Annotated in this window: 99 protein-coding genes and 2 pseudogenes (1 of these 101 only partly in view); 45 read left to right on the top strand and 56 right to left on the bottom strand. The window is 66.7% G+C overall.

Annotation, left to right across the window (positions count from 1 at the left end; translation table 11 throughout):
* The 3 genes from ACW7G3_RS07035 to ACW7G3_RS07025 form a co-directional block, all read right to left on the bottom strand.
* Positions 1-1,680, bottom strand: the 5' portion of a protein-coding gene (locus tag ACW7G3_RS07035) for a prolyl oligopeptidase family serine peptidase (RefSeq protein ID WP_456981961.1). Its footprint begins 453 nt before the window's first position; the window shows 1,680 of its 2,133 coding nt (coding positions 1-1,680); it begins with the start codon at positions 1,678-1,680; its stop codon lies beyond the left edge, outside the window.
* A gap of 79 nt (positions 1,681-1,759) precedes the next feature.
* Positions 1,760-1,999 (bottom strand): hypothetical protein, encoded by a 240-nt coding sequence (locus tag ACW7G3_RS07030; RefSeq protein ID WP_456981960.1) that lies wholly within the window; start codon positions 1,997-1,999, stop codon positions 1,760-1,762.
* 167 nt (positions 2,000-2,166) lie between these two features.
* Positions 2,167-3,135, bottom strand: coding sequence for a helix-turn-helix transcriptional regulator (locus ACW7G3_RS07025; protein ID WP_456981959.1), 969 nt, complete (start codon positions 3,133-3,135; stop codon positions 2,167-2,169).
* Positions 3,136-3,237: 102 nt separating this feature from the next.
* Here ACW7G3_RS07025 and ACW7G3_RS07020 point away from each other — a divergent pair, with 102 nt between their 5' ends.
* Complete coding sequence (locus ACW7G3_RS07020) at positions 3,238-3,798, top strand: LolA family protein (RefSeq protein ID WP_456981957.1); 561 nt, start codon at positions 3,238-3,240, stop codon at positions 3,796-3,798.
* Positions 3,799-3,807: 9 nt separating this feature from the next.
* Here the strand turns inward: ACW7G3_RS07020 and ACW7G3_RS07015 are convergent, their stop codons facing one another.
* Positions 3,808-5,223: an FAD/NAD(P)-binding protein gene (locus ACW7G3_RS07015; protein WP_456981956.1), complete on the bottom strand. Its 1,416-nt coding sequence runs from the start codon at positions 5,221-5,223 to the stop codon at positions 3,808-3,810.
* 181 nt (positions 5,224-5,404) lie between these two features.
* Between ACW7G3_RS07015 and ACW7G3_RS07010 the strand changes: the two genes are divergently transcribed.
* The 3 genes from ACW7G3_RS07010 (at position 5,405) to ACW7G3_RS07000 (ending at position 8,354) form a co-directional block, all read left to right on the top strand.
* Positions 5,405-7,231 (top strand): SLC13 family permease, encoded by a 1,827-nt coding sequence (locus ACW7G3_RS07010; protein WP_456981955.1) that lies wholly within the window; start codon positions 5,405-5,407, stop codon positions 7,229-7,231.
* A 22-nt stretch (positions 7,232-7,253) separates the two neighbouring features.
* The gene (locus tag ACW7G3_RS07005; protein ID WP_456974081.1) at positions 7,254-7,481 is read left to right on the top strand and encodes a hypothetical protein; all 228 of its coding nucleotides are present in this window, start codon (positions 7,254-7,256) and stop codon (positions 7,479-7,481) included.
* 93 nt (positions 7,482-7,574) lie between these two features.
* Positions 7,575-8,354, top strand: a complete 780-nt coding sequence (locus ACW7G3_RS07000; RefSeq protein ID WP_456981954.1) for a DUF481 domain-containing protein — start codon at positions 7,575-7,577, stop codon at positions 8,352-8,354.
* On the opposite strand, the gene hemC is transcribed toward ACW7G3_RS07000, so the two are convergent.
* The 3 genes from hemC to ACW7G3_RS06985 form a co-directional block, all read right to left on the bottom strand.
* A complete protein-coding gene (hemC, locus tag ACW7G3_RS06995; RefSeq protein WP_456981952.1) occupies positions 8,347-9,276 on the bottom strand; it encodes a hydroxymethylbilane synthase in 930 nt (309 codons plus the stop codon). The two genes, ACW7G3_RS07000 and hemC, sit on opposite strands and share 8 nt — an antisense overlap.
* Before the next feature lie 173 nt (positions 9,277-9,449).
* Positions 9,450-10,181 carry a LytR/AlgR family response regulator transcription factor gene (locus ACW7G3_RS06990; protein ID WP_456981951.1) on the bottom strand — a complete coding sequence of 244 codons (732 nt, stop codon included), beginning with the start codon at positions 10,179-10,181 and terminating at the stop codon, positions 9,450-9,452.
* 29 nt (positions 10,182-10,210) lie between these two features.
* A complete protein-coding gene (locus ACW7G3_RS06985) occupies positions 10,211-10,876 on the bottom strand; it encodes an alpha/beta hydrolase (RefSeq protein WP_456982381.1) in 666 nt (221 codons plus the stop codon).
* A gap of 257 nt (positions 10,877-11,133) precedes the next feature.
* Here ACW7G3_RS06985 and ACW7G3_RS06980 point away from each other — a divergent pair, with 257 nt between their 5' ends.
* From ACW7G3_RS06980 to ACW7G3_RS06970, 3 genes are all read left to right on the top strand, one after another.
* On the top strand, positions 11,134-12,315 hold the full coding sequence (locus ACW7G3_RS06980; protein WP_456981949.1) for an alkaline phosphatase: 1,182 nt from the start codon (positions 11,134-11,136) through the stop codon (positions 12,313-12,315).
* Between the two features lie 195 nt (positions 12,316-12,510).
* Positions 12,511-15,504, top strand: a complete 2,994-nt coding sequence (locus ACW7G3_RS06975) for a TonB-dependent receptor (protein ID WP_456981947.1) — start codon at positions 12,511-12,513, stop codon at positions 15,502-15,504.
* A gap of 125 nt (positions 15,505-15,629) precedes the next feature.
* Positions 15,630-17,024, top strand: a complete 1,395-nt coding sequence (locus ACW7G3_RS06970; protein ID WP_456981946.1) for a metallophosphoesterase — start codon at positions 15,630-15,632, stop codon at positions 17,022-17,024.
* A 95-nt stretch (positions 17,025-17,119) separates the two neighbouring features.
* Here the strand turns inward: ACW7G3_RS06970 and ACW7G3_RS06965 are convergent, their stop codons facing one another.
* The gene (locus ACW7G3_RS06965; protein WP_456981944.1) at positions 17,120-18,523 is read right to left on the bottom strand and encodes a PQQ-dependent sugar dehydrogenase; all 1,404 of its coding nucleotides are present in this window, start codon (positions 18,521-18,523) and stop codon (positions 17,120-17,122) included.
* A 321-nt stretch (positions 18,524-18,844) separates the two neighbouring features.
* Here ACW7G3_RS06965 and ACW7G3_RS06960 point away from each other — a divergent pair, with 321 nt between their 5' ends.
* Positions 18,845-19,417 carry an NADPH-dependent FMN reductase gene (locus tag ACW7G3_RS06960; RefSeq protein WP_456981942.1) on the top strand — a complete coding sequence of 191 codons (573 nt, stop codon included), beginning with the start codon at positions 18,845-18,847 and terminating at the stop codon, positions 19,415-19,417.
* 140 nt (positions 19,418-19,557) lie between these two features.
* Here ACW7G3_RS06960 and ACW7G3_RS06955 read toward each other — a convergent pair whose 3' ends face one another.
* From ACW7G3_RS06955 to ACW7G3_RS06940, 4 genes are all read right to left on the bottom strand, one after another.
* Positions 19,558-19,884, bottom strand: a complete 327-nt coding sequence (locus ACW7G3_RS06955) for a tetratricopeptide repeat protein (protein WP_456981940.1) — start codon at positions 19,882-19,884, stop codon at positions 19,558-19,560.
* Positions 19,885-20,087: 203 nt separating this feature from the next.
* Positions 20,088-21,236, bottom strand: coding sequence for an MFS transporter (locus tag ACW7G3_RS06950; protein ID WP_456974099.1), 1,149 nt, complete (start codon positions 21,234-21,236; stop codon positions 20,088-20,090).
* Positions 21,237-21,348: 112 nt separating this feature from the next.
* A complete protein-coding gene (locus ACW7G3_RS06945; RefSeq protein WP_456974101.1) occupies positions 21,349-21,825 on the bottom strand; it encodes a hypothetical protein in 477 nt (158 codons plus the stop codon).
* Between the two features lie 98 nt (positions 21,826-21,923).
* The gene (locus tag ACW7G3_RS06940) at positions 21,924-22,454 is read right to left on the bottom strand and encodes an outer membrane beta-barrel protein (RefSeq protein WP_456974103.1); all 531 of its coding nucleotides are present in this window, start codon (positions 22,452-22,454) and stop codon (positions 21,924-21,926) included.
* A gap of 289 nt (positions 22,455-22,743) precedes the next feature.
* Here ACW7G3_RS06940 and ACW7G3_RS06935 point away from each other — a divergent pair, with 289 nt between their 5' ends.
* Positions 22,744-23,799 (top strand): lipid A deacylase LpxR family protein, encoded by a 1,056-nt coding sequence (locus ACW7G3_RS06935; RefSeq protein ID WP_456974105.1) that lies wholly within the window; start codon positions 22,744-22,746, stop codon positions 23,797-23,799.
* Between the two features lie 3 nt (positions 23,800-23,802).
* On the opposite strand, the gene ACW7G3_RS06930 is transcribed toward ACW7G3_RS06935, so the two are convergent.
* Both ACW7G3_RS06930 and wrbA read right to left on the bottom strand, forming a co-directional pair.
* Positions 23,803-25,605 carry an esterase/lipase family protein gene (locus ACW7G3_RS06930; protein WP_456981938.1) on the bottom strand — a complete coding sequence of 601 codons (1,803 nt, stop codon included), beginning with the start codon at positions 25,603-25,605 and terminating at the stop codon, positions 23,803-23,805.
* A gap of 59 nt (positions 25,606-25,664) precedes the next feature.
* On the bottom strand, positions 25,665-26,267 hold the full coding sequence (wrbA, locus tag ACW7G3_RS06925; protein WP_456974109.1) for an NAD(P)H:quinone oxidoreductase: 603 nt from the start codon (positions 26,265-26,267) through the stop codon (positions 25,665-25,667).
* A 171-nt stretch (positions 26,268-26,438) separates the two neighbouring features.
* Between wrbA and ACW7G3_RS06920 the strand changes: the two genes are divergently transcribed.
* The 4 genes from ACW7G3_RS06920 to ACW7G3_RS06905 all read left to right on the top strand — a co-directional run bounded on the left by ACW7G3_RS06920 (position 26,439) and on the right by ACW7G3_RS06905 (position 30,804).
* Complete coding sequence (locus ACW7G3_RS06920) at positions 26,439-27,338, top strand: LysR family transcriptional regulator (protein ID WP_456981937.1); 900 nt, start codon at positions 26,439-26,441, stop codon at positions 27,336-27,338.
* A 132-nt stretch (positions 27,339-27,470) separates the two neighbouring features.
* A complete protein-coding gene (locus tag ACW7G3_RS06915; RefSeq protein WP_456974113.1) occupies positions 27,471-27,812 on the top strand; it encodes a carboxymuconolactone decarboxylase family protein in 342 nt (113 codons plus the stop codon).
* A 208-nt stretch (positions 27,813-28,020) separates the two neighbouring features.
* Positions 28,021-28,797 carry an isochorismatase family protein gene (locus tag ACW7G3_RS06910; protein ID WP_456981936.1) on the top strand — a complete coding sequence of 259 codons (777 nt, stop codon included), beginning with the start codon at positions 28,021-28,023 and terminating at the stop codon, positions 28,795-28,797.
* Positions 28,798-28,968: 171 nt separating this feature from the next.
* Positions 28,969-30,804: an amidohydrolase gene (locus tag ACW7G3_RS06905; RefSeq protein WP_456981934.1), complete on the top strand. Its 1,836-nt coding sequence runs from the start codon at positions 28,969-28,971 to the stop codon at positions 30,802-30,804.
* A 71-nt stretch (positions 30,805-30,875) separates the two neighbouring features.
* Here ACW7G3_RS06905 and purF read toward each other — a convergent pair whose 3' ends face one another.
* From purF to ACW7G3_RS06880, 5 genes are all read right to left on the bottom strand, one after another.
* Positions 30,876-32,360 (bottom strand): amidophosphoribosyltransferase, encoded by a 1,485-nt coding sequence (purF, locus tag ACW7G3_RS06900; RefSeq protein ID WP_456981933.1) that lies wholly within the window; start codon positions 32,358-32,360, stop codon positions 30,876-30,878.
* A complete protein-coding gene (locus ACW7G3_RS06895) occupies positions 32,317-33,441 on the bottom strand; it encodes an oxidoreductase (protein WP_456974121.1) in 1,125 nt (374 codons plus the stop codon). The genes purF and ACW7G3_RS06895 overlap by 44 nt, the downstream gene beginning before the upstream one ends.
* 16 nt (positions 33,442-33,457) lie before the next feature.
* On the bottom strand, positions 33,458-34,129 hold the full coding sequence (locus tag ACW7G3_RS06890) for a DsbA family oxidoreductase (RefSeq protein WP_456974123.1): 672 nt from the start codon (positions 34,127-34,129) through the stop codon (positions 33,458-33,460).
* Between the two features lie 13 nt (positions 34,130-34,142).
* Positions 34,143-35,315 (bottom strand): MFS transporter, encoded by a 1,173-nt coding sequence (locus ACW7G3_RS06885; protein ID WP_456981931.1) that lies wholly within the window; start codon positions 35,313-35,315, stop codon positions 34,143-34,145.
* A gap of 327 nt (positions 35,316-35,642) precedes the next feature.
* Positions 35,643-36,761, bottom strand: coding sequence for an alkene reductase (locus ACW7G3_RS06880; protein WP_456974127.1), 1,119 nt, complete (start codon positions 36,759-36,761; stop codon positions 35,643-35,645).
* A 119-nt stretch (positions 36,762-36,880) separates the two neighbouring features.
* Here ACW7G3_RS06880 and ACW7G3_RS06875 point away from each other — a divergent pair, with 119 nt between their 5' ends.
* From ACW7G3_RS06875 to ACW7G3_RS06865, 3 genes are all read left to right on the top strand, one after another.
* Positions 36,881-37,498, top strand: coding sequence for a TetR/AcrR family transcriptional regulator (locus tag ACW7G3_RS06875; RefSeq protein WP_456981930.1), 618 nt, complete (start codon positions 36,881-36,883; stop codon positions 37,496-37,498).
* Positions 37,499-37,655: 157 nt separating this feature from the next.
* Positions 37,656-38,360 carry a pirin family protein gene (locus tag ACW7G3_RS06870; RefSeq protein ID WP_456974131.1) on the top strand — a complete coding sequence of 235 codons (705 nt, stop codon included), beginning with the start codon at positions 37,656-37,658 and terminating at the stop codon, positions 38,358-38,360.
* Between the two features lie 105 nt (positions 38,361-38,465).
* Complete coding sequence (locus ACW7G3_RS06865; RefSeq protein WP_456981929.1) at positions 38,466-39,965, top strand: catalase; 1,500 nt, start codon at positions 38,466-38,468, stop codon at positions 39,963-39,965.
* A 41-nt stretch (positions 39,966-40,006) separates the two neighbouring features.
* Here ACW7G3_RS06865 and ACW7G3_RS06860 read toward each other — a convergent pair whose 3' ends face one another.
* The gene (locus ACW7G3_RS06860) at positions 40,007-40,324 is read right to left on the bottom strand and encodes a hypothetical protein (RefSeq protein ID WP_456976438.1); all 318 of its coding nucleotides are present in this window, start codon (positions 40,322-40,324) and stop codon (positions 40,007-40,009) included.
* 191 nt (positions 40,325-40,515) lie between these two features.
* On the opposite strand from ACW7G3_RS06860, the gene ACW7G3_RS06855 reads away from it, so the two are divergent.
* The 4 genes from ACW7G3_RS06855 to ACW7G3_RS06840 all read left to right on the top strand — a co-directional run bounded on the left by ACW7G3_RS06855 (position 40,516) and on the right by ACW7G3_RS06840 (position 43,831).
* Positions 40,516-41,220: a pirin family protein gene (locus ACW7G3_RS06855; protein WP_456976436.1), complete on the top strand. Its 705-nt coding sequence runs from the start codon at positions 40,516-40,518 to the stop codon at positions 41,218-41,220.
* 97 nt (positions 41,221-41,317) lie between these two features.
* A complete protein-coding gene (locus ACW7G3_RS06850; protein WP_456976434.1) occupies positions 41,318-41,890 on the top strand; it encodes an NADPH-dependent FMN reductase in 573 nt (190 codons plus the stop codon).
* Positions 41,891-41,929: 39 nt separating this feature from the next.
* Positions 41,930-42,868, top strand: coding sequence for a rhodanese-like domain-containing protein (locus ACW7G3_RS06845; protein WP_456976432.1), 939 nt, complete (start codon positions 41,930-41,932; stop codon positions 42,866-42,868).
* Between the two features lie 69 nt (positions 42,869-42,937).
* Positions 42,938-43,831 carry a pirin family protein gene (locus ACW7G3_RS06840; protein WP_456981927.1) on the top strand — a complete coding sequence of 298 codons (894 nt, stop codon included), beginning with the start codon at positions 42,938-42,940 and terminating at the stop codon, positions 43,829-43,831.
* 39 nt (positions 43,832-43,870) lie between these two features.
* On the opposite strand, the gene ACW7G3_RS06835 is transcribed toward ACW7G3_RS06840, so the two are convergent.
* Both ACW7G3_RS06835 and ACW7G3_RS06830 read right to left on the bottom strand, forming a co-directional pair.
* Positions 43,871-44,437 carry a YceI family protein gene (locus ACW7G3_RS06835; RefSeq protein WP_456981926.1) on the bottom strand — a complete coding sequence of 189 codons (567 nt, stop codon included), beginning with the start codon at positions 44,435-44,437 and terminating at the stop codon, positions 43,871-43,873.
* Between the two features lies 1 nt (position 44,438).
* Positions 44,439-45,023, bottom strand: coding sequence for a cytochrome b (locus tag ACW7G3_RS06830; protein WP_456981924.1), 585 nt, complete (start codon positions 45,021-45,023; stop codon positions 44,439-44,441).
* 291 nt (positions 45,024-45,314) lie between these two features.
* On the opposite strand from ACW7G3_RS06830, the gene ACW7G3_RS06825 reads away from it, so the two are divergent.
* A complete protein-coding gene (locus ACW7G3_RS06825) occupies positions 45,315-45,908 on the top strand; it encodes a YceI family protein (RefSeq protein WP_456981922.1) in 594 nt (197 codons plus the stop codon).
* 57 nt (positions 45,909-45,965) lie between these two features.
* On the opposite strand, the pseudogene ACW7G3_RS06820 reads toward ACW7G3_RS06825, so the two are convergent.
* The 5 genes and pseudogenes from ACW7G3_RS06820 to dtd form a co-directional block, all read right to left on the bottom strand.
* A pseudogene (locus ACW7G3_RS06820) lies at positions 45,966-46,310 on the bottom strand (tyrosine-type recombinase/integrase); the annotation flags it as partial.
* Positions 46,283-46,498, bottom strand: a complete 216-nt coding sequence (locus ACW7G3_RS06815; RefSeq protein WP_456981920.1) for an Arm DNA-binding domain-containing protein — start codon at positions 46,496-46,498, stop codon at positions 46,283-46,285. The pseudogene ACW7G3_RS06820 and the gene ACW7G3_RS06815, both read right to left, overlap by 28 nt.
* 1,007 nt (positions 46,499-47,505) lie before the next feature.
* Complete coding sequence (locus ACW7G3_RS06810) at positions 47,506-48,411, bottom strand: NAD(P)/FAD-dependent oxidoreductase (protein ID WP_456981919.1); 906 nt, start codon at positions 48,409-48,411, stop codon at positions 47,506-47,508.
* Positions 48,412-48,752: 341 nt separating this feature from the next.
* Positions 48,753-50,645 (bottom strand): RNA polymerase sigma factor RpoD, encoded by a 1,893-nt coding sequence (gene rpoD, locus ACW7G3_RS06805; RefSeq protein ID WP_456976418.1) that lies wholly within the window; start codon positions 50,643-50,645, stop codon positions 48,753-48,755.
* Between the two features lie 111 nt (positions 50,646-50,756).
* The gene (gene dtd / locus ACW7G3_RS06800) at positions 50,757-51,197 is read right to left on the bottom strand and encodes a D-aminoacyl-tRNA deacylase (protein ID WP_456982379.1); all 441 of its coding nucleotides are present in this window, start codon (positions 51,195-51,197) and stop codon (positions 50,757-50,759) included.
* 54 nt (positions 51,198-51,251) lie between these two features.
* On the opposite strand from dtd, the gene ACW7G3_RS06795 reads away from it, so the two are divergent.
* From ACW7G3_RS06795 to ACW7G3_RS06780, 4 genes are read left to right on the top strand one after another with little or no spacing between them, the layout of a single operon-like run.
* Positions 51,252-52,169: a lauroyl acyltransferase gene (locus tag ACW7G3_RS06795; RefSeq protein WP_456981918.1), complete on the top strand. Its 918-nt coding sequence runs from the start codon at positions 51,252-51,254 to the stop codon at positions 52,167-52,169.
* A complete protein-coding gene (locus ACW7G3_RS06790) occupies positions 52,166-52,696 on the top strand; it encodes a PH domain-containing protein (RefSeq protein ID WP_456981916.1) in 531 nt (176 codons plus the stop codon). The genes ACW7G3_RS06795 and ACW7G3_RS06790 overlap by 4 nt, the downstream gene beginning before the upstream one ends.
* Positions 52,680-54,203 (top strand): PH domain-containing protein, encoded by a 1,524-nt coding sequence (locus ACW7G3_RS06785; RefSeq protein ID WP_456981914.1) that lies wholly within the window; start codon positions 52,680-52,682, stop codon positions 54,201-54,203. The genes ACW7G3_RS06790 and ACW7G3_RS06785 overlap by 17 nt, the downstream gene beginning before the upstream one ends.
* Complete coding sequence (locus ACW7G3_RS06780; RefSeq protein WP_456981912.1) at positions 54,197-55,225, top strand: glycosyltransferase family 9 protein; 1,029 nt, start codon at positions 54,197-54,199, stop codon at positions 55,223-55,225. Before ACW7G3_RS06785 ends, ACW7G3_RS06780 begins: the two co-directional genes overlap by 7 nt.
* 6 nt (positions 55,226-55,231) lie before the next feature.
* Here the strand turns inward: ACW7G3_RS06780 and ACW7G3_RS06775 are convergent, their stop codons facing one another.
* From ACW7G3_RS06775 to def, 4 genes are all read right to left on the bottom strand, one after another.
* Positions 55,232-56,290: a glycosyltransferase gene (locus tag ACW7G3_RS06775; RefSeq protein ID WP_456981911.1), complete on the bottom strand. Its 1,059-nt coding sequence runs from the start codon at positions 56,288-56,290 to the stop codon at positions 55,232-55,234.
* Between the two features lie 110 nt (positions 56,291-56,400).
* Positions 56,401-57,699, bottom strand: a complete 1,299-nt coding sequence (gene rsmB / locus ACW7G3_RS06770) for a 16S rRNA (cytosine(967)-C(5))-methyltransferase RsmB (protein ID WP_456981909.1) — start codon at positions 57,697-57,699, stop codon at positions 56,401-56,403.
* Between the two features lie 39 nt (positions 57,700-57,738).
* The gene (fmt, locus tag ACW7G3_RS06765; RefSeq protein WP_456982377.1) at positions 57,739-58,659 is read right to left on the bottom strand and encodes a methionyl-tRNA formyltransferase; all 921 of its coding nucleotides are present in this window, start codon (positions 58,657-58,659) and stop codon (positions 57,739-57,741) included.
* Positions 58,655-59,170 (bottom strand): peptide deformylase, encoded by a 516-nt coding sequence (gene def, locus ACW7G3_RS06760; RefSeq protein ID WP_456981907.1) that lies wholly within the window; start codon positions 59,168-59,170, stop codon positions 58,655-58,657. The genes fmt and def overlap by 5 nt, the downstream gene beginning before the upstream one ends.
* Positions 59,171-59,308: 138 nt before the next feature.
* Here def and ACW7G3_RS06755 point away from each other — a divergent pair, with 138 nt between their 5' ends.
* The 9 genes from ACW7G3_RS06755 (at position 59,309) to ACW7G3_RS06715 (ending at position 68,148) form a co-directional block, all read left to right on the top strand.
* Complete coding sequence (locus tag ACW7G3_RS06755; protein WP_456976400.1) at positions 59,309-60,487, top strand: LysM peptidoglycan-binding domain-containing protein; 1,179 nt, start codon at positions 59,309-59,311, stop codon at positions 60,485-60,487.
* Positions 60,488-60,601: 114 nt separating this feature from the next.
* The gene (gene dprA / locus ACW7G3_RS06750) at positions 60,602-61,753 is read left to right on the top strand and encodes a DNA-processing protein DprA (RefSeq protein WP_456981905.1); all 1,152 of its coding nucleotides are present in this window, start codon (positions 60,602-60,604) and stop codon (positions 61,751-61,753) included.
* A gap of 30 nt (positions 61,754-61,783) precedes the next feature.
* Positions 61,784-62,257 (top strand): DUF494 family protein, encoded by a 474-nt coding sequence (locus ACW7G3_RS06745; protein ID WP_456976396.1) that lies wholly within the window; start codon positions 61,784-61,786, stop codon positions 62,255-62,257.
* A 211-nt stretch (positions 62,258-62,468) separates the two neighbouring features.
* Positions 62,469-64,997: a DNA topoisomerase I gene (locus tag ACW7G3_RS06740; RefSeq protein ID WP_456981903.1), complete on the top strand. Its 2,529-nt coding sequence runs from the start codon at positions 62,469-62,471 to the stop codon at positions 64,995-64,997.
* A 39-nt stretch (positions 64,998-65,036) separates the two neighbouring features.
* Positions 65,037-65,603 carry a Sua5/YciO/YrdC/YwlC family protein gene (locus tag ACW7G3_RS06735; protein ID WP_456976392.1) on the top strand — a complete coding sequence of 189 codons (567 nt, stop codon included), beginning with the start codon at positions 65,037-65,039 and terminating at the stop codon, positions 65,601-65,603.
* A gap of 120 nt (positions 65,604-65,723) precedes the next feature.
* On the top strand, positions 65,724-66,485 hold the full coding sequence (locus ACW7G3_RS06730; protein ID WP_456981902.1) for a hypothetical protein: 762 nt from the start codon (positions 65,724-65,726) through the stop codon (positions 66,483-66,485).
* On the top strand, positions 66,482-67,090 hold the full coding sequence (locus tag ACW7G3_RS06725) for a DUF4124 domain-containing protein (protein ID WP_456981900.1): 609 nt from the start codon (positions 66,482-66,484) through the stop codon (positions 67,088-67,090). Before ACW7G3_RS06730 ends, ACW7G3_RS06725 begins: the two co-directional genes overlap by 4 nt.
* Positions 67,091-67,181: 91 nt before the next feature.
* Positions 67,182-67,628 carry a universal stress protein gene (locus ACW7G3_RS06720; protein ID WP_456981899.1) on the top strand — a complete coding sequence of 149 codons (447 nt, stop codon included), beginning with the start codon at positions 67,182-67,184 and terminating at the stop codon, positions 67,626-67,628.
* A gap of 73 nt (positions 67,629-67,701) precedes the next feature.
* On the top strand, positions 67,702-68,148 hold the full coding sequence (locus ACW7G3_RS06715) for a universal stress protein (protein ID WP_456981897.1): 447 nt from the start codon (positions 67,702-67,704) through the stop codon (positions 68,146-68,148).
* Positions 68,149-68,184: 36 nt separating this feature from the next.
* Here ACW7G3_RS06715 and ACW7G3_RS06710 read toward each other — a convergent pair whose 3' ends face one another.
* Positions 68,185-68,961, bottom strand: coding sequence for an SDR family oxidoreductase (locus ACW7G3_RS06710; RefSeq protein ID WP_456976382.1), 777 nt, complete (start codon positions 68,959-68,961; stop codon positions 68,185-68,187).
* A gap of 63 nt (positions 68,962-69,024) precedes the next feature.
* Between ACW7G3_RS06710 and ACW7G3_RS06705 the strand changes: the two genes are divergently transcribed.
* Positions 69,025-69,249 (top strand): hypothetical protein, encoded by a 225-nt coding sequence (locus ACW7G3_RS06705; RefSeq protein WP_456981895.1) that lies wholly within the window; start codon positions 69,025-69,027, stop codon positions 69,247-69,249.
* A gap of 60 nt (positions 69,250-69,309) precedes the next feature.
* Here the strand turns inward: ACW7G3_RS06705 and sppA are convergent, their stop codons facing one another.
* Genes sppA through ACW7G3_RS06685 form a run of 4 tightly spaced genes read right to left on the bottom strand, consistent with a single transcriptional unit; the run spans position 69,310 to position 74,252 of the window.
* A complete protein-coding gene (gene sppA, locus ACW7G3_RS06700) occupies positions 69,310-71,202 on the bottom strand; it encodes a signal peptide peptidase SppA (protein WP_456981893.1) in 1,893 nt (630 codons plus the stop codon).
* Positions 71,203-71,240: 38 nt separating this feature from the next.
* Positions 71,241-72,644, bottom strand: coding sequence for an MATE family efflux transporter (locus ACW7G3_RS06695; protein ID WP_456981891.1), 1,404 nt, complete (start codon positions 72,642-72,644; stop codon positions 71,241-71,243).
* 8 nt (positions 72,645-72,652) lie between these two features.
* Complete coding sequence (locus tag ACW7G3_RS06690) at positions 72,653-73,273, bottom strand: DUF3106 domain-containing protein (RefSeq protein ID WP_456981889.1); 621 nt, start codon at positions 73,271-73,273, stop codon at positions 72,653-72,655.
* A 7-nt stretch (positions 73,274-73,280) separates the two neighbouring features.
* Positions 73,281-74,252: a hypothetical protein gene (locus tag ACW7G3_RS06685; RefSeq protein WP_456981887.1), complete on the bottom strand. Its 972-nt coding sequence runs from the start codon at positions 74,250-74,252 to the stop codon at positions 73,281-73,283.
* A 1,284-nt stretch (positions 74,253-75,536) separates the two neighbouring features.
* Here ACW7G3_RS06685 and ACW7G3_RS06680 point away from each other — a divergent pair.
* Positions 75,537-77,768 carry a primosomal protein N' gene (locus ACW7G3_RS06680; RefSeq protein WP_456981885.1) on the top strand — a complete coding sequence of 744 codons (2,232 nt, stop codon included), beginning with the start codon at positions 75,537-75,539 and terminating at the stop codon, positions 77,766-77,768.
* Positions 77,769-78,028: 260 nt separating this feature from the next.
* On the opposite strand, the gene ACW7G3_RS06675 is transcribed toward ACW7G3_RS06680, so the two are convergent.
* Entirely contained in the window at positions 78,029-78,793 is a 765-nt protein-coding gene (locus ACW7G3_RS06675; protein WP_456976368.1) for an NYN domain-containing protein, read from the bottom strand.
* Between the two features lie 151 nt (positions 78,794-78,944).
* Here ACW7G3_RS06675 and tal point away from each other — a divergent pair, with 151 nt between their 5' ends.
* Together tal and zupT are read left to right on the top strand one after the other, a co-directional pair.
* Complete coding sequence (tal, locus tag ACW7G3_RS06670; protein ID WP_456981883.1) at positions 78,945-79,892, top strand: transaldolase; 948 nt, start codon at positions 78,945-78,947, stop codon at positions 79,890-79,892.
* A gap of 111 nt (positions 79,893-80,003) precedes the next feature.
* Positions 80,004-80,813: a zinc transporter ZupT gene (zupT, locus tag ACW7G3_RS06665; protein ID WP_456976364.1), complete on the top strand. Its 810-nt coding sequence runs from the start codon at positions 80,004-80,006 to the stop codon at positions 80,811-80,813.
* Positions 80,814-81,028: 215 nt separating this feature from the next.
* On the opposite strand, the gene rpoH is transcribed toward zupT, so the two are convergent.
* The 6 genes and pseudogenes from rpoH to rhlB form a co-directional block, all read right to left on the bottom strand.
* On the bottom strand, positions 81,029-81,907 hold the full coding sequence (gene rpoH, locus ACW7G3_RS06660) for an RNA polymerase sigma factor RpoH (RefSeq protein WP_456976362.1): 879 nt from the start codon (positions 81,905-81,907) through the stop codon (positions 81,029-81,031).
* 99 nt (positions 81,908-82,006) lie between these two features.
* Positions 82,007-82,729, bottom strand: coding sequence for a uracil-DNA glycosylase (ung, locus tag ACW7G3_RS06655; protein ID WP_456981881.1), 723 nt, complete (start codon positions 82,727-82,729; stop codon positions 82,007-82,009).
* A gap of 9 nt (positions 82,730-82,738) precedes the next feature.
* A complete protein-coding gene (locus ACW7G3_RS06650) occupies positions 82,739-83,656 on the bottom strand; it encodes a response regulator (RefSeq protein WP_456981879.1) in 918 nt (305 codons plus the stop codon).
* Between the two features lie 2 nt (positions 83,657-83,658).
* Entirely contained in the window at positions 83,659-84,618 is a 960-nt protein-coding gene (ftsX, locus tag ACW7G3_RS06645; protein WP_456981877.1) for a permease-like cell division protein FtsX, read from the bottom strand.
* Positions 84,611-85,300: a cell division ATP-binding protein FtsE gene (gene ftsE / locus ACW7G3_RS06640; protein WP_456981875.1), complete on the bottom strand. Its 690-nt coding sequence runs from the start codon at positions 85,298-85,300 to the stop codon at positions 84,611-84,613. The genes ftsX and ftsE overlap by 8 nt, the downstream gene beginning before the upstream one ends.
* A gap of 406 nt (positions 85,301-85,706) precedes the next feature.
* Positions 85,707-87,417 (bottom strand): annotated as a pseudogene (rhlB, locus tag ACW7G3_RS06635) (ATP-dependent RNA helicase RhlB); the annotation flags it as partial.
* 196 nt (positions 87,418-87,613) lie between these two features.
* Here rhlB and trxA point away from each other — a divergent pair.
* Both trxA and rho read left to right on the top strand, forming a co-directional pair.
* Positions 87,614-87,940, top strand: coding sequence for a thioredoxin TrxA (trxA, locus tag ACW7G3_RS06630; RefSeq protein WP_456981873.1), 327 nt, complete (start codon positions 87,614-87,616; stop codon positions 87,938-87,940).
* Between the two features lie 216 nt (positions 87,941-88,156).
* On the top strand, positions 88,157-89,977 hold the full coding sequence (rho, locus tag ACW7G3_RS06625; RefSeq protein ID WP_456981871.1) for a transcription termination factor Rho: 1,821 nt from the start codon (positions 88,157-88,159) through the stop codon (positions 89,975-89,977).
* 103 nt (positions 89,978-90,080) lie between these two features.
* Here the strand turns inward: rho and ACW7G3_RS06620 are convergent, their stop codons facing one another.
* From ACW7G3_RS06620 to ACW7G3_RS06605, 4 genes are all read right to left on the bottom strand, one after another.
* Positions 90,081-90,920: an energy transducer TonB gene (locus ACW7G3_RS06620; RefSeq protein WP_456981869.1), complete on the bottom strand. Its 840-nt coding sequence runs from the start codon at positions 90,918-90,920 to the stop codon at positions 90,081-90,083.
* A 90-nt stretch (positions 90,921-91,010) separates the two neighbouring features.
* Complete coding sequence (locus ACW7G3_RS06615) at positions 91,011-91,784, bottom strand: energy transducer TonB (protein WP_456981867.1); 774 nt, start codon at positions 91,782-91,784, stop codon at positions 91,011-91,013.
* Positions 91,785-91,890: 106 nt separating this feature from the next.
* Complete coding sequence (locus tag ACW7G3_RS06610; protein ID WP_456981865.1) at positions 91,891-95,190, bottom strand: ankyrin repeat domain-containing protein; 3,300 nt, start codon at positions 95,188-95,190, stop codon at positions 91,891-91,893.
* Positions 95,183-95,455, bottom strand: coding sequence for a YcgL domain-containing protein (locus tag ACW7G3_RS06605; protein ID WP_456981864.1), 273 nt, complete (start codon positions 95,453-95,455; stop codon positions 95,183-95,185). Before ACW7G3_RS06605 ends, ACW7G3_RS06610 begins: the two co-directional genes overlap by 8 nt.
* A gap of 387 nt (positions 95,456-95,842) precedes the next feature.
* On the opposite strand from ACW7G3_RS06605, the gene ACW7G3_RS06600 reads away from it, so the two are divergent.
* Positions 95,843-98,209: a prolyl oligopeptidase family serine peptidase gene (locus ACW7G3_RS06600; protein WP_456981862.1), complete on the top strand. Its 2,367-nt coding sequence runs from the start codon at positions 95,843-95,845 to the stop codon at positions 98,207-98,209.
* Between the two features lie 210 nt (positions 98,210-98,419).
* Here ACW7G3_RS06600 and ACW7G3_RS06595 read toward each other — a convergent pair whose 3' ends face one another.
* Positions 98,420-99,007, bottom strand: a complete 588-nt coding sequence (locus ACW7G3_RS06595; RefSeq protein WP_456981860.1) for a hypothetical protein — start codon at positions 99,005-99,007, stop codon at positions 98,420-98,422.
* A 122-nt stretch (positions 99,008-99,129) separates the two neighbouring features.
* Here ACW7G3_RS06595 and hemF point away from each other — a divergent pair, with 122 nt between their 5' ends.
* Positions 99,130-100,056 (top strand): oxygen-dependent coproporphyrinogen oxidase, encoded by a 927-nt coding sequence (gene hemF / locus ACW7G3_RS06590; RefSeq protein ID WP_456981858.1) that lies wholly within the window; start codon positions 99,130-99,132, stop codon positions 100,054-100,056.
* Between the two features lie 244 nt (positions 100,057-100,300).
* Here hemF and ACW7G3_RS06585 read toward each other — a convergent pair whose 3' ends face one another.
* The 4 genes from ACW7G3_RS06585 to ACW7G3_RS06570 form a co-directional block, all read right to left on the bottom strand.
* Positions 100,301-101,125 (bottom strand): MraY family glycosyltransferase, encoded by an 825-nt coding sequence (locus ACW7G3_RS06585; protein WP_456981856.1) that lies wholly within the window; start codon positions 101,123-101,125, stop codon positions 100,301-100,303.
* Between the two features lie 423 nt (positions 101,126-101,548).
* Positions 101,549-102,262: a nucleotidyl transferase AbiEii/AbiGii toxin family protein gene (locus ACW7G3_RS06580; protein ID WP_456981854.1), complete on the bottom strand. Its 714-nt coding sequence runs from the start codon at positions 102,260-102,262 to the stop codon at positions 101,549-101,551.
* Positions 102,255-102,728, bottom strand: a complete 474-nt coding sequence (locus ACW7G3_RS06575; protein WP_456981852.1) for a helix-turn-helix transcriptional regulator — start codon at positions 102,726-102,728, stop codon at positions 102,255-102,257. The genes ACW7G3_RS06580 and ACW7G3_RS06575 overlap by 8 nt, the downstream gene beginning before the upstream one ends.
* 55 nt (positions 102,729-102,783) lie before the next feature.
* Complete coding sequence (locus tag ACW7G3_RS06570) at positions 102,784-103,806, bottom strand: NAD-dependent epimerase/dehydratase family protein (protein WP_456981850.1); 1,023 nt, start codon at positions 103,804-103,806, stop codon at positions 102,784-102,786.
* A gap of 84 nt (positions 103,807-103,890) precedes the next feature.
* Between ACW7G3_RS06570 and ACW7G3_RS06565 the strand changes: the two genes are divergently transcribed.
* Positions 103,891-104,445, top strand: a complete 555-nt coding sequence (locus ACW7G3_RS06565; protein ID WP_456981848.1) for a DUF2058 domain-containing protein — start codon at positions 103,891-103,893, stop codon at positions 104,443-104,445.
* Positions 104,446-104,524: 79 nt separating this feature from the next.
* Here ACW7G3_RS06565 and ACW7G3_RS06560 read toward each other — a convergent pair whose 3' ends face one another.
* Positions 104,525-104,983 (bottom strand): VanZ family protein, encoded by a 459-nt coding sequence (locus ACW7G3_RS06560; protein ID WP_456981846.1) that lies wholly within the window; start codon positions 104,981-104,983, stop codon positions 104,525-104,527.
* 171 nt (positions 104,984-105,154) lie between these two features.
* Positions 105,155-106,438, bottom strand: a complete 1,284-nt coding sequence (tviB, locus tag ACW7G3_RS06555) for a Vi polysaccharide biosynthesis UDP-N-acetylglucosamine C-6 dehydrogenase TviB (protein ID WP_456981844.1) — start codon at positions 106,436-106,438, stop codon at positions 105,155-105,157.
* Between the two features lie 305 nt (positions 106,439-106,743).
* On the opposite strand from tviB, the gene ACW7G3_RS06550 reads away from it, so the two are divergent.
* Positions 106,744-106,989, top strand: coding sequence for a hypothetical protein (locus ACW7G3_RS06550; RefSeq protein WP_456981843.1), 246 nt, complete (start codon positions 106,744-106,746; stop codon positions 106,987-106,989).
* A 193-nt stretch (positions 106,990-107,182) separates the two neighbouring features.
* On the opposite strand, the gene uvrD is transcribed toward ACW7G3_RS06550, so the two are convergent.
* Together uvrD and ACW7G3_RS06540 are read right to left on the bottom strand one after the other, a co-directional pair.
* Positions 107,183-109,384 carry a DNA helicase II gene (gene uvrD, locus ACW7G3_RS06545; protein WP_456981841.1) on the bottom strand — a complete coding sequence of 734 codons (2,202 nt, stop codon included), beginning with the start codon at positions 109,382-109,384 and terminating at the stop codon, positions 107,183-107,185.
* A gap of 189 nt (positions 109,385-109,573) precedes the next feature.
* Positions 109,574-112,564, bottom strand: a complete 2,991-nt coding sequence (locus ACW7G3_RS06540; protein WP_456981839.1) for a bifunctional diguanylate cyclase/phosphodiesterase — start codon at positions 112,562-112,564, stop codon at positions 109,574-109,576.
* Positions 112,565-113,027: 463 nt separating this feature from the next.
* Here ACW7G3_RS06540 and ACW7G3_RS06535 point away from each other — a divergent pair, with 463 nt between their 5' ends.
* Entirely contained in the window at positions 113,028-113,717 is a 690-nt protein-coding gene (locus tag ACW7G3_RS06535) for a glutathione binding-like protein (RefSeq protein ID WP_456981838.1), read from the top strand.
* The last annotated feature ends 100 nt before the right edge of the window (positions 113,718-113,817 follow it).

The raw sequence follows: 113,817 nt of genomic DNA, 5'->3' as shown, positions 1-113,817 counted from the left end.
GTGCTCGGGCGAGGTGATGCCGCGCTCGATCATGTCCTTCGCCACTGCGGCGAAGTCCTCGTAGGCCTTGTGGCGATTCTGCTTCAGCGCGGCCTGGTGCCAGCGCGGGCCGTACTCGCCGCCGCCGCGGATATTGGCCACCGCGTACACGCCGCCACGCTCAAGCCAGGCCTTGCCCACGCCTGCGGCGTAGCCCGGGGTCAGCGAGATTTCAAAGCCGCCGTAGCCATAGAGCAGGGTCGGGTTGGTGCCATCGGCCTGCATGTCCTTCGGGCGCACCAGGAAGTACGGCACGCGGGTGCCATCTTCCGAGGTGGCGAAGTGCTGCTCGGCCACGTGGGTGGAGCCGTCGAAAAACTCCGGCATCGACTTCAGCTCTTCCGGCGCGCCGCCGGTGGCCAGGTCGGCCAGCATCAGGGTGCTGGGGGTGAGGTAATCGGTGACGGTCAGCCACACCGCGTCGGATTCATCGCTGTCCACCGCGCTTACGCCCACGGTGCCCAGCTCCGGGGCGCCTTCAAACGGTGCGCGCGTCCAGCCGTCCTCGCCCGGGGTCAGCACGGTCAGGCGGTTCTTGACGTCGTCCAGCACGTTGATGACCACGTGGTTCTTCGTGATGGTCAGCCCGGCCAGCGAGGTGGTTTCGCTGGGCTCGAACAGCACGTCGAACTCACGCTCGCCGGCCATGTAGCCGTCGAAGTCCGAGACCAGCAGCGAACCGGCCTCGAAGGTCTTGCCGCCCACTTCCCACGGCTCGCGCAGCTCGAAGCCGATCCAGTTGCGCACCGCAAACTTGTTGGCCGAGTTCGGGGCGTCGATCTTGGTGAGCGAACCGTCTTCGCCGCGCAGGTACAGCTCGTCGTTGTAGAAGGCCAGGGTGCGGCTGACGAACTCGCGCTCGAAGCCCGGGGTCAGGTCGCGCCTGGCGCTGATGTACATGTCATCGGCCTGGCCTTCATAGACCACTTCGGCCGACTCCATCGGCGTGCCGCGCTTCCACTCCTTGACGATGCGCGGGTAGCCGGACTCGGTCATCGAGCCCTCGCCGAAATCGGTGTAGACGAACACCGTGTCGCGATCGATCCAGGCCAGGCCGCCCTTGGCCTCTTCACGGAAGTAGCCGTCTTCCACCCAGGTTTTGTTGGCCAGGTCGAATTCGCGGGTCACGTCGGCGTCGGCGCCGCCGCGCGAGAGCGCGATCAGGCAGCGGTCGTAATCCGGGCGCAGGCAGTTGGCGCCGTGCCAGACCCAGTTTTCGTCCTCTTCGGCGTTGAGCGCGTCCAGATCCAGCAGCAGCTCCCACTGCGGGGCGTCCTTGCGGTACTCGGCCAGCGTGGTCCGGCGCCAGATGCCGCGCTCGTTGTTCTGGTCGCGCCAGAAGTTGTAGTAGTACTCGCCCATCTTCGACACGCCCGGAATGCGCTCGTCGGAGTCGTAGATGGCCAGCAGCTCGGCCTCAAGCCGGCGGAATTCATCGGTATCGGCCAGTTCGGCCTCGGCGACAGCGTTCTGCTCGCGCACCCAGGCCAGGGCGTCATCCCCGGTCACATCTTCCAGCCACTGGTGGGGATCTGCTGCCACGTTGGTTTCTCCCTGGTTGGCCTCGCCTGCTCCGGCGGAACAGCTGGCCAGCCCAACGGCAATCGCCGCGGCGAGGCAGAATCGTGAAATCGGGGACATGCGGCCAACTCCGTTCAGGTGTCAAACCCGAAACGCTAGCACAGGCCGGCCCGGCAGGGATCTGTCTTAAGTTTTCGGCTCAGGCTGCCGCGGGGGATTCCGGTGTCCGGGCAGCAATATCGGCCAGGGCCAACGCCCCCAGCGCAGACAAAGGCATCCCAAGCAGCCACAGCGGCACCCACCCGATCGGCCCGGCCCCGCGCGCCGCGGGCAGCGACGCCATGGCTACCAGGCCGAGGAAAGCCGCCCCCAGCAGGGCTTGCCGCAGGAAGCGGCTGGAGATGATGTCAGCAGGGCACTGGGACGTGGCGTTGCGCATGGCCGGCTCCGGGAAGGGGAAAGTGGTCGATGACCACAGCCTCGCCCTCCCCGGTCGCACGGGCTGCGATCCACCGGAACGCGCCACGCAGGTCGGGGCTACGCACCCGACGCCCCGCGCACCCAAATGACCGACTGGCCGCGCGGCACGCAGAGCTCGCTCAGGCCCTACTGCTCGTAGTTGGACAGGGCCAGGGCCAGCAGCGCCCGGGCCTGCTCGCGCAGCGACTGCGGCTCGAGGATGGTGGCGTCGGCGCCGTAGTGCAGTACGTCCATCAGCAGTTCCCGCGGCGAGCTGTAAGGCACCTTCAGCTCATAGCTGCCATCGGCCAGCATCCGGCCTTGCTGCTGCGAGTGCCAGTGCTCGTCGGCCACCCAGCGCGCGGCGCGCTGGTTGAACAGGATCGTGGCCCAGCCGCGCGGTTCGCCGGAGAAAATCCCGTAGCTGCCGGTGAGGTGGCGATCAAGATCCTCCTCCTCGATGTCGCGGGCAGGCTGATCCAGCATCCGGGCTTTGCTGATGCGATCCACCGAAAAACTGCGCAGTCCCTCGCGCTCCTGGTCCCAGGCGTCCAGATACCAGTTGCCGCGGTAATGGGTGACGCGCTGCGGCGATACCGTGCGCCGGGTTTTCTGGTCGGTGGAACGGGCCTCGTACTCGAACGCCAGCTGCCGGCGCTCGAGCACCGCCGAGCACACGAAGCGGAACGCCTGTTCGTCCATCCGCCGGCTGTGATGCGGGATCACCCGCACACGCTCCACCGGCCACTCCTTGCCGGTGGAATGGGTATTGAGCAGGGTCTCGATGCGCTGCTGCAAAGGCGCCAGCGCGCTGGAAAGCACCCCGCCTGCGCTGCGCGACAGCAACTGCTGGGCCGCCAGCAGGGCGTGCAGTTCGTCCGAGCTCAGCCACAGACCCGGCAGCTCAAAACGCCCGCCTTCCTCAGGCTCGTAGCGGAAGCCCGCCTCGCCATCGCCGGTAATCGGCGCCATCAGCGCGTCCCGCAGGAAGGCCAGGTCACGGTAGACCGTGGCCCGCGAGCAGCCCAGATCGTCCTGCAGCCACGCCACAGTGACCGGATAGCGGGCGTTCTTGAGCGTGCGGTGCAGCGAAAGGATGCGTTCGTATCTGTCCATGGGCTGATTATGGGCAAATTTCCGCGCTGGCAGGGCGGGATGTCCCCAAGCCGGGCCCAACCGCGTAAACAAGGGCAACCCTTACAGACGGAGCCTCCCTCCATGCGTCAGCTCTTCACCCTCGCCGGCGTGGCCGCACTGCTGTTTGCCGCCGCGGCCATGGCATCGCCCCGCGACGACGTGACCCGCGCCGTCGGCAAGCTGGCCGACGCCACCAGCTACGTCATCCATATTGACGCCCCGCAGACGGGCGCGGCCGGCCAGATCGAAATGCAGTACGTCGCCCCCGACCGCTACCGGATGATGATCCCGGGCGCGCCGGCGCAGACCATCATCGGCAACCAGGTCTATATGGAGATGGGCGGGCGCGTCATGCGCGTGCCGCTGCCGGCCGGCACCCTGAACCAGATGCGCGACCAGGCGCATATCCGCGAAACCCAGGAAAACGCGCAGATCGAGTCCGCCGGCAGCGATGTTCTCGACGGCACCCCTGCCAGCAAGTACCGGATCATCCACCCCGACCAGCCGGGCACCGAAGTCATGCTGTGGGTCGACAGCAACGGCTGGCCGCGGCAGATGCAGGTGGATGGTGGCGACGGCTCCGCGACGATGCGCTATTCGCGCTTCAACGATCCGTCGCTGACGATCCAGGCTCCAGACTGAGCGACCGGCTCAGCGGCCGTGCAGATGCTTCTGCACGGCCTTCGCCACGGCCTGCGCCTGCCCGCGCAGGTCGGGCATGGCGATGGTTTCCCACAGGTCGCCGATGCGCAGCACGCCCAGCGTCCACAGCCCGGGGACCGGCTCGCCGTTGGCGCCCAGCACCGCACCATCGCCGTTGGTAGCGGCGCCCATGCGATGCGGGCCCGGCCGCATCAGCCCGCGGGCCTGCAGGTTCGCCAGCAGTCCGGTACCGCCTTCGATCCGCTTGTCCATGCCCAGCGCGTTGACCAGCACATCGGCCTTGAAACGCTGCACCTGGTCCTCGCCGCGCGGACGCCAGGAAATCTCCAATGGCGACCCCGCTTCCACCGCCACCAGGCGGCCGGCGACACGCTGCAGCCGCCCGGCCCCGGTCGCGGCCTGCAGCCGGCCTGCCGCTTCCGGCGCGATCCGATGGCGGTGTATATCCCAGTGACGCACCAGGTGACGCAGGAAGCGGCGCTGTCCGGCTTCATCCAGGCTGGTCCACAGGGCCTGCACGTGCGGACGCAGCGCATCCATCACCCCATGCCAGGGTCGGCCCTGCGCCACTTCCGTTGCGGCCAGCGCGCGCAGGGTGCGGGTGCGGGCGCGCAGGTCCATCGCCAGCAGGCGGTCGATGTCGATCTTCGCCGGGGGCGCCGGTGCGGCATGCGCCAGCGGCATCAGCCCGCTGCGGGACATTGAAACGATACGTCCACGGTGGCCGTTGGCTTCCAGGCTCAGCACCACATCCACCATGCTCAGGCCGGCACCGAGGATGCACACGTCGGCATCGGCGGGAATGGCGGCCACCGCGGGGTAGTCCCAGGCCTGGATGGTGGCCACATCGTCGCCGCCGGAACCTGCCCTCAGCGGCAGCCGCGCGGGTCGGTTGCCGACTGCCAGCACCACGGCCGCGGCGCACAGCTGTCTGCCAGAGGCCAGCTCAACTTCGAACCCTGCGTCCACCGGCGCCACGTCCACAGCGGCATCGGTGATGCGGCTCAGCCGCTCCTGGTTCGGGCGGCCGCTGAGCACCGCTTTCAAATAGCGTGCATAGGCCATGCGCGGCATGAAGCGGGCAGCCAGGGCCGCCTGACCTTCATCGGCCTGACCCTCATCGGCTTGGCCCTCGGCAGTGTGTTCCGGCAGACCGCGCAGGAAATCCACGAAATCCGCGGGCGCATCGTCAAATGCGCTCATTCCGCTGGCGCGCACGTTCAGCAGATGCTCGCCGCGGCGGGTCGAGTAGGCCACGCCTTCGGCCACCGCCGGACGGGCTTCCACCAGCGCCACGCGGCAGCCGGCCGGGCTGGCGTCCAGCAACCGGGCCGCCACCAGGGCGCCACTGGCACCGCCGCCAATGATGACGACATCGAAACGCGAACACTCCGGACTGGCCAAGCAACCCCCTTTTGCAGGGCAGGAAAGCGGGGAGTATCCCACCGGCCCGCGGCGCGGATCCACAGTCGCGGCAGGGCGACCGCAACGCATCCGCGTTACACCCGGCACGCCTGCGGATATCCTTGCCCCTGTTTGCCGGGGGCCCACAAGGGCGGAAAGGCATGTTTCCGGATGTGGATGAATGGATCTGCCGCTTAGCCTGTTGATCACGATCGCCGTCATGCTGGTGGCGATATACCTGTTCATCACCGAAAAGCTGCGCGTGGATGTCGTGGCGCTGCTGGTGATGACCGCGCTGCTGGTACTGGGCGTGCTCAGCGTGCCCGAAGCGCTGTCGGGCTTCAGCAACCAGGCCACGGTGATGGTGGCCTGCATGTTCGTGCTCAGCGGCGCGCTCAAGGCCAACGGCGCGCTGGTGGCGATCGGCGATCTGCTCTCGCGCATCCGCTGGCGCTGGCTGTTCCTGCTGGTGATGCTGGGGCTGGTGGTCAGCGTGGCGGCCTTCATCAACAACACCGCCACGGTAGCCGTGTTCCTGCCGCTGGTGCTGGTGGCCACGACGGCCAACGGCTGGGCCCCGTCCAAATTCCTGATCCCGCTGTCCTACATTTCCCAGACCGCGGGCGTGTGCACGCTGATCGGCACCTCCACCAACCTGCTGGTCGATTCGATGGCCCGCGATGCGATCGGGGTCGGCTTCACGATTTTCGAATTTGCGCCGCTGGGCATCATTTTCGTCGGCATCTGTTCGGTGTACCTGCTCACCGTGGGCTGGTGGATCCTGCCCAACCGCGGCACGGCCAAACCCGGCGAAACCGAGCACGTGGGACGCTTCATTGCCGAGCTGGTGGTGCCCACGGAAACGCCCGTCATCGGCACGTCGCCGCGCAACGCACTGCCCGACAGCGCCGATGACGTGGAGCTGCTGGAAGTGCTGCGCAACGGCGTGGCGCAGCGCGACCCGGACGTCACCATCCAGGCCGGCGACCGGCTGCTGCTGCGTGGGCACTGGCCGCGGATCGAGTCCGCGCGCAAGGCGATGAAGTGCAAGTTCGACCGCGTGCCCAAGGCGCCTGACCGGGCACCGCTGCCCACCCCGGACCCGGCGGAAGGCGAGAAAGCGAAAGAAGCCGAGGGCGCGCGTCACGAGCGGCTGCACGTGGAGGCCATGGTTGCACCCGGCTCGCACCTGATCGGCCGCACCCTGTACGGCATGCGTTTTGCCCATACCTACCGCGCCCGCGTGCAGGGCATCCACCGCCGCCAGCTGGCCATCCGCGTGCCGCTGGACCGGGTACCGCTGTCGGTGGGCGACGTGCTGATGCTCGATGCCCCGGCCGACGCGATCGACGCGCTGCGCTCCGACCCCGGCATGATCGTGCTGGGCGAACGTGCGCAGCAGCGCGTGGCGCCGCGACGGGCAATCATTTCGGCGCTGATCATGTTCGCCGCGATCGGGGTGGCGGCGCTGGGCTGGCTGCCGATCGTCGCGTCCGTCCTGGTCGGCTGTCTGGCGCTGGTGGCCCTGCAGCTGATGACGCCGGATGAAGCCTACGAATCGATCGACTGGCAGGTGATCCTGCTGCTGGCGGGCATCATCCCGCTGGGGATTGCTCTGCAGAAAACCGGTGGCGCCACCATGGTGGCCGACCTGCTGCTGAACGTGCTGGGCCCCTATGGCCCGCTGGCCACGCTGGCGGCGATCTACCTGATGACATCGATCCTCACCGAGCTGATGAGCAACAACGCCTCGGCGGTACTGGTGGTCCCCATCGCCCTGGCGACAGCCGAATCGATGGGCGTGGATGCCAAGCCGCTGCTGATCGCGGTCGCGTTTGCCGCCTCCACCAGCTTTGCCACGCCGATCAGCTACCAGACCAACACCATGGTCTACACCGCCGGCGGCTACCGGTTCAGCGACTTCGTGAAGGTCGGCATGCCGCTGAACGTGATCTTCTGGATCTCGGCGATCATCCTGATCCCGCGGTTCTTCCCGTTCTATCCGTGATGGGTGGCAGGGGACAGATGGCATGAAAACCCTGAACCGGATCATCCGCCTGCTGATGCTGATTGGCGGCACCTGCGGCGCGGTGGCCTGCCTGTGGGCGCTTGTGGACCCGTCGATCATCACCGGCTCCGGCGGACTGGTGGCTTCCCACGCGCCCTCGCCGCGCTGGCGCGCCGCTTTCGGACTGGTGTTCTCGATCGGGCTGGTGCTGTTTGGCAGCGGTGCGCTGCGCCACCGCAAACTGCCCTGACACCGCCCCCGGCCGGCAGGCACATTTGGGGCTATCACCGGGCTCGCGCATAATGGCCCGTTCGCACGTGATCACCCAGGTCCCTTCCCCGCCATGCGCCAACGCTTGCTGCTCGCCCCCCTCGCCCTTGCCTTCATAGCTCCCGTATTTGCGCAGGACGCGCCCTATCCCGGCGCCGAGCCTCCGGTATGGTCCGCCACCGGTGAGATGGGCTTTGCCATGACCCGCGGCAACCGGGATTCGGAGAACCTCAACACCCGCCTGCACCTGGTACAGGAAGACTCGCGCAGCAAGCACCAGCTGACCCTGTCGGCGCTGCGCGCCAAGGCGGATGTGACCGTGGTGGACGCCGACGGCACCTCGCGGACCGACTACCAGACCAGCGCCAACCGCTACCAGATCGGCGGCAGCACCTCGATCAAGGTCGACCAGGTGCACAACTGGTTCGGCGCGGCGCGTTACGAGCGTGACGACTACGCGACCAACGACTACCAGGGCACGTTCTCGTTCGGTTACGGCCATCACTTCTTCCACGATGACGACACGTTCCTGCTGGTCGAAGTGGGGCCCGGCTACCGGCGCGCACGCGAAGCCAGCACCGAGGAAGTCAACAGCGACTACATCGTGCGCGGGCTGATGGACTTCGGCCGCAACCTGACCGGCAACACCCGCCTAAGCAACACCCTGCTGGTGGAAGCGGGCAGCGACAACACTTTTGCCCAGAACGACCTGGGCCTGACGGTGGCGATGAACGATGCGCTTGCGTTGAAGGCCGGGCTGCAGTTCCGCCACAACAGCGAGGTGGACGAGAGTGCCGGCATCAAGCGCACCGACACCCTGAGCACGATCAACCTGGTCTACACCTTCAAGTAAACGCCCGATCCGCCGGCGGCAGCAGCTCGCCGGCGCCACGCGCAAGCAGCATTTCCGCCACCTCACGGCCAAGCGCCTCCCGGGCGCCGGCGGTGCCAACGGCTTCGGCCCGTACCTGGCGGCCAGTGCTGGCATCGCCCACCATTCCCTGCAGCGCAAGTCGCTCCCCATCCAGGGTGGCCATGGCGGCCACCGGCACGTGGCAGCTGCCGTGCAGGGCACGGTTCATGGCCCGCTCGGCCTCCACGCAGGTGCGGGTGTGGGCGTCGTCCACGGCGGTGAACAGTTCCGCCAGCTCCGGGGTGTCATCACGGCACTCGATCGCGATCGCGCCCTGTGCCGGTGCCGGCAGCCACTCCGGCGCGTCCAGGCGGCTGCGGATGCGTGCCTCAAACCCCAGCCGCTGCAGGCCTGCGCAGGCGAGGATGATGGCGTCGTACTCGCCCGCGTCAAGCTTGGCCAGGCGGGTGTTGACGTTGCCGCGCAGGTCGCCGGGCTGGATATCAGGCCGCAGCGCGCGCAGCTGCGCCTGGCGCCGCAGTGAGGAAGTGCCTACCCGCGCGCCCTGCGGCAGCGCCGCCAGCGACTCATGGTGCACGCTGACGAAAGCATCGGCATGATCGGCCCGCGCCAGGATGGCCGGCAGGGCAAAGCCGGGCTCCAGCTCCATCGGCACGTCCTTGAGCGAGTGCACGGCGCAGTCGGCCTCGCCGCGCTGCATGGCCAGCTCCAACTCCTTGAGGAACAGTCCCTTGCCGCCAATCGCGGCCAGCGAGCGGTCCAGGATCTCGTCGCCGCGGGTGGACATGGGCACCAGCTCCACCTCCAGGCCGGGATGCGCCTGGCGCAGGCGATCGGCGACGTATTCGCTCTGCCAGAGGGCAAGCGGGCTTTTTCGGGTGGCGATGCGGAGGATTTTCATCCGCCTATTATCGCCGCGGCCGGACGCCGCGGCCACGTCACCCTGTAGGAGCGCGCCACGCGCGCGAAACCGCGTGACAAATGGCAATGGACCGTGGCCCCGGCTCGCTACGTTGTGACCGAAGCCTCCCCGCGCTGCCAGAAGTCACGCGGTTTCGCGCGCGTGGCGCGCTCCTACAGGTGTTGGATGGCGTCGCGCACCTGGGCGGCGCAGCGGCGGCTTACTTCCAGCGGGGCAGCCACATTGCGCAGCACGACGACCGATTGGCCATCCGGCTCGCGGCGCAGCTCTGTCAGGAAGTGGCGGGACACCAGGCAGTTGCGGTGGATGCGCAGGAAGCGTTCGCCGAACTCGGTCTCCAGCGAACGCAGCGACTCCTCGATCAGGTCCTCGCCGTTGGCGTGATGGACCACCACGTACTTCTCGTCGGCCTGCAGGTAGTAGATGTCATCAATCGGGATCAGTCGCAGGCTGCCGCGCAGCCGGGCGCACAGATGGGTGCGCTCGCGCTCCTGTCCGGACAGGCCGGCGGCCTGGTCGCGGCCCAGATTGAAGGTGCGGGCGCGCTCGACCGCCGCCTCCAGCCGTTCCGGGCGCACCGGCTTGACCAGGTAGTCCACCGCCGCGGCTTCGAAGGCCTTCAGGGCGTGGGCGTCGTAGGCAGTGCAGAACACGACCGCCGGGCGCGGCTCGAACGCGGCCAGGTGGCGAGCCACCTCCAGCCCGTCGATCCCCGGCATGGCGATGTCCAGCAGCACCAGTTCGGGCCCAAGTTCGGCACAGGCGTGCAGGGCGGCCGGCCCGTCGCCGACTTCAGCCACCACCTCCACCCCTGGAAGCCGGGACAGCAGCCCGCGCAGGCGCTCGCGCGCCAGTGGTTCGTCATCGACGATCACGACTTTCATTTTCCTGCTCCCCTGCGCTGGCCCATGATTCAGCCTTCCGCCAGGCGCGCGTTGAACCAGTTGCCGAGGTCGCGGATTTCCTCGCCGCAGACCGAATGCTGCATCGGGTACACGTGCCAGTCCACGTCGAAACCCAGCCGCCGCAGCAGCGCCGAACTCTGCTTGCCGGCCAGGTACGGCACCACGGGATCCTCGCTGCCGTGGGCCATGAACACCGGTTGGCGCTGCGCGCCTTCCACCAGCGCCGCCTGCGCGCCCTGGGCTGTCGGCATGTAGGTGGACAGGCCCACCAGCCCGGCCAGCGGCTCGCTGCGCCGCAGCCCGGCGGCCAGGGTCACCGCCCCGCCCTGGGAAAACCCGGCCAGGATGATCCGCGACGCGGGAATGCCGCGCTCCTGTTCGCGGGCAATCAGCGCTTCCACCTGGGTGACCGACTCGGCCACGCCCTGCTCATCGGCGCGGTTGGCCAGGTCGAGCTCGCGGATGTCATACCAGGCGCGCATCGGCGCACCGCCGTTGATGGTGACCGGACGGACCGGCGCATGCGGGAACACAAACCGGATCGCGGGCCATTCCCTGCGCACCAGCTCCGGTATCAACGGCACGAAATCATTGCCGTCGGCGCCAAGGCCATGCAGCCAGATCACCGTCCAGCGCGGGTCCGGGCCGGTTTCACGCTCAATGGTCTCAAGCAGCGCAGTCGCGTCCAATCCACTCTCCTCAGCCGATCGGGCACCGTCGCCCGTGATCCGGCTGATTATGGCATCCGTCCCTGCCGGGCCCCGGGCCGCAGCAATGCCGGAAAGCATGGTGACGGCGTTGATGCTGATCTTCATGGCTGTATTCCCGGCGACTTCGTCCGGAAACAATCCGGACGCACACTTGTGGGTCAGCCCCGGGGCCGAAGGCAACTTCCGCCCCGCCGCCCTACCCGTTCCCACAGGAGTTACAGATGAGCCATCGCTCATTCCCACGGCTGCGTGCAGCCCTGCTGATTGCGGCCACCTGCGCCTTTGCCAATGTATATGCCGCTGATGTCGACACCGCTGCGAGCCAAGAGCCGCGCGCAAAGAATGTCATCGTCTTCCTGGCCGACGCGGCCGGCGTGCCCACCGTGCATGCGGCGAGCCTGCACGGGTATGGCGAGCCGCTCAGCCTGCATGTCCAGCAGTGGCCGCACCTGGGCCTGAGCGAAATGTCACCGGTGGACCAGTGGAAATCCGACTCGGCCAACGGCATGTCTTCGATCATGACCGGGGTGAAGACGCGCAACGGCGTGATCAGCCAGGGGCCGGACGCCGTGCGCGGTGAGCGCGACGGCACGCCGATGAAGACGGTGCTCGAATACGCCGAAGAGCGCGGACTGCGCACGGGCGTGATCAGCACCCAATCGATCGCGGACGCCACCCCCGGCGCCACCTATGCCCACTCCAACGACCGCGGCAAGCAGGGCGAGATCTTCATGCAGGCATTCACTCCGCGCTATGGCGACGGCGTGGACGTGCTGATGGGCGCCGGGCGTGAGCGCATCGGCGGCCTGCTGGCCAAGGCCGGTACCGGCTTCGACGCGCTGGCCCGCCGGCACGACCGGCCGATCTACGCCTCCCTGGAGGAAGTGGATGCATCCAATCCACGCCCGGTAGTGGTGGCCGACAGTCTCGACGTGCACGCCGCCACCCTGCGCGCTCTGGACCTGCTGCAGGATTCTCCGGAAGGGTATTTCCTGATGGTCGAATGGGATGCGCACACCGACGACGTGCGCAAGGGACTGCAGAACGTGGTTGATTTCGACCGGCTGATGGCCGAGGTCGAGCAGCGCGTGGACCTGGACGACACCCTGCTGCTGTTCACCGCCGATCACTCATTCGGTCTGCAGGTGGATGGTGGCCAGCGCGGCGAGCCGCTGCTGGCCGGTTATGAGGAATGGAAGGCCGCGGGTCAGAAGGACGACGTGGTCCGGCTGAAGAACGTGATGATCAACCGCACCCATACCGCGGAAGAGGTGATGGTGCTGGCCACCGGCGCCGGCGCCCATCGGGTGCGCGGTTATTTCCCCGGCACGCAACTGTTCAACGTGATGCTGGATGCATGGGGATGGACCCCCGATGAGCGCGCGGCCCAGACGGCGGACTGACCGCGGGCGGAAAGCCCGCAGTCCCGTGAGGCATTATGCCGGCGTGCGAAATCACGCCGGCTTTTCGCGTGCCATGGATAATTAACCCATTACCCTCACTTGGCCATGAAGTTAATAAACTGTAATACCCTTGGCATATTCACCCCATAACGTAGCAGCCCTGCCGGATGGTCCGGTTCAACTAGGGGTGCAGTCGTGGTTCGTAACAATGCAAAGTCGGCGCTGTTCTGCGCCGTAATGTTGGCCCTGGGCGTGTCCGCGCCCGTGGGAGTCGCCCTCGCGGATTCGGATGCGCAACTGCGTGGCGTCAGCGTGGAGCAGGCCGGCGAGATCTCCGGCGTGGTGCGCGATGGCCAGGGAGGCTTCCTGCGCGGTGTCGAGGTCCGCGTCCAGGGTATGGATGTGGTGGCCGTGACCGACTCGGAAGGACGCTTCCTGCTGCGCCGGGTGCCCGAGGGCGCCCATACGATTGAACTCAGCTACGTCGGTCGACCGACCCGGCGGGAGAGCGTGACGGTGGTAGCCGGCGCGCTTGCAACCGCCAACGTGGTGGTAGGCCAAACGGGCCTGGAAGGCGACCTGGCGACCCTCGACGGCATCCAGGTGCGTGCTTCCCGCCCGCAGGCCGAGTCCGAGGCCATGGCGCTGCAGATCCAGCGCTCGTCCAATGCGCTGGTGAACGTGGTCGCCGCTGACTCCATCGGCCATTTCCCCGATCAGAACATCGCCGCGGCGCTTGGCCGCCTGCCCGGCGTCGCAGTCGAGCGCGACCAGGGCCAGGAACGCGCCATCAGCCTGCGCGGGGCACCCTCGCGCTGGAGCACGATCTCCTTCGATGGCGTCAACGTGATCGCCCCCGGTGGCAAGAGCGCGCGCACCGACACCATCCCCTCGGGGCTGGCGAACTCGGTGATCGTGCGCAAAGCGGTGACCGCCGACATGTCCGGTGAGACGCTGGCCGGCAACGTCGACATCATCACCCGCAGCGCGTTCGACTACGACGGGCTGCAGACCTCGCTCAACACCGGCATCGGCTACAACGACCTGGGCGGCGGCCGCCAGTACGACATCAGCGGGTTCATCTCCAACACGTTCGCCGACGGCCTGTTCGGCGTTGCGCTGACCGCCTCGAAATACGAGCGCGAGATGATCACCGACAACTTCGAGACCGACTGGGAGATGGCCTCGGAGGACCGCGAGCCGGGCAACGAGAGCCGGGCCTGGGCCGACGCGCACCAGAACAAGCTCTATCGCCTGACCCGCGGCAACACCGCGGTTGCCGGTCGGTTCGATTTCCGTCCGTCGGATGACCACCGGTTCTTCCTGAGCACCATCCATACCGAGTTCACCGACGACGAACTGCGCAACGCGATGGAGTTCGACTTCGACGACGGCGCGGTGCGCACCGACCGGGCCGCAGTCACCCAGGGCTACGCCGACGTGCGTACCGGCAACACGCCGCTTGAAGGCACGATCCATGGGGTCGAGCTGGACAGCACGCTCAACGTCAACCACACGGTCCAGAGCATCTTCACCAACACCCTGGGTGGCGACCAGCGGCTCGGCGAATGGGATGCCTCCTGGCGGCTGAACTACACCAAGTCCGAGGCTGAAAGCGGGCCGTCGTTCAACTCCTCCTGGCGCAGCCCGCGGCCGGGCGGAGACCGCGACTGGAGCCTGCGGCCGACGATCGACTACGACTTCACCGACCGCGAGCGCCACGGCGTGCGGATGTACGAGACCATCGTCAACCCGGACGGCTCGCTGTCCAAGGGCCAGTACAAGCGCTCGCTCGACCCGCAGGACTATGAGTTCGTGTACCTGCGCTCAGAGCACCGCCTCCAGGACAGCCGCTCGCGCAGCGGCCGGCTGGACCTGACCCGGGCCATGGACCTGTTCGGGCAGGCGTCGGACGTCCAGTTCGGCGTGCAGTACGACAGGCGCACCAAGGAAGACAGCCGCGAGCGCTGGGATATCCTGCCGGGGACGCTGGCCGCCGCAGGCGTGCCGATGCCGTCACCCTCCGACTTCTCGATCGACAGGCCCTACAAGGGCAAGCTCCCGCTGGGCTATTCGTTCCGCTACTTCTCCGAAGCCGGGGCGAAGGACCTGTGGAACCGCCTGTACGGACAGGGTCTGGGGACCCTGGATGAAAGCCGCGCGGCCACCAACGACTACAAGGTGACCGAAGAAGTCCTGGCCGCCTACGCGATGGCGACCACCTGGTTTGACTGGGGCAACATCGTGACCGGCGTGCGCGTGGAAACGGTGGACAACACCGGCGAGGCGCTGGTGGAGTACGACCACGGTTTCGAGCCGGTGCGGGTGTCGGGGAGCAACACCGTGGTGCTGCCCAGTGTGCACCTGAACTGGGACATCAACGACGAGCTCAAGCTGCGCCTGTCGGCCAATACCGGTGCCGCGCGCCCGGATTTCACCCTGCTGCGACCGAACTTCAACGTCGACGATGACGAGCAGGTGGTCAGCGGCGGCAGCCCGGAGCTCGACCCCGAGCGTGCCGTGGGCGTGGACGCCTATCTGGAGTGGTACCTGCCGTCGGGCGCGTTCTTCTCGGTCGGCGCGTACTACAAGTGGCTCGACGACGTGCTGATGGACATGGAGTTCTCGCGCTTCGGCAGCGACGTGCTCAACCAGTCCGGCCTGGACCGCTCGGAGTACATCTTCGAGACCACCGCCAACGGCGGCAAGGGCCACCTGGCTGGTATTGAAGTGGCGTTCTCGCAGACCCTGGAGCCGTTCGTCGAACGCTGGGGGCTGCCCGAGTGGGCGGCGGGCTTCGGCATCCGCGGCAACATGACCTTCAACGACAGCGAGACCGAAACCCCGGACGGGCGCAAGGTGTCCCTGCCGGGTTCGTCGGACTTCATCTACAACGTGGCCCTGTCGTACGAGCGTTACGGCCTGTCGACCCGCCTGAGCTGGCAGCACCGCACCGAGTGGATCGACGGCATTGGCGACGGCGACTACCTGGGTGACACCTACTGGGACAAGGTGGGCCGGCTGGACTTCAAGACCAGCTACCGCTTCAACCCGAATACCGAGGTGTTCCTGGAAGCCAACAACCTGCTCAAGGAGCCTGGCATCCGTTACGACGGCGCACGCCACCGCGTGTCCGAGTACGAATCCTTCGGCGCACGCTACATGGTTGGGCTGCGGCTGAACTTCTGATTGTCATGGATATCCCGGCCGGGCAGGAGCCCGGCCGGGATGCATTGGTCCGAAGCAACCGGATCCAGACCGGCCAGTCGTTGGTCACCCATGCCATGTACCTGCCAGAAATTGAAAGGAAACCAATGAAACGCTTTGCTTTTGCCGCGCTCGCCCCGGCGCTGTCGCTGGCTGTCCTTGCCCCGGCCCAGGCCCAGGACGCACCCACCGGAACCGCTGCCGAAGTCCGCCAGGACTGGGCGCCGGGCGGGCGACCCGACCGTGTCGTGCTGACGCCCGGTGCGGATGCATCCACCGGGCTGGCCGTCTCCTGGCGCACCGATGCCCGCCAGACCGAAGCGCTGGCCGAGATCGCCCCGTCGATCGGCACCCCGGCGGTGGAGGCCAATGCCCGCGCAGTGCGCGGCGTCACGGCCTCGGGGACCGAGCGGGGAGGACAGGGCCTCTATCATTCCGTGCGCTTCAGCGGGCTCACTCCCGGCCAGGCCTATGTCTATCGCCTGCGCGGGGCTGACGGCTGGTCTGAGTGGCACACCCTGCGCACGGCCGAGGCCGAGGTGGCGCCGTTCCGCATCCTTTACGTCGGGGACACACAGAACAACATCCTGGCCAAGGGATCGCGCACCCTGCGCCAGGGCCTGCTGCGCAGCGCGCCGGACGTGATGGTGCACGCCGGCGACCTGACCGGGCGTTCGCACGACTGGGAGTGGGGCGAGTGGACTGCGGCGGGCGGCTTTGCCTACGCCATGGTTCCGCAGATCCCGGCAGCCGGTAACCATGAATACAGTTCCGGCGACGACGACAAGCGGGTGCTCGGCCCGCTCTGGTCCGTCCAGTTCACCCTGCCCGGCAACGGCGTGCAGTCAGGCGCGGCCCAGCCCACCAGCTACTACACCGACTACCAGGGCGTGCGCTTCATCGTCCTGGACGGCACCGCAGCGCTGGGACTGGACGCGCTGGACGAGCAGACCACGTGGCTTGAGAGCACCCTGGCTTCCAGCCAGGCGCACTGGAACGTCGTGGTCCAGCACCAGCCCATCTATACGTGTGCCCGCGTGCGCGATACCGAAGTGCTCAAGGCCGCCTGGGAGCCGATCTATCGCGCCCATCACGTGGACCTGGTCCTGCAGGGGCACGACCATTGCTACAGCCGCGTCACCGACGCGGAAGGCGCAGCCGTCTCGCAGCAACAGCGTGAGGCCGGCCAGCCGCAGGGCCCGGTGTACCTGGTGTCGGTTGCCGGTTCGAAGATGTATGGCCTCAACGACCGCGCCGGCCACCAGCCTGATCGCGTTGCCGCCGACACCCAGCTGTACCAGGTGATCGACGTGGACCGCGACCAGCTCACGTTCCGCGCCTACACGGCGACGGGAGAGCTCTACGATGCCTTTGACCTGCAGCGTCTGGAAGACGGCTCGAATCGATTGATCGATGCACCGGTCGCGCTTCCGCCGGTGCGGCTGTGTCGTGACGGTATCGGCCCGGACGGCGGCAAGTGCCTGGGGTCACCGCGCAGCTGAGCGCAGCGCGAGAGGTCGGGACAGCCCTTGCTTTCTACCCCACTTCGTTAACGCCGCCCCGCCAAAAAGAGGGGGCGGCGTCGAGACGCTGTACTTCATGGTGTTTTGTTGTTGTCGTACGTCACGCGGAAGATAGTGCCGTTGGCGTCGTCGCTCACCAGGAGCGCGCCTTCCGAGTCGACCGCGACCCCTGCAGGGCGGCCCCAGACCCGGTCGTTGTCCAGCACGAACCCGGTCATGAAATCTTCGTAGGCACCTGTCGGTCGCCCGCCGGACATGCGCACGCGTACGACCTTGTAACCGGTGATGTCGGGGCGGCTGTGTGAGCCGTGCAGCGCTACGAAGGCATCGCCGCGATAATCGGCCGGGAATCCCTCGCCATCGTGAAAGGCCACGCTCAGCGCTGAGGAATGGGCCTGGAACAACACGTCGGGCGCGGTCACCTTGCCTTCCAGGTCGGGTCGTTGCCCAGCCCGTGCCGGATCTTCCCGGCCGTCGAGATAGAACCAGGGCCAGCCGTGGAAGGAGCCCTCATCGATGCGCACCATGAAGTCCGGCGTGACATTCGGACCCAGGTGGTCACGTTCGTTCACAACGCACCAGAGATGTCCGGTGGCCGGCTGCACCGTCATGCCGGAACAGTTGCGCAGGCCGGTGGCGTAGTTGCGCGCGAGCTTGCCATCAAGGTCGAAGACACGGACCACGCCGCGGTCCTTTTCCTCGCCCCAGGCCGCACCGAGGCCATCGGTCGCTTCATGCGCGCGAATCTGTGTCGGCGTCATTTCGGGCATGCCGCCGACGCCGAGATTCGATGCAGAACCCACGGAGAGGAACAGGCGCTCGCCATCAGCGGAGACCGCGAGGTCACGGGTCCAGTGCCGCTTGGTCGGGATGCCATCGATGATCACTTCCGCCGGGCCCGCGGCCCTGGCCTCACCGCTGCGGTATGGGTAGCGAACGACCTGGTTGGCCGCCGCCACGTAGACGTGGGTGGGGTTGGATGCCGGCACGAAGGCGATGCCGTAAGGCCGGTCCAGGTCCGTGGCAAAGGCTTCCGGCGTCGGCGTACCGCCCTGCCCCTTTCGGAACACGAGCACGCGCCCCGCGCCGCTCTCGGCAAGGAAGATGTCGCCGTTGGGCGCCACGCGGAGCGTGCGCGGCTGTTTGAAACCGGTGGCAAACACCTCGGCAGTGAAGCCGGCCGGCACCTCAGGCACTGCCCCTGATGGCGCCGGAACCACCTCCACGTTGCCGGCGACCGAACCCTCCGGGTCCATGCCCGTTGCAGGGGCCGGGATGTCCGCCGCGCGGATGTGCCGGATCGCACCGGGCGCGTCATCTGACCAATCGCTGAGTACCGCTGCTGCCCCGGAGCCGCTGCTTGCTTCAGACACTTCAGTCGTGCGCGCATCGCCGCCGTGCGCGCATGCCGCCAGGATCAGGACGACCAGCGGCAGGAACGCGAAATGGGCCAGTCGCGGCGGGTTGGAAGCGTTCATTCGTGTTCTCCTCGGAGTGGGGTCGCCGACTTGGTGCGCGATTTCCGCCGGGGAGGCCGATTGATCCCGACTCGAGCAGGCACGGCAACCCCGATCCTCTGAAAGGCGGCGTCATCGCAACGTGATCACGATGGCCACGGGCGTTGGGTAAACCGTGCCACGCTCAAGGTAAGTGCCACCGCCTTCGGGCTTGAGCTTGCCAGGATCGGTATCGCTAGCCTCGAAAGAAGCTAAGCGCTTTTTGAACAAGAAATGCGATAGGTTCTCTGAGGCATCGGTTTCCCACCCGCTGCGAGCCAACTCACAACCTTGGAGATGACAATGAAGACCTACAAAGTGGGCTACCTGGTCGGTAGCCTTGCGTCCGGATCGATCAATCGCAAGCTCGCCAACGCGCTGTTCAAGCTGGCCCCGGAACAACTGCAGTTCCAGGAGATCCCGTTCAAGGATCTGCCGCTGTACAGCTATGACTACGATGACGACTACCCCGAGGCCGGCCGCAAGTTCAAGAAGGCGATCGAGGATTCGGACGCGATCCTCATCATCACCCCGGAATACAACCGGTCGGTGCCGGGCGCCCTCAAGAACGCGATCGACTGGGCCAGCCGGCCCTGGGGCACGAACTCGTTCGCCAACATCCCTTCAGGCGTGATCGGCACCTCACCGGGCTCAATCGGCACCGCCGTGGGCCAGCAGCACCTGCGCAGCATTCTGGGTTTCCTGAACTCGCCGCAGATGAACGCCCCGGAGGCTTACATCCAGTTCAAAGACGGGATGATCAACGACTCAGGTGAGATTGCGGACGATTCGACTGCAGAATTCCTTCGTAACTACCTCAAAGAGTTCCACGAATTTACTGCTCGGGTCCTGACTGTTCTTCCGAGAGGCGCCTGACTGCGCGGGCGCCGATACTTTGGTATCGGCGCTCTGTGCCCCATCAGCCATTGTTATGGATATGCGTGGGACAGCAGCTGCGAGCCCAGTTCGTTGGCGATTACATTTTGCCGACTTCGTGGCGGCGCTGGGCACCATAATCAGGGCTGCAGGCGTTTTGGCTTATCCAGCCTTCTCAAAAATACCGTCATGACCTTGGCTGCCTGGACATCTCCTTTCCTTTCTGCAGCTGCCAGACCCTTTTCCCAAGCTTGGCGCGCTGCGCTGGGATTATCCATTCCCAGCTGTGCCTTTCCAAGAAGATTCCATCCAGCCGAGTAACCTGGATCTTGGCTTACACATTCGTCCAGATGAGCAACCGCCTGTGCGTAGCCTTTGGCGTCAAGATGATGTTTCCCCAGACTGAACCTCAGTAGCGCCGAATCACGGCCCTTGGCAAGCATCGCCTCAAGCTGCCGAACATCCATTCTTATATCCTGAAAGAAAACCTGATAATTATCCCCTTTGGGGGAGTCCCGGTCAAAGCGCTCTGGTGCCGGGCTTCAACCTTGAAGCGCTCGTTCGACTTCGGTTTGACCGAAAGCGTACGATCCAATTTTGTTTTGACGGGTTCCCAACCTGCCGGGAAAAACTACCTCGCAGGCTGCAGCAAAGTTTTTAAAAATGAAAATCAAGCGTGCCCCTGCTCCCGAAAAGACTGGCGGGCCAACACCACCATGACGCCAGCAACCACGGCCATGCCCACTGCCACCGTGGCCCAGCCGGCACCCGTAGCCAGCAGGCCGGCGATGGGCGGGCCTGCCAACATGCCGACATTGTGCCCCTGCATCGCCAGTCCCAGAGTTGCGCCTACCAGCGCCGGCGTGGGCGCGAAGTCCGGAGCACTATCGGTGATGACTACGGGAATCAGGCCGGACAGCAACGCAAAGACAATGGCCAGGCCTGCCATGACCAGCCACGGCAGGTTTGCAGCCAGCACTCCGAAGCCAAGCAGGGCCAGGCTGATGAAGGCCACACCAAGGATCCGTGATGGGCGGCGCCCTGCTGCGAGAAGAAAGCCGGCAAGAATATTTCCCGCCGCGCTTGCCGCAACGGCTATGCCGGAAATCACGCCGGCCACGTTATGGCTCAGCCCATAGCGCTCCATCAGGAGCGAGGGCAGGAAGCCAAAGACGATAAAGAAAAACATGCCGAAGGCACCGAACAGGATGGCCAGTACCCAGGGCCCCCTGGCGGAGAGCGTCTGTTTCAGCTGCTGCGTGATTGATTGTTGGGGGCTTGAATCCGTCTGCGGACACGAGATGGTCAACGCGAAAATGACTGCGTACGCCGCGAGGATGGCCGCATTGAGCAGCCAGAAGCCGCGCCACTGCAGAACCCCAAGCAGCGGGGAGGACAGCATCACAACGGTCATCCCAACCGGCATGAAGGTGGACCAGACGGCGATGGCTCGCTTCCGGATATCAGCGGCAACGATCATGAAGATCAAGGTGGGTGCAGCCACCTGTACAGCCATGAAGCCCAGCCCCTCGATGACGCGGGAGAGCATCAGCAGCTGGATTCCGTGCGAATAGCCTCCCAGCGTTGAGCCGATCGCCTGGATGATCAGACCCCCGATGATCATCCGCTTGATGCCGAGCCTGCTTGCGGCCAAACCAAGCGGCGCTCCGAAGACAGCTCCAACGATGGCGAATGCGGAAATCAGCCAGGAGGCGACCGCGAGGCTCAGGCCCAGATCCAGTTGCACAGCGCTCAAGGCCATGGGTGCCTTGCCAACTTGGAATGCGGAAACCACGCCCGCTCCTGCAATCAGCAGCACGGCGCCCCATCCGGCCCCCTGCTGCCTGTTGTTTCCGGTATCCGATACGACCGATCTGCTCGTCACTTGATCACGTCCTTTTTCTGATCCTTGTTCGTCACTGAAGCGTCGCTCAACGGGCTCGCACGTCCGGATTGGACGGAGACGCAAGCCACGCCAGCAGCCGCGACCGCGGCATCAGGCTCGCGTTCACGCAGCGCATGACTGCCTCCAGCCTCTCACGCTGCGATCGAGGTGCACGGGCACTTGTCCGACAATGTGCTTCAGCCCGCTTGATCGTCCGCGCATGTATCCACTCATCCGCGCTGATGCCGCCCGGGCCGAACGCGAGGATGCCAAACAGTCCCAGGGTGAACACCGCGGTCGCGGAAAAATGCAGCCAGGCCGCCTGTGTAGCGAAGCTCCAGGGCATTGCCAGCAGCGCCATCACCCCTGCGACGCCAAGCACCCCCGCTACGTAGCGGGCCTTGAAGCCGGCCAGGAGCAACAGTGCCCCTGCCCAGGCCAGAGGCTCAGGGCCTATCGGGGACGCCACCAGCAGCACCGTGGCAGCCATCAACCGCAGCAGAAATACCGTGAAATCGCTCATCTACCCCTCCGATGGAAAAAATTGGGCCGCGGCAGGAGGCGGAGACTCTTCCTGCCGCGGCCCGGTGCCGGCCACCGCGGCCGGCGTCCCTGCCTCGCTCAGAAGTCGAAGCGCACTTGGATCTGGGCGGAGTCCACGTCGATCCGGTCCATCTCGAACCGCGTGTACTCGCCGCGCAGTGCCACGCGGTCGTTGAACCGGTACTGCAGGCCCACGCCGTACAGGGGATCGGTACCGTCATCCTTCACGGTGCCGGTCAGGCCGGGGATGGCGGTGTCCAGGTCCCAGCGCTGCAGGCCTGCCTTTGCATAACCCGAGAACTTGTCAGTGAAGGGCAGGATGCCCACCGCGCTCAGGTACACGGAGCTGGGCTCGAGTGCGATGCCGCCTCCGTCCGGCTTGAGCTTGCCGAAGTCGGTATAGCCCGCCTCCAACGCAAAATTCCGGTGGAACTGATAGCCGCCAAAGACCGAGAACGCGGTGTCCTCGTCGTCATAGCGACCCTCGTCAACCAGGCCCGCGCCAACGCCGGCACCGGCGTAGAAACCGGTGTCCTGTGCCTGGGCGGAAAATGCGGCCATGCCCAGCAGCAGGGCTCCGATGGTGGTGGTCAAAAGCTTGGTACGCATGACACTCTCTCCTGAAAGGGGTCGGGCTCCGTGGGCCCGCTGCGATGGGCCAGCTGCGGGATGCGGCTGGGCTGCCACTGCGAGTTGCAGAAGAGGTTAATCGTTTTGAAAATGAAGTTAAATGGAATACAAAGAACTGATTGTTTCCATTTTTGGGCCTAATAAAGCAGCGCCAAGCCCCAACACTGTTCCGCAGTCCGCGCGCTCCTCATTAAAAAAACCGCGCCTTATGCCGAAATCAGGACGCCGGACGATCTGCTGACCCTTGTTCCCGACCTGGACTGATCCCATGGCATATCGACCGATCCTCACCAGTGCGCTACTGCTTCTCGCTTCCGCCCTTGCCCCTCCCGTTGCATTCGCGGCGGACACTACCGGAGCGGGCGCCTCCGGCCCGATCGTCAACCTGCGCATCGACAACGACATGTTCGCCGGCGACGACCAGGGCTATACGAGCGGCGTGCAGTTCACCGTGGTCTCGCCCAACCTTTCAGGGCCGGCGAGCGGCGACAACCTGCCGCGGCTGCCGGGCTGGCTCGACAACAAGCTCGCGTTTCTCCACGGCAGGAACGAGGACGCGGAGCAACGCAATCTGGTGCTGCGCATCGAACAGCGCATCTACACGCCGGAAGATCCCACCCGAACCGACCCGATCAAAGACGACCGTCCGTACGCCGGCACGCTCATGGCGACGCTTGGCTACAACGTCCGCAGCGGCGACAGCATGCACACCACCCTGCTTGGCGTAGGCATGCTCGGGCCGGCCTCGGGGGCCAGGCAGTCGCAGCAGTTCATCCACGACCTGATCGGCTCCGACAAGTTCCAGGGCTGGGAGCATCAACTCGGCAACGAGCTGATGCTGGGCTTGCGCCACGAGCGCGCCTATCGGCTCGGTACCTGGGACCTGGGCAGCGGAAGGCTGCAGCACGACGTGATCACGCACTGGGGCGGCGCCATCGGCAACCCGATGACCAGGCTCAACGGCGGGTTCGAGCTGCGCCTGGGCCATGATCTACCCGACGACTTCGGCTCAAGCCCGGTGCGGCCGTCCGGTGATAACACCGCGCCGCTCGACAACGGCGGCTCCGGCCCGGGCTGGGCCTGGCACGCCTTCCTCGCGGTAGATGGCTACTGGTCCATCCATGACCCGTCGCTGGACGGCAACCTGTTCCGCAGCAGCCACAGCGTCGACAAGGACCCGCTCGTGGCGGAGGCCGCAGTGGGCATCAGCATCACCAGGGGGCACTGGAAGCTCGCGTTCGCCCGCTACTTCCGCACCCGCGAGTTCAGCGGCCAGCGTGAGCGCCCGAAGTACGGAAGCATGACCATCAGCCGGGCGTTCTAACCGTTACTGCCCGCTCCTTCCGATCCGCTCCAGCAGGATCCGCTTGAGGATCGAAATCGTCGCCGGCGCCGTCTGCAGGTCGTGCCCGGCGGCTACCTGGTCCACGCTTCCCGTCGGCCAGCTTGCGCTTTCCAGCGAGACCACGCCGTCGCCAGTCTCGGGCTTGGCGGGATCCTGTATGCCCACGATGGAGTGGATTGTCACGCCGCTTGCAATCGGCAGGCGGCGCGCCGCGCGGATCACAGGCTGGTCCGGCGACAGGGTGACCAGGCTTGTCGGGCCGCCTTGCCGGTAACTCGCCAGCACTTCCGGCCGTACCTTGTCCGGCTGCTCAACCGCAAGCTCGACCAGGTAGTCCATGGTTTCGCCGGGAAGGCGGATCAGGTGCTGCACGATCCACGCGATGAAGCCATGCGCCATCGCGCTGCCGCCGTGGGGCGCGGCGATCATCACCAACTCGTCCACGGCCGGGATCGGCTCAAAAACAAACAACCCGCGCGCGCGCTCCACCGGCGGGCCCGGGTCGAACTCGTCCGGGCCCACCGTAAATGCCGCATCCCACAACGTGTCACCCGAGCGCGTCACCAGCAGGCGCGATATCACCCCTCCCATCGAGTGGCCGACCAGCACCGCGGGGTTGCGCTGGCCTGCCAGCTCCGACGCCCTGCTGCGGAAGTCTTCCAGCGTCGCCGCCAGCCGCTGGCGGTTGACCAGCACCGGCAGTCCGGTCGGATAGCGCGCCATCCAGAACTGGTAGTGTTCGGAAATATCGGGATCGCCAAGCAACTCGTTCACCATGTTCGCCCACGTCATGGGGCTGCTTGCGAAGCCGTGGACCAGGATCACCGGCGTCTTTTCCGGGTCTACCGGCGCAAGGAGCCGGATCCGCGAGCCTTCCCGCCCCGGTCTGGCGCCAAGCAGGCTGCGGATGAAGCCGATCTCGCGCTCGAACTCGACGGCCGCCGTCGCGTAGGCCGCGCTGGTGTCGCGTGCAAGCGCGACCGGGCCAAACGCGCTTGCCACCGATGCGTGGCGCGACGCGTCACGAACAACCAATGGCGCGCTGTCGTCCGCCTGCGGCTCATAGAGGATATTGACCGCCAGCGCGAACGGCTGCGGCGGGAACGAGCCGATCGTTTCCCTGGTCCTGCCCCTGGCGATCGCCGCAACGCCGATGCCGTCCTGGACCTGGCGGGTGCGAAGGCCCCGCATGCTGACCTGTCTGGCCAGTTCTATCGAGGACACGGCTACCCGAGGGAAGTGGGTCTCATCGACTTCCCAGTGCAGCGCACCGGGCCCATCGGTCTCGACAGCTGCCATGACCAATCCGGCCGTACATGCGTTGTGCAACCTCATCGCGAGCTGGGTGCGCGCGGTGATCGGGCCCTGCCTGCCCGGCAGGTCCGCCGCGTGCAAGTACCGGTGCGTGTGTCTGGCACAGTCACGCCAATGGTCGCCCCTCCCCGTTACGGGGCCACTCTTGGCCGCGTGGTAAAGGATGTCGGACGCGGCAATCAGCCGCGTGGCTTCACGCACGGTGCCCGGAACTTCCAGGATCCTGGAGGCACACTCCTCGCTCGCGGGGGCGCACTGTTCGCGAAGATCAAGCATCGACACCACTTCGAGCGTGGTGTCGGCCAGGCGGTCAGCCAGCTCCAGGCCGTCCAGATTGATGCGGGAGCCCAGGCTGGCGTTGTCGCGCACGCCGAGGGTCGAACAGGCGCTGGCCAGCAGCAACGCGGCAATGATGATCGTGCACCGCCAGCCATCCAGAGCTGGCTTATTTCTGCACCCTGAACGTGTCATGCCCGTGGCCAATTGCGGGACCCTTGTCGGATCCCGCATTGTGCAGCGGGCCAGGCGGATCAGCCAGCGGCGAGCTTGGTCGCCACTTCAGCCACCAGTCGGCCCTGGAAGCGCGCGCCTTCGAGTTCGTTTTCGCTGGGCTGGCGGGAGCCGTCACCGCCAGCGATGGTGGACGCGCCATAGGGCGCACCGCCGGTGACTTCGTCGAGCCGCATCTGGCCCTGGAAGCTGTACGGAAGGCCGACGCACACCATGCCGAAATGCATCAGGTTGGTGTGGATGGCCATCAACGTGGTCTCCTGTCCGCCGTGCTGGGTGGCGGTGGAGGTGAACGCCGAGCCGACCTTTCCGTGCAGCGCGCCGCGCGCCCACAGACCGCCGGTCTGGTCGAGGAAGTTCGCCATCTGCGAGGTCATGCGGCCATAGCGCGTGCCGGTGCCGATGATGATCGCGTCGTAATCGGGCAGCTCCTCGACCTTGGCCAGCGGCGCCTGCTGGTCGAGCTTGTAATGCGATGCGCGCGCGACATCCTCGGGAACCAGCTCGGGAACACGCCGAATGTCCACAGTCGCACCGGCACTGCGTGCGCCTTCTGCGACCGCTTCCGCCATTTGTTCGATATGTCCGTAAGCCGAGTAGTACAGAACCAGCACCTTGCTCATCAGTTGTCCTCCTAGGGGATCAGCTCCTACCGTAGTCGCGGTCGGAACGAGCGCACTAGTAGCGCTTCTAGAATCTGACTGATTCAAATATGGGGACAATGATTTACGTCCTTGCCGTATCGTCCCGATTGTGGGAACAATGAAAGTCGGCAGTCCGACTCAGGAGTCAAAATGGATCAGATCGAATCCATGCGCGCATTCGTGGAGGCCGTGCGCGCCAACGGGTTCGCGGCCGCCGCCCGCACGCTGGATGTGCCGCGCTCGAAGGTAAGCAAACAGGTCCAGGCGCTGGAAGCGAAGCTCGGCGTGCAATTGCTGATGCGGACAACCCGCAGCCTGCACCTGACCGAAGCGGGCGCCACCTATTACGACGATGCACAGGAAGTGCTTGCCGCCCTGGACGAGGCGGACGAACGGGCCCGCGGCACCACCGGCATCCGTGGCATTGTCAGGTGCAACGTACCTGTATCGTTCGGAATGCGCGTGCTGGCGAACCTCGTCCCGCGCTTTCTTACCCAATATCCGGACGTTGAACTGCAGGTATCACTTACCGATCACCTGATTGACCCCGTCCGCGGTGGTTTCGACGTGACCATCCGCATTGCGGATCTCCCCGACTCCTCGTTTGCCGCACGCAGGATCATGCCGGCCGCACGCAGCCTGCTTGCCTCGCCCGACTATCTGGCCCGGCATGGCGTGCCGGAGACGCCGGATGAGCTGGCAACCCGCTCCTTCCTCAACTACGGCTGCCTGCAGGGCGGCATCACCATCCAGCTCACGCGCGGCAAGGAAATAAAGCGCGTCCGCACCCGCGGCCCGGTCATGGCCGACAACGGCGATTTCCTCGCGATCATGGCCGAGGCCGGCCAGGGCATCGTCCTGGTGCCGGACTTCATCAGCCAGGACGCAGTCGCCGCGGGACGGCTGGTTCCCGTGCTCGAAGAGTGGAAGGCACCCCCGATCGCGGTCCACGCCCTGTTCCCGCAGTCGCGCAACATGCCACTGCGCTTGCGGCGCTTCTTGGATTTTCTGGTCGATGAACTTGGCGACGAAAGGGAAGAGCGCGAGTAAGCCACCACCTGCGGGTGAGTCTGGCGAACCGCTGGACCGGCCCGTGCTAAGCCCTGCGGGAGCTCGAGGTGACCATCCAATACCAGTCCCAGACCCAGACCCGCGTCAGAGGACGCCTACGGAGGAACCACCATGCTTGACTGGAATGCCTATCGCAATGAACTCAAGGGCCGGATCGGTGAAATCGGAAAGCTTTCGCCCGATACCGTGCGCGGTTACGCGGCACTGAGCGGCGCCGGCGCCAAGACCGGGCACCTGGATGCCAAGACCCGTGAACTGATCAGCTTGGCGGTGGCCGTGACCACACGCTGCGATGGCTGCATCACGGTCCACGTCGATGCAGCCCTCAGACACGGCGCGAGCCGGGAAGAGATTGCTGAAGCACTGGGGGTCGCGGTCGCGCTGAATGCCGGCGCGGCGCTGGTGTATTCGGCGCGGGTGATGGACGCAGTAGCGGCCCACCCGGACCAATAAACGCGCCGCTCACGGGCGTCGAATCGTATCAAATCCGGAAACAATGAAGTGATTCTTTCCGGGTTACTGGTTCTGTTTCCGATACATAGACTGCAGCTGTCGAACCACGTGCAGCGCCCGAATCGAATCTCGGGCGTAGATGCACGGGCAACCAGCCGATGAGCTTGCCTCGGTCATCGTCATTCACTTCGCACGAGAGGGAAACTCCATGAAACAGTCAAAGTTCTTCAGCGCCGTCCTCCATACGGTGGCGGCAATCGCGCTGATGTCCGCCCAGTTTGTATCCACGCCTGTGGCGCACGCTCAAGCCCGGTCCCAGGCTCCGATCGAGGGGCTCTCACGCCAGCCGACGGCAGCAGCCCACGCTGCGCTGTATAACCCCGACGACGCAGTCCTGCTGCTGCTCGATCACCAGACGGGGCTTTTCCAGACCGTCAAGGATATTCCGCTCGCCGAGCTGCGTGCCAATACGGTGGCACTGGCGAAGATCGCCGTGCAGGCGGGTATTCCGATCATCTACACCGCATCGGAACCCGACGGTCCGAACGGCCCCATCATGGAAGAGCTGCTCGAAGCCGCGCCGAACGCGATCTACGTCGCCCGCCAGGGCGAAGTCAGCGCCTGGGACAACGCGGACTTCGTGGCGGCCGTCGAGGCCACCGGTCGCAAGACTCTCATCATGGCGGGCGTCTGGACCAGCGTCTGCGTCGCCTTCCCGGCGCTCCAGTCGCAGGCCGATGGCTACGAGGTACTCGCGGTGATGGACGCCTCGGGCGATGTCAGCAAGCTGGCGTCTGACGCCGCCATGCTGCGCATGGCGAATGCAGGGATTGCTCCCGTCACGACCAACACCATCCTCAGCGAAACCCATCGGACCTGGAACCGCAAGGACGCTGCTTCGTGGGGCGCGCTGTACTCCGAACTGGTGCCGCACTACCGCGCGGTTTCCGAGAGCTACCAGCGTGCCCAGGAGGCCGCGAAGTAACGACCGGAAATCCGGCTTCCCAACGGGAGGTTCGCAAGCAGGGGCCGGGCAATAACAGCCCGGCCCCGTCGTTGCGGGGCCTGCGGGTTGATCCAGGCCCCCCCTGCGTTTCCGGATTCCATCCATCGACACCGATGTTCGGCGGTATTCGCGCCGGAAAGGAGTTAACCAATGCGGTACTTGACCTTGGCCGGCGCAGCGCTCATTGCGGCAGCGTGCAGCAACCCGGCACAGCAGCCCGACGCAGAACAGCGATCCGATACCGGGCAACACCCGGAGTCGGCCGACCTTATCGTGACCAATGCAAACGTCATCACCATGGATGCGCAACGCCCCGGCGCCAGCGCGTTTGCCGTGGTGGACGGCCAGATCGTGGCCGTCGGCGATGACGCGGATATCTCGGCCCGGCGCGGCGAAAACACGCGCGTGATCGACGCCGGCGGCCGGACCGTCATTCCCGGCCTGAACGACTCGCACACGCACGTGGTCCGGGGCGGGCGTTTCTACAACCTGGAGCTTCGCTGGGACGGCGTTGACTCGTTGGATCGCGCCCTGGGGATGGTTCGCGAGCAGGCCGGACGGACGCCCGAGGGTCAGTGGGTCCGGGTCATCGGCGGCTGGTCGCCGTACCAGTTCGAAGAAAGGCGGATGCCGACCATCGCGGAATTGAACGCGGCGGCGCCCGATACGCCAACCGTTGTCGTATTCCTGTACAGCCAGGGCATGATCAATCGGGCGGCCGTAGAGGCTTTGGGCCTGACGGAAGACACCGAGGCGCCGGATGGCGGGAGGTACGAGTTTGTCGATGGCGGCGCGATCCTGCATGCGGAGCCGAACCCCGCCATCCTCTATGCAATGATCGCCAAGCCGCCGGCCCTTTCGGCCGACGACCAGGTCAACTCCACCCTGCACTTCTATCGTGAGCTCAACCGGCTGGGCATGACCAGCGCCGTTGATGCCGGTGGTGGCGGCCAGCTGTTTCCCGACGATTACGCCACCAGCCTGAAAATCGCGACCGACGGCAAGCTGCCCCTGCGCGTGAGCTACTACCTCTTTGCCCAGACGGCAGGCCAGGAGGCGGCCGACTTCCGCCGTTGGGCCGACGGTTACGGCTTGGACGACAACCAGCACGAAGCGCTCGAGCATGGCTACGAGCTGGAGGGTGCGGGTGAGTTCCTGGCGCACAGCGTTGGCGACTGGGAAAACTTCATGGCGGCAAAGCCCGACCTCGATGAGCGCAAGGCGCGCGGCATCGACTGGGACACCGATCTCCACGAGGTCACCTCCATCCTTGTCGAGAAGCAGTGGCCGCTGCGGCAGCACGCCACCTACGGCGAGAGCGTGAGCCGGATCCTGGATGTCTTCGAGCGGGTGAAGGAAGAACAGGGCCGCTTCGTGCCGCGCTGGGCGATCGACCACGCGGAAACCGTGACCGACGAGGACCTGCAGAGGATCAAGGACATGGGCGGCGGCATCGCCATTCAGAACCGCATGGGCTTTGCGGGCGAATACTTCGCCGAACGCTATGGAGAGGAGGTGGTAGCCAATGCCCCGCCGGTCCGCAAGATGCTCGAACTGGGAATTCCGGTCGGCGGAGGAACCGACGGCACACGCGTGAGCAGCTACAACCCGTGGCCGGCCATCTACTGGCTGGTGACCGGCAGGACGATGGGCGGCACGCAGCTGTTCGCAGACGAAAACCGGCTGTCGCGCGAAGAAGCCCTGCGGCTGTTCACCGCCAACGCAGCGTGGTTCAGCCAGGAAGAGGACGTCAAAGGCCGGATCGCCCCCGGCCAGTACGCCGACTTCGCCATCCTGAGCGAGGACTACCTGACCGTTCCGGAAGAGCGCATCAAGAACCTGCAATCGCTGCTGACCGTGGTGGGCGGGAACGTGGTCTACGCGGCGGGGCCTTTTGATGCCTTCACGGTGCCGGAACTTCCTGCGGTCAGCCCCGCTTGGTCGCCGGTGGCGCATTTCGGTGGATACCAGAACAAGAGTCCGTAACGTCCGCTTAGGATACCGCTGACGATGGGTCCGACGGGCCCGGCTGCCTGGATACACAGGCAGCCGGGCTTTCATCCATCACCGGTGACGTAACGACCACTGAAGCAGGAGTCCTCAAGCTCAGTGATCGCCGGGTTGATGGAAGCAACCGACGCACGTAATGCTTCGAGGTCTTGATAGATCAAAGCGTCCACGCCAATGCATCGAGCAACCTCGTCTTCGCTTCTGTCGTATGCGATCAATTCGACCTGCGCAGGCATGTCGATGCCGTAGACATTCTGATAGCGCACAGGTGGTGCTGCGGATGCCATGTATATCCTGCGAGCACCGGCGGCACGAGCCATCGCAACAATTTCGCGGCTGGTCGTGCCGCGCACGATGGAATCGTCCACCAACAGCACGCTTTTCCCCTTGAACTCCATATTGATGGTCGTGAGCTTTTGCCGCACGGATCTCCGACGTGCTTCCTGGTCCGGCATGATGAATGTCCGCCCGACGTATTGGCTCTTGTTCAGACCTTCCCGGTAGTCAAGGTTCAACTGGTTTGCCAACTGCATGGCCGCAGGACGTGCGGAATCCGGAACCGGCATGACCACGTCGATGTCACCCGGGTGCAACTGCCTGGCCACCTTGGTGGCAAGGTGCTCACCCATACGCAATCGGGCACCGTAGATGGAAACTCCATCCATGAATGAATCCGGTCGAGCCAAATAGACATACTCGAACGCGCATGGCGTACGGGCTCTCGTGCCTCCATAGGCACAAGAGCTCATGCCCCCATCAAGATTGACAAGCACGGCCTCACCCGGAAGCAGGTCGCGCACAAACGTGAAACCGTTGCTGGCCAAGGCCACGGACTCCGAGGCGACCATCCACTCTTCGCCAAACCCCTCGTCACGACGACCCAGACAAAGCGGACGTATGCCATGGGGATCCCGGAAGGCCAGCAAGCCGTATCCGGCAATCATTGCCACGGCGGCATAACTGCCGGTGGTCCGTGCGTGCAAGGCATGCACTGCCGAGAATACGGAGTTCTCGCTTATCGCGGTTCCGGAAATTGCAGTCTGAAGCTCGTCTGCCAGCACATCCAGCAAGATGCCGGATTCGGAGTCGCTCTCGCTGTAGCTACCGGGCTCACGGAACAGTGACTGGCGCAGCTCTCTCCAGTTGTTCACGTTTCCGTTATAACCAAGAGCAATCACGAACGGTGCATCAACGCGTGATGGCTGAAGCGCTTCGATGCGGGTGTCCGACGTTGCTGTCTGATAGGTCGTGTGGCCTATGCCCGCGTTGCCGGGCAACAAGCACATGTTCCGGGTTTGAAATACGTCACGCACCAAGCCACGGCCCTTCTGCACGTTGAGCCGGGCCTCCTGCGTTGTGACGATTCCAGCAGCATCCTGCCCTCGATGCTGCAACAAAATCAGGCTGTCGTAGATCACTTGATTGACCGGGCCACGGCCAACCACACCAACGATTCCAGACACGATGATCCTTACACGTTGGCCAATGTCATCGAGCAGGATTCCGGACCAGGCGTGATACCCAGCCAGCATCAGCCAACAGCCGACGGCCAACCGCGATCAGGTCGAATTCCTCTTGCTCGATCCGCTCGCTCAGGCGCCTCAAGTCCGGCTCGCTGCTCGGCAGTCCAGTTGGCTCAAGCCCAACCGAGCCAACGGCGATGGTCGGAAGCTCCGTCAGCTCCTTGACCCATACGGCCAGGCTGCGATCCGATCCTGCAAAGGCCGGGCGATCGAAATGTCCATCCGATGCGTGCAGCAGGGTGGCACCCGCCTGAACGATCGGGCCAAGCAACGCTTCCAGGTCGTGGGGGTTGGTCACGATGGCTGCATTGCGAACGCCGACCTTCCATTGCGAGAGCCGGAACGAAATCGGGAACGATGGTCCGGTCGCCCGGCGTATCGCGGAGACAACCTTCGCCGCGAAGCGTGCGCGGCTTCGCACCCCGCCGCCATAGGCATCGTTGCGCCGGTTGGTATGTGCCCACAGGAACTGATCGATCAAATAGCCGTGCGCGCCGTGGACTTCAACACCATCAAAGCCGACCGACTGCGCATACACCGCCGCCCGCGCATAAGAGGCGGCAACGTTGTCGATGTCGTCCAGCGTCATAGCCTTGCCGTAGCTGCCGCGAACCGCGGCTATCCCTGAAGGGCTGTAAGCAAGCTCGGGATCGACGCGCCCCTCGTCGTTCGCGCCCTGGTGGAACAGCTGCACGAAGATCTTGCCTCCGGCGGCATGGACCGCTTCGGTCATGGCCGTGAACCCGGCCTCAGAACCGGGCGCAAGGCGCGGAAGACTTGGCTTCTCTCCTGCCGAAGGATGGTCGATGTAGGTGGCTTCGGTGATGACCAGAGCGACGCCGCCATTGGCCACGCGCTGGCGGTAGTGCTCTGTCATCTCATGACCTGGAACACCACCCGGCGACCGCTCTTGCCCCATCGGCGCCATGACGAAGCGGTTGGCCAAAGTCAGCGAACCAAGCACGAGTGGCCGGAATAGCGGATGCTCTGGAGCGTTGTCCGGTAGCGTGCAAACCCCATTGGCGCAGCTTCCTGCAGCATCGTCGCCCATCGAGATCCAACCGGCGAAGGAATTGTCAGTGGTTTCCATGTGTTTCCCTGCCGTATTAGATGGTCGGGGCTCCATCGACAGGCGCGTCAGCCAGCGCACTGCGGATGGCGTTCTCGAAGACGTCCTGCGACTGGGCCCCGGAAACGGCGACCCGCCCATTGAAAATCACTGCCGGCACACCCTGGACACCTCGATTGAGCCATTCACGCTCCGCATCGCGGACTTCGCTCGAGTAGGCGTCGCTTCCCAGCACCGTCCGCGCTTCGGCGGGATCAAGCCCGGCGGATTCTGCCAGTCGTATCAGTACGTCACGGTCATCTGGGGCCTGGCGATCGGTGAAGTGGGAGTCGAACAGCTCATGCTTGAGCTCGCGCTGGCGGCCTTGCAGCTTGGCCCAGTGCAGCAGGCGATGGGCGTCGAAGGTGTTGTAGATGCGACTGTCATCATCGAGATCGAAGACGAATCCGACCTCTTCGCCACGTCGGCGTGTCATGTCGAAGTGCTGGTGAACTTGCCCGATGCCCAGGCCGTACTTCTGCTCCATATGCTCGATCAGGTTCTGGCCGCCCTGTGGCATCTGCGGGTTCAACTCGAAGGGTTGGAAGTTGAAGTCGGCTGCGGCATCAATCACGACATTCTCGACTGCACGTTCAAGCGTCGGCAGTGCAATGGCGCACCAGGTGCAGGAAATGTCGGAAACGAAATCTATTCTCAACGGCTTGGACATGATGATTTCCTATTCAATGGGAAGCGGAGGTTGCCGCTTGCGGCGCCTGCGATGTCGAAGGGAAGCCGCTGCGTGAAGCAAGTACGACCAGCAGCGCACCCGTCACCAGCAGCAAAGCCAGCGCCGGAAGCCAACTCACGTCCAGCCAGTCCAGCGTCTTGCCGCCGATGAAAGACCCGGAGGCGATCGCCAGGTTGACGGCAGTGAACAGGACCGTGGAAGCGATGTCCGGTGCGTTGGGAGCGGCGCGCAGCATGGCGGCCTGGAACAGCATCGGAACTGCCGACCATGCCAACCCCCACAGCACCGTGGCGGCGATAGCCAGCAGCGGTATCTCATGGCGCGCTGTGAAGACCAGCACGACCATGGTGGACAAGAACAACCAGAGCGTGATCAGGGCAGCCAGGCGAGGACGACTGTCAACAAGCCTGCTCATCACCCAGACGCCGGCAATCCCAACGATTCCGAAGGAAAACAGGACGGGGGCAATGGCGCCGACTGGGACGCCAGCCTGGCGTAACGAAGACGTGACGTAGGTGTACAACGCGAAGTGGGCAGTGAAGATCAACAGTGTCGCCAGGGAAATGGCGATGACGCCAGGCGTGCGAAGCACCTTGCGCAAGGACAGGTGGGGCGATGTGGCGGCACCTGGCAAAGGCGGCAAAGTCCTCCAGGCCAGCAGCGCCAGGATCAAGCCCACCGCGCCGACCAAGGCGAATGACGGTCGCCAGCCGATCAGCAGCCCAGCCGCTGCGCTCAACGGGATACCGAGGCTCATGGCAGCGACGTTTCCGGCGAAGATCGCCGACAGCGCGCGTCCGCGCTGCATCACTGGAACCATTCGGGTGGCCAGTGAGCCGATCATGCCCCAGAAAATGCCGTGCATGATGCCCGTGACGAAGCGGATGACAATATCCAGCGCGTAGCTGTCGCTGAGCGAAACAGCGATGTTGCCCAATGACAGAACTGTCAGGATCGAAACCAGCAGCGGTCGCCGCGGCAGTCTTGCCATGATGCCGGCCAGCGGTGCAGAGGTCACAACGACTGCGAACGCGAAGATCGAGACCAGAAAGCCGATGCGTGCTTCGGTTTGCCCAAGATCACTGGCCATCACCTGGAGCACGCCCATGGGCAGCAGCTCTGCGGTTATGAAATTGAACGTGATGGCGAACAGCAGAATCAGCACCCATGTGGGCTGCTTCACCAAACGCCATTCTTCTGTTCGGGCAATGGGGGAGCCTCCCCCACCAAGGTCCGGAGAAGTCGCAGTAGCTGCGGCCACGCCGTCCGGGTTGCGCTGCATTGTGATGGTCCCTCGATACAGGAAGTCGTCCCCCAACCGTCCAGAGGTCGCGAAAAGCGTCCTCGGATCAGGGGCTAGCGGTTTGGAATGACGCCAGAGGGCGTCGCATCGAACGCTGGACACTGCCCACCGCGTGTTCAAACGGCGGCAGTGCAATGGCGCATCAGACACAGGAAATGCCGGAAACGGAGTCGACGTCCGGCGGCTTGCTCAGGAAGCCGGCAACACTTCTTCCCCAACGAACTCCGGGTAGTCCGTGTATCCAGCCGTGGTTCCGCCATAGAAGGTGTTGCGATCGGGCTCCGCCAGGCGCCACCCGTTCTGCAGGCGTGCCACCAGGTCCGGATTGGAGATGAACGGTCGTCCGAAGGCCGCCAGATCCGTCAGCCCTGCTGAGACATCGGCCTCGGCGGTTTCGCGAGTGTAGCCGCCTGCAATAATCAGGGTGCCGTCATAGGCTTGGCGGAACGCTTCCAGGAAACGCCTCCCCTCATCGGTCGCAACCAGCACATCGCGATTGCTGACATGCACGTAAGCTAACTTCCGCGATGCGAGCTGCCGCGCCAGTTCCAGCCACGTATCGGCCTCGCCGTCGAATGCGGGCATGTCGAAGATGCGGTTGAACGGGGACAGACGGATGCCGACGCGACCCGGGCCGATCGCCGCCGTGACGGCGTCCACGGTCTCCAGGGTGAAGCGAAGGCGATCCTCGATGGTCGCGCCGCCATAATGATCGTCACGCGTGTTAAGCCCTGCGTTGATGAACTGCTCCAACAGGTAGCCATTGGCGCCATGCACTTCGACGCCGTCGAAGCCGGCCGCCACGGCGTTGTGGGCGGCGGCAACGAAGTCCTGGGTAATCCGTGGGATCTCCGCGGTCTCGAGCGCGCGTGGCATGCTGGCCTGCACCGGTCCAGGTTGGCCTTGCTCGTCATAGGCAAAGGCCGTGGTGCCTTCTGCGACCTTGGCAACGGAACTGACCGGCGCGCGGCCTCCGGTCTGCACCGACACGTGCGAAACCCGCCCCACGTGCCAGATCTGGGTGAAAATCACGCCGTCCCGGGCATGGACCGCGTCGGTCACGGCCTTCCAGCCCTCGCCCTGCGCCGGGGTGTGCATGCCGGGCGTGAACAGGTAGCCGCGCCCTTCGTCGGAGATTTGCGAGCCCTCGGTGATGATCAGCCCGGCCGTGGCGCGTTGTTGGTAGTAGGTCGCCGTCGCCGCGTCGGGCACGGTGTCGGCGGCGCGGGAGCGGGTCATCGGCGCCATGACGACGCGATTGCGCAGTTCAAGGCCCGACAGGTTGAAAGGGTCAAAAAGAGTGGTCATGGATGCTGCCTCGGCAATTGTGGATCGACTGTTCCACAACAGTACAGAGTGCCGGGTTACCTCGGGTGTAGAATTATGGAACGATCAGTACCGAATTCGTTCCACTACGGAGAATCAACATGGCCACGCTCGGCCGACCCCGCACCTTTGACCGTCAGCAAGCGCTGGAGAAGGCCATGCACGCGTTCTGGCGCCATGGATACGAGTCAACCTCGCTGGCGCAGCTGCGCTCAGCCATGGGCGGTCTGTCGGCAGCCAGTTTCTATGCTGCATTCGGATCAAAGGAAGCCCTTTATCGGGAAGCGATCGAGCTGTATCTGCTGACCGACGGCAGCGCTGTTCGCACCCACCTGACGGATGCTTCGATATCGTCACGCGAGGCTATTGCACGTTCGCTCCGCGGTGCGGCCAGGATCCAGGGCACCGAAGAGCATCCGCAGGGTTGCATGGTGGTGCTTTCAGCACTGAACTGCTCACCAGCCAATGCGCACGTTCGTCAGCTCCTGGCGGAAGAGCGAGCGGACACAGAAAGGTTGGTCCGCAGCTGCGTACTCAGGGCGGTCGAACTTAGAGAGTTGTCACGTGACATCGACGCCGAACCGCTAACGCTGTTCATCGTCACCATTCTCAATGGAATCTCGATCCAGGCCCGTGACGGTGCTACGTTGCCCGAACTCGACAACATGATCGGCCTCGCCATGAAAACGTGGGATGCCGCTGCCGCGGGGGACTTGTAGATAAGCCGGGAGATCCGGCACGGGTGACAGGTGCTGCTACGGATCCCAAAGCAATTGACCTGTATTTGGAAACAATGAAGTGACGATTACCCCGTATTTGTCCCGTTTCCCTGCCCCTAGACTGGGTTCAACGAATTCACTACCCAGGAGAAACAACATGATCGAACGTCGCCCTTTTGAAAGCCTCGGCGGAGCCAACCATGGCTGGCTCGATGCCAAGCACCACTTCTCTTTCGCCGGATACCACGACCCCGCTCGCGTCCACTGGGGTGCCCTGCGGGTCTGGAACGACGACACCATCCAGGCGGGAACCGGCTTCCCGCCGCACGCACACGCCGACATGGAAATCATCACCTACGTCCGCGAAGGCGCCATCACCCACGAGGACAACCTGGGCAACAAGGGACGCACCGAAGCCGGTGACGTCCAGGTCATGAGCGCGGGCAGCGGTGTCCGCCACTCCGAGTACAACCACGAACCGGGTACCACACGGATCTTCCAGATCTGGATCATCCCGAACCAGCAGGGGCGCCCTCCCTCCTGGGGCGCAAAGCCCTTTCCCAAGGGCGCGCGCTCGGGACGCTTCATCACCCTGGCCAGCGGCATCGAAGGCGACGACGACGCACTGCCGATCCGCACCGACGCACGGGTGCTTGGCGCCACGCTGAAGGCGGGCGAGAGCACCGAGTACCGGTTCGCAGGACCCGGCCGGTTCGGCTACCTGGTCCCGGCGAAGGGCAAGGTCGAGGTCGACGGCGTCGCGCTCAACGCCCGCGACGGCGCAGCCATCAGCGGGCAGGAAACGATCCGCGTGACCGCGGTCGAGGACGCCGAAATCGTACTCGTCGACACCGCTGGTTGATCCATCCACCAAGGCCCGGGCATCCCGGGCCTTTTTGTTTATAACGTCCCTGCAACGTGCCGGGGAGCATCATCTCCCTGGCTACTGCCGAGAAGGAGGCTTCCCATGGCAAAACAAGACGACAAGCACGTGACCGGTTCGACCATGAGCACCGGCGCGCCCGCGCCCAGCGACCGCAATTCGCTCACCATCGGGCCCGACGGTCCGGTCGTCCTGCACGACGTGCACTTCCTCGAGCAGATGGCGCACTTCAACCGCGAGAAGGTGCCCGAGCGCCAGCCGCACGCCAAGGGCGGCGGTGCGTTCGGCGTGTTCGAGACCACCGAAGACGTCTCGAAATACACCAAGGCGGCGCTGTTCCAGCCGGGCGCGAAGACCGACATGCTGATCCGCTTCTCCACCGTGGCCGGGGAGTCGGGCAGCCCCGACACCTGGCGCGACGTACGCGGTTTCTCCATGAAGTTCTACACCGACGAAGGCAACTACGACCTGGTGGGCAACAACACCCCGATCTTCTTCGTGCGCGATTCGATGAAGTTCCCGCACTTCATCCGCAGCCAGAAGCGCCTGCCGGACTCGGGCCTGCGCGACAACCACATGCAGTGGGATTTCTGGAGCTCCAACCCGGAGACAGCCCACCAGGTGACCTACCTGATGGGCCCGCGCGGCCTGCCGCGCAGCTGGCGGAACATGAACGGCTATGGCTCGCATACCTTCATGTGGATCAACGCAGCCGGCGAGCGATTCTGGGTCAAGTACCACTTCCACACCCAGCAGGGCATGGCGTTCTTCTCCAACGCCGAGGCCATGGATATGGCCGGCAGCGACGCTGACTTCCACCGCCGCGACCTGTTCGACGCCATCGCGCGCGGCGATCACCCGCAGTGGGTGCTCTCGGTGCAGGTGATGCCGTATGAGGACGCCAAGACCTACCGCTTCAACCCCTTCGACCTGACCAAGGTCTGGCCGCACGCCGACTACCCGCTGATCCCCGTGGGCACCATGACCCTCAACCGCAACCCGGAGAACTTCTTCGCCCAGATCGAGCAGGCGGCGTTCTCGCCAGGCAACACGGTGCCGGGGATTGGGCTGTCGCCGGACAAGATGCTGCTCGGCCGCGCGTTCGCCTACAACGACGCCCAGCGCCGCCGGATCGGCACCAACTTCCACCAGCTGCCGGTCAACCAGCCCAAGGTGCCGGTCAACACCTACATGTTTGATGGCCACATGACCTATCACCACAGCGGCGCGGCACCGGTGTACGCCCCCAACAGCGGCGGCCGCACTTGGGCCGACGAGACCGGGCCGGTGGAGGACGGCTGGGAGTGCGACGGCCAGATGGTGCGCAACGCCTACACCCTGCGTTCGGATGACGACGACTTCATCCAGCCCGGCACCCTGGTGCGCGAGGTATTCAGCGACGCCGATCGAGATGGCCTGGTGGAGACGGTGGCCGGTGCCCTGCTGGGCGGCGTGCGCAGTCCGGTCCTGGAGCGCGCCTTCGAGTACTGGAAGAGCGTCGACCCTGGCGTGGGGGCACGCATCGAGCAGAAGGTGAGATCCGGGAGTGCTCCCGAGCCGGCGGCGGGCATGGGCGAGAGCTGAGTAGACACGCGCCGGCAGGCGCACGATGACCGTGGACCCGGCTACCTGGATACACAGGCAGCCGGGCTTTCATCCATCACCGGTGACGTAGCGACCACTGAAGCAGGATTCCGGGCCAGGCGCGATACCCAGGCAGCATCAGCCAACAGACGACGGCCAACCGCGATCAGGTCGAACTCCTCTTGCTCGATCCGCTCGGCCAAGCGCGTCAAGTCTGGTTCGCTGCTCGGTAGTCCAGTCGGCTCAAGCCCAACCGAGCCGACTGCGATAGTAGTCTCGTCCAAAGCGCGGCGGATGGCGTTCTCGAAGACGTCCTGCGACTGGGCGCCGGAGACGGCGACCCGCCCATTGAAAATCACTGCCGGCACTCCCCGGTTGAGCCATTCACGCTCCGGTGTCGTTGCAGCGCATTGCGACGAGTCACCGCGATGCACAGCGGAAAGTGATTGTATCGATTTCAGAAACAATGAATCGGCACTTGCCCGGTTTTTGGCACACTTCTCGCGACATAGACTGCAATCATCGAATCCACTCCACGCAGGAGAACATCATGATTGAACGTCGCCCCTTCAACAGCCTCGGCGGAGCCAACCACGGTTGGCTTGACGCCAAGCACCACTTTTCCTTCGCCGAGTACCACGACCCAAAGCGCGTCCATTGGGGCGCACTGCGCGTCTGGAACGACGACACCATCCAGGCAGGCACGGGCTTCCCGCCGCACGCACACGCCGACATGGAAATCATCACCTACGTCCGCGAAGGTGCGATCACCCATGAGGACAACCTGGGCAACAAGGGACGCACCGAAGCCGGTGACGTCCAGGTGATGAGCGCGGGCAGCGGTGTCCGCCACTCCGAGTACAACCACGAACCGGGTACCACACGAATCTTCCAGATCTGGATCATCCCGAACCAGCAGGGGCGCCCTCCCTCCTGGGGCGCCAAGCCCTTCCCCAAGGGCGCGCGCTCGGGACGCTTCATCACCCTGGCCAGCGGCATCGAAGGCGACGACGATGCACTGCCGATCCGCACCGACGCACGGGTCCTTGGCGCCACGCTCAAGGCCGGTGAAACCACCGAATATCGCTTCGCAGGCAGCGGTCGCTACGGCTACCTTGTGCCGGCCAAGGGCAAGGTCGAAGTCGACGGCGTGGTCCTTGACGCCCGCGATGGCGCCGCCATCAGCGAGGTGGAAAGCATCCGCGTGACTGCGATTGAGGATGCCGAGCTCGTGCTGGTCGATACCGCGGCCTGACCGCCTGCCGCCCACATCGAGTCCGTGATGACCGTGACCGAGGCCATAACCTGCAACAGCGACCATAGTGGTCGCCTTGCAACCCAGGGGGACGATAATGAAAACATACAAAGTGGGCTACCTGATTGGAAGCCTCGCGAAGGAATCGATCAACCGCAAGCTCGCCCAGGCGCTGTTCAAGCTTGCGCCGCAGCAGCTCCAGTTCCACGAGATTTCCTTCAAGGACCTGCCGCTGTACAGCTATGACTACGACGCCGATTACCCGGAGGTCGGAAGCAAGTTCAAGAAAGCCATCGAAGGCTCCGATGCGATCCTGATCGTGACCCCGGAGTACAACCGTTCGATTCCCGGCGGGCTCAAGAATGCTATCGACTGGGCCAGCCGCCCCTGGGGCACCAACTCCTTCGCCAACATCCCCTCCGGCGTGATCGGCACCTCGCCCGGCGCGATCGGCACGGCGGTGGGCCAGCAGCACCTGCGCAGCATCCTCGGCTTCCTCAACTCGCCGCAGATGAACTCACCGGAGGCCTACATCCAGTTCAAGGATGGCGTGCTCAACGACGCCGGCGAGGTCGCCGACGCATCGACCGCCGAGTTCCTGCGCGGCTATCTCAAGGAATTCCACGAATTCGTGGCGCGGGTGCTGACGGTTCTGCCGCGCGGCGCGTGATACGCCCGCGGAATTGACGCAGGTGGCGGGAGCCCGACGATGGAGGTACTGAACGAACTGCTTTCGACCTACGGTCTGTGGCTCGTCTTCATCGTCGTGCTGCTCGACCAGGGCGGGATCCCGATTCCCGCGTGGCCGCCGCTCGTGGTCGCCAGCGCGCAGGCCGCGGAGCGCCTGGAACCCGTGTGGCCCATTCTGCTAGCGGCCACCGCGGCGGCGCTGCTGGCCGACATGCTGTGGTACCTCGCCGGGCGCCGACACGGCGCCCGCATGCTGCGCCTGATCTGCCGCGTCTCGCTCTCTCCCGACAGCTGCGTATCCAGCACCCGCGCGATCTACGCGAAGTGGGGTCCGCCCTCGCTGATACTGGCCAAGTTCATCCCCGGCTTCGCCGCGGTCGGCACCACGCTGGCCGGCCACCAGCGCACGCCGCTGGGCCGCTTTGCGATCTATGACGGCACCGGGGCGATGCTCTGGGCGGGTGTCGCGATCGCGATGGGCGTGGTGTTCCACGACGCGGTCAACGAAGCACTGCTGACCCTGGAGTCTCTGGGACGCGTCGGGATTGGCCTGGTGCTGGTGGCATTGCTGGTGTTCGTCCTGCGCAAGGTCTGGAAGCGCCACCTGTTCCTGCGCGAGCTGCGCATGGAGCGCATCTCCGTGTCCGACCTGCACGCGCTGATGGAGCATCCCGAAAAACCGCTCGTCGTGGACGTCCGCACCGACGCCGAACGTGCCGAAACCGGATGGATTCCAGGCGCGGTCCACGCGACCCGGGTGGCCGACCTGGTGTCCAGCGTCAGCGGCGAAGTGGTGGTCTATTGCGACTGCCCGAACGAAGCTTCAGCCGCACGCGTGGCCAGCCAGCTCAAGCAGCTCGGCTTTGGCCGCGTACGACCGCTGGCGGGTGGGCTGGAAGCCTGGCGCTTGCACGGCCTGCCAATGGAGACCCGCCAGCGTCAACCCGGCATCACGTAACCACAGCGACATTCCGTTGGTGCGATAGTCGCCCTTTGCGATTCGCCCACCCTGACAGGAGGCTTCACCATGATTGAACTCATCATCCAGCAGCGCCGCCGCGACCTGGGCGCCTTCGAAGTCGGCCGCGTGCTGCCATTCGCCAAACGCCGCATGATCGGGCCTTACATTTTCTTCGATCGCATGGGTCCCAAGGAGATCGAGCGGGGCCTGCCGCGTGAAGCCGATGTGCGCCCGCATCCGCATATCGGCCTGTCAACGATCACCTACCTGTTCGATGGCGAGATCATGCATCGTGACAGCGTCGGCTCCGAGCAGCCGATCCGGCCGGGCGAGGTCAACTGGATGACCGCGGGCAGCGGCATCACCCACTCCGAGCGGTTTGAAGAGCTGCGCGCGAACGGCGGCCCGATGGACGGCATCCAGGCCTGGGTAGCGCTGCCCAATGAGCGCGAAGAGATGGATCCTGGCTTCTGGCACTACGCCAGCGATGCGCTGCCGGTATTCAACGGCGATGGCGTCGTCGGTCGCCTGATCGCCGGGCGCCTGGCCGGCGTGGAGTCGCCGGTGAAGGTCGACTCGCCGCAGTTCTACGTGCACTGGCAGCTGCGGGCCGGCACGCGGACTTCGTTGCCGCCGGAATACGCCGAGCGCGCGGTCTACGTGGCCAGAGGCGAGGTCGAAGTGTCTGGCCAGCGCGTGGAGGTGGGCAGCATGGCAGTGCTGGCGCCCGGCAAGACTGCCGACATCACCGCACTGAGCGACGCGGTGGTGATGGCCCTGGGCGGCGAGCCGGTGGGCCCACGCTACATCGACTGGAACTTTGTGTCCTCGTCGAAGGAGCGGATCGAGCAGGCTCGGGCCGACTGGGCCGCCGGGCGGATGAAGCTGCCCGACATGGACCATGAGGAGTTCATTCCGCTACCGGCAAAGTTCGGCGCGGCCCCGGAACCCATGTCCTGACAGGGATTCCAGCGGGCCACGCCTTGCCTGCTCCTGCGCTTACGGCGCCGGGGCGAACCTCACCCGGGTGGACACGGCCACCTCGTCCGGGATGATCGACAGGTCGGCCCAGGTGCCGCCGCCGACATCGAAGGCCAGGCGGCTGATCCTGGCCCGGCCGGCAAGCGCGGGCCTGTCACCGGAAGTCAGGGTGAATTCGAGCGTCACCGGCTTCTTCACTCCGCGCAGCTCCAGCACGCCGTCGGCGCTGTAGTTGTCACCACCCAGGTGGCTGAAGCCTTCGGCCGTGTAGCGCGCCTGGGCAAACCGGGCCACGTTGAAGAACGCGCTGCCCTGCAGCGTGCTGTCGCGATCGGCGTTGTCGGTGCTGGCACCGGCCAGCGGGATGGTCACGTCAAGCCTGGCGTCCTGTGGGCGGGCCGGATCGAAACTCATGGTGGTGCGGAAGCCGGGAAAGCTGCCGACGAAGGTCTCGCCCTGGTACTCGCTGGCGAAGGTGAGCGCGCCGCCCGCCTGGACGTAGTCAGCGGCCGAGACGGACGGGGCGGCGGCCATTGCGGCGGCCATCGAGAGGGGCAGGATCCAGGTGCGGATATTGAAGGTCATGTCAGTTCTCCAGGGTGTGTTGGGTAGTTCCAGGCGCGCGCACCGACCGCGGCAGCATCCGCCGCAGGGTGTCGTCTCGCTGGATGAAGTGGTGATACAGGGCGGCGCCGGCGTGGGCAGCAACCAGCAGCAGGAGCAGCCAGAAACCGGCCACGTGCACCTGCTTGGCCAGCTCGGCCAGTTCCATGTCGCGGCCTGCAATGGCCGGCAGGTTGAACAGCTTGAACCACTGCAGCGGATAGCCGGAGGCCGAGTTGAAGAGCCAGCCGCTCAGCGGTATGGCGAACATCAGCACGTACAGCGCGATGTGGGTCACGTCGGCGACACGCGCCTGCCAAACCGGTGTCCCCGACAAGACCTTGGGGCTCCCGGCGAACAATCGCCAAGCCAGGCGCGTCGCCACCAGTACGAGCAGGGTGAGCCCCAGCGACTTGTGCAGCGCATAGGCTTCAATCATTGCCGGGCTCGGCTCCATGTCCACCATGGTCAGGCCCAGCCAAGCCAGCCAAACCAGCAGCACCAGGATGCCCCAGTGCATCAGCTGGCTGACAAATCCCCAGCGGTGTTCCGAATTTCGCAATGACATGAGGCCTCCGTTCAAATGAATGCGGCGAACCGCGACGGAACCATTGTCATTGCCGACAGCACGGAGATAAACCGCATTACACCAACATCATTGTTTCCAATATGGATCCAATCAGGGCTAAGGTCTTTCCCGATGGAGCGCAATCAGGTACGACAACTGTCGCCAAAATGTAGACAGTGATGTTCAAACTGAGGCCTTTTCAGGCAAAACCGGGACAATATCATTGGGTGTGTGGCCAGCAGCCGGACCGTCCGGCTGACGCCCTCAATCACACAGCCCCCCGGAGCACCCATGAACCAGCGTATTTCCTGCGGCATCCTCGCCGCCGCCCTTCTCCTCTCCTCGGTCTATGCAGTCGCCACTCCGGTGACCTACAAGATCGACCCGACCCACACCGACGTGGTGGCCCAGTGGAACCACTTCGGATTCTCCAACCCAATCGCCCACTTCGGCCAAGTGGACGGCACGATCACCTATGACCCGGACAATGTCGCCGCCTCCCGCGTCGAGGTTGTCCTTCCCCTCGCCGGCCTCTCTTCCCACGTGGCGGCTTTTGATGAGCACCTGCGCAGCGCCGACTTCTTCGACGCGGACAACTACCCGCAGGCCACCTTCAAAAGCACCTCTGTGCGCTCTGCCGGTGACGGCAAGCTGGCGATCACCGGCGATTTGACCATCAAGGGCATCACACGTTCCGTGGTGCTCGACGCCAGCATCAACACCATCGGCGAGAACCCGATGAACAACCAGCCCACCGCCGGATTTGATGCGGTGGCGACCATCAGGCGCACCGACTTCGACCTTGGCCTGTTTGCGCCGCACGTCAGCGATGAAGTGCAACTGCGCATCACCACCGAAGCCTCCGTGCCGACAGAAGACAGCTGAGCAATTCAGCAGTTGCCAAGCCGCGGCAGCCTGGACGGGCGCCGCGGCTTTTTGCGTAACCGTCCGGGCCATCGCGCGGAAGCCGTGCCCGGTCATGGTGTCGGAGTCAAAGCCCATCCGCCGAAGCGCCGCGTTAATGGTGTTTTCGGACATGGGGCGACCCTTGCCCCTGACGCTTGGGAAAACGTATTCCCCCCGCCCGGTCAACGGTTGCAGGTCGCGCAGGATTGCCACCGCCTGCGATGCAAGCGGGACAATGTGCGCCTGCCCGGTCTTGCTCGCAGCAAAGCGCCATTCCCCCGCGTCCAGGTCGATATCAGCCCAGCGCGCCGTCCGCAGTTCCCCCGGTCGCACAAACACCAGCGGGGCAAATTTCAGCGCCGCTTCGACTGGCGGGGTTCCCTGGAACCGACGAAAAGCCTCTTTGCCCGTATCGCCAGCAGCTTGCGGGCTTCCGCGTGGCGCTCGCGGGCTTCGGCCAACTCGACTTCCGGATACGCCCCCAGCGCCAGCCGCTTTTCCTTGCCTTCATAGCGGTATTTCCATCGCCATAGCTTGCCGCCTGACGGGGCGACTTCCAGATCCGTCAAACAAGCGCTGCGGCCTGGCAGCAGGCCTTGCCTTGCGGATTGCTACGTCAGTCAAGCGCATGGGGGCATCCTCTCTGGGGGCATCGGGGCGATTTGCCCCAGCCATGCCCCCATATGCCCCCGGATTGCAAACGATGCCCCCGGACGCTACCGGACTACAGACAAGAAAAAACCCCGGCCGTTGCGGGGTTTTCTGCACTTATCGAGATGTCATTGGACTGTTAATTGGTGGGCCCACCAGGATTCGAACCTGGAACCAAAGGATTCGCTTTCCCGGGCGTTTCCGCCCGGCGCGGACTATCTCATCACCCTCAGCCGTCGCTGGTGGGGTGCGGGACGCTCCAGCCTGTTATCAAGGGCACTCAAGCCCTCAGGTAGTCTCTGCACCTTCCGGCGGTGTACCACCGGCTTGGCTCAGGGTTGCCACCGTCCGGCATCGCTGCCGCCGCTGAGGTTCCCCTGAATTCATCCCGTTTTTCCACCGGCCCTTACGGTACCGGGGTCACCTTCCGATGAGTCCTCTGCTCTAACCATTGAGCTATAGGCCCGTTGTCGTCCAATTCTACCCATACATCCGCACTCGCAATTCAGATTATGATCATTTGATGGAATCCAGCAAGGCATGCGTTACCTGTAAAAGTCCCCTTGGCGGGCGTCAGCGGCGATTCTGTTCGCGGAGGTGCAAGAACGCCGATACGAATATTCGACACCAGAACTATGCCAGTCAGCAGGCGCGCGGTTTCAAGAGAAAATTGCAGATGATCACGGAGGCGGGCGGCAGCTGCACTCGGTGTGGATATCGCAGGAACATCGCTGCACTCACCTGGCACCACCTCGACCCCCACACCAAGAGTTTCAATTTGGATCTACGCGCGCACTCCAATCGAAGCGAAGCCGATATTCGCGCCGAACTGACCAAGTGCATCTTGCTGTGTGCGAACTGCCACGCTGAGGAACACTTTCCGTCCTTGGCGTTATCGGACTGACCTACGAAGGAAATTTGTGTGTCAATCACGTCCGCTACGCGGCACGAACGGCAGCGCGTTGTGGGCATGGGTTGCAGCCACCGCCGCCTGGCCCACGGCCACGGCAATCTGGTTGAGGCCACTGACCACATCGCCAATGGCATAGAGACCGGGGCGGCTGGTCTGCTGGTGGCTGTCCACCTGGAGCTCGCCTTCCTCACCGGCCTGCAGGCCCCAGTCCGCGACCAGCGCGTTGCGGCCCTCATAGCCGAGATAGGGATAGACGGTGTCGAAGGCTGTCGCGGTGCCGTCCGCGGCGTGCCAGATGCAGCGGCTGCCGTCGTAGGCCAGCCTGCCTCCGGGCGCGAACACCTCCACGCCAAGCTCCTGCATTTCTGCGGCGGATTTCGGATCCAGTTCGCCGTCCTCCGGCAGCAACACCACCCGTCGCGCGTACCCGCGCAGGAAGCGGGCATGGCCGGGCAGCGTCCTGGCCGGGCCGTATATCCCAATACGGGAGTCGCGGGCCTCGTAGGCGTCGCAAACGGCGCACAGACGCAGGGCGCCGCTGGCAATCGCCTCTTCCGCCCAATCGCCCGCGGGCAGGCGATCGGCCAGTCCCGTGGCAAGGATCACCTTCTTCGCCTGCCAGCCTTCATCGCCGGCCAGCACGGTGTATCCGCCTTCCGTCCGCTGCAGGCCATCCGCCCGCGCCCGCACGATCTTCGCACCCACTCCTTCCGCCTGCTCGCGCATGCGCTGCAGCAGCTCGGTGCCGGCCACTCCCTGCGGGAAACCCGGGCAATTGTGGCTCTCGGGAATGTAGCGGGCGCGGCTGTCGCCGGCGTCCAGCACCACCACGCTGCGCAGGAACCGGCGCAGGTACGTGGCCGCGGTCAGTCCCGCTGGCCCGCCGCCGATGATTGCCACGTCCACCCGTTCCGCCATGTCGACCTCCTGCCCTGGTAGCGGCCAGAGCATTGCAGGAAGTCCATGGGCGGGATGTGCAGAGCGCGGTGGGGTGAGCCGTGCCGCCGGGAAGCTCCCTGTCCGCAAGCCGAGCCCCGCCGTGGCCGGCAGGCCTTTTCGGGGAAGTAAAGGAGGAGGCATCCGCCGCAGGCGGATGCCGGGGGACATGGACCGAAAAGGCCTGCCGGCCGCGGCGGGGTCCGTCAGATCACCGCGAGGCAACACGAAGAAGCAGGGCTTCCATCGAACTTCCCGGGGGCGAACAAAAAAGAAGCCCGCACAAGGCGGGCTTCCAAAAAGTATTGCAGTGGCACCTGGCGTCAGTCGATATCCAGGAAGCTCCGCAGCTGCTCCGAGCGGCTCGGGTGACGCAGCTTGCGCAGCGCCTTGGCCTCGATCTGGCGGATGCGCTCGCGGGTGACATCGAACTGCTTGCCGACCTCTTCCAGCGTGTGGTCGGTGTTCATGTCGATGCCGAAGCGCATGCGCAGCACCTTGGCTTCACGCGGCGTCAGCCCGGCCAGCACCTCATGCACGGTCTCGGACAGGTTGATGTTGGTGGTGTTGTCCATCGGCGACTCCACGTTGGTGTCCTCGATGAAATCGCCCAGGTGCGAGTCCTCGTCGTCGCCGATCGGGGTCTCCATGGAAATCGGTTCCTTGGCGATCTTCATCACCTTGCGAACCTTGTCCTCGGGCATCTCCATTTCCTTGGCCAGCTCCTCCGGCGTGGCCTCGCGGCCGTACTGCTGGAGCATCTGGCGGGAAATGCGGTTCAGTTTGTTTATGGTCTCGATCATGTGCACCGGGATACGGATGGTGCGCGCCTGGTCGGCGATCGAACGGGTGATCGCCTGGCGGATCCACCACGTGGCATAGGTCGAGAACTTGAAGCCGCGGCGGTACTCGAACTTGTCCACCGCCTTCATCAGGCCGATGTTGCCCTCCTGGATCAGGTCCAGGAACTGCAGCCCGCGGTTGGTGTATTTCTTGGCGATCGAGATGACCAGGCGCAGGTTGGCCTCCACCATCTCCTTCTTCGCCTTGCTGGCCTTGGCCTCGCCATAGGCCATGGTGCGGTTGATTTCCTTCAGCTCCGGCAGGGTGACGCGTATTTCCTTCTCGAGCGCGATCATCGACTCCTGCTCGGCGATGACCTGATCCCTCACCTCGCGCAGTCCGGATGCCCACTTCTGCTTGCGCTTGAGCATCTCGTCCACCCAGTCCAGGTTGGTCTGGTTGCCGTCCCACACGCGCAGGAAGTCACGGCGCGGCATCTTTGCCACGCGGGTGGTCAGGTGCAGCACCTGGCGCTCATGGCTGCGCACGCCGTTGGCGGCCTCGCGCAGGCGTTTGACCAGCACGTCGACGAACGGCAGCGGCAGCTTGAAGATCACGAACGCCGCGGCCATTTCCTCACGCAGCTTGATCACCGACGCGTGCTCGGAACCGTGCTTGGCGTGGGCACGCTCGAACTTGGCGTAGAAATCCGCCAGCTCACCGATGCAGCGCGCGATCTCTTCGGGATCGGGCCCGGTGGGAGCGGCTTCCTTCTCCTCCTCCTCGTCCTCGGCCTCGACCTCCGCGTCGTCGTCACCTTCCGCGGTGGCGTCCTCGACCACGCCCGCTTCTTCCGCCTCTTCCTCGGCGGCCGCCTCGGCCTCGGCAGCCAGTTCCTCGAGCACGTAGTCGTTGAAGCCGGCAATGATTTCGGGCAGGCGCTTCTTGCCTTCCGTGTGCAGCTCGTAGTCTTCCAGCAGCTGCTGGACCGTCGATGGGAAGGTGCCCAGCGAGGCCAGCATCTCGTTCAGGCCTTCCTCGATGCGCTTGGCGATCTCGATCTCGCCCTCGCGGGTCAGCAGCTCCACCGTGCCCATCTCACGCATGTACATGCGCACGGGGTCGGTGGTGCGGCCGCCTTCGGCGTCCAGCGCGGTTAGAGTGGCAGCAGCTTCTTCGGCGGCGGTGTCGTCGACATCGCGGTTGCCACCGGATTCGCCGGCAAGCAGCAGCGTCTCGGCATCGGGAGCGGTCTCGTGGACCTCGATCCCCATGCCGTTGATCATGCCGATGATGTCTTCCAGCTGCTCCGGATCAACCAGATCGTCGGGCAGGTGGTCGTTGACCTCGGCGTAGGTCAGGTAGCCCTGCTCCAGACCTTTGCTGATGAGCTTTTTAATGTCGGACTGTGGCGCCTGACGGTCGATGGCCATAGGGGAGTGCTACCAATATTGAGAATGGAAAAAAACGGAACCCGTAATTATACCAGCCACGTCGGTTTCCTGCGGAATCCGGGCGGCGTACGGGGCGATTGTCCGCCTTGTTCAGGCGCGAAGCAGGAACGTTACCGGGCCGTCGTTGGCCAGGCTTACCACCATATGGGACCCGAAGCGGCCGATTTCCACCCCTAGGGGGTGTTTTTCCCGGCTGCAGGCTACCAGACGGTCGAAAATACGTTCAGCTTCTTCGGGTGGAGCGGCTGTGCTGAAGCCCGGACGCATGCCCGAACGGGTATCGGCCGCCAGGGTGAACTGGCTCACCAGCAGCAATCCGCCACCGGTATCGGCCAGCGAGCGGTTCATCCGCCCGGCTTCGTCAGCGAACACCCGGTAGCCCAGCAACCGGGTGGTCATGCGCTCTATCTGGGGATCACCATCGCCCGGTTCAATCCCCACCAGGGCCAACAGCCCGGGCCCGATCGCTCCGACGGTCTGGCCGTCGACGCTGACGCTGGCATGGGTGACGCGCTGGATCAGGGCAAGCATGGCGGGAGCGGGCGGAAGGAAGCGCAGCATCTTACCGCTGTATAGACTTGGCCGATGGCCCGTTTCGCTTCCGCCCTGCTGTACCTGTTTGCCACCGCCCTCGGGCGCCTGCCGTGGTCGCTGCTGTACCGGCTTGGCGACGCCCTGGCCGCGCTGGCGCAGCGTCTGGACACGCGCGAAAGCCATGTGGCCCGGGTCAACCTGCAGATCGCCTATCCGCAGATGCTGGCCTCCGAGCGCGACGAATGGCACCGCGCGATCCTGCGCACCACCGCGCGCCAGTTCCTGGAAACACTGCGCTTCTGGACCCGTCCCCACGCCGGGAACCTGGCCCTGATCCGCCAGACCCAGGGGTTGGAACTGTTCGACGCCGCGCTGGCATCAGGCAAAGGCCTGATCGTGGCCGCGCCGCACTACGGCAACTGGGAGCTGCTGAACCAGTGGCTGGCATCGCGCACCCCGATCTCGGTGCTCTACCGTCCGCCCGAGGCGGAAGTGGGAGAAGCCTTCCTGCGCCGGGTCCGCGCCGACGCGGGTGCTCAGGTGACCCAGATCCGCGCAGATGGCCCCGCCGCCGTGCGCCACCTGCTCAAGCTGCTGCGCGCCGGCGGCGTCACCGGGATCCTCCCCGACCAGCAGCCCAAGGCCGGGGAAGGCGAATACGCGCCGTTCTTCGGCATGGCCGCGCTGACCATGACCCTGCTCGGCCGGCTGGCCTCGCGCACCGGGGCCACGGTGCTGTTTGCCTATTGCGAGCGGATCGGCCCCGGACCGGAGTTCGCCCTGCGGATCGAGGCGGCGCCCGCGGCCATCGCCGATCCCGACCCGCAGGTGGCCACCACCGCGCTCAACGCCGCGGTCGAGCGCATCGCCCGGCGCGATCCCGCCCAGTACCAGTGGACCTACAAGCGCTGGCGCTGGCGCCCGGCCGGCAGCAACGAGCCCAACCCCTACGAGCGGGACCGCACATGATCGAGTTGGACGACCTGGGCCTTCCCGGCCCGCGCGAAGCGGACGCGGGCGGCGACTGGCAGCCGCTGCCACGCCGGGCGCGGCCATTATTCATGCTGTCCGGGGCGCTGGGCATCGGCGTGCCCACGCTGGTCGCGCTGGGCATCGCCAACGGGATCCTGGTCTCCACGCAGCGGCCGCCTTTCGTGGTGACAACCGCGTTGGTTTGGCTGGCATTGATCGCACTCGGCGCGTGGACCGGTTTGCGCCGCTACCGCTACACCTGGTGGCTGCTGGACGAGGACGGCTTTGCCCTGCGCCGGGGACGCATGTGGCGCAGTGAAACCCGCGTGCCCTCCTCGCGGGTGCAGCATCTGGATATCCGCCGCGGCCCGCTGGAGCGGCGCTTCCGCCTGTCAACCCTGCTGGTCCATACCGCCGGCACCCGCCAGCACGCCGTGGCCGTGCCGGGACTGGACGCGGACGACGCCGAGCGCCTGCGCGACCACCTCGCCCGCCGGGTCGAAAACGATGACGACGACGCCTGAGCCGGCCGCGGGAGCGACCACGCTGCCCACCCAGGAGGAGCGGCGCCTGCACCCGGCCTCGTGGCTGTTCGTGCTGGTGGGCAACATCAAGCAGTTCATGGTCCCGCTGCTGGCCCTGCTGATCTTCGGCGGGCGCGGCGAGGACAGCTGGCAGCTGATGGCCGCGGGCGTGGCCGCCGTGGTGCTGGTGACCGCCGCCGTCTGGCGCTACTTCACCTGGCGCTACCGGATCGGCGAGGACAGCCTGTTCGTGCGCAGCGGCCTGCTGGAACGCAGCCTGCGCCAGATCCCCTTCAGCCGTATCCATGACGTGGCCGTGCACCAGACCCTGCTGCACCGGGTGTTCCAGGTGGCCGAAGTGCGGCTGGAATCGGCCAGCGGCGACAAGCCGGAAGCGGTGATGCAGGTGCTGCAGCTGGACCAGGCCCTGGCGCTGGAACGCCTGATCCGCCGCCGCGGCGAGGCTGTTTCCACTGCGGAAAACGCGGAGCAGGCGCAGCAGGGAGACACCCTGCTGGCCCTGTCCACCGCCGAGGTGGTGCGCCTGGGCCTGATCTCCAACCGCGGCATGGTGGTGGTCGCCGGCGCGATGGCGGTGGCGTGGCAGTTCCTGCCCGATGACGATACCGCCGAGTCCATGGCGCGCCTGGCACGCGAGGCCTTCGGCCATGCCGGCAGCCTTGTGCCCGGATGGACCGGCATGGTCATCGGCGCGGTGATGATCGGCCTGGCCGCACTCATCGCCCTGCGGGCGCTGTCGGTGGTGCTGGCGCTGGTGCAGTACCACGATTTCCGCCTGGAAGAACACGGCCGCCGGCTGACCGTCGGGCGCGGCCTGCTGACCCGGCGGCGCAACAGCGTGCCGCGACGGCGGATCCAGGCCTGGACGCTGGTGGAAACCGTTACCCATCGATTGTTCCGACGCCGCAGCCTGCGCATCGACACCGCGGTGATCCAGCGCGGCAACGAAGAGCGCGGCCTCAACGAACTGGCCCCCGTCGCCACCAGTGAACGTTGCGATGCCCTGGTCCGCCACCTGGTGCCGCAGCTGCAGTGGCCGCCGCAGCAGTGGCAACCCCTGCACCACCGGGCCTGGCTGCGCCTGGCGCTGGGCGGCACCGTATTCGCGCTGGCCGCCTGCGGCGCGCTGTGCTGGCGGTTTGGCGCCTGGGGCCTGCTGGCGCTCGCGTGGATTCCATGGAGCGTGTTCGTCGCCCGCCAGCATGCGCGTCGCGCCGGCTACTGCCTGGACGATGAACTGGTGGCCGTGCGCGAAGGCTGGTGGTCGCGCCACTGGCGGTTCGCCGAGATCGGCAAGCTGCAGGCGCTGCAGCTGCGCCAGGGGCCGCTGGACCGGCGCCTGGGCATGGCCTCGCTGTGGCTGGACACGGCCGGTGCCGGCGCCCTGTCGCCGCCGCTGCGGATCCGCTACCTGCCCGAAGCCCAGGCCCACGCCCTGCTGCAACAACTCGGACCTGAAGTGGCGCGGAGGCCACTGCGATGGTGAACCCGACCCACGCCCCACCCCTGATCGTGCGCTGCGGCGCGCTCGGCGACATGGTGATGCTGACCACCCTGATGCGGCTGGTGGCAGCGCGCCACGACAGCCGCGTGGACGTGATCAGCTCCGGCGGCTGGACCCCGCCGGTACTCGCGCACGCGCCCGAGCTTGGCCACCTGCAGATAGTGACCAGCCGCAAGACCCCCTACCTGCTGTGCCCGAGCCAGTGGGAACTGGTGCGCTGGCTGCGCAGTCGCGGCCGCGGCCCGGTGTACCTGTGCGATCCGGACCCCGAGATGCGGCGGCTGATCGAGCGCGGTGGCGTGCACCCGGACGACCTCATCCAACGCACGCCTGAAGAGCTGGCCACGCCGATGCTGTGGCCGGATCGCTGGCTGGCGTTCGGCATGCGCGATCCGGCGCATCGCTACGCAACCAGGGAAGTCGACCCGGCCCCGTTCCGCCTGCCAAAGCTGGTGGTGCCGGAAGCCAATCGGACCGAATTGGCGCAATGGCGGCAAGCGAATGACCTGGAAGGCCCGCTGGTTCTGTTCCAGCCGGGCAACAAGCGCACCCACAAGCGCGGCAAGCGCATGACCGCCGACCATCCCAAGCACTGGCCGGCCGAACATTGGGCCGCCGTGGCTGCCGCGGTGCTCGAGGACCAGCCGCAGGCGCGGGTGGTGCTGTGCGGCTCTCCGGCCGAACACGAGGTGCTGGAAGACATCCGCCAGGCCGCCGGGAATGATCCCCGCATCCGCAACCTGGCCAACGATCTGCCGATCCCACGCCTGTTCGCCCTGCTTGAGCAGGCCCACAGCATGGTCTCGGTGGATACCGGTCCCGCCCACGCCGCCGCAGCCCTGGGCTGCCCGCTGATAGTGCTGTTCGGCGCTGCCCCGCCGTCGCTGTGGCGGCCGATCGGACCCGGCCCGGTGATCACGCTGGGTGGCGAGCCGGAAGGCCGCGCCCGGGTGGCAGACATCACCGTCGCCGAGGTCATCGACGCCTGGCGAGCGCTGCCCTAGGCGGATCTACGCCGTCGCCCGTACTGCCACGGGTTCCGGCTCCGCCAGCCCCAGCCGCTGGCGTGCGGCGTGATAGAACGCCTCCAGCTTGGCCGCCTTCTGCCCTACCCGCAGGTCATCAAGCCGGTATTGCCGGCGCTGGCCGGGATGCAACGGCACCCGTGCCAGCGCGGCAGCCAGGGCCGCGGCATCATCCGGCAGCACGAGCTCCGTACCAATGCGTGAAGCCAGATGCCGGGCCCCGCCGCTCGCGGTACTGACCACGGGCAGCCCCGCCTGCATCGCTTCCAGCAGCGCCAGGCCGAACGGCTCGCTGCGCGCGGCGCTGACAAAGCAATCAAACGCGGCCAGCCAGTCTTCGGGCCGTTCGACGAAACCGGGCATGGCCACCGATGCCGGCGCCCTGGCGCGCAGCGCTTGCCACTGCTTTCCTCCCCCCACCAGCGCAAGCCGCGCCTTGGGCAAGTTGGCCTGGCTGAAGGCCTCCAGCAATACGTCCATGCCCTTGCAGTGCTCCATCCGCCCCACGCTGCCGAACAGGAAGTCATCGGGGGCCACGCCCATCGAGGCCCGCAGCCGTTCGCGCGCTCCCTGTTCCACATGTCGGGGCTGCACCCAGTTGTCGATCTGTACGCTCCGCGCACGCAGGGGTTCGGGAAGATTTTCCAGCTGCCACGGCGCGATGGCGACCACCCCATCCAGGTGGGCGTGACATTCGCGATCAAAATCGATGTGCAGGGTGGCCACGCGGGGAAATCCGCGCAGTCCGCGCAGAGCACGTGAGGCGGAGCCCAGGTGGGCATGGGCAATGTCCGGAGCCAGCGCACGCACCTTCGCCCGCGCATGCGCTACCGCCGGCCAGCGGGCCAGGAAGTCATGTACCAGCACCACCCGCACGCGCGGATCCACGCGGTGTGCGATGGCATTGGCGCGCTTGCGCGCAGCCTTAAGTCTCAGGATCAAGGTCACCTCATGCCCGTTGGCCGCCTGTTCGGCGGTGAGCTCCAGCACGTGACGCTCGGTGCCGGCAAAGCGGGAAGTCAGCAACACATGGACGATGCGCATGGGCGGAATTCACCGGGCTGGACGGCGGACTACCGTCGGTCTTCCGTGAAGGTGGATAGTTGCTTCCCGGAGATTGCCACAGCGTGATGGCCCGCGCAGCGGTCCGGGAGTCAGCCGCGTCGCAACCGGGCGAAGAAGAAGCCGTCCATCCCGTCTTCACCGGGCAGCCTCTGCCGGCCCGGCCCGTCGGCGCGGCCGAAGCGGGCATCCAACGGCTCGGCGGTGGCGTCGGCGGTGCGGGCGAGGAAAGCCTCCACCTGGGTGGCGTTTTCCGCCCGCAGGATAGAGCACGTGGCATAGACCAGGATCCCGCCCGGGCGCAGCAGCGGCCACAGCGCGTCCAGCAGCCCGGCCTGCGTTTTCTGCAGGGCTTCGAGATCGGATTCGCGCCGGTGCAGGGGCACATCGGGCTGGCGCCGCACGATGCCGGTTGCCGAGCACGGCGCATCCAGCAGGATCGCGTCGAACGGTTTGCCGTCCCACCAGCTGGCCGGGACGGCGGCATCGGCCGCCTTCAGTTCGGTCTGGCCGGCAAGACCCAGGCGCTGCAGGGTCTGCTCCACGCGGGTCAGCCGTGCGGGATCCACATCCAGCGCCAGCATGCGCAGGTCGGGGTCAAGTTCGAGCAGATGCGCAGCCTTGCCGCCGGGCGCTGAGCAGGCGTCCAGCACCCGCGCGCCGCGCGCCGGTGCCAGCGCTTCGGCCACCAGCTGGGCGGAGCCGTCCTGCACGGACACGGCGCCGTCAATGAAACCGGGCAGCGCGGCAACCGGCAGCGACCGCGGCAGGCGCAGGCCATCAGGCAGCGCCTCGGCCGTCTGCGCTTCTATCCCGGCTTCGGCCAGGCGCTGCAGATACTCATCCCGTCCGCCCTGGCGGCGGTTGACCCGCAGCCACATCGGCGCGGGTTCGGCGCTGGCGGCAAGGATCGCGTCCAGATCCTGCGGCCAGTCCGACTTCAGGTGGGCGAGCAGCCAGTCGGGCCACAGTCCGGCCGGATCGGCAGGGGGCAGGCCTTCGCGCTGTGCGCGGCGCAGCAGGGCATTCACCAGCCCGGCCTGGCGCGGGCGCCCCAGCGCGCGCACGGCTTCCACCGTCGCAGCCAACGCGGCATGTGCCGGCAGGACAAGCGGATCGAGCTGGGCAAAGCCCGCGTGGATCAGGGCCCTTAAAGGACGGTCGCGGGCGGGCAACGGCCGCGGCATCCAGGCCGCCAGCGCGGCGTCGTAGCGCGAGCGGTTGCGCAGGGCGGCGAAACAGATCGCCTCCACCAGGGCGCGATCACGCGGGTCGGCGAGCTGGGGCAGCGTGGCGGCGAGTTCCACACGCAGGGAGCGGCCGCGATGCAGCACCGCATCCAGGATGCGCGCCGCGGCGACGCGGGTTTCGGTTCCAGCCGGTCGTTTCATCGCACCATTCCAGGGCCGCTCCGGGCGCGCGGCACGCACTTAAGGGGTCACCAGATCGCGGCGGGCGTTGAGGTAATCGGCGGCAGCGATGGGCTTGCCGCCGGGACGCTGCAGGCGGGTGATGCGCAGGGCACCTTCGCCACAGGCCAGGTCGATGCCTTCGCGCGATGCGGCCAGTACCGTGCCCGGGGTCGCGTCGTGGCCACTCTCCAGCGCCTGCGCGGCATGGATCCTCACCCGCTCACCCGCCAGCTCCGCCTCGGCCACCGGCCAGGGATGGAACGCGCGCACGCGGTTGGCCAGCACCGTGGCCGGCTGCGACCAGTCCAGCCTGGCCTCGGCCTTTTCCAGTTTGTGGGCGTAGGTCACGCCCTCCTCCGGCTGCGGCCGCGGTACCGGACGGATCCCGACGCGCAGCAATCCCAGGCCATCGGACACTACCTGTGCGCCAAGCGCCGCCAGCCGGTCATGCAGCTCGCCGGCAGTTTCCTCCGCCCCGATTGGTGTGGACTGCGACAGCAGCACGGGGCCGGTATCCAGCCCTTCGGCCATCCACATCAGGCACACGCCGGTCTCCGCATCGCCGGCCTCGATCGCGCGCTGGATCGGCGCAGCGCCGCGCCACCGCGGCAGCAGCGAGGCATGCACGTTCCAGCAGCCGAAGTGCGGGATTTCCAGCACCGCACGCGGCAGGATCAGGCCGTAGGCCACCACCACCAGCAGGTCCGGCTTGAGCGCACGCAGCTGCTCCTGCGCTTCTTCAGAGCGCAGCGTAGCGGGCTGGTACACCTCGACCCCGCGCGCCAGCGCCTCGATCTTGACTGCTGAAAACGCCACCTGGCGACCACGGCCGGAGCGCCGGTCGGGCTGGGTATAGACGCCCACCAGCTCACCACCTGCGGCGGCTGCGCGCAGCGAGGGGACGGCAAATTCCGGGGTTCCGGCAAAGACGATCCTAATCGCTGCTTCTCCTCAGCTTTTCCAGTTTGCGGATGGCGATCGAGCGCTTGAGCGCCGACAGATGGTCAATGAAAAGCTTGCCGTCCAAATGGTCGATCTCATGCTGGATGCAGGTAGCCAGCAGGCCGTCGGCACGCAGCACGAATGGCTTGCCGTCCCGACCCAGCGCTTCCACCTCCAGGCCGTCGGCGCGGGCGACATCGGCGAACACGCCGGGAATCGACAGACAGCCCTCCTGATGGACGCGCAGCTCCGCGGAGCGCTCGCGGATGACCGGGTTGATCAACACCAACGGCTGCTCGTGCTCCTCGGTGACATCGATAACGGTGAACCGCTCCATGATGTCGATCTGCGTCGCGGCCAGGCCGATACCCGGGGCCTCGTACATGGTCTCGAGCATGTCATCGAGCAGGCGCTGGAACGCGGGGTCGGCAATGCGGCCGGCATCCACCGGGTCGGCGACCACGCGCAGGCGTGGATTCGGGTATTCAATGATGGACAGAAGGGACATGGCAGGAGGGGAAAGGGGGGCCTGGATCACAACGTGGAGTTCAGGGGGCATTGTAACGCCCGCCACACTTGCGCGGATCCCGGCCTTGTAGGCATAGTGGCTTGGCTGCAAGGGGAAATCTCCAAGGGGAGCAAGTAGATGGCCGGCATCTTTAAGTGCCTTTCCGGAGGGCTTCGCACGGCTTGTGCCGCAGCGTTGCTCACCGTCGCAACATTCGCCGCCGCACAAGGAGTGCGCGGAGACCATCCGGACACCTATGTGGTGGTCCGTGGCGACACATTGTGGGATATCGCGGGTCGGTTCCTCGACCGGCCATGGCTGTGGCCGGAAATCTGGCAGGCCAACCCGCAGATCCAGAATCCGCACCTGATCTATCCGGGCGACGTGATCAGCCTGGCCTACCTGGACCGGGTGACCGGGGCCCAGGTACAGCCGGGTCCGCGCCTTGATGCCGCACCGATCAACGCGATCGCGCTGTCGGATATCGAGCCGTTCCTCAAGGACCTGCAGGTGGTCGACGGCTTCGAGCACCTGCCCCATGTAGTGGGGATGGAAGAAGACCGCCTGCGCGTGGCCGAGGGTCAGGTGGCCTACGTGCGTGGACTGGCCGCCAACCCCGGCGACCGCTTCACCGTGGTGCGCCCGACCGTTCGCTACCACCACCTGCAGCGCAGCGGCCTGTGCTGCGACCTGTTCCATACCGACGACCTGGATTTCCGCGGTCGCCGGATCATGGACAGCCGCCAGTTCTGGACCAACGTGGTCACCCCTGACAAGGGCAAGGAAGTGCTGGGCTACGAGATGATGCGCGTTGGCGCGGGCACCGTGACCCGCGGCGAAGTCGGCGGCATCCAGGTCTCCACCCTGCTGCTGGATGACGCAGGCTACGAGACGCGCATTGGCGACCGGCTGGTGCCGGTCAACGCCCAGCCCTACGACCTGCAGTTCTTCCCGCATCCGCCCGCGCAGCAGGCCGACTATGGCCGTGCCCGCGTGCTGGCGGTGGCCGACATGCTCACCAGCGGTGGACCGCGTGACGTGATCGCCATTTCCATCGGCGCGCGCGAAGGCGTGGACAACGGCACCGTGTTCTCCGTCTGGCGCGAGGGCACCAATACGGTGGACCGCGTGGAGAAGGGTGAATACCGCGATGTGGATACCGTGTTCTACGAGAACAAGGTGCGCCTGCCGGACGAGTTCGCCGGCCATGCGATGGTGTTCCGCACCTATGACAAGGTGGCCTACGCACTGGTGATGGACAGCATCAAGCCGACCAAGGTGGGCTATCACCTCAAGCATCCGGACGCCCCGTACTGACGCGGCACCGCGGCATATTCCTACGATGAATCGAGACGGCGCCCCAGGGCGCCGTCTTTGTATGTGGCGATAGGGTGGACGGCCAGGTCCGCATGGATGCGACGCCACCAACCCATGACCACGCAATCCCCACCTCCCGACCCCCAGCAGCAGGCCGCGCTGCTGTGCCTGCTCGGCGCAGGCGGGGCCTCGGAGCCCAGGCGCAGGCTGCTGGAGGCCTACCCTGGCCCGGAAGCCGCGCTGGCCGCAGGCCCCGCCAGCTGGCGCGCCTGCGGCCTGGACCAGGCGCAGATGCACGCGCTCACCTCCGGCCAGGAGGACAGCCGCAGCCTGGAGTGGCTGACCCAGCCCGGTCACCATCTGATCGGCTGGCACGACCCCGACTATCCCGCCCTGCTGCGCACCGCGCCCTCCCCGCCGCTGGCGCTGTTCGTGATCGGCAACCCCGCACGGCTGTGGCATCCGGCGGTGGCGGTGGTTGGCAGCCGTTCACCGACAGCCGGCGGGCGTGACAGCGCCGCGGCGTTCTCGCGCGCCCTGGCTGGCTCCGGCCTGGCCGTTGTCAGCGGGCTTGCCCTGGGCGTGGATTCGGCCGCGCACCGGGCCACGCTGGATGCGGGCGGGGTCACGGTTGCGGTCCTGGGCTGCGGCATAGATCAGGTGTACCCGCGTTCGAACCGTGCCCTGTACGACCGTATTGGCACGGAAGGCGTCGTGGTCAGCGAATATCCGCCAGGGACCCCCGCCCGCAGCGGCCACTTCCCCAGCCGCAACCGGATCGTGGCCGGACTGGCCCTGGGCACGCTGGTGATCGAGGCGGCGATGCGCTCCGGTGCGCTGATCACCGCCCGCCTGGCCAGCGACGCCGGACGCGACGTATTCGCCGTGCCGGGCTCCATCCACAACCCCAAGGCCCGCGGCTGCCATCGCCTGATCCGCAGCGGCGCGGCCCTGGTGGAATCGGCCGAAGAGGTGATTCGCGCGCTGGCCCCCATGGCCGCCCATCTGGGCCAGGCCTTGCGCGAACGCCTGGACACCCCCACAACAGGGGAGCAGCCCGCCTTGCCGGGCAACCCCGATGCCGGCCCGACCGGCGACCCCGACTACCAGAAATTGTGGGACGCGCTCGGCCACGACCCTACAGGTATGGATTTATTGGCTGATCGCACCGGATTGACGGCAACCCGCCTGTCCTCCATGCTCCCGCTCATGGAGCTGGAGGGACTGGTTGTTGCCGAGCACGGCCGGTACTCCCGCAAATCCTGAACAAGGCGTCCGCGGACGCAGGCAGAGGCAATGAAAGAAAGCATCCTGGACGTACTGCTCTACCTGTTCGAGCACTACTTCAGCGAAGAGGCGGACCTGCTCCGCGACCGGGATTCCCTGCAGGCGGGACTGTTGCAGGCCGGCTTCAGCCCGGCGGAGATCAACAAGGCATTCGACTGGCTTGACGATCTGGCCCGACAGCGCCCGGACCGGGCGGCGCCCCGCGCCGGTGGCCCGGTGCGCGTCTATGCCGGCCCGGAGCTGGACAAGCTGGATCTGGAAGGCCGCGGCTTTCTGATGTTCCTGGAACAGCAGGGCGTGCTCGATGCCGACCAGCGCGAGCTGGTGCTGCACCAGAGCATGGCGCTGGACCAGGATGACGTGGATCTGGACGACCTGAAGTGGGTGGTGCTGATGGTGCTGTTCAACCAGCCCGGCAGCGAGGCCGCCTACGCCTGGATGGAGACCCAGATGTTCATGGACGAGCCGGAACCGGTGCACTGATCCGCCTGGTCCTGACCGGCCGGACGCTTTTCGCCCATAATGCGCACCCGCCCCGGGTTCCTGAATGGGGGCCTGTTTGGCTTGATCACGCCCGTTCGGGCGTGATTCCTGTTACAAGAGCACCCTGAACGCCCCGGAACACTTGGGGCGCCCGCTCTTTCACCTGCCCCGCGGGCCGCTGCAATTGCGCCCCGCCCGACCACGGACATCGATGGCCAAGAACCTTCTCATCGTCGAGTCGCCTGCCAAAGCGCGGACGATCAACAAGTATCTGGGCAAGGACTTCCATGTCCTGGCTTCCTACGGCCACGTGCGCGACCTGGTGCCCAAGGAGGGAGCGGTGGATCCGGAGCAGGGCTTCCGGATGCGCTATGACCTGATCGACAAGAACGAGAAGCACGTGGAGGCGATCGCCAAGGCCGCGGCCAAGGCCGACACCATCTACCTGGCCACTGACCCGGACCGCGAAGGCGAGGCGATCAGCTGGCACATCGTGGAAATCCTGCGCGAGCGCGGCCTGCTTGAGGACAAGGAGCTGCACCGCGTGGTGTTTACCGAGATCACCCCGCGGGCGATCAAGGAAGCCATGGCGTCCCCGCGCGAGGTGTCCGACAACCTGGTCGACGCGCAGCAGGCGCGCCGTGCGCTGGATTACCTGGTCGGCTTCAATCTCTCCCCGGTGCTGTGGCGCAAGGTGCAGCGCGGGCTGTCGGCTGGCCGGGTGCAGTCGCCGGCGCTGCGCATGATCGTCGACCGCGAGGAAGAGATCGAAGCCTTCGTCTCGCGTGAATACTGGTCGATCGCCGCCGAGTGCGCCCATCCCTCGCAGCCCTTCTCGGCCCGGCTGAACAAGCTGGACGGGGAGAAGTTCGGGCAGTTCACCATCACCGACGGTGACACGGCCGAGGCCGCGCGCGAGCGCATCGCCGCGGCCGCCGCCGGCGCCCTGCAGGTGACCGACGTCATCAGCAAGGAGCGCAAGCGCCGGCCCGCGCCGCCGTTCACCACCTCGACGCTGCAGCAGGAAGCCTCGCGCAAGCTCGGCTTCACCACCAGCCGCACCATGCGCGTGGCGCAGAAGCTCTACGAGGGCGTGGCCATTGGCGAAGAAGGCACGGTCGGCCTGATCACCTACATGCGTACCGACTCGGTGAGCCTTTCGGGTGAAGCGCTGGGCGAGATCCGCGACGTCATTGCCCGCGACTTCGGCACCGAATCGGTTCCCGACAAGCCCAACTTCTACAAGACCAAGGCCAAGAACGCGCAGGAGGCCCACGAGGCCATCCGCCCCAGCTCGGCCCTGCGCACCCCGGCCCAGGTGGCCAAATTCCTGGACGATGACGGCCGCCGCCTGTACGAGCTGATCTGGAAGCGCGCCGTGGCCTGCCAGATGGTGCCGGCCACGCTCAACACCGTATCGGTGGATCTGGCCGCCGGCAGTGCGCACAGCTTCCGCGCCAGTGGCACCACCGTGGTGTTCGCCGGATTCCTGGCGGTGTACGAGGAAGGCAAGGACAACAAGAACGCCGACGAAGACGACGAAGGCCGCAAGCTGCCGCTGATGAAGACCGGCGACCGCATTCCGCTGGAACGCATCCTGGCCAACCAGCACTTCACCGAGCCGCCGCCGCGCTTTACCGAAGCCTCCCTGGTCAAGACGCTGGAGGAATACGGCATCGGCCGCCCCTCCACCTACGCCTCGATCATCCAGACCCTGCAGTTCCGCCAGTACGTGGAGCTGGAGAGCCGCCGTTTCCGCCCGTCCGATGTGGGCCGCGCGGTGTCCAAGTTCCTGTCCAACCACTTCACCCGCTACGTGGATTACGACTTCACCGCCAAGCTCGAAGATGAGCTGGACGCGGTCAGCCGCGGCGAAGAAGAGTGGGTGCCGCTGCTGGAGAAGTTCTGGAGCCCGTTCAAGGAGCTGGTGGACGACAAGATGGAATCGGTCGACCGCAGCCAGGCCACCGGCGCGCGCGAGCTGGGCACCGACCCCAAGACCGGCAAGCCGGTCAGCGTTCGCCTGGGTCGCTACGGGCCCTACGCCGCCATCGGCAGCACCGCCGAGGATGCGGAAGACAAGCCCAAGTTCGCTTCGCTGCGCCCGGGCCAGTCGATGCACACCATCTCCCTGGAGCAGGCGCTGGAGCTGTTCCTGCTGCCGCGGGTGCTCGGCGAGCACAAGGGCGAGGAAGTCAGCGTGGGCATCGGCCGCTTCGGCCCGTTTGCCAAGCGCGGCACCACCTATGCCTCGCTCAAGAAGGAAGATGATCCCTATACCGTCGACTTCGATCACGCCGTGGCGCTGATCGAGGAGAAGGAAGAGATCATCCGCAACCGGATCATCAAGGAGTTCGAGGGCAGCGACATCCAGGTGCTCAACGGCCGCTACGGTCCGTACATCAGCGACGGCAAGCTCAACGGCAAGATCCCCAAGGATCGCGAGCCGGCCTCGTTGACCCTGGAGGAAGTGGTCAAGCTGCTGGAGGAAACCGGCAAGCCGGCACGCCGTGCCTTTGGCAAGAAGGCTGCCAAGAAGGTGGTCAAGAAAGCCGCGAAAAAAGCCGCCAAGAAAGCGACCAAGAAGGCCGTGAAAAAGGCGGCGAAGAAAGCAGCCAAGAAGGCGACGAAGAAGGTCGTCAAGAAAGTCGCCGCCAAGAAGGCCACCAAGAAAGCGGTCAAGAAAGACGTCGCCACGGAACCCGCGGCAGGAAGCACCGGCGACGACGCTCCCTGGTAGCGCGCGTCCAGCGCGCGCAGCCACCCGGCCGGAACCCGCATGCATCCCAGCCAGGCCGCCACTGCCCAAACCGCCGCCGCCATCCTGCGTGGCGGTGGCATCGTTGCCCACCCCACCGAAGCGGTCTGGGGCCTGGGCTGCGATCCGCTGGATGAAGCGGCCACCCTGCGCCTGCTCGCGCTCAAGCAGCGCGAGGTGGGCAAGGGCCTGATCCTGGTAGCCGGAACGCGCCAGCAGATCGACGCCTTCATCGATTGGGACGCACTGCCCGCCGACCGGCGCAAAGCCGTCACCTCCAGCTGGCCCGGCCCGCACACCTGGGTTGTTCCGGCCAGCGCCGCAGTGCCGACATGGATCCGCGGCGACCACGCCGGCGTCGCCGTCCGGGTCAGCGCGCATCCGCCGGTCATCGCCCTGTGCGCGGCCTTCGGCGGCCCCATCGTATCGACCAGCGCCAACGTGGCCGGGGCTCCCCCGCCTGGACGCCTGGCCGAACTGTCAGCGCAGATCCGCGCGGGCGTGGACGCGGTGCTCGCCGGGGACACCGGCGGGCTGGAAAGCCCGACTGCCATTCGCGATGCGCTGACCGGCGCCATCCTGCGCTGAGCGCAGTGGGGCGCACCCGGGGACCGGAGGCAGTCCTTTTTTTCCGCCGGTACCTGAACGAAGTCACTGATCGGGCATCTCCAGCTTTAACCCGCAGCCACAACAGCGCATGATCGGGGCATGCGAACGCTGATGTTGCCGCTCCTGCTCCTCATCGGAGCCGCTGCGCCGGCTGCGGAACCGGCGCCGGACGAAGTGCTCATCTACCGCTGCACCGACGCGCAGGGGCGGCTTGCCCTGCAGGACTTCCCCTGCGCCAATGGCGAAGAGCAGCAAGTGCGGACCATGATCCGGCCGCAGGATCCACCGCCCCCGCCTCCATCGGCCAATCCGCCAACCGCGGCTTCGTCCGCGCCCGCGGTTGATACCCCAGCCGAAACCATCGTGCGCGTCCCGGCACGCCCCATGTACGAGTGCGTCACTGCTGACGGCGAGCGCTACCTCAGCGACGACGGCGACGGCAATCCGCGCCCCGCACCCGTCTGGGGCTGGGGCGCTCCCCACGCAGGCCCGGCACCCGGCGTGCCGCCCGGCCCGCGGAGCGCCGGCGAGCGGCGCGCTGCCGGCATCGCCTCGCCTGGAATGAGCACCTCCCCCGGCCCCAGCCTGACCGCACCTGCCCCCCGGCCCGGCACTGCCCCGCCGCCGCGTCCGCGGCCGCCCCGGCATGGCCATCCCTTCTACGGTACCGGCGGCAGCGACGGCTGGATCCGCGATACATGCCATCCACTGCCCCAGAACCAGGTGTGCACCCTGCTGGGCAGCCGTCGCACGGAGATCCGCCGGCGCATCTTCAACGCCCAGCCGACCGAGCGCGCCGCGCTGAGGGAAGAAGACCGTGACATCACCGCACGTCTCAACCAGGACTGCGGCATTCAATGAGCCGGGCCTTATTGCTGCTGGCGGCGCTGCTGGCGGCGTCCTCCGCCGCGGCCGCTCCAGCGACCATCTACCAATGCACTGAGCCGGACGGCACCATCACCGTCCAGAACTCCCCTTGCCCCGAAGGCCAGCCGCAACGCATCCGGATCGTGGACGTTCCGCCACCGGTGACGCTGCAGCCGCCGCATGTGCAACCCCGCACCCTGAAGCCGACCGCGCTGCCGCAACTGCACGCCGCATCCGCCGCTGCACCGGAGGAGCTGGTTGAACGCGGGCCGCCCCCGGCGCTGTTCCACTGCACCCGTTACGACAACACCCGCTACCTGCAGGAGAGCGAAGAACCCGAAACAAACTGCCGGCCGATGGAAACCGTCGGCATCGGCGGCGTTCCCGGCATCGGGGCCGGCATGGCCTGCGAACGGGTGCGGGACGAATGCGATCCCGTGCCCGATGAAGCCCTGTGCCAGGCCTGGGAAACCCGGCTGCGGGAAACCGAATTCCGCTGGCAGTTTTCCACCGACCGGCGCGACTCGCGGGCCCTGCGCTCCGAGTACGAGCAGCTTTCCGCCATCTACGCCGCAAGCACCTGCGCTGCCGACGACTGAGCAGGGCTGGCTGAGGAACCAGGCCTGCAGCGATATCGTGCGCAGGCACAGCGTCTGTCGTACCCTGAGTGCCCGGCTGGAGTACCCGTTCATGTACACGCATCTTCTGCTGCCCACCGACGGCTCGGCGCTGTCCAACCATGCCATCGACCACGGCGTGGCCCTGGCCGCCAAGCTCGGGGCCGCGGTCACCATCTTGACCGTGGTCGAGCCGTTTCAGGCGTTCAACCTGTCCGCGGAACTCATGGCCGATGTGCTTGAGAACTACGAGAAAAGCGCGCAGCAAAATGCCAACCGGCTGCTGCAGGCCGCCGCGGACAGGGCCCGCGCCGCCGGCGTCGAGGCCAACACACTCCTGGGCCGCGGCGAACATCCGCACACCACCATCATCCAGACCGCGGACGACGCCGGCTGCGACCTGATCGTGATGGCCTCGCACGGACGTCGCGGTGTCAGCGCCCTGCTGATGGGAAGCGAAACCCAGAAGGTCCTGACCCACTCCACCATCCCGGTGCTGGTGATCCGCCACAAAGCCTGACGCCCTGGTTTGACGTCCTGTCCTGATGCCATGTCCCGCCGGCGCCTGTCGCCGCACCCTTCGGAGAGATCTGATGTACCGTCACCTGCTGCTTCCGACCGACGGTTCACCGCTGTCCAGTCACGCGGTCGAACAGGGCCTTGAACTCGCCACCAGCCTCGGCGCACGGGTCACCATCCTGACCGTGGTGGAGCCGTTCTACACCTTCGCCGCCGAGCCGGAACACTTCGGGGAGACCCGCGAACGTTACGAGAAGCACGCCCGGCAGGCCGCGCACGCCATTCTTGACAGCGCCATGGACAAAGCCCGGGCCAGGGGCGTGGATGCGCAGATGAAGCTGGTCGGCAGCGAACACCCCGACCAGGCCATCATCAGCACCGCCACCACCCGCGAGTGCGACCTGATCGCCATGGCCTCGCATGGTCGGCGCGGCGTCAACGCCCTGCTGCTGGGCAGCGTCACCCAGAAGGTCCTCACCCACTCCCGGCTCCCGGTCCTGGTGCTGCGTCCCGCGAGCTGAGCCGCCGCGGCCGCTGCAAGGCGGCTCCGGTGCGTGTCAGAACCCGTAGCGCAGGAAACCGCCGTCCACCGCGATGCACTCGCCGGTGACGTAGCTGGATGCCGGCAGGCACAGGAATGCCACCGCGGCGGCCACTTCCTCCGGCTCGCCGATCCGGTCCATTGGAGTGCTCAGCAGCACCTCGTCCAGGTAATCAGGGTCCGCCAGTGCGCCTGATGTGCGCCGGGTGCGGATATACCAGGGCGCCACCGCGTTCACCCGCACGCCTTCCGCAGCCCACTCCACCGCCAGGTTGCGGGTCATCTGGTGCAGCGCGGCCTTGCTCATGCCGTAGGGTGCACCGGTGCGGACATGAGTCAGGCCGGCGACGCTGCCCACGTTGACGATGCACGAGCCCGGGTGCTGGGTCAGCAATGGAAAGGCGTAGCGCGACAGCTCGAAGGCGCTGAACAGGTTGACCTCGAAGATCTCCCGCCACTCGTCCTCGGCATACTCGGTGGCCCGCCGCGACCGGTTGCCGCCGGCGTTGTTGACCAGGATGTTGAGCCCTTCGCCCTGGTCCTCCACCCAGTCCAGGATCTCGCGGCGCTGCTCATCGTCGGCCACGTCGCCGATCAATGCCTGCACCTCGCCCTGCGGGAACTCGTCCAGCAGCTCATCGCGCGCCAGCTCAAGCGCGTTGCCATCGCGCGCCACGATCACCACCCGGGCGCCGAAGCCCAGCAGTTCCCGCGCAATCGCGCGGCCGATACCGGCGCTGCCGCCGGTGACCAATGCAAGCTGCCCATCCAGGCGCCAGCGCTGCGGATCCATCTCTTCACTACCCCGACTGAAATGAGGTCGTAGGATAACTGTTGACCCGAACAGGAGCGGATCATGACCCGGACCCTCGCCCGGTTGCTGGCCGCGGCAGCGGTGCTGCTGTCGGCAGCCTGCTCACCTCCGCCGGAAGCCCCCCCGATCGACGAGCCACCGGAACCGCAGGCCACTGCGCTGCGCGACGCGATCCAGGCGCCATTGGATAAAGCCCACACGGTGGAAGACACGCTGCACCAGGCCGCCGACAGCCAGCGCAGGCAGATCGACGCGGCTGGCCTGTAGCCGGAAAAGAAAACGGCCACCGGTCGCCCGGTGGCCGTATGTTCCTGTGGTGTCAGTAAATCAGCGCATTTCGCAGAAGCAGTACGACATGGTGATGCCCGCCGGCCCGCGACTGTTGGCCAGGGCATTCTCGAACACCTGCATGTGCCGCTCCAGCTCCGGCACCGCCTTCACCATCAGCGAGCGCGCCAGCGCGCTGTCACCCAGCAGCATGGCACCCACCCGCGTGGAGGACATGCCCTCCAGGAACTGGGCGAAGGCCGACGGCGCCTTCTCCACGTAACGCACTCGGTAGTCGCCCTCTTCCAGCTCCGCCAGTCGCGCCGCTTCGGCCAGGGCATCACCCAGGCTTCCCAGTTCGTCGACCAGGCCGCGATCCAGCGCCTGCGAACCGCTCCATACCCGGCCGCGGGCCACCGCGTCGATCGCCTCGGGAGTGGTATCGCGCCCGGCCGCCACCTTGCCCACGAAGTCGGTGTAGATCTTCTCCACGCTGGACTGGATCAGACGGCCCACGTCGGGCTCCAGCGGACGGGTCGGATCAAACGCACCCGCCAGCGCAGTGGTGCCCACGCCGTCGGTGTGGATGCCGATCCGGTCCAGGCTGCGGGTGAAGTTGGGCAGCATGCCGAACACGCCGATGGATCCGGTGATGGTGGACGGATCGGCATAGATGCGGTCCGCGTTCATGCTGATCCAGTAGCCACCGGATGCGGCCACCGAACCCATCGACACCACGACCGGCTTGCCGGCGGCGGTGAGCGCCTGGATCTCGCGGTTGATCTGTTCGGAGGCATAGGCCGAGCCGCCGGGAGAGTTGACCCGCAGCACCACCGACTTGATGTGTTCGTCTTCCAGCGCTTCACGCAGCAGCGCCGCGGTGGATTCACCGCCGATGCTGCCCGGCGGGCGCTCGCCGTCGCTGATGCCGCCTTCGGCCACCACCACCGCCACCTGCGATTGGAGCGGGCTGAGGCGCGGGGCATCGCGATCCACGTGGGCAAGGTAATCTTCCAGCGACACGTTGCGGAACCCGCCCTGCGCGTCGTCGTCGGCCACCCCGCGCTCGGTCAACAGCTGCTCCACCTGCTGCCGGGTCAGCAATCCATCCACCAGACCCTGCTGCTCGGCGTATCGGGCGAAGTCGCCGCCCAGCGCGGCCACCCCGTCAGCCATACCGTCAATGCCCGCTTCCAGCTGGCCTGCGCTGAGTCCGCGCGCGGCGGCAATATCCGCCAGGTGGCGCTGCCACAGGTCGCTGAGCCAGTACAGATCGGCCTGCTTGGCCTCCGGCGAGGCGGCATTGAGGATGAAGGGCTCCACCGCCGACTTGAACTCGCCCACCTTGAATACGTGGATGTCCACGCTGAGCTTGTCCTGCAGCGCCTCACCAAAGTACGGACCGTAGCTGGCGAAGCCTTCCAGCATCACCATGCCGCCCATCGGGTCGGTATAGACCTCGTCGGCCTGCGCGGCCAGCAGGTAGCCGCCCTGGCTGTAGGCGGTGCCGTAGGCGATGACCTGCTTGCCCGAGTCGCGCAGACCGCGCAGCGCGGCAGCGACCTCGCGCAGGGTGGCGATACCCGCGCCCTGCAGTCCGTCCAGGTCCAGGTACACCCGCTCGATGCGCTCGTCTTCGCGGGCCGCCTCGATCGCCCGCAGGATGTCGCGCAGCTGCACCTGGACATTGCTGGAGTCACCCATCAGCCGCGCCAGCGCGCGCGATGCCGGATCGACGCTGTACTGCTCCACGATCGCCCCCTGGGGTGCGATCACCAGCGTGGTGCGGTCCATCAGCGGCGCGGTCTTGTCGCCTGAGGCCAGGATCGCCAGCACCATGAACAGCAGGGCGAAGAAGATCAGGTTGAAGATCAGGCGCCGGGTGAAGTTCATGGCGTCCCACACGCCCACTAATACGCGCGCGATAGGCCCGCGGCGGCGAGGTTCGTTCATATCGTTTGACTCTGGAGGCGACGGAAGCTGGTGACAGCTTAGCCTGCGCCCGGCTTGGAATCATGCGTCGGAGGTAACCCTGCCTGCGGTGGGATACGTGCGCTGCGGTGCAGGAAGCGGGTCCCGAGCAGCACCGCGGCCATGCTCAGGCCGGCGATCAGGCCGATCCACATGCCCCGTGGCCCCCAGCCCAGGCCCAGCCCAAGCCATGCCCCCACCGCCATGCCGACCGCCCAGTAGGAGATCGCCGCCAGCAGCATCGGCACCCGGGTGTCCTTGAGCCCGCGCAGGGCGCCGGCGGAGAGCACCTGGATGCCGTCGGGAAACTGGTAGACCGCGGCCAGCAGCAGCAGCGACGCGCCCAGCGCCGCCACACTGGCGTCATTGGTGTACAGGCCCGCCAGCAGGCTGCTTCCGGTCAGCAGCACGATCGCGCTGAAGGTCTGGGTAACCAGCACCACCGCCAGTCCGGCGAGGGCGGCGCGGCGCACTCCCTCCCGGCCCAGGCCGCTGCCGAACGCGTGGCCCACCCGCACCGTGGTGGCCTCGGCCACCGCAAACGGGACCATGAAGCACAGCCCGGACAGGTTGATCGCAATCTGGTGGGCCGCGGCCTCGATCTGCCCCAGCCGCCCGATCAGCAGCGAAGTGGCCACGAACAGCCCGCCCTCCATCGCCACCGTGATCCCGATCGGCAGGCCCACCCGCAGCAGTTCACCAATGTGCTTGCGGTCAGGCGGGTCGAAGCGCTCGAACAGCCGCAGCGATGCGAACCGGGGTGAGAACACGAGGTACAGGAAGAAGCTGATGGCCTGCGCCCACAGCACGATCGCCGAGGCCCAGCCAAGCCCGCCCGCCCCCATCTCCGGCACGCCCCAGCCTCCAAAGGTCAGCAGGAAGCCGGTGGGGATCAGCAGCAGCAGGCCACCGAACCCGAACACCATGGTGGGCAGGGTCCAATGCAGCCCGTCGCTGAGGTAGCGCATGCAGTAGTACAGGGCCAGCGCCGGCACGCCCCAACGGATACCGCGCAGGAACGCAACCGCCCCCGGCCGGATTTCCTCGGCGATGCCCATCGGCTCCAGCGCGTGCACTCCCACCGTCAGCAGGCCGAACAACAGCGCGCCGAGGATCACCGACAGCCACATCGCCTGGCGGAACACCGCGCCGATTTCCCCCCGGCGACCGCTGCCGTCCAGCTGCGACACCGTAGGCGGCAGCGCCATCAGCGTGCCCATCGGAATCATCAGCGGCAGCCAGAACATGGCCGTGCCCACCGAAACCGCGGCCAGGGTCGCCGTGCCGTGGCGCCCGGCAATCAGGCTGTCGACCAGACCGATCAGGCCGGTGGCCACATGGCCAACCATCAGCGGACCGGCAAGCACGGCGGTGGTGCGCAGTTCGCGGCCGAAGCGCGGCGCAGGAGGGGAATACGTAGGCATGACCCGGACTAGGGGCCGACCATCTGCCGCAGCCACGGGCCGCGGTTCTCCGCCGGCGTGGTCAGCAGCACGCGGCGCAGCTCCTCGCGCTCTCCGGGCGGCGTACGCTGGGCCAGCACGCCCAGGTCCTGGCGTTCGCGCTCATCCATCGACAGCAGCACCGCCAGCAGTTCCTCCTGCTGCGGCAGCGGAACCAGTGCGAACAACGGATGCAGCAGCGGCCAGTCCGGCCCCACGTCCGGGCCCAGTGCCCAGCCGTTGCGCTCGAAGCTATCCAATGCGGCAAAGGCGTCGGTCAGCGCCTGTTGGCGCTCTTCCGGCAGGGCCGCGTAGGCCGCTGCCGCGGCACGCAGCTTGGCCTGGGCCGCGGCGGGCAACCGGTTCCACGCCTGCCAGGCGTCGCGTCGCGCCCGACGCTCAGCCCGCGGCAGCGCATTCCAGTGTTCGGCGCGCTCGCGCAGCGCATTGCGGGCCGCTGGTGGCATGGCCTGCAGCTGCGCGTGGCGCCGGGCCAGTTGCTCACGTTCGGGGGCAGGCAGCCTCTGGCCGTATTTCTGCAAAGCCGGCGGCAGAGCCAACGCCGCCGGGGCCAACAGCAGCACGGACAGCAGCAGGACCGCTGCACGCATTGGCCGGTCAGGGCACATCATTGAACCCTTCTTCGCCGGCGCCTTCGACGTCGGCTGGCGTTTCTTCCCGCTGCTCGCGCACCACATCGTCCTGCGGCAACCCTTCGATCTGGTGCACCAGCCAGGCATGGAAGGCCGGGGCGCGCATGGCTGCGTCCTGAGGCTCGTCGGCCAGGAGTTCGAAATCCGGGTGGGTCAGCAGCGCCAGATCCCCTTCCAGGGCGCCACCCGGCTTGGCCCCGGGCGCAAGCGCTTCACTGAGGATGCGGTCCGGACCACCGTCACGCCCGCCCGCCTGGCCCGCCAGCCGGGGGACCGCGGCTACAGCAACCAGGGTGGCCACCACGACCAGAGCCAGTGCCGGCCACAGCCAGCGCGCGCGCTCCGGCTGCGGACGTTCCCGCTGCGAAGCGGCATCGCGGGGCGGCGGTGCCGGCGCCCACTCCACACCCTGCAGCGCGGCTTCCCGCAGCTGTGCCAGTTCTTCCAGCCGCTGCGGAGAAATATCCCGCACCGCCTGCTGCGCAGCTGCGCCCAGTTCCTGCCAGGCAAGGTCATCGCCGCGACCGTCCTCGCTCCTGGGCAGCGCCCGTCGCAATGCCATGCGGTACGTGGGCCGGGCAACTCCCAGCGCAGCAGCGGCGTCCGCTTCGGAAACGTGCGCGACCAGCCGCAGCAGCAGCGCCGCCCGCGGCCCGCGACCGGCCTGGGCAAGGGCCTGGAACTCACCGGGCCAGCGCCCGCCGGTCTCAGCCTCGCGCAGCTGCGGGACTGCCAACAGCATTGTCCAGAACCGCCGCGGCCAGTCGCCAAAAGCGGTTCGGGCAGCTACAGCGCGAAAAGCGGCCATTGTCTCGGCAAGCGCCGCCGTCCCGGCAGCCTGGTCGCCAGCCTGCAGATGCGCGAACACCGCCGCCCGGCGTTCAACGCCACGCAGGAACGCGGACAAGGCGGGGGAGACCGCGGCTGGTTCTTTCACGGGCGGGACGGGCATCGGATCGGGTTCATCAGCACGCGCATCATAGCTGTGGCGCGCCCACGGCGGTGGCTTGACTTTTAACCGCTGGGCGCTCCCTCCCGCCGCCCCTGCGAAAAATGTTGTGCACAGCGGCTGCGAAAACCCGACAACCACGCCACAGGAGCCGCCTTCACTCGATGTTGCGGAAATGTTTCACGGCCAACTGGTTGATTTTAAAGGTAAAACAGCGCATGGCGAATTTTGCGCCAAGTTCAGGAAAGCGGCATGTGTGAAGGCCCAAATGACCGAAAGTGGGCAACCATGCACAGACTTATCCACAGGCCGTGTGGATAACGAGAGAATCCCCTTTGCCGTCGCGCACTTGCAGCTGAAACGTGAGGGGGTTCACAGGTTTGGCCTGCAACTCAACCTCTCCCCCACGTATGCGCTTCCCTGTCACTCGCTGCGGATGCCGGATCCGCCTCGGATCCGCCGGTGGCGTGCCGGACCAACGCGCCCCAGGAACGAACGCTTGCTTCCAGGCTTGACAAAAACCGGTTGTGCACAGCACTCACGCCGTCATCACCAACCCGAACGGACTTCCGGCGCGGATCCAGGCTGCAGGAATGTTTCACGGCCAAGCCATTGAATTCAAACGGGAAGCATGCGGTGGCTCATTTTTCACCAAGTTCAGCAAAGCCGCATGAATGAAGGCCCAAACGATACGAAGCGACCACCCATGCACAGACTTATCCACAAGAAATGTGGATAAGGGCAAATCCCCTTTGCCGGCAAGCACTTGCAGGAAAAAGGGCTCGAGCAGGGATTTGACGCTCGACCCCGGGTCCCTTGGGGAGGTCACTCGCTCATGCCCAGGCCTGTGGACCACACAAAACGACATCTTGGGTTCGCCGGTCGGGAAGGTCCGTCACCGACCATTCCAGGACTTGACAAAACCGGTTGTGCACAGGAATCACGAAACCGTCATCTACCCGATCGGGCTGGGAGCTCGGCCCAATGTTGCGGGAATGTTTCACGGCCAAGCCATTGAATTCCAATAGAAAAGAGGGGCTGGCGAATTTTTGGCCAAGTTCAGCAAAGCCGCATGGGTACTGGCCCAAACGAGCGCAACCGGACACCCATGCACAGACTTATCCACAGCAGATGTGGATAACGAAAAATCTCCTTTGCCGACCGGCACTTGCAGATGAAAAGTGGCTGAACGCAAAAAAACCCCCGGCTGCAAATCCGTCCCGCTCACGCGCAGCGCTCTCCCCGGGCGGCACAGCCCCTAGACTTGCATCCATGCCCTCCACCCTTCTGACCGTTCTGCAGGTTGCCCTGCCGGTTCCGCTCCCGCGCCTGTTCGACTACCTGCCGCCCGACGGCCATGCCGCGTCGCCGCAGGACGTGGGCCGGCGGATACGGGTGCCGTTTGGACAGCGTGAGCTGGTGGGGATCGTTGAGGGAAGCGGGCCGGCCGACATCGACGCCAAGGGGCTGCGCCAAGCCCTGGCCTGGTTGGAGCCGGACCCGCTGCTGGCCGGTGAGCTGCACGCCTCCACCCGCTGGCTCGCGCGCTACACCCATGCACCGGCCGGCGAGGTACTGGCCACCGCCCTGCCGGCCACCCTGCGCCGTGGCGAGCCGCTGCCCGACACCCACGAGTGGGCCTGGCGGCTGACCGAAGCCGGGGCTTCGGGCGTGCCCGGCATGCGCCAGGGCCGCCCGCGCCGTCTCGCCGAGCTGCTGGAAAGCAGCACGCGCAATGAAACCGCGCTTGACGACCTGCTACCCGGCTGGCGCCCTGCGGCCCGCACCCTGTCCGAACGGGGCCTGGCCGAACGCATTGCCATTCCCGCCTCGCAGCTGGCCCCGGATCCGCAGCCTGGACCGGAGCCCAACTCCGAGCAGGCCGAGGCGATCGCCGCCATCCAGGCCAGCGCGGCGGGCTTCGTGCCATTGCTGCTGGACGGGGTGACCGGCAGCGGCAAGACCGAGGTGTACCTGCAGGCCATCTCCGACTGCCTGGCACGCGGTCGCCAGGCCTTGGTGCTGGTTCCAGAGATCGGGCTGACCCCGCAGCTGCTCGGGCGCTTCCGCGCGCGCCTGGGCGTGCCGGTGCACGCCAGCCATTCGGGGTTGAGCGATGCCGAACGGGCGCGGGTGTGGGCCGCCGCCTGGCGCGGCGAGGCGCGGGTGATCGTAGGCACCCGCTCGGCGGTATTCACGCCGCTGCCGCAGGCCGGGCTGATCGTGATCGACGAGGAGCACGACGGCAGCTACAAGCAGCAGGACGGGTTCCGCTACCACGCCCGCGATTTCGCCCTGGTGCGCGCCAAGGCGCTGGCCGTGCCCATCGTGCTGGGCAGCGCCACCCCTTCGCTGGAAACCCTGCACAACGCGCGCAGCGGCCGCTACGTGCACCTGCGACTGAGCCGGCGCGCGGGCAGCGGCCGGCCCCCGCCGGTGCGGGTGCTGGACGTGCGCAAGCGGCCGCTGGAGGCGGGCATGTCGGCCGAACTGCTGGAAGCGGTGGACCGGGCGCTGGCCGTCGGCGGCCAGGTGCTGGTGTTCCGCAACCGGCGCGGCTATGCCCCCGTGCTGATGTGCCACGACTGCGGCTGGAGCGCCGGCTGCCCGCGCTGCTCCAGCCCCGATCAGAACCGGCCGATGACCGTGCACGCGCACGGCCGCCGGCTGCAGTGCCACCACTGCGGCCACCGTCGCCCGGCCCCGCTGGCCTGTCCGGACTGCGCAGGACTCGGCCTGCAACCGCAGGGGATCGGCACCGAACGACTGGAGGAGTTGCTGATCCAGCGTTATCCCGATCACCCGGTGCTGCGCATCGACCGCGGCAGCACACGTCGGCGCGACGCGCTGGAGCGCCTGTTCGCCGAGCTGGGCGACCGCCCCGGCATCCTGGTCGGCACCCAGATGCTGGCCAAGGGGCACGATCTGGCCGGCCTGACCCTGGTGACGGTGGTCGGCATCGACGAGGGCCTGTTCTCGGCGGATTTTCGCGCTTCGGAAAAGCTCGCCCAGCTGTTGATCCAGGTGGCTGGCCGCGCCGGGCGCGCGGAGCGGGCTGGCGAAGTGGTGCTGCAGACCCACCATCCCGATCATCCGCTGCTGGATACCCTGATCCACGGTGGCTATCACGCTTTCGCCGAAACCGAGCTGGAGCAGCGCGAAGCGGCCGGTTTCCCGCCGTTCGCGCACCTGGCCATGCTGCGTGCCGAGTCCAAGCACGCCGAGCCACCGATGGCCTTCCTGCACGCGGCCCGGCGCGCCGTGGCCGCCTGGCAAGGCCAGAGCGGCACCGGGCCAACTGCACCCGGCGTGGAGATCAACGGTCCGATGCCGGCCCCAATGGCCCGTCGCGCGGGCCAGTACCGTGCCCAGCTGCTGCTCTCCGCCCCGCAGCGCGCGCCCCTGCACTCGGCACTACGCGCCGTGGTTCCGGAACTCCATGCATTGCCCGAAGCACGCAAGGTGCGTTGGTCCCTGGATGTGGATCCGATCGACCTCTACTGATGCCCGGCCTCATCGGTGCCGGCGGCCATGTACCGGGCTTAGTCCCGTTCGCACGACGGACCTCAGTAGGAGCGCGCCATGCGCGCGAAACCGCGTGACACCTGGCGGTGGTCGAGGCTCCGGCCAGGTCATCCCGACCGACGCCCCTCTGCGATGCGACATTCACGCGGCTTCGCGCGCGTGGCGCGCTCCCACCGGATCAAGGCACCTGGACTACACCTGCCCGGGCCCGGGCTTGGGCTTGGGCGGTGGGACCGGACTCAGGTTGCTGCGGTCTTCTTGCGCGTGCCCTTGGTGCGAGCCTTCGCCTTGGGCTTTTCGCGGATCTCCACCAGCTGGCCCTCACGGCGCAGCTCGAACAGTCCCGTCGCTTCAAACAGCGCGCTGAGGTTGCGGTAACCGTGGTTGCGCTCGTCGAACGAGGTGTGGTTGCGGATGTGGCTGCCGACCACGCCCAGGTGCGCCCAGCCGGAATCATCCGAGGTGGCCGATACCGCGTTGCGCAGCAGGTGGATCAGCCTGGCGTCGCGCTGCAGCTCCGAGCTCGACTTCGGCCTGGACTCGGCCGCCTTGCCATCGTCATCGGCGGCGTCCAGCTTCTCCAGGTACAGGAAGGTCGAGCAGGCGTTGACGAACGGCTTGGGCGTCTTTTCCTCGCCGAAGCCGAACACGCGCATGTTCTGATTGCGTAGGCGCATCACCAGCGGGGTGAAGTCGGCGTCGCTGGACACAATCGCGAAGCCGTCCAGGTTACCGGTGTACAGCAGGTCCATGGCGTCGATGAGCATCGCCATGTCGGAGGCGTTCTTGCGCGCGGTGTAGGCGAACTGCTGCACCGGCTGGATGGCATAGGTATGCAGGCAGTCCTCCCAGCTTTTCAGGTGCGGGCTCTTCCAGTTGCCATAGGCGCGGCGCACGTTGGCCACGCCGTGGCGGGCCAGCTCGGTGAGGATCGGCTCGATCCTGCTTGCCGGCGCATTGTCGGCGTCGATCAGCAGGGCGATGCGCAGTTCGGTGTCGGCCATGTGGGTCCCGGTTCCTTTGCCAGGCCCCAGCGTAGCGCCCCCGGTAGGAGCGCGCCATGCGCGCGAAGCCGCGTGACGCCTGCTCCCTACGCGGGCGGGCCGACGGGCGGGGTGAGACAATGGGGGCCGATTTCGTCCGGAGCGTTCGTCCATGCCGAACCAGCTTGAACAACTGCGCGGCCTGTCCGCCGTGGTCGCCGACACCGGTGACATCGAGGCCATCGCCCGCTTCCGGCCGATGGACGCCACCACCAATCCGTCGCTGCTGCTCAAGGCCGCCTCGCTGCCGGCCTACGCGCACTTCATCGACGACGCCGTGGCCAAGGCAACCGGTGGTGATGATGCACGCGTGGCCGACGCCTGCGACCGCCTGGCGGTGGCGATCGGCGGCGAGATCCTCAAGCTGGTTCCCGGTCGTGTCTCCACCGAGGTGGATGCGCGCCTGAGCTTCGATACCGAAGCCACCGTAGCCAAGGCCAGGCGCCTGGTGGAGCTGTATGCCAAAGCCGGCATCGGCACCGACCGGCTGCTGATCAAGATCGCTTCCACATGGGAAGGCATCCGCGCTGCCGAACAGCTGGAGCGCGAAGGCATCCACTGCAACCTGACCCTGCTGTTCTCCTTCGCCCAGGCCGTGGCCTGCGCCGAAGCCGGGGTGTTCCTGATTTCGCCCTTCGTTGGTCGCATCCTCGACTGGCACCTGGCCAGCGGTGACCAGCCGCCGGCCACGCCACAGGACGATCCCGGCGTGCAGTCGGTGCAGCGCATCTGGAACTGGTACAAGCGCCACGGCTACGAAACGGTGGTGATGGGCGCAAGCTTCCGCAATACCGGGCAGGTGCTGGCGCTGGCCGGCTGCGACCGGCTGACGATTTCACCGGAGCTGCTGGGCGAGCTGGAGTCCTCGGACGCGACGGTCGAGTGTGGCCTGGTGGATGACGGTGAACGTGCCGAGCCACCCACGGCACTGGACGAGGCCGCGTTCCGCTGGCAGCACAACGAAGATGCCATGGCCACCGAGAAGCTGGCCGACGGCATCCGCCGCTTTGCCGCCGACCAGCGCAAGCTGGAGGAGATGCTGGCCCAGCGCCTGCGCTGACTGGTTGCAGGAGCGCACCATGGCGTGGCGGCTCCGTCTTTGGGTAGGATGTCCGGATGGCTGCAACGGCCATCGTCGGCGCAGCGCCGGTGTCACCTGACCTGACCGGCAATGCTCGATCCCACCACCAGCAACGTCCTGCTCGCGCTCGCTGTCACCACCGGCGCCGGCCTGGCCACCGGCCTGGGCGGGCTGATGGTGTTCGCCACCCGCAAACCCAGCGCGCGCATGCTCGCCTTCGGCCTGGCGTTCGCCGGCGGGGCGATGGTGTACGTGTCGCTCTCGGACATCCTCAACAAGTCGATCGCCGCTTTCGCGGTCCAGTACGGCGACGCGCGGGGCTTCTCCTACGGCACTTTCTCCTTCCTGGCGGGGGTGCTGCTGATCGTGGTCATCGACCGCCTCATCCCCAATCCGCACGAGCGGCTGGAAACCGATGATCCGTTCTACCAGCAACATGACCGCGGCCAGATCCGGCGGGTCGGGCTGCTGACCGCGGCCGCCATCACCGCGCACAACTTTCCCGAAGGGCTGGCCACCTTTTTCGCCACCCTGTCCGATCCTGCGGTGGGCCTGCCTCTGGCCTTCGCCATCGCCATCCACAACATCCCGGAAGGCATCGCCATTGCGGTGCCGGTGTACTACGCCACCGGTAAAAAAGGCCTCGCCGTGTTCGCCTGCCTGCTGTCGGGCCTGGCCGAGCCGGTGGGCGCGATCATCGGCTACGTGGTGCTGGGGTCTTTCCTCTCCGAAGCGCTGTACGGGGCGATTTTCGGCATGATCGCCGGGGTGATGGTGTTCCTGGCGCTGGACGAGCTGCTGCCCGCGGCCAAGCGCTACGCCAAGGGCCACGAGACCGTGTACGGCCTGGTCACCGGCATGGGCGCGCTCGCGATCAGCCTGGTCCTGTTCAACTGGTAAGCCGCTTGTAGGAGCGCGCCATGCGCGCGAAACCGCGTGAGCATGATCGCGCGGAATGGCGTCGGCAGGTGCGGCGTGTCCGGAGCCACGCGGCGTGGCCATTATTCACGCGGCTTCGCGCGCATGGCGCGCTCCTACCAGGGACACAGGCGCAAACAGAAACGGCCCGGGGATACCGGGCCGTTGGTCGTTCGGATGTCGCGGATCAGGCGCGATCAGGCGGCAATCAGGCCGCGCATCTTCTTCAGCGCGTTGGCCTCGACCTGGCGGATGCGCTCGGCCGACACGCCATATTCGTCGGCCAGCTCCTGCAGGGTTTCCTTGGCGTCCGCGTTGAGCCAGCGGCGCTGGATGATGTCGCGCGAGCGGTCATCCAGTTCGGCCAGGCCTTCGCGCAGCAGGGACAATCGGTGGTCCTCGCCGTCTTCGCGCTCAAACGCCACGGCCGGGTCTTCCACGGTGGACACCAGGTAGTTTTCCGGCGCCGGCGGCATCCGGTCGCTGCCATCGTCCGCGGGAGCGTCAAAACCGATATCGCGGCCGGACAGACGGGACTCCATCGCCAGCACCTCGCGCTCAGGCACGTTCAGGTCCTTGGCCACGGTGCTCACTTCCTCGGCGTTCATCCAGCCCAGGCGCTTCTTGCTCCTGCGCAGATTGAAGAACAGCTTGCGCTGCGCCTTGGTGGTGGCCACCTTCACGATGCGCCAGTTCTTGAGGATGTACTCGTGCATTTCGGCACGGATCCAGTGCACTGCAAAGGACACCAGGCGCACGCCCACCTCGGGGTTGAAGCGCTTGACCGCCTTCATCAGGCCGATGTTGCCTTCCTGGATCAGATCGCCCAGCGGCAGGCCGTAACCCATGTATCCACGGGCCACGTGCACCACGAAGCGCAGGTGCGAATGCACCAGTTCCTGGGCGGCAACCAGATCGCCGTCATCACGGTAGCGGTGGGCCAGGGCCTGCTCATCTTCCGCCGAAAGCACCGGAATCTGGTACACGGCGCCGATATAGGCATCGAGCGATCCAATCGCGCCCGGCACCGGCAGGCTGCTTGAAACCATTGGTTGGGAGAGAGTGTCTTGGGTCATAGGCGTCTATTTTAGCAGTCTTCATATGTGACTGCTAAGAGCGGTGGAAGTTCCCAGCGTTCCTCTGGTGGAACGCGCGCGGCCTGCAAGCCGTTGATTTCACGAACCTGCGATTCGGGAGCGGGGTGGCAGGGACCAGTCTATCGGCACCTCTGCGCGCCGTTTCAGATAGTCATTGGCGGCGGAGAAATGGCCGCAGCCGAGGAAGCCACGATGCGCCGACAGGGGTGAAGGGTGCGTGGTCCGTAGTACCCGGTGCCGTCGCGAGTCCACGATCCGGCCCTTTTTCTGCGCATAGCTGCCCCAGAACATGAACACCAGTCCTTCCCGATCGCGGTCCAACACCTCCACCACGTGATCGGTGAACTCCTCCCAGCCCCTGCGCTGATGGGCGCCGGCTTTGCCCTGCTCCACGGTCAGCACCGCGTTGAGCAGCAGCACGCCCTGATGCGCCCACGACATCAGGTAACCGTGATCCGGGCGCGGAATGCCGAGGTCGCGCTCGATTTCCTTGTACATATTCAGCAGCGAAGGCGGCACCGGCACGTCCGGCTGCACCGAAAAGCACAGCCCGTGCGCCTGGCCGGGCCCGTGGTACGGGTCCTGCCCGAGGATCACCACCTTGACCCGGTCGAACGGGGTGGCGTCAAAGGCGGCAAAGATGTTCCGAGCCGGCGGAAAGATCCGGGCGCCAGCAGCGGAGCGCTCGCGTAGGAACGTGGAGAGCGCCTGCATTTCAGGGCGTTGCAGGTACTCGCCTATGCGGGCTTTCCAGGAGGGTTCAAGCCGGATGCGATCGCTGTCTGGGGATGGCGAAACCATTCCGCCATCTTACCCGCCGGATTGTGTAGGAGCGCGCCGTGCGCGCGAAGCCGCGTGACGCGGGTGCGTTTGTAGGAGCGCGGTTGGCGGGAGGCGGGACAGGCGCAGCTGGAACAGGACCTTGGTCACCAGCAGGCGTTCCTCGATCGGCTTGAGCACCAGGTCGTTGGCGCCCTCGCGCAGCAGGCCCATCTGGTTGATGCGGTTGTCATCCCCGGTCATCACCAGCACCGGCAGGCGGCGCTTGCTGTAACCCAGCTCGCCGCGCACCGCATGCAACAGGTCGCGCCCGCTCATCTCGCCCTTGAGGTACACGTCGGTCAGCAGCAGGTCCAGGCCCGGCGCGCCGTCGGCACCGGCGTGCTCGCGCAGGTGGGCCAGGCCCTCCTCGGCGCTGACCACGTGCACCACCTCCATGTGCCGCGCCTGCAGCATGCGCCGGGTGGCGACCGCCACGGTGCGACTGTCTTCCACGTACAGCACCTTGGCACCCGGGATCGGCTCGGGCAGCACGTAGCCGCGGATGAACGCCGCCAGCGCCCCCAGCCCCATGGATTTGTCGAAGTAGTCGGTCACGTCTTCGGTGAAGCGGCGCATCTCCAGACGCGACTGGGTTTCGCCCGAGACCACGATCACCGGCACGTAGCGCTGCCCGGCGGCCTCGCGCACGCTGCGCGCCAGCGCCATGCCGTCGCCATCCGGCAGCACCAGGGAGGTGCTCACCAGGTCCACCGGCGAAGCCTCCAGCGCGGCCTGGGCCTGGGCCAGGCCTTCGCACTCCACCACGTCCACATTGGCCAGTTCCGCCCGCAGCACGTCGCCGATCAGTCGGCGCACCAGGCGCGATCCATCCACCACCATGATCCGCGGCGAGTCACTGGCCACGTGGCGCAGGCGATGCGGATCGGAGTCGGGGGCGTGGTCCATGGTCATGTATCAGTGGGGCGGGTCTGGCGCAGGAAGTGTCCGGTCACCACGCTGGCGCCGATCCAGCCCAGGGCGCCCGAGGCGACCAGCACCGCCAGCAGCTGCAGCGGAGAGAATCCGCGCAGGGCAAAGCCGCTGCCGTAGCTGGCGGCCAGCTCGGCCACCGGCGCGCGCAGGGCCATTCCCGTGATGGCCAGCAGGCCCAGCGCCAGCGCGCCCGAGCCCAGGCCGTACCAGGTGCCCAGATACAGGAATGGCCGGCGGATGAAGCCGTCGGTGGCACCCAGCAGCTGCAGCACGCCTATTTCCTCGCGCCGGGCCTGGATATCCAGGCGCACGGTATTGCCCACCACCAGCAGTGCGCCCAGCCCCAGCAATACGCCCAGCACCAGCACCAGTCGCTGGCCAAATTCCAGCCAGTCGTCCAGCCGCTGGCGCCACTCCGCATCGTGCTGCACCAGCGCCGCCTCAGGCAGCTCGCGCAGCGCGCCGGCCAGCGCCATTTCGTCACCTTCGGGGATCACCAGCAGCAGGTTGGGCAGCGGGTTCTCGCCCACGGCGTCGATCGCTTCACCCAGGCCACCGCGCTCGCGCAGTTCCTGCAGCCCCTGTTCCGGGGTACGCAGCTCCACGCTGGCCACGTCGGCGCGCGCGCGCAGCTTCTCCGCCAGCTCATCAGCCTGGGCGGCATCCATTTTCTGCTGCAGGAACACCCCGATCTCGCGCGACTCCTGCACGCTGCCGGACAGCCGCGACACGTTGTCCAGCACCAGCCACAGCCCCATCGGCAGCGCCAATGCCACCGCCATCACGCCGATGGTCAGCGCCGTCGCCCAGGGCCGGCGGAACACCCGTCCGAGGCTGGAAAAGAAACTGTAGAGGTGGTGATCACCCCAGGTGCCCAGGCCGGAGCGCGGCGCCGTAGGCGCTGCAGAAGCGGGGGCGGCGCGCTGCTCACTCATCGGCCAGGTCCTGCGGAGAAATATCGTCCACCAGGCGGCCGTGGTCGAGCACCAACACGCGCTTTTTCATCCGCTTGACCAGGGCCAGGTCGTGGCTGGCCACCATCACGCTGGTGCCGCGCTCGGGCAGGCTTTCAAACAGGGCCATGATTTCCGCTGCCAGGGTTGGATCCAGGTTGCCGGTGGGCTCGTCGGCCACCAGCAGGCGCGGCTCGCCAACGATCGCCCGGGCAATGCCGACCCGCTGCTGTTCGCCGGCGGACAACTCGCCAGGCAGCGCCTTCTCGCGGGCGCCCAGGCCAAGCCGCTCCAGGGCGGTGCGCACGCGCTTGCCGATTTCAGGCCGGCGCATGCCGCGCAGGATCAGCGGCAGGGACACGTTTTCGAATACGCTGCGGTCGGTCAGCAGCCGGTGGTCCTGAAACACCACGCTCACTTCGCGCCGATGCATGGCCACCTTGCGCCCGCGCACCCGGGCAAGATTGCGTTCGCCGAACAGCACCGCGCCGCGGCTGGGCCGTTCTGCCAGGTGCACCATCTTCAGCAAGGTGCTCTTGCCCGCGCCGGAATGCCCGGTCACGAACAGCATCTCTCCCGTCGCGACCTCGAAGCTAACCTCGGACAGGGCCGCATGGCCGCCCGGGTACTGCTTGCTGACATTGTCAAAGCGCAGGACGCTCATCGGCTCGGGAAAGGACAGGGGATCATTTCCGGAAGCTTAGCGGATGCAGGGTGCTTCCGCGGACAAGGCCGCGTGATGCGGCCTTGTCCCAAAAACGCCTGACGTCAGGACTTGGGGTCCGGGGTGCTGCCCACCAGCCGCTTGAGACCGCGCCCGATGCGCGAGATCAGCGAGCCGTTGCTTCCAGACTCAGCCTTCGGCGCTGCCTTGGGGGTTGCCGACCTGGCCGGCACATGGCGCGGACCATTGCCGCTGCGGGCCGGCTTGGATTCGGCCGGCCTGGACTGGGCCGGCTGAGCGCCCGGCTGCTCCTGCCTTGCCTGCGGACGGGCTTCGCGCGCCGCCCCTTCACCCTGCTGCCTGCCGCCACCGCGACCGCCGCGGCGCGAACCGCCACCCTCGGCACGGCGCGGCTTCTGCTCGCCTTCGGACGGCTGGGCCGCCTGGTCGTTGCCGGCCTGGCGCTCCGCACCAGCCTGGGCCTCGCCCTCACCCTCACCGCTGCGCCGGCGGCCACCGCGACGGCGACGACGCTTGCGCGGCGCTTCGCCATCCTGCGGCCGGGTCGGCTGTTCCGGGCCCGTCGGGCCCGTCGCTGCGGCGGGCGCCGCGGCAGCTTCATTCACTTCGGGAGCCGGAGCCGGAGCCGGAGCGGAAGTGGGAGCCGCAACCGCAGTTTCAGTCGCAACCGCCGGAGCCTCTGCCCGGGTTTCCCCGGTCGCAGCGCCACCACTTTCCCGGCGCGGACCACGCCCGCGTCCCTCGCCACCGACCGCACCACCAACGCGCGGACCACTGCGCTCGCCACGGCCACCACGCGGACCACCGCCGCGGCGGGCCTCGTCGGCAGCGCGCTGCTCGCGGGCCTCGCGGAAAATCTCGCCGACGCTTTCGGTCTCGCCATCATCGGCCACCGCGCCCTCGCGCGGCTTGCGCGGCAGCGGGGTCAGCAGCTCCTGGGTCACCGGCTCGGACGGGATCTTCTGCTCGATGAAGGCCTCGATATCCGGCAGCCCCACGGCATAGCGTTCGCAGGCGAAGCTGATCGCGTCGCCCTCTTCACCCAGCCGCGCGGTGCGGCCGATCCGGTGTACGTAGTCCTCGGCGTCGAACGGCAGGTCGTAGTTGTAGACGTACTTGATGCCGTCGATATGCAGGCCGCGCGCGGCCACGTCGGTGGCCACCAGGATCTCCAGCTGGCCGCCCTGGAAGCGCTTGAGCAGGCTTTCGCGCTTCTTCTGCGGCACATCGCCCGACAGCACGCCAACCCGGTAGCCGGCACGCTCCAGCGCCCGCGCCACGCGCTCAACGAACACCTTGGTGTTGACGAACACCATGGTGCGCGCGCCTTCACCGCGGGACAGCAGGCCCAGCAGCAGCGGCAGCTTTTCCTCATCGGCGGGGTAATACATCTTCTGGCGAACGCGCGAGGCGGTGATGGATTCGGTCTCCACCACCATCTTCTGCGGCTCGTTCATGTGCTCGTAGGCCAGCTCCAGCACGCGATGGCTGAGGGTGGCCGAATAAAGCAGGGTCTGGCGCTCGGTACGGGCCGGCATGCGCCGCAGCAGGAACCGGATGTCCTTGATGAAGCCCAGGTCGAACATGCGGTCGGCTTCGTCCAGCACGCAGATCTCGCAGGCGTGCAGGCTGACCACCTTGTGCTGCTTGACGTAGTCGATCAGCCGGCCGGGGGTGGCGATGATGACGTCCACGCCCTGCTGCAGCAGCTCACGCTGCTTGTCGTAATCGACGCCGCCGTAGACCAGGGCGAACTTCAGCCCGACTCCCGGGCCCAGCTTCACCGCGTCCTTGTGGATCTGGATCGCCAGCTCGCGGGTCGGGGCCAGGATCAGCGCGCGCGGATCGCCGGGCTGGCGGTCGGCCAGTGCCGGACGGGTCAGCAGCCGATTGATCACCGCCACCAGGAACGCCAGGGTCTTGCCGGTGCCGGTCTGCGCCTGGCCGGCGACATCGCCGCCTGGCAGGGCCACCGGCAGGGTCATGGCCTGGATCGGCGTGCAGCTGATGAATCCGGCGCCTTCAAGGCCTGCCAGCAGCTGCGGATGCAGATCGAATTCGGAGAAGGGAATATCGGTAAGGGGTTTATCGCTCATGCGTGGGAATGCTTCGTTGCGTTGCGCGCAGTTGCGCGAGAGGGCGTCCGCGTCGCAGACTGCCTGGGCCCGGATCGATATCAGCCACGTATCCGGGAGGCCAGCCCCTTGGATTGGGCCGGAAAACACCCCAGCTTAACACCAAGCGCCCGTCCGCCACACGCTGGCGGATCCATAAGCCATTCAGGAGAACCCCGTGAGCAATAAGGTCATCCACACCACCGACGCCGAATTCGATTCCACCGTGCTGCAGTCCAAGGAGCCGGTCCTGGTCGACTTCTGGGCGCCCTGGTGCGGGCCCTGCCGCATGATTGCCCCCGCCCTGGACGAACTCGCCGAATCCTACGACGGCAAGGCCAAGGTGGTGAAGGTGGATATCGACAAGAACCAGGCGACCGCGCTGAAGTACCACGTGCGCTCGATCCCCATGCTGCTGCTGTTCAAGGACGGCCAGGTGCAGGCCACGCAGGTGGGCGCGGTGGGCAAGGCCCAGCTGGCGCAGATGATCGACAAGGCGCTCTGAGCCGCACGACCCGACCCGGATGCCGGCGCCCGCTCCCCTGCGGGCATGACGACAGCCACAACGTTTGACCGCCCGCATCTTGTCCCCGGCGCGACGCGGTGTTAGCTTAACTGCGTATCCGGCGTGGAGTTGCGCGCCGCACCCTTCTGAAGGCCAACCCTTCCCACTCCCCGCCCGCTTCCTGTGGGCGCTCGCACCGTAGCGAGGAATTCGCACTTGTCTGACAACACCCCCAATGCCGGCGACTCCGGCGTTTCTGGCGATACCGCCGAGAAAGCCGTGCGCAAGCCGCGCGCCACCAAGAAAGCCGCCCGCAAGACCGTGAAGGCCGACGCCCCGGCGACGACCGGGTCCGTACCCGCGACGCCGCCGGCGGAAGCTCCTTCCAAACCGGCGGCTCCTGCGGCTCCGGTCGCCCTGGTCGCCGATGCTCCCAAGGCAGCCGCGCCCACCCAGGCTGCATCCCCCAAGGAAGCCCCGGCTCCCAGCAAGCCCGCTCCCAACAAGGAAGCGCCGGCCGGCAAGGAGAAGGAAGCCAGCGGCGGCAACGACGACGGCAACCAGGGCCAGCAGCGCGGCGGCCGCGACCAGCGTGACGACAGCCGCCAGCAGCAGGGCGGTCGCCGTGACCGGTTCCGCAATCGCCGTGACCGCAGTGGCGGTGGTGGTGGTGGTGGTGGTGGCGGCCGAGGCCGCGACGACGGCCTGCCCCAGGACGGCAATAACGACCAGGGTCAGCGCCTGCCGCCACCGAACGTGCCGGAAGATTTCCCCCAGTACTCGCTGAGCGACCTGAAGGGCATGCCGGCGCACAAGCTGATGGATATCGCCGAGCAGCTGCAGATCCACGAAGGCGTGGCCCGTGCCCGCAAGCAGGACGTGATCTTCCACCTGCTCAAGGTGCTCACCCGCCACGGCGAGGGCGTTGTGGCCGACGGCGTGCTGGAAATCCTGCCCGACGGCTTCGGCTTCCTGCGCGCGGCCGAAGCCTCGTATCTCGCAGGCCCGGACGACGTCTACATCAGTCCCAGCCAGATCCGCCGCTTCAACCTGCGCACCGGCGACCATCTGTCCGGGCGCATCCGCTGGCCGAAGGACGGCGAGCGCTACTTCGCCCTGGCCACCATCGACACCATCAACGAGGAGCCGCTGGAGGCCAGCAAGGGCAAGGTCCTGTTCGAGAACCTGACCCCGCTGTTCCCGCGCGAGCGCTTCAAGCTCGAGCGCGCCGATGGCTCCAGCGAAGACATCGCCGGCCGCGTCCTGGACCTCATGGCCCCGCAGGGCAAGGGCCAGCGCGCCCTGATCGTCTCCCCGCCCAAGGCGGGCAAGACGATGATGATGCAGCAGGTGGCCAGCGCCATCACCTACAACCATCCCGACGTGCACCTGATCGTGCTGCTGATCGACGAGCGGCCCGAAGAGGTCACCGAGATGCAGCGCAGCGTGCGCGGCGAGGTGATCAGCTCCACCTTCGACGAGCCGGCCGCGCGCCACGTGCAGGTTGCCGAAATGGTGATCGAGCGTGCCAAGCGCCTGGTCGAGCACAAGAAGGACGTGGTGATCCTGCTCGACTCGATCACCCGCCTGGCCCGTGCCTACAACAACGTGGTGCCCAGCTCCGGCAAGGTGCTCACCGGCGGCGTGGACGCGAATGCCCTGCACCGCCCGAAGCGCTTCTTCGGCGCCGCGCGCAACGTGGAGGAAGGCGGCAGCCTGACCATCATCGCCACCGCGCTGGTGGATACCGGCAGCGCGATGGACAAGGTGATCTACGAGGAGTTCAAGGGTACCGGCAACTCGGAAGTCCACCTGGACCGCCGCATCGCCGAGAAGCGCGTGTACCCGGCGATCAACGTCAACGCGTCGGGCACCCGCCGCGAGGACTTCCTGATCGAACCGGAGCTGCTGCAGAAGATCTGGATCCTGCGCAAGCTGCTGCACCCGATGGACGAGCTGGCGGCAATGGAGTTCCTGCTGGACAAGATGAAGAACACGAAGTCCAACGAGGAGTTCTTCTCTTCCATGCGGCGCTGATCGTTTTTCGCGCGCCATTGAAAACGCCCCGCATCGCGGGGCGTTTTCATTTGGGGTCCGCCCACAGCCGGAGCGCGACGCGCCTGCCTCCGCAGGGCTGTGATCAACCCTGCAGGGGCGTGAGCAGCCGACGCTCGCGACCGATCATTTCTATCCCTCCGGCCACCTGCGCATCGCTGCGAGGCGCGCCAGGGACGACATGCAGCCAGTCCGGGGCCGCCAACTCGGGGCCCGGGACATACTGCTGCCAACTTGGACCCGAAGCGGTCTGTCCGCTCAGCCCGTACTCGACCGGTATGCGGATCACCCAGTAGTCGGCATCCACCTGGTCACCGGTCGTTGGCGGATTGAACTCCCAGCGCCTGGCCGTATTGATCGACGAAGCGGCAAGCACACGCCGCCAGCGCTCCATTTCCCGCCCCGACGCGTAGGCACGCAGGTTCACACGTTCAGTCACCACGTCTTCCACCGTGCCATCGCGGCCCACCTTGACCAGCAAGTACACCGTCCCCTGCACACCGCGACTCGACATCTCGTTCGGATACCGCGGCGGTGCCATATCGCGGCGTGTCACGTGATCCGTCGCATTGTCGGAATACTCACCGAACCGGCCGCTGGCGATCGACACCTCATACCCGCCGTCCTCCAACGGCCTGGCGAGCATGCGCAAGCTCATCCGTGCACAGGCTGCAACCGGCTGGCCGTCCACTTCCACCGGCTCGAACCGCCAACTCCGGGCCGCCGTGTCCACCAGCTCCACCACATAACCGGGAAGATCATCGCGCTTGTGAAGGACGTACCCCGAGAGTGTGCCGTCGGCTCCGATATCCACGTGCCCGGTCACCACCATGCTTGCCTCGGCCTGCCTTCGTACCTGCTGCGGGCTCTGCGCCATCGCCGGCGCCACCAGCAATGCCGCAGCCATCGCCAGCCAGATCCTCATCCACATGACCTCCCTCCTCCTTCTGGGATATCGCCCGAATATAGCAGCGTGAAACAACAGGCCAGCTGTCGCCGGCGTTCCTTTCTGACGTCAGGGTGTCTGCAATGGGACACTTCCGCCTGGACCCCGCAGGGCGAACAGGGACTCCACCAGAACAAGCTGGCCCTGGGGCTGACGGCCCTCGGCCGCCATGCACTCCGGCGTCGCCTGCCATTTCTCCCGCAAATGCTCGGCAATCTCGCGCCGTGACGTCGGATCGTAGAGTGAGAACGATACCGGCGTGCTGAGCCGCGTGGCGATGGGCTGGCCATCCAGCATTTCCGGCTCAAAGCGCATGGCGGAGACCCAGTCCTGCAAGGCACGCCTGAAGTGGCGGGACAACTGCCTTTCATCGCCTTCGTACTCGATTCCATCCAACACCGCAGACCCATCCGGCTGCACCGTGTAAGCCACCTCCATGTCGCCAGTCACACCCCTGATCAACGCACTTTTCGGATAGTTCGGCGCGTCCACCAGCAGGGAAGTCCCGCCGGGCTGCGCCGGACCGTTGCGGACGAACCGCGCAGACAGAGCGAGTTTCTCTCCCTGGGGCACCGCACACACGGCCAACTGGACCCAGGTGACACCCTGCCTGGCTACCCCATCCACAACCACCGGCTCGAACCGCCATCCGCCCACGGTCGTCTCCACGAACTCGCGGATGGGCTGGGGTAGCCGCTCGGCACCGCTCACCTCGGATGGCCGCCCTTCCGCGTCAACGGCCACCCTGGCCACGGTCGGGAAGGCCACCACGCCCTCCTGATCTTCCGCCAGTGCCGGCAGCACCACCATCAGCAACAGCGCGAACAGAATCCTGCGTTCCACGACACCCCCCCTTTCCCTAGCCAGGGCAAACTATAGCCGCACTGCGCCAGACGGGTTGAACAAGGGAGCCGCTGATGGAACACCGCCTGGCGAACAGCGGCCAGGATCAGCTCTGGTCGCGCAGGAACCGGGCCATGGAGACGCCGGGCTGGGCGTTGGCAGGCGCCAGTTCGGCGGCCAGGTCGATGAAGCCGCGCATGACCGCGATCTCGCGCGGGGTGCGGTTGAGGGTGTCGCGAAGGTCGGGGTCGGCGCCGGCGCGCAGCATGCGGCGGGCGAGGTCGAGCAGGCCGTGCAGGCCGGCCAGGTGCAGGGGACCGAAGCCGCGGGGGTCCTGGGCCTCCAGCGACACCTCTTCGTCCAGCAGCTGGCTCAACGCCGCGCCCACCACCGCTTCATCGCAATCGGTGCCCGGCTCGGCCCGCGCACCCAGCAGCAGCAGCAGCGGGGTTACGCCCCCGGCCGCCCCGGTATCCGCCTGGGCACCGGCCAGCAGGAGGGTGTCGAACAGGGCCACCAGACGTGGCCGGTCGTCGCTGGTGAACCCGTACAGGGCGGCGCAGTGCAGCGCGGTCAGGCCCTGGGAATCGGTGGCGTGCACGTCGGCGCCGGCGGCCAGCAGGCGCGCGCAGAGTTCCGGCAGGCCCAGCGCGGCGGCCAGCATGAGCACGGTCACTTCCCCCGGCAGGCGCTGCTCCAGGCTGGCACCCTTTTCAAGCAGATGGTCCACTACTTCGGCATGGCCCATGCTCACCGCGGCCGAGAGCGGCGTGGCCCCGGAGCCGGCGGGCAGCTGCAGGTCGGCGCCGCGCTCCAGCAGCAGCTCCACCACCTGTTGATGGCCACCGCCGGCCGCGCGCAGCAGTGCGGAACAACCCTGCGGATCCACCACATCCACATCGAACCCCAGCGCCAGCAGGCGCCTCACGGCGTCGGCATCGCCGGCCATAGCCGCGGCGGGCAGGTCTTCCGGCTGCAGCGCGCGGCGCGGTAGGGGCCATCCGCGCCAGTCCAGCCAATCGGCAATATCGCGCCGTCCGGCAGCCAGGGCCACGCCCAGCGGCGTCTGGCCATCGGCAGCGCGCACGCCGGGGTTGGCGCCATGTCGCACCAGCGCGCGCAACGCGGGTTCGCGCCCCAACGCCGCGCTCAAGTGCAGGGCGGTCATGCCGCGACCGTCGCGTGCATCCAGATCGACGCCGGCCGACACCAGTTCTTCAAGCAGTCGCATCCAGCCCAGGCGCACCACCAGCGACAGCGGCGGATCACCCGTCGGCGAAGCGGCAAACGGATCAGCGCCGCGCTCCAGCAATTCCAGCGCCAGCTGCTCAAGGCCGCGCGCGCCGTGATCGCCACGCACGCAGGCAGCGAGGAACCGCGCCAGCCCACCGGCACCCGCCAGAGACACGTTGTGGCGCAGCAGCGCGCGCAGCGGTTCGATCGCATCCGGCCCGCGGGCCAGCAGGGTGAACATGGCCGTATCGCCCAGCGTGCCCTCGCCGTCGGCGCCTTCGCGCACATCCGGATCCGCGCCATGGGCCATCAGCCAGTCGATCCGTTCCGCAGTGACTGCAACCTCATCGTCCAGCAGCAGCCCGCCCAGCTCCTGCGGCGTCAGCAGCGGCACCAGCTCGTCCAGCCGCTCCAGCTTGCCTTCGCCCAGGCCGTCGCGCAGCAGCGACAGCGGCGCGCGGTCCGGCACCTCGTCCTGGCCGTCCTCGGGGCGCACGCTTGAAGGCAGCGCGTAGTCCGGATCCAGCAGGCTCACCAGCGACCAGCGCCCGCTTGCGGCCGCGTGCTCCACCGGCCGCTTGCCATCCGCGTCAGCCAGCTGCGGATCCACACCGAGCTCCAGCAGCCGGCGCACCAGGGGCGGCGAAGGGGTGGCGGCAAGACAGGCCAGGGCCAGCGCACCGCGGCCTTCAGTGTCCACCACCACCGGGTCGGCACCGGCTTCAACCAGCGCTTCCAGCGTGGCCAGGCGGCCACCGCGGGCGGCCTCCAGCAGGGGCGTACGTCCGTGCCCGTCAGTGATTTCCAAATTGGCACCAGCGCCCACCAGCTCGGCCGCGATCTCCGCGTGCCCGGCGAACGCGGCACGGTGCAGCGCAGTGGCACCGCTGCGGTCAGCGCTGTCGGGCCTGGCCTTGTAGCGCAGCAGCAGCTGCACCCCGGCCGGGTCGTCATCCTCACCACCGGCGGCAGCCACCAGTGAAGGGGTGGCCTCTTCAATCTGCGCGCGCGCGCCGCGCTCCAGCAGGAACCGGGCCAGGCGCCAGTTGCCGGCCATGCAGGCCACGCCGAGCGGGGTCAGGCCCTCATGGTTGAGCGCGTCCACTTCGGCAGCGGCGTCAAGCAGCAGCGCAACCACCCCGGGGTCGGAGCTGCGCCCCGCGTGGTGCATGGGAGTATTGCCTTCGCCATCGGTCGCGCCCGGATCGGCACCGTTGGCGAGCAGGGTCATGACCGCATCGGGACGGCCGTGCCAGCTGTCGCGCGTGGCGGCCAGCAGCGGAGTCAGACCGCCGTGGGCGGCATTCACGTCCACGCCGCAGGCAATCATCTCACGCAGCAGCCGCAGGTCGGGCAGCACCGCCGCCAGCACCGGCAGGGTGCGCTGGTCGCGATCTTCCGCAGCCGGCAGCGCGTGCGGATCCGCCCCCAAGGCAAGCAGCTCCAGCGCCCGCTCCACGCGTCCACGGCGGGCAGCCGAGTACAGGGCCGCATCCAGATCACCTTCAACCGGTTCCAGTTCAATCGGCGCCGGCTCGCCGGGCATCTCGACCACCGGCATCGGCAGCCTGTCCGGCGCCTTGAGCCGCTGCAGCAGCGCGTGCACCAGTGGCCATGCCACCAGCCCCAGCCCCGCCAGCACCCAGCGCGCGGCGCCCTCCGCCAGACCCGGCCAGACCAGCAGCAGCTGCAGCAGCAGCGCCACGGTGACCACGCCGGCCAGCCACGCGCCCCGCGTCGCGGAAGCATCGCGATCGGCCAGCACGCGCCAGGCCGCCATCACGCTGTCTCCATCGCGCTCCACCGCATGCCACACCGGCCACGCCCGCCACAGCGCCACCACGCCGATGCCGGCCACGGCGCTCAGCGCCAGCACCGCGCCCAGCGACTCGTTTTCCAGCAGGATTGAAAGCGGCCACGCCGCCAGCAGGGCGGCCACCGCGCCGGCCACGCCCCACAGCAGCAGCAGGCTGCCCAGGTCCCTGGCCAGCAGCGCCCGCGCCGGTGCGGGCCCGGTGCCGCGCCACCAGCGCACCGACAGCGCGAATGCCGGCTGCGCCAGCCAGGTGCCGAACACGGCGGCCAGGCTTCCCAGCCCGGCCAGCAGCACCAACAGCGCTCCAATCACAAAGGCGGCAGCGGCAGGCCCGCGCCTGGAAGTCGACTCAGGCATCGGTGCCCCAGTCCTCCGTCATCGGGTCGTCCGCGGTCGATGGCGGCACCTGCAGGTGGAAACCGCGCGCAGCCAGATTGCTCCGCACCTGTTCCGGATCCTGGCTGGCCAGCTTGCGCTCCGGGGTCAACTCCACGTGCAGCACAAAGTGCAGCTTGCCCAGTTGTTCTCGCAGCGGCGCGGGAAGGCACTCGAAATCATCGCGACGGGCCAGATACACATAGGTATCCGCCTTGCGCAGGCTTTTATATACGTAGGCGTGCATGGCCAGGACAGAAGAAGGGGGCGACAACCATCGGGATTGTGCGTGAAATGGACGGCATGGGGAACCGCAGGAGCTCCAACCCCGGCGCAAAAGCGCCTCGCCAGCGGGAAAAGTGACGCGTACCGGCAACGTGAAATGTCGATTCACGTCACATTTCCGCACCCCATTCACTTTAAACGGGACGGACGTCGCGATTTTCCCTGAACCGGAATGGTACAAAGTTCCGCACAAGGACTTCCGGAGTCTTCCGGGAACAGGGATGTTGGACAGGGGCGCTTGCGCCCCTGTTTTTTTCCGGGGATACCCTCGCATCCGGGACGTTCGGGCCATCCGGCCGCCGTAACAGGCTGGTAATCTGGCGCGCTTTGCATCCACCCGCTGAGCGCCATGATCCGACTCCTCCCCCTGTCCCTCCTGCTGTTTGCCTCCTCGCTCGCCGCCCAGCCGGCGCAGGTCCTCACCCTGGACCGCGTCATGGACGACCCCGACTGGATCGGCCCGCCGGTGGAGCAGGCCTGGTGGTCGCTGGATGGCAGCCGCGCGTACTACACGCTCAAGCGCGATGGCAGCCCGATCCGTGACACCTGGATGCAGGATCTGACCAGCCGGGAATCGACCCTGGTGGAAGGCGCGGCCCGCGCCGAAATCGACGGCGTGCAGCCGGTGTACGACGCCACCCGCGCCCGCGCGGCGTTCATCCGCAATGGCGACGTGTTCGTACGCGACCTGCGCAACGGCGCGCTGGAGCAGCTCACCCACGGCGGATCCGGCGCCGCCGCGCTGCAGTGGAGCCACGACGGCGCCCTGGTATGGCGCATCGGCAACGACCGCTGGCACCGCTGGAGCGCCGGCACCGGCATCACCGAAGCCGCGGTGCTCCGCGCCCAGGACGATCCGGACAAGCCGCCGCGCGCCGACCAGCTGCGCGAGCACCAGCTGCGCCTGTTCGACACCCTGCGCACCGAGCGCATCCAGCGTGACGCCCGCCGCCAGCAGGAAGCCGACTGGCAGCGCGAAGACCCCACCCGCGCCCCGCCGCCGGTGTACCTGGGCAGCGACGTCTCCATCGCGGGCAGCGCGCTGTCACCGGACGGCCGCTGGCTGCTGGCCGCCACCACGCCCAAGAACGCCGAGCGCGGCCAGGGCGGCAAGATGCCGAAGTTCCTCACCGAATCAGGCTACGAGGAAACCGAGGACGTGCGCATCCGCGTGGGCCGCAACGATCCCGCGCCGATGACCTTCTGGCTGGTGGACATGCGCGAGGGCACCCCGCGCAAGCTCGACCTCGACTCCCTGCCCGGCATCTCCGACGACCCGCTGGCCGACCTGCGCGCCGCCGCCGGCAAGGATCCGCTCAAGGGCCCGCGCCCGGTGCGGCTGGAGGGTTTTGGCGGCAATTCCATGCGCTGGAACGCCGACAGCACCCAGGCCGCGCTGATGCTGCATTCGGTGGACAACAAGGATCGCTGGCTGGCGGTGCTGGACCCGTCCAGCAGCAAGCTCGACACCCGCCACCGCCTCAGCGACCCGCAGGGCTGGATCAACTGGGGCTTCAACGAGTTCGACTGGATGCCCGACAACCGCAGCCTGTGGTTCGTCTCCGAGCACAGCGGCCATGCCCACCTGTACCTGGCCGCCAACGGCCGCCCGCGCGCGCTCACCTCGGGCCAGTGGGAAGTCTCCAGCCCGGCGCTGGCCGCCGACGGCTCGCGCTTCCTGTTCGTGTGCAATCTCAGCGCGCCGGTGGATTACGAAGTGTGCGAAGTGCCGGTCGAAGGCGGCCAGGCCCGCGAACTGACCAACCTCGACGGCGTCAACGATTTCGTCGAATCTCCCGACGGCTCGCGCCTGCTGCTGCGCCACTCCTCCGCCTACGTGCCGCCGCAGCTGGCGGTGATCGGCGCTGACGGCAGCGGCTATGCCGCCCTGACCGACACGCGCAGCGAAGAATACAGTGCCTACGAATGGCTGCAGCCCGAGATCGTGCAGGTGCCTTCCAAGCACGGCGCCGGCAGCATCTGGGGCAAGTACTACGGCCCGGCCGAAATGGAGCCCGGCCGCGAGTACCCGATCGTGCTGTTCGTGCACGGCGCCGGCTACCTGCAGAACGTGCACCACCGCTGGCCCACCTACTACCGCGAGCAGATGTTCCACAACATGCTGGTGCAGCAGGGCTACATCGTGCTGGACCTGGATTTCCGCGCCTCGGCAGGCTACGGCCGCGACTGGCGCACGGCGATCTACCGGCAGATGGGCCGGCCGGAGCTCGAGGACTATCTGGACGGCATCGACTGGCTGGTCTCCGAGCGCCAGGGCAAGCGCGAGCGCGTGGGCATCTACGGCGGCAGCTACGGCGGCTTCATGACCTTCATGGCCCTGTACCGCGAGCCGGGCACCTTCAAGGCCGGCGCCGCGCTGCGCCCGGTGGGGGACTGGCACCACTACAACCACCCCTACACCGCCAACATCCTCAACACCCCGGATATCGACCCGGAGGCGTACCTGAAGTCATCGCCGATCGAGTACGTGGAAGGCCTGCAGGACCACCTGCTCATCGCCCACGGCATGATCGACGACAACGTCTTCTACCAGGACTCCGTGCACATGGCCCAGCGCCTGATCGAACTGCGCAAGGACAAGTGGGAAATGGCCAGCTACCCGCTGGAGCGCCACGCCTACCAGCACGCCGATTCGTGGTACGACCAGTACCGCCGCATCCACGAACTGTTCGAGCGCGTGCTGAAAGACGACTGACGCCCCCCGTAGGAGCGCGCCACGCGCGCGAAGCCGCGTGAATCCGGGCGGCTCGAAAAAGTCTCGGACACGGTGCGGCGGCCGAAGCCCCGCCCCGCAGCCAGGTGTCACGCGGCTTCGCGCGCATGGCGCGCTCCTACATTGGGGCGGCCGGCCCCGTACGACGAAGGTGGGGGCGTTCACCCCCGGCGGCCTGCCGCCGTATCGGGGTCAAACGGTACCGAGCATCACCCGCTGCGGGCGGTAGAGATTTCCTTCCACGTGGGTGTAGCGCTTCACGTGATCCAGGTGCTTGCCGTACACGTGCAGCGACACGGCCACCTCGTCTGGATCGGCATTGCGGCACTGGTGCAGGTCCTGCGGCGGCACCAGGCCGATCACGCTGCCGGTTTCCAGCAGATGGCTGCCGTCCGGCTCCAGCTCTGACAGCGCCCGGTGCTGCGCCTTCAAGCGGTAGTCGCTCACTTCCAGCTGCCCGCGCAGCACCGATTCCACGCCCCAGGTATCGCCGTGGTCGTGCACGGTGCTCACCTGGCCGGGCGCCCAGGTGATCGCAATCACCTCGTAGCCATGCTCGCGCGAACGGTAAAGTTCGCGCCGGGCGTGCTCGTCGTCGCGGGTTTCCAGCAGCCATGCCGGCAGCTCCAGCGGACCGGCCAGCAGGCCCCGCAATCCCTTCACCAACGCCTTCACCGCCTTGGCCGGCTCACCCGCGCGCATGGCGGCATTGCTGAGCACGATCACATCATCCAGGAGCGGAAACGGTGCCGGGGGGTGGGCGATATTGCTGAGACTCATGTCGTTCTTCTGCTTCAAAGTGCGGCCACCATAGCCGGGCAATGTTCAATTCTCCGTAAACGTCGATGACCGTCGCGCTACACCGCCGCGCGGCCCCGGCGCGAGCCGCCTACAATGCGTGGATGGACGATATCTCCCCAGTACGCGACTACTTCACCGGCCTGCAGGACCGGATCTGCGCCGCCATCGAAGCGGCCGACGGCAAGGAACGATTCATTGAAGACGCTTGGACCCGCGAGCCCGGCAACGGCCCCCTGCTTGGCGGCGGCGGGCGCACCCGCATCCTCCGCGACGGCGCCGTGTTCGAGCAGGCCGGCATCGGCTTTTCCGATGTCTCCGGCAATCAGCTGCCCCCCTCCGCCACGGCCGCCCGCCCCGAGCTGGCCGGCACCGCGTGGCGTGCAATGGGCGTCTCGCTGGTATTCCATCCGCACAACCCGTACCTGCCCACCACCCACGCCAACGTGCGCCACTTCCGCGCCGAGCGCGATGGCGAAACCGTGGCCTGGTGGTTCGGCGGCGGCTTCGATCTCACCCCTTTCTACCCTTTCGACGAAGACGTGCTGCACTGGCACCGCGTGGCCCGCGACCTGTGCGAACCCTACGGCGGGCAGCGCCGCTACGACGCGCACAAGAAGTGGTGCGATGACTATTTCCACCTCAAGCACCGTGATGAAACCCGCGGCGTCGGCGGCCTGTTCTTCGACGACATGAGCGGCGATTTCGACAACGAATTCGGCTACATGCAAGCGGTCGGCGACGGCTTCCTCGATGCCTACCTGCCAATCATCGAGCGCCGCAAGGACACGCCCTACGGCGAGCGCGAGCGGCAGTTCCAGCTCTACCGGCGCGGGCGCTACGTGGAATTCAACCTGGTCCTGGACCGCGGCACCCAATTCGGCCTGCAGTCGGGCGGGCGCACCGAATCGATCCTCATGAGCCTGCCCCCGCTGGCGCGCTGGGAATACGGCTTCACCCCCGAACCCGGCAGCGACGAAGCCCGCCTCGCCAACTACCTGAAACCCCGCGACTGGCTCACCGAGCTGTAGGAGCGCGCCACGCGCGCGAAGCCGCGTGAATTATTGCCGCCGACGGTCCTGACCCACCCCGTAGGAGCGCGCCACGCGCGCGAAGCCGCGTGAATTCAATCCCCCGCGGCGCGGCTTCGGCATCCACATCGAATCCGAAGCACCGACCCGCCCGACAGTTCGAACCAATCGACGCGTCACGCGGCTTCGCGCGCATGGCGCGCTCCTACACAGGCCGCAAGCCGGCTCCTACACAGACCGCAGGTCAACCCCGGTTCGGCACGTTCGATGCGTCGCCGTCAGTCCTGGAGCGCACGGCGCCGAACACCGGCGCCCGGCGCAGCACGCGGAAGAACGCCAGCGTCCGCGCACGACGGGCGCTCAGCCAGTACCAGAACACGCACAGCGCCAGGAAGGCCACCAGGATCACCGGGTGCGGTATATCAATGCGCATCGCCTGGCCTGCCAACAGCCCGCAGATCAGGCTGAAGCCCGCCAGCGCCACCGCCGCCTGGGTGGGCCCGAAACCCGCATCCTGCATGAAGTGATGGATGTGATCGCGCCCGGCCGAGAACGGCGACCGCCCCTGGCGTGTGCGGCGCACCGTCAACACCAGGCAGTCCATGATCGGGATCAGCCACAGCGCCAGCACCGGGCTCACCGGATGGCCGGGATTCTGGGTCAGGCGAAACACCACCCAGGCCACCACCAGCCCCAGGAACGCGCTGCCCGCATTGCCCATGAACACCTTGGCCCGCGCCTGCCACGGAAAGCGCATGTTGTAGAGCAGGAAAGCACCCACCGCCACCGCCACCAGCAGCCCGGCCAGCCCGTCCGCGCCGTCAATCATGTTGACCGCATTGATGATGCCCACCGTCGCAAACACGGTGAACGGCACCGACAGCCATCCCGGCGCCAGGCTGTCCAGCCCGACCACCGGTCCGATCTGCTCCACCCGCACGCCGGCGCCGTACACCATGATCAGCGCGGCCAGCACCTGGGCCAGGATGCGCCAGTACCAGGGCAGGTCGTAGCGGTCATCGGCCAGGCCCACGCCGGTCAGCAGCAGCGCCGCCACCGAGAAAGACACCAGCGTATCCGTGGCGAACTGCCAATGGTGACCACCCCCACCGCAACAAACGCCGCCAGCATCGCCAACCCGCCAGTGATCGGCGTGGGGTGCGCATGGTCCTTGCGACCCTTCGGGTAATCCAGAAGGTTCAAGCGGGGAACCATCGGGTGCAGCAACTCAAGCACTATCCAGGTGATGAGCGCTGCTCCCAGCGCCGCCAACATCCCTGTCTCAACCACCCAATCCATACTTCACACCAGTCCAAATCACGCCAAGAAACACGCAAAAAACGGGCCAACCCCAGCGCCCAAAACGTAAGTCATGGATATCACAGCAAGTATTTCGCCCCCGTGACCATCCATCACAAGAGGTGGTTATGTGACGCGCGGCACGCGTTGGCCAGCTAAAGCTGAATCGGCCGAAGCACAATGGCCCGGCAATTCAGGACAGCTGCACCAGCTTCTGCTCAAGAATGCGCAAGCGCTGCCAGACCACCGCCTTGGGCAACGTGATATCCATCGCCTGCATGCAGCGCTCCAACCAGCCTTCGCGCCCGCGCAGCCGTTCCACGGACCTGTCGAGGTCGCGGCGCACATCATTCCCATAGGCCGCTCCGGCCTTGTCCAAGGCCTGTTCCAGCAGCGAGCGGCCAGGTGACATCATCGCCAGGTCGATCAGGTCGCGATTGAAGGTGCTGTCATCCAGTCCCCGATCCGAGTTGGCCAACAGCTTGCTGGCGGCCATGTCCACGCCTGACAGCGTGGAAATACCGCACACCTCGTCATCTGGACCGGGTTCATCCAGTGCAATGCGCCCCTCCCTCACGATCTCGAATTTGATCGGCGTATCCATCATTCGCACCCGCGTGCGTATGCCGTACTGATCGACGCGTACTTCACCCATCACCGGCGGCACCTGGGCGCCATCGCGCACCAGGGCGCTGATGCCATCGCTTCCGCGCACCAACTGGCGCAGCTCCCGGTATCCGCCCTCATCCGACACCAGGAAATCCACGTCCACGGATTCGCGGTACTCACCGAAGCGGAGCGCCATCGCCGTGCCCCTGCCGAACAGACAGTGCAGCCGCCGCATCAATGCGGCATCCAGAACGCCCAACAACAGCGCGATGCGCTGATGGTGCGGGCGTTCAAACATCACTGGCGAATGCGATACGCAGGGCATCGATCAACGCGCGCTCGCCGGGCGTCAGTTCCGCATCGTCCAGATGCCGGGCATTGCGCTCGTAAATGGACAGCGCCTCGCGGGGCGTGAGCACGTCGATCCCCTGCACGTGCCAGGCAAGCTTGCGCAGCTGCGGATAGTCAGACAGGCACACCCGCGCGGGCAGCCAGCCTTCGGCATCGTCCGGTCTGGCGGATTGCCCGGGCTTTGCAAGCGCCCATTCCAGACCAAGTACTACGGCTGCTTCGGCATAGGCGCCCGCAGCCACCGACGGCTCACCCTTCTCTATCCGATACCAGGTGACGCGCGAGATTCCAGCGGATTCGGCAGCCGCCGTAGCGCTGACGCCCAGCGCCTTGCGACGGGCGCGCACCTTCTCGCCCAAGGCCTGGAGCATTGAACGGGAAGGCGTGGCGGCGGCAGCGGATTTGGCGGTCATTTGTTTCTGATTATTTACAAACCGAAATATAAGTCAACAATCAGAAACAAATTACTCAACCCAAGTGCCGCACATACCAGGGCATGGCTTCCGCCAAGCCCGCAGCCAGGTCGTGGGTGGGCTCGTAGCCCAGCAATTCCCGGGCTGCGCCGACATCGGCCAGCGAGTGGCGCACATCGCCGGGGCGGAACTCGCGGTGCACCGGGTCGCGGGCGTATTGCACGCCATTGGCCGCCAGCGTGGTGCGAATGGCCGCGAACAATCCCTTCAGCGTGTTCCGGTCGCCGACCGCCATGTTGTACACCCGGGTGCGGGCGGCATCGGGCGCCAGCGCCGCCAGCAGGCTGGCCTGGATGGCGTTGTCCACATAGGTGAAATCGCGGCTGGTCTCGCCATCGCCGTTGATGAATACCTCTCCCCCGCGGATCATCGAGGCCGTCCACTTCGGAATCACCGCCGCATACGCCCCTTCCGGGTTCTGGCGCCGGCCGAACACGTTGAAATAGCGCAGCCCGATGCTCTGGAAGCCGTAGGTCTGCGCAAACACATCCGCGTACAGCTCGTTCACGTATTTGGTGACCGCGTAGGGCGACAGCGGCTTGCCGATGTTTTCCTCCACCTTGGGCAGCGCCGGATGGTCGCCGTAGGTGGAGCTGCTGGCCGCATAGGTGAAGCTGCCCACCTTCGCATCGCGCGCCGCCACCAGCATGTTGAGCATGCCGTCGATATTGGCCCGGTTGGTGGCGATGGGATCGGCGATCGAGCGCGGCACCGAGCCCAGCGCCGCCTGGTGCAGCACGTGGTCCACGCCCGCACACATTTCGTGGCAGGTGGCCAGATCGGTGATGTCACCCTCGACAAAGCGGAACCTGCCCCACTGCTCCGCCGTCACCAGCCCCTGCACCTCGTCCAGGTTGTGCTGGAACCCGGTGCTGAAGTTGTCCAGCCCCACCACCCGCTGGTCGAGCCGCAGCAGCGCCTCCAGCAGGTTGGAACCGATGAAACCGGCGCAGCCGGTCACCAGCCAGGTGCGCGGCCGGGCGCGCAGCGTGGTGCAGGCGGAATCAAACGCAGTCATGGGGAGCCCCGTGGGAGATGCGCACATATTATCCGCGATGCAGCGCACGTATCATGGCCACCCACCCCCACCGGACCGCTCGACATGGCAAAGGGCAACCCGCTGCAACAACAGCTGCTCAAGGCAGGCCTGGTCAAGAAGTCCAAAGTGGCCGAGATCGCCCGCCAGCAGGTGAAGGCGCGCCACGGCAAGGCGCCGCCCACCGACGATGGAATCCAGCGTGAAGCCGAGCGCGTCCGCGCCGAGAAGGCGGAACGCGACCGCGCCATCGAAGCCGAGCGCAAGGCCAAGGCCCGGCAGGCGGAAATGCGCGCCCAGGCCCGGCAGATCATCCAGGACCGCAAGCTTCCGCGCACTGGCGAAAGCGAATACCGCTTCACCGCCGACGGCGCCATCCGCACCGTGCTGATCGACGACGACCAGCGAAAGAAGCTCGTCACCGGCGCCGTGGTCATCGCCCGCCTGGATGACCGCTACGAACTGCTCCCACGCGTGGCCGGCGACAAAGTGCGCGAACGCGACCCGGCCCTGATCGTCCTCGACCACGGCCAGGCCGAAGACACCCAGGTCGCCGCCATCAGCGAAGAAGACGCCGCCTACTACGCCAAATTCGAAGTCCCCGACGACCTGATCTGGTAGGCCCAGGCGTGGCGCCCCGCGCCCTTCCGCCCGCACCCACGGCCCGGTCGCCCCTCCTAGGAACGCGCCATGCGCGCTCCTACAATCGGGACAGCCGGCGCAGCAGGATGGCCATCACAATCCCGGCCATCCCCCCCACCAGGTTCAACAGCACATCATCCAGTCGCGGCTCGCGGCCCGGGGTAAGACCCTGCGCCAACTCGGCAGCGACGGCCAACGCTGCCACCAATGCCCACCCTCTCCAATTGCGCAGGTCCGGGCGGCCCAGCCACAGGAGCAGCCCGAGCCATAGGAAGATCAGCAAGTGCACCCATTCGGCAACGGCCCATGGGGTGTGGGCGGCAAACCGACGCATCTGGCCGATGCCATCACGCCCGACGAATCCCGTGACCTGCTCTCCCGGAAGAAACAACAGAGCGGACACCGCCAAAGCCGAGCCGAAGATAAAAACCCGGGTCAGCGGACTGCCGCGGCGGGCAAGAAAAAAGCCCGCGGCCAGCACCAGTAAGCCAAGCAGCAAATCGGAAACGGCAATCATCATCGCACCTGGGGAAGGTTGCACTGTCTCATCCGTGAAAAGCGCCAATCACCCCAGCACCGCGTCGTAATCAACTCGATTCATATATCCCTCCAAACACTGCGCGGCCCGCGGCCGACACCCCACCGCACCAGGCCGGGGCTCGGTAATCATGAATCAACTTGCTGACGCTCAGAGCCGTCCATCCACGGCTTCTCGTGGCAGCACGTACTTCACGTCGTACAGCACCGCGCCAGGCTTGCCATGCGCGCGGATGCCGGCCGCGCCTAGTTCCCTGAACTCGTCATGCCCCACCGCCACGATGATGGCGTCGTATTCTCTTTCGCCCGGCGTAGTCAAGTTGATCCCGTACTCATGCCTGGCTTGGGCAGCATCCACCCACGGATCGCACACATCCACGCAGGCGTTGTAACCCTTCAGCGCTTCAATGATGTCCACCACCCTGGTATTGCGCAGGTCCGGGCAGTTCTCCTTGAACGCCAAGCCCAGCACCAGCACACGCGCGCGCACTGGATTGATATCGTTGGTGACCATCAGGCGGATCACCTGGTTGGCGACGTATTCGCCCATGCCATCGTTGGTGCGGCGGCCTGCCAGGATCACGTCGGGGTGGTGGCCCACCTCCTGCGCCTTGTGGGTGAGGTAGTACGGGTCCACGCTGATGCAGTGTCCGCCCACCAGACCGGGGCGGAACGGCAGGAAGTTCCATTTCGTGCCAGCCGCCTCCAGCACTTCCAGGGTATCGATACCCAGCTTGTTGAACAGGATGGCCAGATCATTGACCAAGGCGATGTTGAGGTCGCGCTGGGTGTTTTCGATCACCTTGGCGGCCTCGGCCACCTTGATGCTGCTGGTCTTGTGAGTGCCAGCCGGGATGATGCTGGCATACAGCGCGTCCACGAAGTCCGCCGCTTCCGGCGTGGAACCGGAGGTCACCTTGAGGATGGAGGTGACCCGGTGCTCCTTGTCGCCCGGATTGATGCGCTCGGGGCTGTATCCAACGAAGAAGTCCTTGTTGAACTCCAGACCGCTTACCTGTTCCAGAATCGGCACGCAGACTTCCTCGGTGCATCCGGGATACACGGTGCTCTCGTACACAACCGTATCGCCGGGCCGCAGCACCTTGCCCAGCGAGTCGCTCGCTTTGCGCAACGGCGCCAGGTCGGGGCGCCGGGCGCTGTCGATCGGCGTGGGCACGGTCACGATGTAGACGTTGCAATCGCGGATGCCATCCAGTGCACTGGTGAACTCCAGGTTGGTGGCCTCGGCCAGCAACTCGGGCTCGACTTCCAGGGTGCTGTCGGTGCCGGCGCGCAACTCGGCGATCCGCGCATCGTTGATGTCGAAGCCCACGGTGGCGTACTGCTTTCCGAACTCGACCGCCAGCGGCAGCCCTACGTAACCCAGGCCCACCACCGCAATGCGTGCGGTGCGCGGCGAGGTCTGATTTGGCATGTTCAGTTGGCTCCAATGTCAGCCACGGACCTGCGGGGCGCAGCGGGGTTGATGACGGATTATTACGTGTTTTGGCGACCGATGCGGCCGTGGCCCACACGTGTCACGCAGGTGCACGGCCAACGGGAGCGCAAGGGATGGGGAGCTGTGGGGCGCTTCTGCATCCAGTGATCACATTCGGGTGTCTAGGATCGCGGCCTGACCTGAATGGGAGAAGGGGCAGAAGGATCCGGTCCGATAGCGGCGGTTGCTTCGACCCGCCGCCGGCCCCATTTGGATGGTCTGGCAATAAAGAAGGCCCCCTGATGTACGGACGTGAACGCCGCCGGTCCGGCGACCCCGATCCCGACGCGCTGCGCGCGGGACTGACCGCAGCGCAGGCCAAGGCCCTGCACACCCTGGAACAGTTCGGCTGGACGCTGCGCTTCGTGCGCCGGCCGATGTTCATGGACCCGGTGCCGGTGGCGTTTGACCGCGAAGGCGATAAGTGGGTGGTGATCGAGCCCGACGGCAGCCTCAACGAGAACCCCGGATTCAAGCTTCGGGATTGAGCGTCGCCCGCCCCCGTAGGAGCGCGCCATGCGCGCGAAACCGCGTGACGATTGGCGTGCGGTGTGGCGTCGGCCGGTGCGCCGGGGCCGACGCCTCGTGGCAATGATCATATTCACGCGGCTTCGCGCGCATGGCGCGCTCCTACGGGGGGCCATTTTTCGCGACGCGTGACCCGGCCCGCGGCGGATGGGATCAGCCGGGTTGGAGGTTGGCGTAGGCCAGCACCAGCCATTTGCTGCCGACGTCATCGAAATTGACCTGCACGCGGGCGTGGGCGCCGGCGCCTTCGATATCGGTGACCACGCCGCCGCCGAATTTGGGATGGCTGACGCCCTGGCCGATGCTGATGCCGGGGTTCTCATCCACCACGGCGTGGCCGCGGCTGCGCTGCCTGGGCTGCGGGAAGGCGGGACGTGAGGCGTTCGCACGCGGACGCACGTCGTGCAGCAGTTCAGCCGGAATCTCGCGCAGGAAGCGCGAGGGCATGCCGAACATGTCCTGGCCGTGCAGGCGGCGGCTTTCGGCGTAGCACAGCACCAGCTTCTGGCGGGCGCGGGTGATGCCGACGTAGGCCAGGCGGCGCTCTTCTTCCAGCCGGCCAACCTCGTCCACCGAGCGCTGGTTGGGAAACAGGCCTTCTTCCATGCCCACCAGAAACACCAGCGGGAATTCCAGGCCCTTGGCGCTGTGCAGGGTCATCAGCTGCACGCCGTCTTCGCCGGCCTGAGCCTGGCCTTCGCCGGCCTCCAGAGCGGCGTAGGCCAGGAAGGCGACGAGTTCGGTCATGCCTTCGGTCTCTTCATCGTCGCCGCGTACGAAGCGCGAGGCGACGGAGACCAGTTCGTCGAGGTTGTCGATGCGTGATTCGGAATCGAGCACGCCGCGGCTTTCGCGCGCCCAGTGCTCGCGCAGGCCGGAGCGGGCCAGTACGTGGTCGAATTTTTCCGGCAGCGGCAGGCTCTCGACCTCGTTGGCGAGGTCGTCGATCAGGGTGTGGAAGCCGGCCAATGCATTCCGGGCGCGGGCGGCGAGGCTGGAATCCTGGCTGCAGCGCTGCGAGGCATCCCACAGCGAGAGGCTGGCGGCGCGGGCGGTCTGGCGCACCACGTCCAGGGTGCGATCGCCGATGCCGCGGGTGGGCGTGTTGACCGCGCGCTCGAAGGCGGCGTCGTCGGCGCGGTTGGCCACCAGGCGCATGTAGGCCAGGGTGTCCTTGATTTCGGCGCGTTCGAAGAAGCGCACGCCGCCGTAGACGCGGTACGGGATCTCTTCGCCCAGCAGTTGCTCTTCCAGCGCGCGCGACTGCGCGTTGCTGCGGTAGAGGATGGCGCAGTCGCCGTAGCTGCCGCCGTCGCGCACCCACTGGTTGATGCGCTCGACCACGAAGCGCGCCTCGTCGATCTCGTTGTAGGCGGCATACAGGTCAACGGTTTCGCCCTGCCCGCTGTCGGTCCACAGGCGCTTGCCCAGCCGTTCGGGGTTGTGGGCGATGACGGCGTTGGCGGCGTCGAGGATGTTGGCGCTGGAGCGGTAGTTCTGCTCCAGGCGGATGGTCTGCGCACCCTGGAAATCCTTGAGGAACTGCTGCACGTTCTCCACCTTGGCGCCGCGCCAGCCGTAGATGGCCTGGTCGTCGTCGCCGACCACGAACGCCTTGCCGTCGGTGCCGGCCAGCACGCGGATGAAGGCGTACTGGATGGCGTTGGTGTCCTGGAACTCGTCCACCAGGATGTGGCCGAAGCGCTGGCGGTAGTGGGCGAGAATGGCCGGGTTGTCGCGCAGCAGCTCGTGGGCGCGCAGCAGCAGCTCGGCGAAATCGACCAGGCCGGCGCGATCGCAGCGCTCCTGGTACAGGGCGTAGCTGCGGCGCATGGCGTTGGCCCATTCGTCATCGCCGGGCTGGATGTGCTGCGGGCGGCGGCCCTCATCCTTCTGGGCGTTGATCCACCAGGCGATCTGGCGCGGCGGGAAGCGGGCTTCATCCAGCTCCAGCTGCTGCACCACGCGCTTGACCAGGCGCTGCTGGTCGTCGGAATCCAGGATCTGGAAGCCTTCCGGCAGCTTGGCGTCCTGCCAGTGCAGGCGCAGCAGGCGGTGGGCCAGGCCGTGGAAGGTGCCGATCCACATGCCGCGGGTGCCGGGCCCGGCGCCGCTGCGATCGAGCATGGCGCTGGTGCGCTGGCGCATCTCGGCCGCGGCCTTGTTGGTGAAGGTGACCGCGAAAATGCCGTGCGCGGGCACGCCGTGGACCTCGTTGAGCCAGGCGATGCGGTGGGTCAGCACGCGGGTCTTGCCCGAGCCTGCGCCGGCCAGCACCAGGTAATGCCCGGGCTCGGCGGTCACGGCCTGGCGCTGGTCGGCGTTGAGGCCGTCGATCAGGTGGGAAACATCCATCGCGCCATTGTAAACCCGCGGATGGAACGCCCTTTTGGTAGGAGCGCGCCATGCGCGCGAAGCCGCGTGACGATTGGCCATGCGGTGTGGCGTCGGCCGTTACGTAGGGGCCGACGCCTCGCGGCAAAGATCATATTCACGCTGTTTCGCGCGCATGGCGCGCTCCTACAGGTCCCGGCGATCGGTGGGTCAGGGGTCCGCGAGGTGGCTAATCAGGGTCTCGAAGGGCATGGGCTTGGCCAGCAGGTAGCCCTGGAATTCATCGCAGCCGCGGGCGCGGAGCCATTCGTGCTGGGCGGGGGTTTCCACGCCTTCGGCGGTGATGCCCAGGCCCAGCGCCTGGGCCATGCCGAGGATCGCGGAGCAGATGGCCTGGCTGTCGGTGGCCGTATCCAGGTCGCGCACGAAGGATCTGTCGAGCTTGAGCCGCTGCAGCGGCAGGTGCTGCAGGTAGGCCATGCTGGAATAACCGGTGCCGAAGTCGTCGATCGCGATCGAGGCGCCCAGCGCGCTCAGCGACTGCATGATGCCGGTGGCCGTCTCCGGGTTGGCCAGCAGCACGCTCTCGGTCAGTTCCAGCTCCAGCACGCCGGGCGGCAGCCCGTGCCGGGCCATCACCGCGGCGATTTCCCCCACCAGCTCTTCGCGCACCTGCAGGGCCGACACGTTGACCGCCATGCGCAGCCCCCCGTGGCCCAGCTGCTCGAGCTCGCGCCAGCATCGGGCCGCCTGGTCGAGCACCCAGCTGCCCAGCTGCATCACCAGCCCGGACTCCTCGCAGGCCTCCATGAACGCACCCGGGCCCAACAGGCCGCGCTCGGGATGGCGCCAGCGCACCAGGGCCTCCATGCCGGCGGGCCGTTGCCAGACGTCGAACTTGAGCTGGAACTCCAGTTCGAACTGCTGCTCCTCCAGCGCCCGGTGCAGTTCCTGCACCAGCGCCAGGCGCTCGGCGGCGTGCGGGTCGAGCCCGGAGTGGTAGGCCACGCTGCGGTTGCGGCCCTCATGCTTGGCACGGTCGACCGCGCGGCTGGCAAGGCGCAGCAGCTCCGCTCCGGAGCCGCCGTCGCCGGGGTAGCAGGCATAGCCAAGGCTGGCGGTGGTGAGCAGTTCGATGCCACGCACCGGCACCGGTCGCGAGACCGCAGCGCGCAGCGCCTCCGCCCGTTCGCAGACCTCCGCGCCGGTGAGGCCGCCCAGCAGGATGCCGAACTCGTCGCCGCCAAGACTGCCCACCACGTCACCGCTGGCTGCGGCTTCCTCCAGCCGCCGGGCCTGCGCCACCAGCACCTCGTCACCAACCACTCTGCCAAGGCTGTCGTTGATGAGCTTGAAGTGGTCCAGGTTGATGAGGCTCACAGCGATCCCGGCGCCGTCTCCGGCAGTCACCGCCGCGTCGATGGCGTCGTCGATGCGGGCGATGAGCGCATCGCGGTTGAACAGCCCGGTCAGCGCTTCGTGAGAGGCGCGCCAGGCCAGGTCGCGCGCGGCCATGCGGCGGGCGGTGATGTCGGTGAGGATGCCGACGAAATGGGTGACCCCGCCCTCCTTGCCGCGCACCGGCGAGAGCCGGATCTCGCGCCAGTACTCGCCCTCGAGTGCCCGCGGGCCGGCGACTTCCACCGAGGTGCCCTGCCCGCGCTCGATCGCGCTGCGCAGGATCGCGCGGACCCCGTCGTCGGCAATGGTGTCCACCGCCACCCGGGTCATTGAGAGCCCCGGCGCGCCGCCGATCCCGCACAGGCGCGCGAACGCCTCGTTGGCATACACCAGCTCCTCGCGCGCGACATCGACGATGAACACCCCTTCCCCGCTTGATTCCACCGCGCGCCGCAGCAGGCGCAGATCGGCCTCGGCGCGGACCTGCTCGGTCACGTCCAGGGCCAGCATCAGGCGCGCCGGCCGGCCGTCGAAGGAGGAGATGTCGCGGGCGAACACCAGCGCGCTGAAGGGTTTTCCGTCGGCCCGCAGGTGCGGCCAGATGCGGCGGCCGTAGGCATTGGGATGGTTGCGCAGCTCTTCGCGCACGTCGTCCTCGGTAACGCCTTCGGCCAGCACCCGCGATGCCGGAAGGCCCAGGAACGCTTCGCGCTCGTAGCCGTACTGTGACTCGGCGGCCGCGTTGACTTCCAGCACCTGGAGGGTCTCGCGGTCATAGACCACGGCCGGCAGCGGATGCTGCTCATAGAGGAACCGGTATTGCGCTTTGGCATCACGCACGCGCTCGCGCAGGTCGCCGACGGTGTGTTCACTGGCGTTGAGCGAAAGGCGTATCTCATGCTCGCGGCGGGTGGCGCGGCGCAGGAAGTACAGCCCGGATCCCCACGCGGCCATCAACAGCAGGATGCCCAGCGCCAGCGCGCATACGAAGGTCCACCAGCCCGCATGCAGGACTTTCGGCGGAATGCCGACCGTGGCGACCAGGGGCCAGCCCTTTACGGAGCGGTAGCCAACCACGCGGACCACGCCATCGAGCCGGCTCTTCGAACGCACCACGCCGGAGGGTGCTTGCTCCAATGCCGCGAAGGCCGGCGAGTACGTCGCCTGCAGGCCCGCCTGCAGGACGCCGGTATCGGAGCGGGCAAGCAGGGTTCCGTCGTGGCCGAGCACCGAAGCGACGCCGGAACTGCCGACCTCGTGGACGCGCAATACGCTGCTGAAGACGTCCACGTCCAGCTCGGCGCGCAGCCACTGGGCATTGCCATCCGCGCGTCCGGGCACCCGTACGGCCACCGGCAGACGCCAGTTGCCATCGGCATCGGAAGCAGACAGGCCGAGGTGCAGGCGTCGTGGCGCTGCCCCGGCTGCAGGGACGAAATCCGGCGCGGCGTCTTCCAGCCTCAGTCCGGCAAGGGCCGGGTTGCGCCGGGCGATGCCCGCCAGGCTGTCATGCAGCAGCAGTGGAACCGCTTCGGGAGCCGTAGCGCCGATGACGGCGAGGCCATCGGCGAGCGCCCGTAACTCCGCTTCGACCGCGGCCAGCTCGTGGCCGACCTCGCGCGCATGGCTGTCAGCCAGTGCCTGCACGTAGCGCTGGCCGGCCTGCTGGCGCACTTGCAGATCACCCCAGGCCACCAGCGCGGCCGCGGCCAGCAGGCCCGCGAAAAGCATGCACCCGGCGAGCCAGGCCCGGCGCCGCTGGGCCAGGCCAAAGTCCGTGCCTGGCAGCGCATCACTCAATGGATTGCCCCCTGGGCTTTGCGACGCCGGACGGGTACATGGCGGCCTGCGGCATCAAGACTGTCCCCCTGACAGGTCATCCGCAGCCTATCCCCCCCGCCGCCCCAGCGCCAGATGGCGCGGGCATGTCGTGCCACACCGGGGCACACCGTGTGAAACATCCACCGACGCCCTTTTGTAGGAGCGCGCCATGCGCGCGAAGCCGCGTGACACATGGCGTCGGGCTGTTCCCGTCGGGGCCGGATCCGTAGGAGCGCGCCGCGCGCGCGAAGCCGCGTGAACCCTGACCTTGCCGCGTGGCCTCGGATACGCCGAACCCGCCGACGCCTTGCCGCACGATCACATTCACGCGGCTTCGCGCGCATGGCGCGCTCCTACAAATGGGTTGGCGATGCTGCGTTGCACGTGGGGATACGGCCGCGGGGCTAGACTCGATGATTCCCCCATTTCCGGAGCGCCGACGATGATCGACTTCTACTACTGGCCCACGCCCAACGGTCACAAGGTGACCCTGTTCCTGGAAGAAGCGGGGCTGGAATACACCATCAAGCCGGTAAACATCGGCGAAGGCGACCAGTTCCAGCCGGAGTTCCTCGAGATCTCGCCGAACAACAAGATGCCGGCGATCGTGGATCACCGGCCAGCCGACGGCGGCGCCCCGCAGAGTGTGTTCGAGTCCGGCGCGATCCTGATGTACCTGGCCGAGAAGACCGGGAAGTTCCTGCCAACCGGCCCGCGCGAGCGGATCCAGGCGCTGGAATGGCTGTTCTGGCAGATGGCCGGGCTGGGGCCGATGAGCGGCCAGTACGGGCATTTCCACGTGTATGCGCCGGAGAAGATCGGCTACGCGATGGAACGCTACGCGAACGAGGTGAACCGGCTGCTGAAGGTGCTGGACAAGCGGCTGGAAGGGCGCGAGTTCCTTGCCGGCGCGGAGTATTCGATCGCGGATATGGCCGCCTACCCGTGGATCAACGGGTACGACAGCGCGCCGGTGGACATGGCCCCCTACCCCAACGTGGTGCGCTGGCAGGAAACCATCGCCGCCCGCCCCGCCACCGAGCGTGCCTATGCGCTGGCAAAGCAGGTGAACCCGGATCTCGGCAAGCCGATGACCGAAGAGCAGAAAGCGCAGCTGTTCGGCAAACGCTGAAGGATCCCCGGTAGGAGCGGGGGGGGGGGGGGGGGGGGGGGGGGGGGGGGGGGGGGGGGGGGGGGGGGGGGGGGGGGGGGGGGGGGGGGGGGGGGGGGGG

This window comes from Luteimonas sp. A478 (assembly GCF_054052025.1).
The sequence above is the reverse complement of the archived record's forward strand: the minus strand, read 5'-3'. Positions and strand labels throughout refer to the sequence as shown.

Excerpts from the sequence above, each read along its gene's own strand:
- ACW7G3_RS06745 (WP_456976396.1), top strand. The coding sequence starts at position 61,784 with ATGAAAGAAAGCATCCTGGACGTACTGCTCTACCTGTTCGAGCACTAC.
- purF (WP_456981933.1), bottom strand. The coding sequence starts at position 32,360 with ATGCTGGCTGGGTATCACGCCTGGTCCGGAATCCTGCTCGATGACATT.
- ACW7G3_RS06960 (WP_456981942.1), top strand. The coding sequence starts at position 18,845 with ATGAAGACCTACAAAGTGGGCTACCTGGTCGGTAGCCTTGCGTCCGGA.
- ACW7G3_RS06920 (WP_456981937.1), top strand. The coding sequence starts at position 26,439 with ATGGATCAGATCGAATCCATGCGCGCATTCGTGGAGGCCGTGCGCGCC.
- ACW7G3_RS06705 (WP_456981895.1), top strand. The coding sequence starts at position 69,025 with ATGACCCGGACCCTCGCCCGGTTGCTGGCCGCGGCAGCGGTGCTGCTG.
- ACW7G3_RS06795 (WP_456981918.1), top strand. The coding sequence starts at position 51,252 with ATGGCCCGTTTCGCTTCCGCCCTGCTGTACCTGTTTGCCACCGCCCTC.
- rsmB (WP_456981909.1), bottom strand. The coding sequence starts at position 57,699 with ATGAAACGACCGGCTGGAACCGAAACCCGCGTCGCCGCGGCGCGCATC.
- ACW7G3_RS06595 (WP_456981860.1), bottom strand. The coding sequence starts at position 99,007 with ATGAGTCTCAGCAATATCGCCCACCCCCCGGCACCGTTTCCGCTCCTG.
- ACW7G3_RS06945 (WP_456974101.1), bottom strand. The coding sequence starts at position 21,825 with ATGAGCGATTTCACGGTATTTCTGCTGCGGTTGATGGCTGCCACGGTG.
- ung (WP_456981881.1), bottom strand. The coding sequence starts at position 82,729 with ATGGTTTCGCCATCCCCAGACAGCGATCGCATCCGGCTTGAACCCTCC.
- ACW7G3_RS06935 (WP_456974105.1), top strand. The coding sequence starts at position 22,744 with ATGGCATATCGACCGATCCTCACCAGTGCGCTACTGCTTCTCGCTTCC.
- ACW7G3_RS06850 (WP_456976434.1), top strand. The coding sequence starts at position 41,318 with ATGAAAACATACAAAGTGGGCTACCTGATTGGAAGCCTCGCGAAGGAA.
- wrbA (WP_456974109.1), bottom strand. The coding sequence starts at position 26,267 with ATGAGCAAGGTGCTGGTTCTGTACTACTCGGCTTACGGACATATCGAA.
- ACW7G3_RS06875 (WP_456981930.1), top strand. The coding sequence starts at position 36,881 with ATGGCCACGCTCGGCCGACCCCGCACCTTTGACCGTCAGCAAGCGCTG.
- ACW7G3_RS06560 (WP_456981846.1), bottom strand. The coding sequence starts at position 104,983 with ATGATTGCCGTTTCCGATTTGCTGCTTGGCTTACTGGTGCTGGCCGCG.
- ACW7G3_RS06735 (WP_456976392.1), top strand. The coding sequence starts at position 65,037 with ATGCATCCCAGCCAGGCCGCCACTGCCCAAACCGCCGCCGCCATCCTG.
- ACW7G3_RS06825 (WP_456981922.1), top strand. The coding sequence starts at position 45,315 with ATGAACCAGCGTATTTCCTGCGGCATCCTCGCCGCCGCCCTTCTCCTC.
- ACW7G3_RS06980 (WP_456981949.1), top strand. The coding sequence starts at position 11,134 with ATGAGCCATCGCTCATTCCCACGGCTGCGTGCAGCCCTGCTGATTGCG.
- ftsX (WP_456981877.1), bottom strand. The coding sequence starts at position 84,618 with ATGAGTGAGCAGCGCGCCGCCCCCGCTTCTGCAGCGCCTACGGCGCCG.
- ACW7G3_RS06565 (WP_456981848.1), top strand. The coding sequence starts at position 103,891 with ATGGCAAAGGGCAACCCGCTGCAACAACAGCTGCTCAAGGCAGGCCTG.
- uvrD (WP_456981841.1), bottom strand. The coding sequence starts at position 109,384 with ATGGATGTTTCCCACCTGATCGACGGCCTCAACGCCGACCAGCGCCAG.
- ACW7G3_RS06870 (WP_456974131.1), top strand. The coding sequence starts at position 37,656 with ATGATCGAACGTCGCCCTTTTGAAAGCCTCGGCGGAGCCAACCATGGC.
- ACW7G3_RS06910 (WP_456981936.1), top strand. The coding sequence starts at position 28,021 with ATGAAACAGTCAAAGTTCTTCAGCGCCGTCCTCCATACGGTGGCGGCA.
- ACW7G3_RS06620 (WP_456981869.1), bottom strand. The coding sequence starts at position 90,920 with ATGAGGATCTGGCTGGCGATGGCTGCGGCATTGCTGGTGGCGCCGGCG.
- ACW7G3_RS06605 (WP_456981864.1), bottom strand. The coding sequence starts at position 95,455 with ATGCACGCCTACGTATATAAAAGCCTGCGCAAGGCGGATACCTATGTG.
- tal (WP_456981883.1), top strand. The coding sequence starts at position 78,945 with ATGCCGAACCAGCTTGAACAACTGCGCGGCCTGTCCGCCGTGGTCGCC.
- ACW7G3_RS06695 (WP_456981891.1), bottom strand. The coding sequence starts at position 72,644 with ATGCCTACGTATTCCCCTCCTGCGCCGCGCTTCGGCCGCGAACTGCGC.
- ACW7G3_RS06575 (WP_456981852.1), bottom strand. The coding sequence starts at position 102,728 with ATGACCGCCAAATCCGCTGCCGCCGCCACGCCTTCCCGTTCAATGCTC.
- ACW7G3_RS06550 (WP_456981843.1), top strand. The coding sequence starts at position 106,744 with ATGTACGGACGTGAACGCCGCCGGTCCGGCGACCCCGATCCCGACGCG.
- ACW7G3_RS06710 (WP_456976382.1), bottom strand. The coding sequence starts at position 68,961 with ATGGATCCGCAGCGCTGGCGCCTGGATGGGCAGCTTGCATTGGTCACC.
- ACW7G3_RS06755 (WP_456976400.1), top strand. The coding sequence starts at position 59,309 with ATGGCCGGCATCTTTAAGTGCCTTTCCGGAGGGCTTCGCACGGCTTGT.
- dprA (WP_456981905.1), top strand. The coding sequence starts at position 60,602 with ATGACCACGCAATCCCCACCTCCCGACCCCCAGCAGCAGGCCGCGCTG.
- ftsE (WP_456981875.1), bottom strand. The coding sequence starts at position 85,300 with ATGAGCGTCCTGCGCTTTGACAATGTCAGCAAGCAGTACCCGGGCGGC.
- ACW7G3_RS07005 (WP_456974081.1), top strand. The coding sequence starts at position 7,254 with ATGAAAACCCTGAACCGGATCATCCGCCTGCTGATGCTGATTGGCGGC.
- ACW7G3_RS06855 (WP_456976436.1), top strand. The coding sequence starts at position 40,516 with ATGATTGAACGTCGCCCCTTCAACAGCCTCGGCGGAGCCAACCACGGT.
- ACW7G3_RS06775 (WP_456981911.1), bottom strand. The coding sequence starts at position 56,290 with ATGCGCATCGTCCATGTGTTGCTGACTTCCCGCTTTGCCGGCACCGAG.
- ACW7G3_RS06810 (WP_456981919.1), bottom strand. The coding sequence starts at position 48,411 with ATGGCGGAACGGGTGGACGTGGCAATCATCGGCGGCGGGCCAGCGGGA.
- ACW7G3_RS06880 (WP_456974127.1), bottom strand. The coding sequence starts at position 36,761 with ATGACCACTCTTTTTGACCCTTTCAACCTGTCGGGCCTTGAACTGCGC.
- ACW7G3_RS06965 (WP_456981944.1), bottom strand. The coding sequence starts at position 18,523 with ATGAACGCTTCCAACCCGCCGCGACTGGCCCATTTCGCGTTCCTGCCG.
- ACW7G3_RS07025 (WP_456981959.1), bottom strand. The coding sequence starts at position 3,135 with ATGGACAGATACGAACGCATCCTTTCGCTGCACCGCACGCTCAAGAAC.
- sppA (WP_456981893.1), bottom strand. The coding sequence starts at position 71,202 with ATGAACGAACCTCGCCGCCGCGGGCCTATCGCGCGCGTATTAGTGGGC.
- ACW7G3_RS07030 (WP_456981960.1), bottom strand. The coding sequence starts at position 1,999 with ATGCGCAACGCCACGTCCCAGTGCCCTGCTGACATCATCTCCAGCCGC.
- ACW7G3_RS06715 (WP_456981897.1), top strand. The coding sequence starts at position 67,702 with ATGTACCGTCACCTGCTGCTTCCGACCGACGGTTCACCGCTGTCCAGT.
- ACW7G3_RS06720 (WP_456981899.1), top strand. The coding sequence starts at position 67,182 with ATGTACACGCATCTTCTGCTGCCCACCGACGGCTCGGCGCTGTCCAAC.
- ACW7G3_RS06930 (WP_456981938.1), bottom strand. The coding sequence starts at position 25,605 with ATGACACGTTCAGGGTGCAGAAATAAGCCAGCTCTGGATGGCTGGCGG.
- hemC (WP_456981952.1), bottom strand. The coding sequence starts at position 9,276 with ATGAAAATCCTCCGCATCGCCACCCGAAAAAGCCCGCTTGCCCTCTGG.
- ACW7G3_RS06675 (WP_456976368.1), bottom strand. The coding sequence starts at position 78,793 with ATGGCCGACACCGAACTGCGCATCGCCCTGCTGATCGACGCCGACAAT.
- ACW7G3_RS06970 (WP_456981946.1), top strand. The coding sequence starts at position 15,630 with ATGAAACGCTTTGCTTTTGCCGCGCTCGCCCCGGCGCTGTCGCTGGCT.
- ACW7G3_RS06600 (WP_456981862.1), top strand. The coding sequence starts at position 95,843 with ATGATCCGACTCCTCCCCCTGTCCCTCCTGCTGTTTGCCTCCTCGCTC.
- ACW7G3_RS06990 (WP_456981951.1), bottom strand. The coding sequence starts at position 10,181 with ATGAAAGTCGTGATCGTCGATGACGAACCACTGGCGCGCGAGCGCCTG.
- ACW7G3_RS06835 (WP_456981926.1), bottom strand. The coding sequence starts at position 44,437 with ATGACCTTCAATATCCGCACCTGGATCCTGCCCCTCTCGATGGCCGCC.
- ACW7G3_RS06580 (WP_456981854.1), bottom strand. The coding sequence starts at position 102,262 with ATGTTTGAACGCCCGCACCATCAGCGCATCGCGCTGTTGTTGGGCGTT.
- ACW7G3_RS06780 (WP_456981912.1), top strand. The coding sequence starts at position 54,197 with ATGGTGAACCCGACCCACGCCCCACCCCTGATCGTGCGCTGCGGCGCG.
- ACW7G3_RS06650 (WP_456981879.1), bottom strand. The coding sequence starts at position 83,656 with ATGGACCACGCCCCCGACTCCGATCCGCATCGCCTGCGCCACGTGGCC.
- rpoH (WP_456976362.1), bottom strand. The coding sequence starts at position 81,907 with ATGACCCAAGACACTCTCTCCCAACCAATGGTTTCAAGCAGCCTGCCG.
- ACW7G3_RS06690 (WP_456981889.1), bottom strand. The coding sequence starts at position 73,273 with ATGCGTGCAGCGGTCCTGCTGCTGTCCGTGCTGCTGTTGGCCCCGGCG.
- ACW7G3_RS06570 (WP_456981850.1), bottom strand. The coding sequence starts at position 103,806 with ATGACTGCGTTTGATTCCGCCTGCACCACGCTGCGCGCCCGGCCGCGC.
- ACW7G3_RS06895 (WP_456974121.1), bottom strand. The coding sequence starts at position 33,441 with ATGGAAACCACTGACAATTCCTTCGCCGGTTGGATCTCGATGGGCGAC.
- ACW7G3_RS06840 (WP_456981927.1), top strand. The coding sequence starts at position 42,938 with ATGATTGAACTCATCATCCAGCAGCGCCGCCGCGACCTGGGCGCCTTC.
- ACW7G3_RS06890 (WP_456974123.1), bottom strand. The coding sequence starts at position 34,129 with ATGTCCAAGCCGTTGAGAATAGATTTCGTTTCCGACATTTCCTGCACC.
- ACW7G3_RS06725 (WP_456981900.1), top strand. The coding sequence starts at position 66,482 with ATGAGCCGGGCCTTATTGCTGCTGGCGGCGCTGCTGGCGGCGTCCTCC.
- ACW7G3_RS06940 (WP_456974103.1), bottom strand. The coding sequence starts at position 22,454 with ATGCGTACCAAGCTTTTGACCACCACCATCGGAGCCCTGCTGCTGGGC.
- ACW7G3_RS06610 (WP_456981865.1), bottom strand. The coding sequence starts at position 95,190 with ATGCCTGAGTCGACTTCCAGGCGCGGGCCTGCCGCTGCCGCCTTTGTG.
- dtd (WP_456982379.1), bottom strand. The coding sequence starts at position 51,197 with ATGCTTGCCCTGATCCAGCGCGTCACCCATGCCAGCGTCAGCGTCGAC.
- ACW7G3_RS06740 (WP_456981903.1), top strand. The coding sequence starts at position 62,469 with ATGGCCAAGAACCTTCTCATCGTCGAGTCGCCTGCCAAAGCGCGGACG.
- ACW7G3_RS07020 (WP_456981957.1), top strand. The coding sequence starts at position 3,238 with ATGCGTCAGCTCTTCACCCTCGCCGGCGTGGCCGCACTGCTGTTTGCC.
- ACW7G3_RS07000 (WP_456981954.1), top strand. The coding sequence starts at position 7,575 with ATGCGCCAACGCTTGCTGCTCGCCCCCCTCGCCCTTGCCTTCATAGCT.
- tviB (WP_456981844.1), bottom strand. The coding sequence starts at position 106,438 with ATGCCAAATCAGACCTCGCCGCGCACCGCACGCATTGCGGTGGTGGGC.
- ACW7G3_RS06730 (WP_456981902.1), top strand. The coding sequence starts at position 65,724 with ATGCGAACGCTGATGTTGCCGCTCCTGCTCCTCATCGGAGCCGCTGCG.
- ACW7G3_RS06790 (WP_456981916.1), top strand. The coding sequence starts at position 52,166 with ATGATCGAGTTGGACGACCTGGGCCTTCCCGGCCCGCGCGAAGCGGAC.
- ACW7G3_RS07010 (WP_456981955.1), top strand. The coding sequence starts at position 5,405 with ATGGATCTGCCGCTTAGCCTGTTGATCACGATCGCCGTCATGCTGGTG.
- ACW7G3_RS06955 (WP_456981940.1), bottom strand. The coding sequence starts at position 19,884 with ATGGATGTTCGGCAGCTTGAGGCGATGCTTGCCAAGGGCCGTGATTCG.
- ACW7G3_RS06785 (WP_456981914.1), top strand. The coding sequence starts at position 52,680 with ATGACGACGACGCCTGAGCCGGCCGCGGGAGCGACCACGCTGCCCACC.
- ACW7G3_RS06535 (WP_456981838.1), top strand. The coding sequence starts at position 113,028 with ATGATCGACTTCTACTACTGGCCCACGCCCAACGGTCACAAGGTGACC.
- ACW7G3_RS06915 (WP_456974113.1), top strand. The coding sequence starts at position 27,471 with ATGCTTGACTGGAATGCCTATCGCAATGAACTCAAGGGCCGGATCGGT.
- ACW7G3_RS06865 (WP_456981929.1), top strand. The coding sequence starts at position 38,466 with ATGGCAAAACAAGACGACAAGCACGTGACCGGTTCGACCATGAGCACC.
- zupT (WP_456976364.1), top strand. The coding sequence starts at position 80,004 with ATGCTCGATCCCACCACCAGCAACGTCCTGCTCGCGCTCGCTGTCACC.
- def (WP_456981907.1), bottom strand. The coding sequence starts at position 59,170 with ATGTCCCTTCTGTCCATCATTGAATACCCGAATCCACGCCTGCGCGTG.
- ACW7G3_RS06830 (WP_456981924.1), bottom strand. The coding sequence starts at position 45,023 with ATGTCATTGCGAAATTCGGAACACCGCTGGGGATTTGTCAGCCAGCTG.
- ACW7G3_RS06845 (WP_456976432.1), top strand. The coding sequence starts at position 41,930 with ATGGAGGTACTGAACGAACTGCTTTCGACCTACGGTCTGTGGCTCGTC.
- ACW7G3_RS06905 (WP_456981934.1), top strand. The coding sequence starts at position 28,969 with ATGCGGTACTTGACCTTGGCCGGCGCAGCGCTCATTGCGGCAGCGTGC.
- rpoD (WP_456976418.1), bottom strand. The coding sequence starts at position 50,645 with ATGGCCATCGACCGTCAGGCGCCACAGTCCGACATTAAAAAGCTCATC.
- ACW7G3_RS06680 (WP_456981885.1), top strand. The coding sequence starts at position 75,537 with ATGCCCTCCACCCTTCTGACCGTTCTGCAGGTTGCCCTGCCGGTTCCG.
- hemF (WP_456981858.1), top strand. The coding sequence starts at position 99,130 with ATGGACGATATCTCCCCAGTACGCGACTACTTCACCGGCCTGCAGGAC.